The 115,343-nt window shown below is 65.2% G+C and carries 82 protein-coding genes and 2 tRNA genes (2 of these 84 running past the window's edge); 41 read left to right on the top strand and 43 right to left on the bottom strand.

Translation table 11 applies throughout. The features are described from left to right. Nucleotides 1-148 carry the 5' portion of a hypothetical protein gene (locus tag VT03_RS34000; RefSeq protein ID WP_156514931.1) on the bottom strand. The gene continues 635 nt to the left of window position 1, outside the view, so 148 of the gene's 783 nt are visible here — the first part of the coding sequence; it begins with the start codon at nucleotides 146-148; its stop codon lies beyond the left edge, outside the window. A 117-nt stretch (nucleotides 149-265) separates the two neighbouring features. Then, entirely contained in the window at nucleotides 266-550 is a 285-nt protein-coding gene (locus tag VT03_RS31915) for a hypothetical protein (RefSeq protein ID WP_075096751.1), read from the bottom strand. A 535-nt stretch (nucleotides 551-1,085) separates the two neighbouring features. Between VT03_RS31915 and VT03_RS33030 the strand changes: the two genes are divergently transcribed. The 6 genes from VT03_RS33030 to VT03_RS31945 all read left to right on the top strand — a co-directional run bounded on the left by VT03_RS33030 (nucleotide 1,086) and on the right by VT03_RS31945 (nucleotide 5,076). Next, complete coding sequence (locus VT03_RS33030) at nucleotides 1,086-1,259, top strand: YkvA family protein (RefSeq protein WP_197489142.1); 174 nt, start codon at nucleotides 1,086-1,088, stop codon at nucleotides 1,257-1,259. A gap of 95 nt (nucleotides 1,260-1,354) precedes the next feature. Further along, on the top strand, nucleotides 1,355-2,170 hold the full coding sequence (locus VT03_RS31925; RefSeq protein WP_075096752.1) for a ParB/RepB/Spo0J family partition protein: 816 nt from the start codon (nucleotides 1,355-1,357) through the stop codon (nucleotides 2,168-2,170). A gap of 175 nt (nucleotides 2,171-2,345) precedes the next feature. After that, nucleotides 2,346-3,848, top strand: coding sequence for a type IV secretory system conjugative DNA transfer family protein (locus VT03_RS31930; protein WP_156514932.1), 1,503 nt, complete (start codon nucleotides 2,346-2,348; stop codon nucleotides 3,846-3,848). A 2-nt stretch (nucleotides 3,849-3,850) separates the two neighbouring features. Continuing rightward, on the top strand, nucleotides 3,851-4,426 hold the full coding sequence (locus VT03_RS31935) for a hypothetical protein (protein ID WP_075096754.1): 576 nt from the start codon (nucleotides 3,851-3,853) through the stop codon (nucleotides 4,424-4,426). 9 nt (nucleotides 4,427-4,435) lie between these two features. Next, a complete protein-coding gene (locus VT03_RS31940) occupies nucleotides 4,436-4,675 on the top strand; it encodes a hypothetical protein (RefSeq protein WP_075096755.1) in 240 nt (79 codons plus the stop codon). A 158-nt stretch (nucleotides 4,676-4,833) separates the two neighbouring features. Beyond that, entirely contained in the window at nucleotides 4,834-5,076 is a 243-nt protein-coding gene (locus tag VT03_RS31945) for a hypothetical protein (protein ID WP_075097401.1), read from the top strand. Between the two features lie 47 nt (nucleotides 5,077-5,123). Here VT03_RS31945 and VT03_RS31950 read toward each other — a convergent pair whose 3' ends face one another. Further along, nucleotides 5,124-6,365, bottom strand: a complete 1,242-nt coding sequence (locus tag VT03_RS31950; protein WP_075096756.1) for a tyrosine-type recombinase/integrase — start codon at nucleotides 6,363-6,365, stop codon at nucleotides 5,124-5,126. Nucleotides 6,366-6,509: 144 nt separating this feature from the next. Then, nucleotides 6,510-6,591, bottom strand: a tRNA-Leu gene (locus tag VT03_RS31955). Nucleotides 6,592-6,905: 314 nt separating this feature from the next. On the opposite strand from VT03_RS31955, the gene crtI reads away from it, so the two are divergent. The 8 genes from crtI to VT03_RS34470 all read left to right on the top strand — a co-directional run bounded on the left by crtI (nucleotide 6,906) and on the right by VT03_RS34470 (nucleotide 17,140). Continuing rightward, nucleotides 6,906-8,474, top strand: a complete 1,569-nt coding sequence (gene crtI / locus VT03_RS31960) for a phytoene desaturase family protein (protein ID WP_075096757.1) — start codon at nucleotides 6,906-6,908, stop codon at nucleotides 8,472-8,474. Then, complete coding sequence (locus tag VT03_RS31965) at nucleotides 8,474-10,207, top strand: aldehyde dehydrogenase family protein (protein ID WP_075096758.1); 1,734 nt, start codon at nucleotides 8,474-8,476, stop codon at nucleotides 10,205-10,207. Before crtI ends, VT03_RS31965 begins: the two co-directional genes overlap by 1 nt. Further along, nucleotides 10,204-11,763, top strand: a complete 1,560-nt coding sequence (locus VT03_RS31970) for a phytoene desaturase family protein (protein ID WP_075096759.1) — start codon at nucleotides 10,204-10,206, stop codon at nucleotides 11,761-11,763. Before VT03_RS31965 ends, VT03_RS31970 begins: the two co-directional genes overlap by 4 nt. A 175-nt stretch (nucleotides 11,764-11,938) precedes the next feature. Beyond that, complete coding sequence (locus tag VT03_RS31975) at nucleotides 11,939-12,781, top strand: lysophospholipid acyltransferase family protein (RefSeq protein ID WP_075096760.1); 843 nt, start codon at nucleotides 11,939-11,941, stop codon at nucleotides 12,779-12,781. Then, nucleotides 12,778-13,986 (top strand): glycosyltransferase family 2 protein, encoded by a 1,209-nt coding sequence (locus tag VT03_RS31980; RefSeq protein ID WP_075096761.1) that lies wholly within the window; start codon nucleotides 12,778-12,780, stop codon nucleotides 13,984-13,986. The genes VT03_RS31975 and VT03_RS31980 overlap by 4 nt, the downstream gene beginning before the upstream one ends. After that, a complete protein-coding gene (locus VT03_RS31985) occupies nucleotides 13,983-14,963 on the top strand; it encodes an ABC transporter ATP-binding protein (RefSeq protein WP_075096762.1) in 981 nt (326 codons plus the stop codon). The genes VT03_RS31980 and VT03_RS31985 overlap by 4 nt, the downstream gene beginning before the upstream one ends. Then, nucleotides 14,960-16,462, top strand: a complete 1,503-nt coding sequence (locus VT03_RS31990; RefSeq protein WP_075096763.1) for an ABC transporter permease — start codon at nucleotides 14,960-14,962, stop codon at nucleotides 16,460-16,462. The genes VT03_RS31985 and VT03_RS31990 overlap by 4 nt, the downstream gene beginning before the upstream one ends. A 72-nt stretch (nucleotides 16,463-16,534) precedes the next feature. Beyond that, entirely contained in the window at nucleotides 16,535-17,140 is a 606-nt protein-coding gene (locus tag VT03_RS34470) for a DUF2141 domain-containing protein (protein ID WP_082846689.1), read from the top strand. Nucleotides 17,141-17,272: 132 nt separating this feature from the next. On the opposite strand, the gene VT03_RS32000 is transcribed toward VT03_RS34470, so the two are convergent. The 6 genes from VT03_RS32000 to VT03_RS32025 all read right to left on the bottom strand — a co-directional run bounded on the left by VT03_RS32000 (nucleotide 17,273) and on the right by VT03_RS32025 (nucleotide 21,721). Beyond that, entirely contained in the window at nucleotides 17,273-18,025 is a 753-nt protein-coding gene (locus VT03_RS32000) for a DUF1080 domain-containing protein (protein WP_075096765.1), read from the bottom strand. 139 nt (nucleotides 18,026-18,164) lie between these two features. After that, on the bottom strand, nucleotides 18,165-19,358 hold the full coding sequence (locus VT03_RS32005; protein WP_075096766.1) for an esterase: 1,194 nt from the start codon (nucleotides 19,356-19,358) through the stop codon (nucleotides 18,165-18,167). Nucleotides 19,359-19,432: 74 nt separating this feature from the next. Continuing rightward, nucleotides 19,433-19,879 carry a MarR family winged helix-turn-helix transcriptional regulator gene (locus VT03_RS32010; RefSeq protein ID WP_075096767.1) on the bottom strand — a complete coding sequence of 149 codons (447 nt, stop codon included), beginning with the start codon at nucleotides 19,877-19,879 and terminating at the stop codon, nucleotides 19,433-19,435. Nucleotides 19,880-20,472: 593 nt separating this feature from the next. Beyond that, nucleotides 20,473-20,955: a DinB family protein gene (locus VT03_RS32015; RefSeq protein WP_075096768.1), complete on the bottom strand. Its 483-nt coding sequence runs from the start codon at nucleotides 20,953-20,955 to the stop codon at nucleotides 20,473-20,475. A gap of 50 nt (nucleotides 20,956-21,005) precedes the next feature. Continuing rightward, nucleotides 21,006-21,395, bottom strand: coding sequence for an NUDIX hydrolase (locus VT03_RS32020; protein WP_075096769.1), 390 nt, complete (start codon nucleotides 21,393-21,395; stop codon nucleotides 21,006-21,008). A gap of 252 nt (nucleotides 21,396-21,647) precedes the next feature. Then, a tRNA-Met gene (locus VT03_RS32025) sits at nucleotides 21,648-21,721 on the bottom strand. A gap of 227 nt (nucleotides 21,722-21,948) precedes the next feature. Between VT03_RS32025 and VT03_RS32030 the strand changes: the two genes are divergently transcribed. Continuing rightward, the gene (locus tag VT03_RS32030; protein WP_075096770.1) at nucleotides 21,949-22,665 is read left to right on the top strand and encodes an ROK family protein; all 717 of its coding nucleotides are present in this window, start codon (nucleotides 21,949-21,951) and stop codon (nucleotides 22,663-22,665) included. 43 nt (nucleotides 22,666-22,708) lie between these two features. Here VT03_RS32030 and VT03_RS32035 read toward each other — a convergent pair whose 3' ends face one another. Continuing rightward, on the bottom strand, nucleotides 22,709-24,448 hold the full coding sequence (locus VT03_RS32035) for an HAD family hydrolase (protein ID WP_075096771.1): 1,740 nt from the start codon (nucleotides 24,446-24,448) through the stop codon (nucleotides 22,709-22,711). A gap of 201 nt (nucleotides 24,449-24,649) precedes the next feature. Here VT03_RS32035 and VT03_RS32040 point away from each other — a divergent pair, with 201 nt between their 5' ends. Then, nucleotides 24,650-26,167: a hypothetical protein gene (locus VT03_RS32040; protein WP_075096772.1), complete on the top strand. Its 1,518-nt coding sequence runs from the start codon at nucleotides 24,650-24,652 to the stop codon at nucleotides 26,165-26,167. A 344-nt stretch (nucleotides 26,168-26,511) separates the two neighbouring features. Here VT03_RS32040 and VT03_RS32045 read toward each other — a convergent pair whose 3' ends face one another. From VT03_RS32045 to VT03_RS32100, 12 genes are all read right to left on the bottom strand, one after another. Beyond that, nucleotides 26,512-29,391 carry a GDSL-type esterase/lipase family protein gene (locus tag VT03_RS32045; RefSeq protein WP_075096773.1) on the bottom strand — a complete coding sequence of 960 codons (2,880 nt, stop codon included), beginning with the start codon at nucleotides 29,389-29,391 and terminating at the stop codon, nucleotides 26,512-26,514. Between the two features lie 474 nt (nucleotides 29,392-29,865). Continuing rightward, complete coding sequence (gene cobA / locus VT03_RS32050) at nucleotides 29,866-31,389, bottom strand: uroporphyrinogen-III C-methyltransferase (RefSeq protein WP_075096774.1); 1,524 nt, start codon at nucleotides 31,387-31,389, stop codon at nucleotides 29,866-29,868. A gap of 361 nt (nucleotides 31,390-31,750) precedes the next feature. Continuing rightward, nucleotides 31,751-32,608, bottom strand: coding sequence for a phosphoenolpyruvate hydrolase family protein (locus tag VT03_RS32055; protein ID WP_075096775.1), 858 nt, complete (start codon nucleotides 32,606-32,608; stop codon nucleotides 31,751-31,753). Nucleotides 32,609-33,068: 460 nt separating this feature from the next. Further along, nucleotides 33,069-33,476 (bottom strand): GNAT family N-acetyltransferase, encoded by a 408-nt coding sequence (locus tag VT03_RS32060; RefSeq protein WP_075097402.1) that lies wholly within the window; start codon nucleotides 33,474-33,476, stop codon nucleotides 33,069-33,071. Between the two features lie 149 nt (nucleotides 33,477-33,625). Next, nucleotides 33,626-34,471, bottom strand: a complete 846-nt coding sequence (locus tag VT03_RS32065; protein ID WP_075096776.1) for an RNA polymerase sigma factor RpoD/SigA — start codon at nucleotides 34,469-34,471, stop codon at nucleotides 33,626-33,628. Between the two features lie 427 nt (nucleotides 34,472-34,898). Next, nucleotides 34,899-38,015, bottom strand: coding sequence for a c-type cytochrome (locus tag VT03_RS32070; RefSeq protein WP_075096777.1), 3,117 nt, complete (start codon nucleotides 38,013-38,015; stop codon nucleotides 34,899-34,901). A gap of 114 nt (nucleotides 38,016-38,129) precedes the next feature. Further along, a complete protein-coding gene (locus VT03_RS32075) occupies nucleotides 38,130-39,572 on the bottom strand; it encodes a DUF1501 domain-containing protein (protein ID WP_075096778.1) in 1,443 nt (480 codons plus the stop codon). Between the two features lie 443 nt (nucleotides 39,573-40,015). Continuing rightward, on the bottom strand, nucleotides 40,016-40,900 hold the full coding sequence (locus VT03_RS32080) for a hydroxypyruvate isomerase family protein (protein ID WP_075096779.1): 885 nt from the start codon (nucleotides 40,898-40,900) through the stop codon (nucleotides 40,016-40,018). Nucleotides 40,901-41,145: 245 nt separating this feature from the next. Continuing rightward, nucleotides 41,146-42,021 (bottom strand): RimK family alpha-L-glutamate ligase, encoded by an 876-nt coding sequence (locus VT03_RS32085; protein WP_075096780.1) that lies wholly within the window; start codon nucleotides 42,019-42,021, stop codon nucleotides 41,146-41,148. Between the two features lie 26 nt (nucleotides 42,022-42,047). Beyond that, nucleotides 42,048-42,788, bottom strand: coding sequence for a ribonuclease PH (rph, locus tag VT03_RS32090; RefSeq protein WP_075096781.1), 741 nt, complete (start codon nucleotides 42,786-42,788; stop codon nucleotides 42,048-42,050). Between the two features lie 105 nt (nucleotides 42,789-42,893). Then, on the bottom strand, nucleotides 42,894-43,421 hold the full coding sequence (locus VT03_RS32095) for a methylated-DNA--[protein]-cysteine S-methyltransferase (protein WP_075096782.1): 528 nt from the start codon (nucleotides 43,419-43,421) through the stop codon (nucleotides 42,894-42,896). A 111-nt stretch (nucleotides 43,422-43,532) separates the two neighbouring features. Next, the gene (locus VT03_RS32100) at nucleotides 43,533-44,246 is read right to left on the bottom strand and encodes a M24 family metallopeptidase (protein ID WP_075097403.1); all 714 of its coding nucleotides are present in this window, start codon (nucleotides 44,244-44,246) and stop codon (nucleotides 43,533-43,535) included. A 336-nt stretch (nucleotides 44,247-44,582) separates the two neighbouring features. On the opposite strand from VT03_RS32100, the gene VT03_RS32105 reads away from it, so the two are divergent. From VT03_RS32105 to VT03_RS32125, 5 genes are all read left to right on the top strand, one after another. Then, entirely contained in the window at nucleotides 44,583-45,326 is a 744-nt protein-coding gene (locus VT03_RS32105) for a hypothetical protein (protein ID WP_075096783.1), read from the top strand. A gap of 217 nt (nucleotides 45,327-45,543) precedes the next feature. Beyond that, entirely contained in the window at nucleotides 45,544-46,458 is a 915-nt protein-coding gene (locus tag VT03_RS32110) for a sugar nucleotide-binding protein (RefSeq protein ID WP_075096784.1), read from the top strand. Nucleotides 46,459-47,014: 556 nt separating this feature from the next. Beyond that, nucleotides 47,015-48,487: a Gfo/Idh/MocA family protein gene (locus VT03_RS32115; RefSeq protein WP_075096785.1), complete on the top strand. Its 1,473-nt coding sequence runs from the start codon at nucleotides 47,015-47,017 to the stop codon at nucleotides 48,485-48,487. Nucleotides 48,488-49,110: 623 nt separating this feature from the next. Next, nucleotides 49,111-52,503, top strand: coding sequence for a tetratricopeptide repeat protein (locus tag VT03_RS32120; protein ID WP_075096786.1), 3,393 nt, complete (start codon nucleotides 49,111-49,113; stop codon nucleotides 52,501-52,503). A gap of 91 nt (nucleotides 52,504-52,594) precedes the next feature. After that, nucleotides 52,595-53,659: a tetratricopeptide repeat protein gene (locus VT03_RS32125; RefSeq protein ID WP_075096787.1), complete on the top strand. Its 1,065-nt coding sequence runs from the start codon at nucleotides 52,595-52,597 to the stop codon at nucleotides 53,657-53,659. Nucleotides 53,660-53,737: 78 nt separating this feature from the next. Here VT03_RS32125 and VT03_RS32130 read toward each other — a convergent pair whose 3' ends face one another. After that, the gene (locus tag VT03_RS32130; protein ID WP_156514933.1) at nucleotides 53,738-55,009 is read right to left on the bottom strand and encodes a glycosyltransferase family 4 protein; all 1,272 of its coding nucleotides are present in this window, start codon (nucleotides 55,007-55,009) and stop codon (nucleotides 53,738-53,740) included. 586 nt (nucleotides 55,010-55,595) lie between these two features. Here VT03_RS32130 and VT03_RS32135 point away from each other — a divergent pair. Beyond that, entirely contained in the window at nucleotides 55,596-56,573 is a 978-nt protein-coding gene (locus tag VT03_RS32135) for a ribose-phosphate diphosphokinase (protein WP_231870561.1), read from the top strand. A 60-nt stretch (nucleotides 56,574-56,633) separates the two neighbouring features. Here VT03_RS32135 and VT03_RS32140 read toward each other — a convergent pair whose 3' ends face one another. The 6 genes from VT03_RS32140 to VT03_RS32165 form a co-directional block, all read right to left on the bottom strand. Further along, nucleotides 56,634-57,311, bottom strand: a complete 678-nt coding sequence (locus VT03_RS32140; protein ID WP_075096790.1) for a dTMP kinase — start codon at nucleotides 57,309-57,311, stop codon at nucleotides 56,634-56,636. A gap of 119 nt (nucleotides 57,312-57,430) precedes the next feature. Beyond that, entirely contained in the window at nucleotides 57,431-58,711 is a 1,281-nt protein-coding gene (gene purD / locus VT03_RS32145) for a phosphoribosylamine--glycine ligase (protein WP_075096791.1), read from the bottom strand. Nucleotides 58,712-59,125: 414 nt separating this feature from the next. Next, complete coding sequence (locus VT03_RS32150) at nucleotides 59,126-60,244, bottom strand: hypothetical protein (RefSeq protein ID WP_075096792.1); 1,119 nt, start codon at nucleotides 60,242-60,244, stop codon at nucleotides 59,126-59,128. Nucleotides 60,245-60,348: 104 nt separating this feature from the next. Then, complete coding sequence (locus VT03_RS32155) at nucleotides 60,349-61,101, bottom strand: metallophosphoesterase (protein WP_075096793.1); 753 nt, start codon at nucleotides 61,099-61,101, stop codon at nucleotides 60,349-60,351. A 169-nt stretch (nucleotides 61,102-61,270) separates the two neighbouring features. Next, complete coding sequence (locus VT03_RS32160) at nucleotides 61,271-62,581, bottom strand: DUF1552 domain-containing protein (protein WP_075096794.1); 1,311 nt, start codon at nucleotides 62,579-62,581, stop codon at nucleotides 61,271-61,273. Nucleotides 62,582-62,686: 105 nt separating this feature from the next. Beyond that, on the bottom strand, nucleotides 62,687-64,945 hold the full coding sequence (locus VT03_RS32165) for a DUF1592 domain-containing protein (RefSeq protein ID WP_197489143.1): 2,259 nt from the start codon (nucleotides 64,943-64,945) through the stop codon (nucleotides 62,687-62,689). 373 nt (nucleotides 64,946-65,318) lie between these two features. On the opposite strand from VT03_RS32165, the gene VT03_RS32170 reads away from it, so the two are divergent. The 3 genes from VT03_RS32170 to VT03_RS32180 all read left to right on the top strand — a co-directional run bounded on the left by VT03_RS32170 (nucleotide 65,319) and on the right by VT03_RS32180 (nucleotide 70,416). Next, nucleotides 65,319-66,086: a hypothetical protein gene (locus VT03_RS32170; RefSeq protein ID WP_075096796.1), complete on the top strand. Its 768-nt coding sequence runs from the start codon at nucleotides 65,319-65,321 to the stop codon at nucleotides 66,084-66,086. Nucleotides 66,087-66,182: 96 nt separating this feature from the next. Then, nucleotides 66,183-66,731 carry a hypothetical protein gene (locus VT03_RS32175; protein ID WP_075096797.1) on the top strand — a complete coding sequence of 183 codons (549 nt, stop codon included), beginning with the start codon at nucleotides 66,183-66,185 and terminating at the stop codon, nucleotides 66,729-66,731. A gap of 469 nt (nucleotides 66,732-67,200) precedes the next feature. Further along, nucleotides 67,201-70,416 (top strand): PVC-type heme-binding CxxCH protein, encoded by a 3,216-nt coding sequence (locus tag VT03_RS32180; RefSeq protein WP_082846693.1) that lies wholly within the window; start codon nucleotides 67,201-67,203, stop codon nucleotides 70,414-70,416. Nucleotides 70,417-70,543: 127 nt separating this feature from the next. On the opposite strand, the gene VT03_RS32185 is transcribed toward VT03_RS32180, so the two are convergent. After that, the gene (locus tag VT03_RS32185; protein ID WP_075096798.1) at nucleotides 70,544-71,686 is read right to left on the bottom strand and encodes an ABC transporter permease; all 1,143 of its coding nucleotides are present in this window, start codon (nucleotides 71,684-71,686) and stop codon (nucleotides 70,544-70,546) included. A gap of 534 nt (nucleotides 71,687-72,220) precedes the next feature. Between VT03_RS32185 and gatB the strand changes: the two genes are divergently transcribed. The 4 genes from gatB to VT03_RS32205 all read left to right on the top strand — a co-directional run bounded on the left by gatB (nucleotide 72,221) and on the right by VT03_RS32205 (nucleotide 80,044). Continuing rightward, complete coding sequence (gene gatB / locus VT03_RS32190) at nucleotides 72,221-73,717, top strand: Asp-tRNA(Asn)/Glu-tRNA(Gln) amidotransferase subunit GatB (RefSeq protein WP_082846853.1); 1,497 nt, start codon at nucleotides 72,221-72,223, stop codon at nucleotides 73,715-73,717. 318 nt (nucleotides 73,718-74,035) lie between these two features. Further along, nucleotides 74,036-77,155, top strand: coding sequence for a DUF2309 domain-containing protein (locus VT03_RS32195; RefSeq protein WP_156514935.1), 3,120 nt, complete (start codon nucleotides 74,036-74,038; stop codon nucleotides 77,153-77,155). A gap of 64 nt (nucleotides 77,156-77,219) precedes the next feature. Next, nucleotides 77,220-78,602 carry a proton-conducting transporter membrane subunit gene (locus tag VT03_RS32200; RefSeq protein ID WP_075096800.1) on the top strand — a complete coding sequence of 461 codons (1,383 nt, stop codon included), beginning with the start codon at nucleotides 77,220-77,222 and terminating at the stop codon, nucleotides 78,600-78,602. Further along, nucleotides 78,599-80,044, top strand: coding sequence for a proton-conducting transporter membrane subunit (locus VT03_RS32205; RefSeq protein WP_075096801.1), 1,446 nt, complete (start codon nucleotides 78,599-78,601; stop codon nucleotides 80,042-80,044). The genes VT03_RS32200 and VT03_RS32205 overlap by 4 nt, the downstream gene beginning before the upstream one ends. Before the next feature lie 350 nt (nucleotides 80,045-80,394). On the opposite strand, the gene VT03_RS32210 is transcribed toward VT03_RS32205, so the two are convergent. Then, nucleotides 80,395-81,378 carry an aldo/keto reductase gene (locus VT03_RS32210; RefSeq protein ID WP_075096802.1) on the bottom strand — a complete coding sequence of 328 codons (984 nt, stop codon included), beginning with the start codon at nucleotides 81,376-81,378 and terminating at the stop codon, nucleotides 80,395-80,397. 536 nt (nucleotides 81,379-81,914) lie between these two features. Here VT03_RS32210 and VT03_RS32215 point away from each other — a divergent pair. Together VT03_RS32215 and VT03_RS32220 are read left to right on the top strand one after the other, a co-directional pair. Beyond that, entirely contained in the window at nucleotides 81,915-82,253 is a 339-nt protein-coding gene (locus VT03_RS32215; RefSeq protein ID WP_075096803.1) for a PadR family transcriptional regulator, read from the top strand. Continuing rightward, complete coding sequence (locus tag VT03_RS32220) at nucleotides 82,253-83,236, top strand: hypothetical protein (RefSeq protein WP_075096804.1); 984 nt, start codon at nucleotides 82,253-82,255, stop codon at nucleotides 83,234-83,236. The genes VT03_RS32215 and VT03_RS32220 overlap by 1 nt, the downstream gene beginning before the upstream one ends. A 112-nt stretch (nucleotides 83,237-83,348) precedes the next feature. Here the strand turns inward: VT03_RS32220 and VT03_RS32225 are convergent, their stop codons facing one another. The 5 genes from VT03_RS32225 to VT03_RS32245 all read right to left on the bottom strand — a co-directional run bounded on the left by VT03_RS32225 (nucleotide 83,349) and on the right by VT03_RS32245 (nucleotide 89,510). Then, complete coding sequence (locus VT03_RS32225; protein WP_197489144.1) at nucleotides 83,349-84,821, bottom strand: serine/threonine-protein kinase; 1,473 nt, start codon at nucleotides 84,819-84,821, stop codon at nucleotides 83,349-83,351. A 222-nt stretch (nucleotides 84,822-85,043) separates the two neighbouring features. Next, nucleotides 85,044-85,835 (bottom strand): nickel pincer cofactor biosynthesis protein LarB, encoded by a 792-nt coding sequence (larB, locus tag VT03_RS32230; RefSeq protein WP_075096806.1) that lies wholly within the window; start codon nucleotides 85,833-85,835, stop codon nucleotides 85,044-85,046. Nucleotides 85,836-85,915: 80 nt separating this feature from the next. Further along, on the bottom strand, nucleotides 85,916-87,115 hold the full coding sequence (gene bioF, locus VT03_RS32235; protein WP_231870562.1) for an 8-amino-7-oxononanoate synthase: 1,200 nt from the start codon (nucleotides 87,113-87,115) through the stop codon (nucleotides 85,916-85,918). Next, on the bottom strand, nucleotides 87,112-87,846 hold the full coding sequence (locus tag VT03_RS32240) for a DUF1080 domain-containing protein (RefSeq protein WP_075096807.1): 735 nt from the start codon (nucleotides 87,844-87,846) through the stop codon (nucleotides 87,112-87,114). The genes bioF and VT03_RS32240 overlap by 4 nt, the downstream gene beginning before the upstream one ends. Nucleotides 87,847-88,289: 443 nt before the next feature. Next, nucleotides 88,290-89,510, bottom strand: coding sequence for a hypothetical protein (locus VT03_RS32245; RefSeq protein ID WP_075096808.1), 1,221 nt, complete (start codon nucleotides 89,508-89,510; stop codon nucleotides 88,290-88,292). 165 nt (nucleotides 89,511-89,675) lie between these two features. On the opposite strand from VT03_RS32245, the gene VT03_RS32250 reads away from it, so the two are divergent. Next, nucleotides 89,676-92,774 (top strand): PSD1 and planctomycete cytochrome C domain-containing protein, encoded by a 3,099-nt coding sequence (locus VT03_RS32250; protein WP_075096809.1) that lies wholly within the window; start codon nucleotides 89,676-89,678, stop codon nucleotides 92,772-92,774. Beyond that, nucleotides 92,771-93,562, top strand: a complete 792-nt coding sequence (locus VT03_RS32255) for a hypothetical protein (protein ID WP_075096810.1) — start codon at nucleotides 92,771-92,773, stop codon at nucleotides 93,560-93,562. The genes VT03_RS32250 and VT03_RS32255 overlap by 4 nt, the downstream gene beginning before the upstream one ends. A 369-nt stretch (nucleotides 93,563-93,931) precedes the next feature. On the opposite strand, the gene VT03_RS32260 is transcribed toward VT03_RS32255, so the two are convergent. Both VT03_RS32260 and VT03_RS32265 read right to left on the bottom strand, forming a co-directional pair. After that, the gene (locus VT03_RS32260; protein ID WP_075096811.1) at nucleotides 93,932-95,164 is read right to left on the bottom strand and encodes an acyltransferase family protein; all 1,233 of its coding nucleotides are present in this window, start codon (nucleotides 95,162-95,164) and stop codon (nucleotides 93,932-93,934) included. Between the two features lie 99 nt (nucleotides 95,165-95,263). Beyond that, complete coding sequence (locus VT03_RS32265; RefSeq protein WP_075096812.1) at nucleotides 95,264-99,667, bottom strand: PVC-type heme-binding CxxCH protein; 4,404 nt, start codon at nucleotides 99,665-99,667, stop codon at nucleotides 95,264-95,266. A 481-nt stretch (nucleotides 99,668-100,148) separates the two neighbouring features. Between VT03_RS32265 and VT03_RS32270 the strand changes: the two genes are divergently transcribed. Next, nucleotides 100,149-101,081, top strand: coding sequence for a sugar phosphate isomerase/epimerase family protein (locus VT03_RS32270; RefSeq protein ID WP_075096813.1), 933 nt, complete (start codon nucleotides 100,149-100,151; stop codon nucleotides 101,079-101,081). 170 nt (nucleotides 101,082-101,251) lie between these two features. Continuing rightward, nucleotides 101,252-102,043 carry a biotin--[acetyl-CoA-carboxylase] ligase gene (locus tag VT03_RS32275; RefSeq protein WP_075096814.1) on the top strand — a complete coding sequence of 264 codons (792 nt, stop codon included), beginning with the start codon at nucleotides 101,252-101,254 and terminating at the stop codon, nucleotides 102,041-102,043. 344 nt (nucleotides 102,044-102,387) lie between these two features. On the opposite strand, the gene VT03_RS32280 is transcribed toward VT03_RS32275, so the two are convergent. The 3 genes from VT03_RS32280 to VT03_RS32290 form a co-directional block, all read right to left on the bottom strand. Beyond that, nucleotides 102,388-104,667 (bottom strand): hypothetical protein, encoded by a 2,280-nt coding sequence (locus VT03_RS32280; protein WP_075096815.1) that lies wholly within the window; start codon nucleotides 104,665-104,667, stop codon nucleotides 102,388-102,390. Between the two features lie 345 nt (nucleotides 104,668-105,012). Further along, on the bottom strand, nucleotides 105,013-106,137 hold the full coding sequence (locus tag VT03_RS32285; protein ID WP_075096816.1) for a CpaF family protein: 1,125 nt from the start codon (nucleotides 106,135-106,137) through the stop codon (nucleotides 105,013-105,015). Nucleotides 106,138-106,236: 99 nt separating this feature from the next. After that, the gene (locus VT03_RS32290) at nucleotides 106,237-107,373 is read right to left on the bottom strand and encodes a Gfo/Idh/MocA family protein (RefSeq protein ID WP_075096817.1); all 1,137 of its coding nucleotides are present in this window, start codon (nucleotides 107,371-107,373) and stop codon (nucleotides 106,237-106,239) included. Between the two features lie 713 nt (nucleotides 107,374-108,086). On the opposite strand from VT03_RS32290, the gene greA reads away from it, so the two are divergent. After that, nucleotides 108,087-108,572, top strand: a complete 486-nt coding sequence (greA, locus tag VT03_RS32295) for a transcription elongation factor GreA (protein ID WP_075096818.1) — start codon at nucleotides 108,087-108,089, stop codon at nucleotides 108,570-108,572. 273 nt (nucleotides 108,573-108,845) lie between these two features. On the opposite strand, the gene VT03_RS34010 is transcribed toward greA, so the two are convergent. Next, nucleotides 108,846-109,016, bottom strand: coding sequence for a hypothetical protein (locus VT03_RS34010; protein WP_156514936.1), 171 nt, complete (start codon nucleotides 109,014-109,016; stop codon nucleotides 108,846-108,848). A 683-nt stretch (nucleotides 109,017-109,699) separates the two neighbouring features. Between VT03_RS34010 and VT03_RS32300 the strand changes: the two genes are divergently transcribed. The 5 genes from VT03_RS32300 to VT03_RS32320 all read left to right on the top strand — a co-directional run. Further along, nucleotides 109,700-110,323, top strand: coding sequence for a hypothetical protein (locus VT03_RS32300; RefSeq protein WP_075096819.1), 624 nt, complete (start codon nucleotides 109,700-109,702; stop codon nucleotides 110,321-110,323). A 126-nt stretch (nucleotides 110,324-110,449) separates the two neighbouring features. Further along, nucleotides 110,450-111,262 carry a TatD family hydrolase gene (locus VT03_RS32305; RefSeq protein ID WP_410000428.1) on the top strand — a complete coding sequence of 271 codons (813 nt, stop codon included), beginning with the start codon at nucleotides 110,450-110,452 and terminating at the stop codon, nucleotides 111,260-111,262. Nucleotides 111,263-111,723: 461 nt separating this feature from the next. After that, entirely contained in the window at nucleotides 111,724-113,868 is a 2,145-nt protein-coding gene (locus VT03_RS32310; RefSeq protein ID WP_075096821.1) for a prenyltransferase/squalene oxidase repeat-containing protein, read from the top strand. Between the two features lie 26 nt (nucleotides 113,869-113,894). Continuing rightward, nucleotides 113,895-114,638, top strand: coding sequence for an NTP transferase domain-containing protein (locus VT03_RS32315; RefSeq protein ID WP_075096822.1), 744 nt, complete (start codon nucleotides 113,895-113,897; stop codon nucleotides 114,636-114,638). A gap of 125 nt (nucleotides 114,639-114,763) precedes the next feature. Continuing rightward, nucleotides 114,764-115,343, top strand: partial view of a class I SAM-dependent methyltransferase gene (locus tag VT03_RS32320; RefSeq protein WP_197489145.1) — the 5' portion only. 224 nt of this gene lie beyond the right edge of the window; only the first 580 of its 804 coding nucleotides appear in the window; it begins with the start codon at nucleotides 114,764-114,766; the stop codon falls past the right edge of the window.

The following is a 115,343-nucleotide window of genomic DNA, read 5'->3' on the forward strand; positions in this document are numbered from 1 at the left end:
CCCAAGCTTTCCAGACCTCTTGGTTGTATTCGTCTTTGATTGTGATGCAGCGGCCGCATTTCTTGCTCCACGCTTCGTTCTCGCGGGTACGTGTCCCTTCCGAGAGCGACCAATGCGGGCTGACAAATGGCGTTTCCAACGAGGACATCTGAAATCTCCCGAGGTGATATGCGTCTCGGACGGGTGTTTTCCCACAAAGGAATGCGCTCGAATTGCGTCCGACGCACGAGATGAGCCCAGGGTGTGTCAACCCTCACCGTTGGCCTCAACGGCTTTGGCCCGAACCCATATTTCGTACCTCGTCGGCCAGTTCCGGGCAAGCCTCGATCGTCTTTTCCTTCATGACATGCAACGAGTGGCGGAAAACGGCAACCGCAATTGGCGTAGCGTCGGGCGCTTTGGTTAGCCCAGAACGGTCAAAGATGAGGTTGGCTTCATGAACAATGTCGCTTCGCCGCTTGGCGGACAGATGGCCCTCATCGACCTTGTCCCAGAGCCAGCACAAGAATTCGCTCATCTCTTTGTTGAGTGGATGATCCGAGAACTTCATCCAAGAATGGTTAGCGCGATGTCTCCTCGATTGCCATCAGTGATTGTGATTTCGCCATTTAAGCCCGCATGTCTGTGACATTATTGCTACACGCATTGCTCGGCCGTCATCGATTGTAAGAATTGCGTAGGTGAAAGCCGTCAGTGGTGCTGCGGCGGTTGATCGGTATCGAGTGTGATCGGCGTAAATGCGTCCAGTGCTGAGGGGGAAGATGTGCGATCTTGCGTCCGACGCATAGATACGCCACACGCAGGTGAATGTGAGGCATCAAGGCGACTTGGATCGTGCGTTCACCGCATCCGCGGACGTTGCAATAGCGTGAGAGTAAAGCCGATGCCAACCCATTCCTCGCACGCCGATGTGGAGGTCCTTCATGCTAACGGCTCTGTTCCTCCAGTGGCTTTTCCGCCGGCTGATTTGGCCTTCATGCGTGCGACGAAAGCATGACAAATGTCCGCTGTAAAATTGGGGCGTCAGGCGATGTAAAGCAGATGGCTTGGCAACGCCTTCCCGCGTCCTCACAAGGAGAATAATTGTGAAGCTGATCAAGGCAACGTTCGTGGGTTTTCTCGTCCTGGTGTATTGCATATCGCCGCTCGATTTCATCCCGGACATCATCCCCCTGCTGGGATGGGGCGATGATCTCGCGGCCCTGGTGGCCGGTGGCTGTAAGATCGCCGAAATCCTCAATGGACCGGCGACCGTGTAATTCCGCCGATCCGGTATTTGGACAGTCCTCTTTCACGTTCGGCGGTTCGCTTCGCTCTTGCGAGGTGACCGCCTTCTCTTTTGGGAGAGTCGAAAATGCCGAATGACATTCAAGACGTTCCGCTGTCAGAGATTGTGTGCCGCAAGCAAGTTCGACAGGAGTTCGATGAGGACTCGCTCAAGGAGCTGGCCCAGAGCATATTGGTCAATGGCGTTCTGGTCCCGGTGATCCTGCAACGGCTGGCGCCGCGCGAGCATCTGATGATTGACGGGGAGCGACGCTTTCGTGCATCGGGCCTTGCCGGCAAGTCGCACCTGCCGGCGATCGTCCGCGATGGAGCGATACCGCCCGCCGAGCTTCTGGTCCTGCAAACGACTGCGAATCTGCATCGTGCCGATTTGAGGCCAATGGAGAAGGCGCGCGCCATTGCGCAGCTGATGGAATCTGGCAAAATGACGGCAGTGGAAGTCGCAACGCGTCTTGCCCTCTCCGGGCCGACCGTGTCCCGGCTGCTCAAGCTTCTGACGCTGCCAGAGGAAATGCAGAAAGAGGTTGATACAGGCCGCATCCCGATGAGTGCGGCCTGTGAGTTGGCCCAGATCGCCGATCCGGTGGCGCAGGCCGCGGCGGCTGATCGCGTGATTCGCGGCGACGCGACCCGCGACGTTTTGGTGGGAGCCAGGCGCGCCGCCAAGAGATCGGCGGATGAGCCAGGCGTCGCATCCAAACGCGTCACCGCGGTCCTTGAAAATGGACGGTCCGTGACAGTTGCAGGGGACGATCTGAATCTCGAGACGTTCATCCTGACGCTCGAAGAATGCCTGGCGCAGGCCAGAAAGCACAGGCCATCCGGAATCGCGCTGCCGACGTTTGTGCGCATGCTCCGCGACAAGGCCTGCGCATCGACGTGACCTCCGACCTGGCCGCTCCTCCCTCCCCCCTGCGTCGTTCCTCCGTTGGCTTTCGTACTGGTGCAGATCCGCTGCTGCGATCTGCCTCGCGATCAGCCATAGGCCGCGTTTGTGATTGATGTAAGTGGAGAAACGCCAAGCGGGGGTTCTTACGTGTGAATTTGCGAGTCGAGACATGGTGCCAACTGCAATGCTGGGCCTGACGCTCGTCGTCATGCTTCTATTCTTCTTTTCACGTCACCGGCGACGGCGGTCATCGTCTCGAAGCTCACCGCTGGATGCAGTGCTGTTTCGTTGGCCTACCGGCGACCCGTTCACCATCCGCGATCTTCTCAATGGCGGTGTTGCGATCCTCGGCCGGGTCGGGTCGGGCAAGACGTCTAGTTCAGGAAAGTTGCTGGGAACGCAGATTGTGCGCAACGCCAAAAGCGGCGGGCTGATTCTCGTTGCAAAACCTGAGGATCTCGCCATGTGGAAAGCTATCTTCCACGCCGCAGGACGGGATCGCGAGCTGTGGATCTTCTCGCCGCGCGAGCGATTGCGCTTCAACCTCCTCAATTTCATCATGAATGAGGACGGGCAGACGCGAAGCATCACTGACTGCATTCGGATCATCGGAGAGTGTCTTGGCAGCCACGAGGCAAAAGGCAGCTCAAGCCAGGACCCGTTCTGGGAGCAGCAGCAGGATCGGATGCTGTATTACGCGGTCGAGATTGTGAAGCTGGCAACGGGTAGCGTCTCAGCCCCGGCCCTTCAGGCGTTCATCAACGGTGCCGCTCAGACACCGGAGGACTTGGAGAATGCGCAGTGGAAGCATGGACCACATTGTCAGTTGCTGCGTGCGGCCCACGAGGCCGCGTCTACCGAGCTGCAGAAGCACGACTGTGCCCAGGCGGTCGACTACTGGCTTGGTGAGTATCCGAGAATGGCGGATCGTACCCGGAGCAGCGTTTTGGCCGGAGTGATGGGGCTCCTCGCTGTCTTCAACACCGGCCTCGTCAAAGAACTTTTGTCAGGCGAATCCAACGTCAGCCCGAACGACATGTTCGAGGGAAAATGGATCATCGTCGATATGTCGCCGTCGGTCTGGGGCAGCTCGGGGAAGCTTGTTTGCTCAGCCTGGAAGTACGCAACGCAATGGAGTGTCCTTCGGCGGACTGCTGCTGCCGAGGATGTCTTCAACGTGATCTGGGTTGACGAAGCCCAACAGCTGGTTTCCAGCTATGACGCACATTACATCGCCCAGTGCCGCTCCCATCTGGGTTGCCTTGTCTATCTCAGCCAGTCGTTGCCGGGCTATTACGCCAACTTCGGCGGCGAAGCGCGGGAGCATCGAGCGCAGGCTCTACTGGCGAATTTCACGCACACGATCCTGCATGCCGTAGATCCCGTGACTGCCGAATGGGCCGCCAAGAAACTCGGCCAGCGGCGCGAAACGATGTTTGGCGGCTCCAGCGGTCCCGGCGGCGATGTTTTCGACGACTTGTTCGGTCAGCCGCGTCTCACGGGCAGTTTCTCAGAACAGTACACGCCGGTGCTGCAGGAGAACGTCCTGATCAATGGTCTGAGGACGGGGGGAATCGCCAACGATCTTGCGTGCGATGCCATCGTCATCCGCTCGGGAGAGCCATTTTCTAATGGTGAAAACTGGCTTCGCTGCACCTTTCTTCAGGAGTAATCATGTCGCAAGGCGAACAGGTTCCAAACCCCGTCGATGACTTCCGGGCCGGCGTCAACTTTCTCTACCTCCTCGCACTGGCCCATAGCCTCTGCATCACGCCCTTCATCCGCCGGAATTTCGGCATCGGCATGCCCGGTTTTGCAGGCGTTGCGGCGCTGATCCTCCTCATCCTGACCATCTGCGGAACCGAAGATTATGCGATGATCACCTATCTGAAGATCTGGTTCGTCGCACTTCTCTGCCAGCGGCTTTTTTCCTTCGTCCAATATTGCCGCGGCCGCCACGAGCACAGTCAATACGACGGTTGGCCGTGGCTCGCTCTCTGGATTCCGTTCATCCGAACGGAAGAGCGGGCAAAAACGGTCGAGCCAAGCCTCTGCCTGATCCTGGCGGTCTGCTGTGTTCCCTGGTCGGAATCGGTCGCCGCGTTCGTCGGCACCGGTGCGATTTCGCTGAGTTTCCTTCGCTTCATGCACCTGATGGCTCGCCGCCGTCAGGTAACCATGATGCGAGACCTGCGGATCGAACAGCAGCAGCTGTCCGAGCGACTGCGGGGTGTTCGGAAGGATTTCTAGGAGAAGACGATGCGACCCAGTACCTCGAGTCTGCTTGCGGCCGAGTTTCGCCGCGGGCTCAAAGATGCCCAGAACGCTGTGCTCAATCCGTGGAACGGAGTCACCGCACAGCATGAAGAGCCCGGGACAATCGGCAATCCCACACCGCAGATGGTGACCCAATCGATTCAGGGCGAACGGAGTTTCGACGACGTCATGGCAAGCCACGCCGGGCGATCGCTGCAAAAGCAGATGGAACCGGAACGCTAGCCAAAGGGATCAGGGATGGAACAGATGGGCATGAGGCCCCGTTTATCCATGAATGAGGCATAGGACGCCCTGGAATCGAAGGAGTCGACTTCGTTCTTGCACTTCGCCCGTGCGGGTTTGCCATGGATATTGACCAGCGCCTTCAGAGGATCGAGTCGATGCTGGAGACCCTTCTGCAGCAGCAGACGATCAAGGACTTCTATGAGATCGAGGAATTTGCCGCGCTGGTCGGCAAGGCGAAGTTCACCGTGCGCGAATGGGCGCGACTCGGGAGAATTCAGGCGCAGAAGAGACGCTCGGGACGGGGCGCTCACGCGGAATGGGTGATTTCCCACGCGGAATATGAGCGTTTCCAGCGTGAGGGGCTGCTTCCCTGCCCCTGCGCCTCGGTCAAGCGCTAAGGCCGCCGAGACGTTCTGACGACGAGAAAGCGGCGATCGGGCGGGGATCACGGGCCGAAAACCGCCTTCATGGCCTCCTGCTGTACGCTCGGCCACAGATGGGCATATCGCCGCGACATCTCAGGCGACATATGTCCCGCCCAGGCCTCCACAAGACGCTGATCGATGTTTCGACTGGCGCAGGCGCTGATGAACGAGTGACGCAGCGCATGGCCGCCGCGGATCACTGACCATTTGCTACCGCGAAGAGCGCGACGAAAATGGTCGTGAAACTCGTCTTTGGTGAGTGGAGCGCTCGGCACGCGATTCTGTTTTCTGCTGCGGACGACCTGCTGTGGCTGGCAAAAGAGGAAGGGACCGCCTGGATGATGCGCGAGCCACTCAGTTAGGACTTGCTCCAGAAATGGCGTCAGCGGCACTCGGCGGGTCGTCGTGCGTCCATGATCGCGCTTCTTTTCGTGGATCGTCACGATCTTGGATGTGAAATTCACATCAGACACTTTGGCCCGCACGATCTCGGAACGTCGTGCGCCGGTGTGGGCAGCAAAACAGATCATCGGATACACAAACGGTTGTGCCGGACGCGTCTTGACGTGCTGCAGAAGCTCAACGATTTCATCGATGCGCAGGTACAGGCATTCCCAAAGCTCGTCGTTTGTCCCGTCGAGTTGGAGCTCGATCTCGTCGCGGGTCATGAAGGGTGGCTTTTCGGTTCCCTTCGGATAGCGAAGACCTTTGTTCGGGAACCGGCCTTCTACGTAGCGCATCTGCAGCCCCCAGTTCCATGCAGTTCGCAAAGTGACGATCTCCTTGTGAATCGTGGCTGGCGAGAGCCGTCGGCCTTTCAGGCCCTTGGCCTTCGACCGGTGCTCGACATATCGCTGAAGGTCTGCGAGGCTGAGCGAAGCCATGGCGAACTGATTCCCGAAGAAGCGGGTCAGATGGTTGAAGTGAATGCGGATGCCCGCGATCGACGTCGCCTCCAGCGAGTTCTCATGCGTGCTGAGATACCGCTCTTTGAGTTGCCGCAGAGTGACCTGTTCGCGGACCTCATTCGGCGCTATCGGGGTTTTCGGCGGCCTGCCATCGCACGACAGGAACGCGGCGATCGTCATTCCTGGCGGGACGGTCAACAGCCCCTGCTTCACCCGCATCAGCAAATATTCGACCTGCGAATTCTTCGTTTCTGCTTCGTCAGAACTGACCGACCCGAGGGTCAGCGACTGCCTCTGGCCATGCCAGTAAAACAACACACGGTAGCTGCCATTTCGCTGCTGAAGCGTTGCCATTCGACCCTCTGCGGGGGATGGCAATGTCAGGCCAATGTGAGCCCAGTCGCAGTACCAAAACAGTACCATCCGGCAGGGATGATCCAGTTTCGGCGAGTCGGGAGCTGTCGTCCGATGCAAATTGACAAGCAATTTGATTGGAAGTGCGAGAGACAGGAGTTGAACCTGCACGGGTTGCCCCGCTAGATCCTAAGTCTAGTGCGTCTGCCAGTTCCGCCACTCTCGCTCGGGCCTCGATTGCGCTGACGTGGCAGCGCCGATCGGAGACCAGCGACGATTCTCCGGGAACGCCGCTTGTCCCGCATGCTACTGAGACCTGCACGCTCTTGGGAAGTTGTGTGGGGCCATTTGGGGCCGCTGTCGGCTTGATTCGGAACGGGTCGACCGGCGTTCCGCGGCAATCCCCGCCGGTCGGCTTCAACATGAGGCATTCTCCATGCTTCCCGCCCGGCCCGAGGCCGGGAACGACATTGACGGATTAGGCCAATTGAGCCATAAGCCGCCCCAAAGTTGGAAAAATCCCGGTTGGGCAGGGATGCCATGACACGGAAGTCAGGGACAAGACGGCGGGTCTCGATCGTCGGCGCCGGGCCGGGCGGTCTGGCGAACGCTATGCTCATGGCCCGCGCCGGGGCCGACGTCACGGTCTTCGAACGCGCTCCGCGGGTCGGCGGGCGGTGCGCCGCCATCGAGGCCGACGGGTTCCGGTTCGACACCGGGCCGACCTTCTTCCTCTATCCGCGGGTTCTCGAAGAAGTCTTTCGCTCCGTCGGACGCGACCTGTGGGCCGACGTCCCGATGACCCGGCTCGATCCGCAGTACCGGTTGGAATTCGGCGCCGGCGGACGAATCGACGCGACGCCCGATGTCGAGCGGATGAAGGCCGAGATCACCCGGATTTCGCCTCGCGACGCCGGACAGTTCGAACAGTTTCTCATCGAGAACCGCAGCAAGCTCGAACGGTTCCGGCCTATTCTGGAGTCTCCGTTCAGCAGCGTTCTCGACCTGATGCGGCCTTCGGTCCTCAAGGCTCTCCCGTGGCTCCGGCCGTGGCAGTCGGTCGCGGGGGATCTGGGCCGGCGGTTCAGCGATCCGCGGATGATCACGGCGCTGTCGTTTCAGTCGAAGTATCTGGGGATGTCGCCGTTTCAGTGTCCCAGCCTGTTCACGATCCTGGCGTTTCTGGAATACGAGTACGGGGTTTTCCATCCGACCGGCGGCTGTGCGGCCGTCAGCGAGCGGATGGCCGACGTCGCGGCCGACCTGGGGGTCAAGATCCGCCTCAGCGAGCCGGTCGAGGCCCTGCATTTCGACGGGCGGAAGGCGGTCGGGCTGCGGACGCGGACCGGCGATCACACGTTCGACTCCCTGGTCATCAACGCCGACTTCGCCCAGACGATGCGGAACCTCGTCCCCGATCGGCTGCGGCGGACCTGGAACGATCGGAAACTGGCCCGCAGCAAGTATTCCTGCTCGACGTTCATGCTCTATCTGGGGATCGAAGGTCGCTATGACCATCTCCCGCATCACACGATCTACATCGCCCGCGACTACGAGCGGAACCTCGACGAGATCGACCGCCTCAAGGTCCTCCCTGAGGATCCTTCGCTCTACGTTCAGAATGCCGGCGTCACGGACGATTCGCTCGCCCCGCGCGGCATGAGCACGCTCTACGTCCTGGTGCCGGTGGCGCACCAGAGTCCCACGATCGACTGGCCGTCGCAGAAAGCCGCCTTTCGGAAGCGCGTCCTCAGGCAGCTGGCCAAGGTCGGTCTGGACGACATTGAGGGCCGGGTCCGGTTCGAGAAGATGCTCACGCCTGACGACTGGGAGAACTCGTACCAGGTCTACCGCGGAGCGACGTTCAATCTCGCGCACAATCTCGGCCAGATGCTGCTGGGGCGGCCGGGGAACCGGTATCAGGACCTGGAGCAGGTTTACCTCGTCGGCGGTGGAACGCATCCTGGCAGCGGCCTGCCGGTGATCTATGAGTCGGCCCGAATTTCCGCGCGGCTGATGTGTGATGAACTCGGCCTCGCGTTCCCCGAAGTTCCTTCGCTGCCCGGCCAGATTCCGGCCGAACCCCTGCCGCAGCGGAGGGCGGCCTGATGCGGCAACGCTCACTCGCCACTGCGATCGGCGCCGCGTTCGAGCGGCTGTCGGAAGCGGTGTGCGCGTGGCGCGGCCGGTTTGACAGTCCCCGGCTGGCGTTCGCCGGGTTGCCGTTCGCCAGCGACGTGTCGAGTCGGCCCGGAGTGGCGATGGCATCCGTAGCGACATCACCTCGAGCGCCGGCCTTCCGCGGTCCGGCCGCGAGCGCTGACGGTCTGCTCCGGGGGACATCGCTGGAAGATGGCGTCGCCGAGCGGATTCGCGCGGCGCGAGCGGCTCAGGCCGGTTGGGGGAGTCGACCGCTCCGCGATCGGCTTGGCGTTCTTCGGCGACTGCGGCTCGCCGTTGTGGCGAATCCCCGCCACTTGGCGGACGCTGTCCCGAGGGACAATCTTGCTGAGACGCTCGCCGCGGAAATCCTGCCCCTCCTCGATGCGTGCCGGTTCCTCGAACACGAGGCGCGTGCGGTTCTCAAGCCGCGAACACTATCGACCGGTTCCAGGCCGATGTGGCTCTGGGGAAATGGTGTTACGCTCCGGCGAGACCCGCTCGGCGCGGTCCTGATCGTCGGGCCCTCGAACTATCCGCTGATGCTCCCCGGCGTGCAGATCCTGCAGGCGGTGACGGCGGGGAACGGCGTCCTCGTCAAGCCGGCCCCGGGCTGCTCGCGACCCATCGAGATGCTGATCGGGCTGATGGAGTCCGCCGGCCTTCCGCCGGGTGTCGTACAGCTCCTCCCCGAATCCCCCGAAGCGGCGGCGGCGGCGATTCGCGCCGGCGTCGATAAGGTGTTCCTGACGGGATCGGCTCCGGCGGGACGCGCCGTGAGCCGGGACCTGGGGGAGGGAACAGTTCCCTCTGTGATGGAGCTCTCCGGCTGCGACGCCGTCTTCGTTCTGGATGATGCCGACCCTGAGCTTGTCAGCGACAGCCTGCTCTTTGGTCTCACGCTGAACGGCAGCCGGACCTGCATGGCCCCCCGCCGCGTCTTCGCCAGCCCGGCGATGGTGGAACGGGTTCTCGGCCGGCTCCGGGACAAATTGCGACTGCGCTCCACGGACGTGAGTCGTCGTCCCCTCGATGAGAAGGGGGCCAGAGGTGCCGGGGAGGCGGTTCGCGACGCTCTCCGCTCCGGGGCTCAGCTTGCTGCCGGAACGTTCGATGCCGATACCCCGCGGCCGCTCCTGCGGGAACCCGTCGTCCTCGATCACGTCACTTCCGACATGACGGTCGCCCGGAGCGATCTCTTCGCGCCGGTGCTCTCGTTTCTCCGGGTCTCCAGCGAAGACGAGGCGCTCCGCGAGAACGAACGGTGTCCCTATGCGCTGAGCGCCACGGTCTTCGGCTCCGACCGTCGCTGTCGCCAGATCGCGGAGCGGATCCCCGCGGGGTGTGTCGTCCTCAACGATCTGATCGTTCCGACGGCGGACCCGCGCGTCCCGTTCGGCGGGCGAGGCGCGAGTGGACACGGAGTCACCCGCGGCGCGGCGGGGCTTGAAGCGATGACGCATCTGAAGGCGATCGTCGCGACCCGCCGCTGGTTCAAGCCGCATCTGGAAACACCGACATCGGCCGACGCCGACGTCCTCGAACAACTGATCCGGCTGGAGCATGCCGCGAGCCCGCTGGAGCGCCTGGCGGCCGTCCCGCGGATGATCCGCGCCACGCTGGCCCAGTTCCGAATCCGCAGAGCTCTCTCTCGCCCGTCACAGGAAGGTCCCCGGTCATGAAGACAAAGTCCGACGTCGTTGTTGTGGGAAGCGGCCTGGGGGGCCTTGCCACCGCCTGCACGCTTGCCGCGCGGGGATACGAGGTCACGGTCGTTGAGAAGAACGAATGGTTCGGCGGCAAGGCGGCTCTTCTGGAGGACCGCGGCTACCGGTTCGACATGGGCCCTACGATCCTGACCCTGCCGTCGGTTCTCCGCCGGATCTTCGCCGAGGCGGGACGGCCGCTCGAAAACTATCTCAAGATGGTCCGGCTCGACCCGCAGTGGCGGTGCTTCTTCAGCGACAAGACGAGCTTCGACCTCGTCGAGTCGATTCCGGACATGAAGAACCGGCTTCGTCAGTACACCGGCTCGGAGCGGACCGGCGACGGCTACGAGAACTTCATGGAGATCTCGCGGCAGCTGGACGACGTCTCGAACCGCTTCTTCTTCTGGAAGAGCGTCGGCGGGATCGCCGACACGATGAACTTCAAGGAGTCGTTCTCGCTCGACGTCCTGATGGATGTCCTGAGCCTCCGTTTCGGCCGGACCGTGGCGGGGCTCGTCCGCTCGCACATTCCGGATCATCGGATCGCCCAGATGATCGACCACTTCACGCAGTACGTCGGCTCCTCCCCGGAAGCGTCGCCGGCGGTCCTGTGCGGGATCGCCCACATGCAGACCAATGAAGGGATCTGGTATCCGATGGGCGGGACCCGGGCGGTCCCGGAAGCGCTCGTCCGCCTTGGCCGCGAGCTTGGCGTGCAGTACATCGCTGGAGCGCATGTCCGGTCGATCGATTCGGACGGAAAGCGGGTCACGGGGGTCACCCTCGAGACCGGCGAATCGCTCAAGGCCGGAATGGTCGTCTCCAACTCCGACTGTGTCCGGACCTGTCAGGAGCTGTTGCCCGCCGCGCCGGCGAAGCGGTTCCTGTCGAAGCGGAAGTTCGAAGGGGCCTGCTCCGGCGTGGTCCTCTACCTCGGCCTGCGGAAGAAGTACGAGCACATCCTGCATCACAACTTCGTCTTCAGCCAGGACCCGCACGTCGAGTTCCAGCAGATCTATCAGCAGGGAGAGCCGGCTGCCGACCCGACCTGCTACGTCTGTGCCCCGTCGCTCTCGGGGGACAAGGTCGCTCCCGGGGACGGCGAAGCGCTGTACGTCCTGGTCCACACTCCCTATCTCCGGAAGCATCACGACTGGAAGAAGATGCTGCCGGGCTACCGGGATGTCATCATCCAGAAGCTGAAGACGACCGCCGGGATGGAAGACATCGAAGAGCGGATCGAGGTCGAGCATCACCTGACGCCGCAGGGGATCAACGACCGCTACCACGTCCTGAACGGAGCGATCTACGGCCTGGCGAGCCATGGTCGCTTCATGGGGGCGTTCAAGCCGGCCAACCGTGTGAAGGAACTGCCCGGCCTGTACCTCGCCGGCGGTTCGGCCCATCCCGGACCGGGAATGCCGATGGTCCTCATGTCCGGCTGGATCGCCGCCGACACCGTCGACCAGGACATGCTCCACTCGTCGAAGAGTTCGGCCGCGGATCGCCGGACGAACGCCGCGGCCTAGCCATCGACGTAACCTCCGGACGTTCCTCTCATCTGTGTTGATCCGTGTTCATCTGTGGCTTGAAACTCAAAGAATTGGGCCACAGATAAACACAGATGGACACAGATAGGAAAGCCGGAGGTTGTCGACTGCAGCGTGTGGTTCCACGTCTTCTTCTTCAGGTCCCGGCGGTCCGATGACCGAACAGAGCCATCCCGGTTCCGATGCTTGCCGGAAGGCGAGTTGGGGGACGCGTTTCCTGAACTGGGGGTTCCGCGGTTACGTCCGACGGTTCATCCGCCGGAACTTTCACGCGGTCCGGGCCCTGGGGCTGGAGCATCTGCCGTCGCTTCCGCCGGGACCGGCGGTCGGCTTTTTGAATCACCCGGGATGGTGGGACCCGATGACCGGGGTCCTGATGACGGATCTCCTCTTCCCCGGCCGGCGCTTCGCCGCACCGATGGACGCCGAGGCCCTGCGGCGCTACCCGGTGCTGGAGCGGATGGGGTTCTTCCCCGTCGCTCGCGATTCCGTGGCTGGCACCCGGGATTTTCTCCGGACGAGCCGCGCTCTCCTGAAATCCCCCTCCACGCTCCTGTGGCTCACTCCTGGCGGACGGTTCTCGGATGTCCGCGAGGCCGCTCCCTTCATGAGCGGTCTGGCGCATCTGGTCGACCGGGACTACGCCGGCGGACTGTTCGCGATGGCGGTCGAATACCCGTTCTGGAATGAGCGGCACCCCGAATTACTCGTCGCGTTCTCGTCCCCGGTGGACTGCTGCGGACTGCCGGAAGACCGGGACGATCGTTCGCGATCCCTCGAAGCGACCCTGGCGGAAACGCAGGTGACGCTCGCCCGCCATGCAATTGCTCGCGACTCCCAGGCCTTCGCGACGCTGTCGACCGGGAGCTCCGGAATCGGCGGGCTGTACGACATCTGGCGGCGAGTGGTCGCCGGACTTCGCGGCCGGACGTTTCAGGCCGAACATGAGGTCTCCGCCTCGTCGGCGCCGCGCCCTCTGAGCGGAGAGCTGACATGATGACCGTGGCGGCCTCCGCCCTTGTCTGGGCGACATTCGGGGCCTCGGCGTTCGTCGCCGGGATGTTCCTCGTGAACCTGCTGTTCTTCCGCCGCGCGCCGCGGAGACGAACACCCGACGCGCTTCGTAGCGGGGCTTCCGGTTTGACCGGAGCGAATGCGCCCCGGCTGCAGATCTCGGTCCTGATTCCCGCCCGAAACGAGGCGCTGCGGATCGGGCCGCTGCTCGATTCGATTCTTCGAAACGAAGGAGTCGATTTCGAAATCTGTGTCCTCGACGACGAGAGCACGGACGGAACGGGGGACATCGTCCGCGGCTACGCGGAACGGGATGCCCGTGTGCGGCTCGTCCGGGGAACGCCGATGCCCGGCGGGTGGAGCGGAAAGCAGTACGCCTGCTGGCAACTCGCCCGTCAGGCCCGGTTCTCGGAGCTCGTGTTTCTCGACGCCGATGTCGCCCTGTCCCGCGATGCCCTGCGGCGGGCCGTCTCGCTCCGGGTGGCGAGCGGTGTCGATCTCCTGAGCGGCTTTCCCCGGCAACGGGTCGAAACGATCGGCGAGCAGCTCCTGATCCCGCTGATCCACCAGATCCTCCTTTGCTTCCTCCCCTTCCCGCTCATGCGCTGGACCCGGATGACGGGCGCCGCCGCGGGCTGCGGACAGTTCTTCGTCACCACCCGCGCGGCATACGAGGCGACCGGAGGGCACGGTGCGATTCGCCAGTCGCTTCATGACGGAATCATGCTGCCGCGGGCCTACCGGTCGCAGGGGCTCCGGACCGATCTTTTCGACGCCTCGGACGTCGCCGAATGCCGGATGTACACCTCGTTCTCCGAAACGTGGCTCGGTCTCCTGAAGAACGCGACGGAGGGGTTTGCGAAAATGCCCCTCCTGCTGGTCATGACGGTCCTGCTGTCGCTCGCGTTTCTCAGTCCGGTCGTCGAACTCGCGATGCTTTCGCTCGGACTCCTTCCCCGTTCGCTGGCGGTGCCGGTCCTCGCCAGCGGCTTTTTCGCCTTGTTGCCGCGGCTCTGGTGCTGCCTCCGGTACGACCGGGCCTGGCGGGGTTGCATCCTGCACCCGCTCTCAGTTGTGATCTTCCTCGTCATCCAATGGACCGCCTGGAGCCGAAAACGGTTCGGTCGCGGAGAGCGGGGACGCGGCGTCCAGTGGCGCCAGCGAAGCTATGAGATCGCGGCATCATGACGGGAAACCGCCATTCTGAACCGTCGGACATCGGCTCTGGGGACGTCGCGGCTGTCTCCCGCAACGAGCCGCCGGTCCTGTCGCTGCGCGGCGTTCGCAAGAGCTACCGGGGCCGCGAGGCCCTCAAGGGGATCTCGCTCGAACTGCGGGCCGGCGAACTGCTAGGGTTCTTCGGTCCCAATGGCGCCGGAAAGACGACGATGATCCGCTGCATCACCGGCCTCCTGAAGCCGGACGGTGGGACCATCACGCGGGCTCCCCGGCAGCCCTCCCGGTCGGGCGAACCGGCCCGGATCGGTCTCGTGCCGCAGAACCTCGCCGTCTATCCCGACCTTACGGTCCGCCAGAACCTCGAAGTCTTCGGGCGCCTCGAGGGAGTGAAAGGCACGGCCCTGACGAACCGCATCGGCGAAGTTCTCGAATGGGCCGCCCTTGCCGACCGGTCCCGATCGCTGGCCAAGACGCTCTCGGGAGGGATGCAGCGGCGGCTGAACATCGCCTGCAGTGTCCTTCACCACCCGGACATTCTCCTCCTCGACGAGCCGACCGTCGGCGTCGACCCCCAGAGCCGCGAGCGGATCTATACGATGCTCGGCGAGCTGACGGATCGCGGCGCGGCGGTCCTGCTGACGACGCATCAGCTCGAAGAAGTGGAAACCCGCTGCGACCGGATCGTCGTCATGGACCTGGGGACGATCGTAGCGGACGGGACGCTTCGCGCTCTCGTCGAGCGGACGATCGGTCCCCCACACCGGATCACTCTGCGGTTTGACCGTCCCTTCCCCGACGACCTGCCGGACTACCGCTTCGAAGCGGACCGGCTCGCCGCGACCCGTCCGATCGAGTCGATGCGGGACCTTCCCGGGATGCTCGCCGTGCTGAGCGAGCTCGACCCCGAGCCTGCCCAGATCGACGTCCGGAGTTTCGGGCTGCAGGATGTCTTTCTGGAGCTGACCGGAAGGAGCCTGCGGGAATGATCCGGACGATCCTTCGAATTCTCGTTCTGCGGCTGTGGAACAACCCGCTGGAGCTGATCCTGGTCTTCGTGATGCCGGTGATCTTCTTCAGCATCTTTGCGGCCATCTTCAGCAACGGCATCGCCACCGGAACCGACCAGAAGCTGCGGGTCGGCTGGATCGCCGCGCATTCATCGCCCCTGGCCGATGAGCTGCGAACCTTCATGGAAGGGAATACGGCGCTGCGGTGCACCGCGATCGGCGCGGGCGCGTCGACCGCCTCTGAGAACAGTGCGCAGGCGGAACTGGATCTCGACGCCCGGGTGCGAGAGGCGCAGCGGTCAGGGCGCTACGATCTCCTGGTCAAACTGACCGAGGCGTTTCCCGACGATCTGGAGTCGAAGCCCGCCGACACCGAAGTCCCGGTCAGCCTCGTCACCGATGGCCAGAACCCGATGGCGGTCGCCATGGTGAGCTCGGTGATCCGGGGCTTCTTCGCTCAGAAGTCGGCCCTGATCGCGGCGGAACGTCTCGCGCGGATCCGCGCGGCCGCGTTCGCTCCTGCGGCATCGTCGAATCTCCCCGCCGGCTCGCCCATCAACGCTCCGTTTCCGTCCGCGGCCCGGGGCTCCGTGACCACCGAGTCCGGCCGCCCCGCGGCTCCTGGTTCCCAGCCCGGACAGGCGGCCGATTCGTCGAACGTTTTCTCGAAGGCGTCGGGCGAATGGCGGAGCGCCGACGGCCTTCCCCGGGCTCGGGATCGAGAGGCGGCCGCCAGCGGCGTGCGGGAGGGGATGCCGGCTCAGCCCGGCGCCGTTCCCCTGCCCGCTTCGACCGCGGCCACCGTGACAGTGGAACCGCTGCCGGACCGGCTCGACCTGAAGGTCGAGAACCCCCAGGCGGCGTCGCAGGAGAATCCGCGGATCGCGATGTACGCGGCGGGAATCGCGGTGCTGTTCCTGCTCTTCTCCGCGACCGGCAACGCCGCAGCGCTGCTCGAGGAAGAGGAGTCCGGAACACTGGACCGGATCCTCGTCAGCCGGGCGGGGCTGTTTCACGTCGTGGCCGGCAAGTGGCTGGGGATCCTGCTTCTCGGGTGTCTGCAGATCACGGTCATGTTCCTGTGGGCGGAGGCGGTCTTCCGGATCCAGCTCGGCAGCCACCTTCCGGGCTTCTTCATCATGACGTTCTGCACCGCCGCGGCGACCGCCAGCTTCGCGATGGTGCTGGCGACCCTCTGCCGCTCGCGGGCGCAGCTCAACGCGGTCTCGGTCGTCGTGATCCTCAGCATGTCGGCGGTCGGCGGGAGCATGATCCCGCGGTTCGCCATGAGCGACCGGATGAAGGAGATCGGCCGCTGGACGTTCAACGCCTGGGCTCTCGACGGGTACCAGAAGGTGTTCTGGTACCAGACCCCACTGGAGAGTCTTCAGCGTGAAGTGACCGTCCTCCTGGGGAGCGCCGTGGTGCTCGGCCTGCTGACGCTGGCGTTCTCCGGCCGGTGGAAGCGCGGCTACTGACGATGCCAACGGCAGTGCGAAGCGGCCTTGAGCAGCGGGTCGGGTGAGGTATACGCGGTCACCGAGGATGACATGAAACGCCTGAATCCTGCGATCGCGCTTCCGGCTGTCGTTGTGATGGCGCTGGCGGGGCTATTCGTTCAGATCGCTCGTCGTTCGGGACCCGATTCGTCCAACCTGCCGGAGCGGAGTTCCGAACCGGCACGCTTCGAACGCGTCTCAATGCCGGAGGCACCCGTTCCTCCATCGACGTCCACTACGGCGCCCGTGGAGCCGCCAACTGCTCCTCCGGCCGTCCCGTCGGCCGATGGTGAGAACTTGCGGCTGCGGGTGATGGGGTTCAAGAAGACCGCCTCGGACCTCCGGATCGCCGTGTTTGAATCGGCAGACGGGTTTCCGCAACCGTCGGCGAGTTCCTCGACGCTCGTGGTGTCGGTTGGGGCGGACCAGAGCGAAGCGACTGTGGACCTGGTGGTCCCGATGAACGTCCCCGTTGCCGTGGCGGTCTTCCAAGACCTGGATGGCAACGGCCTCCTGTCAAAGAACGCTGTCGGCATCCCCAGCGAGCCCTACGGATTCTCGAACGGTGCCCGCGGCCTCTTCGGCCCGCCGACGTTTGAAGCGGCGACTCTGAAGGGCGACGCCCTCAAGAAACCGCAGCCCATCCACCTGAAATAGAATCGCCCCCCGATGCACGTCGCATCAGGGGGCGAGGGGTGAGTCCATTCCCGCGAGACTCTCCGCGTTCTCCGTGCCTCAGTGTTTTCCTCTCCTCCAACGGAAGAGCAACGACGCAGAGCCAGCGAGGAACTACAGGCTCCCGGCCGGAGCCTGGTGCAGACGGATCGACTTGAACTCCGTCCACATCGGCTTGCCGGCGTGGAGCTGCACCGCGATCACCCCTTCGGTCAGGGCCAGGTTCGGATCGTTGTCGGTGAAGTCGAGGATGAGCTGTCCGTTGAGGTAGTGCCGGACGCGGTTCCCCTGGCCGATGATCGCGACGTCATTCCAGTCATCGAGCTTGAAGAGCTTTTCGAAAGCCTTCTCGTCAATCAGGTCGGATCGGAGGACCTTCTTTCCGGTCGGCTCCCAGGTGGCGACTTCGCCGACGAGACAGATCCGCCCCCGCTTCCCCCCTTCGTCGTAGATGAAGCCGGAGGTGTTCGGGAACTTGACCTCGTTGCGGAGCTCGTGCTGGTAGCCCCGGACGACCCAGTTGTTGCCGACCTTGCCTTCGGTGATGTGCTTCGAGCGGTACTGGATCCCGGAGTTGTTGGTCGCGTTGCAGCGGAAGGTGATCCGCAGGTCGAAATCCTTGACCTTCCCCCCCTTCCAGATCAGGAACGTGTTCCCCTTGGCGGCGTTTTCGGGGGTCGTCTCACCGTGGATCACGCCGTCCTTGACGCTCCACAGCAGGGGATCGCCATCCCAGCCCTCCAGGTCCTTGCCGTTGAACAGGACCTTCATTCCGGCCGGTTCCGCGGGAACCGTCGAGGGGGCGTCTTCAGCAAACACCGACGTGGCGGTGAACAGGACCGCGAGGGACAGCAGAACGCGACGCATGGGCGACCTCCAGGAAAATCAGAAACGGACGCACTCGTCCGTCCGGTTCGCTCAAGATAGGGAACCCGCGAACCGCCGTCACGCAGCCGCGCGAGGGGCCGCCGAGGCCCATCGACGCGGGCGAAACCGCTCTCAGCCGTCACGGGGCCGCCGGCTTTGACGCGGAGCCCTCCGCGGGGGCAGTCCCTTCCCGCTGGAACAGCCGCGGCGCGAACTGGTGCAGGTAGTCGCGCCAGTTCAGCCAGGTGTGGCCCCCCGCCGTCTCGACGTAGGTGACGGCGAAACCTTTCTCCTTAAAGACTTCGACCGTCTTCCGGGACGTTCCGATCAGGAAATCCTCCCGTCCGGTGGCGAACCAGACCCGCACGTCCTTTTTGACCTCGGCATCCTCCAGGACGCGGCTGTGCTTCTGGATCCACTTCTCCGCCCCGTCGCCCCGGTCGATGCCGAAGACTCCCGAACTGAAGACGCCGACGTCCCCGTAATCCGCGAGATTCGCCAGGGCGATCTCCAGCGTCTGGGCGCCCCCCATCGAGAGTCCCGCGATGGCGCGGTGCTCGCGGCCGTCCCGGAGGCGGTATCGGGTCTCGGCGAGGGGACGGATGTCCCGCTGGAATTCCTCGACGAACTCCTTCATCTGCTTCTCGAAGTTGCCGCCGGGACCGAACTGAAACGGGCCGGTGTGCCCCATCGGCATGACGACCACCATCGGTTTCGCTCCCCCATCGGCGATGAGATTGTCGAGGATCGCCCCGGCCCGTCCGATCGAGCTCCAGGAGGCATCGCAGTCGAACGCCCCGTGGAGCAGGTACAGCACCGGATAGGTTTCGGTGCCGCGCTCGTAACCGGGGGGCGTATAGACGTGCAGGCGGCGTTGGCGGGAGAGGACCTGGGAATGGTACGTGACCTGGGAGATCGCCCCGTGCGGAACGTCCCGCGTGTCGAAGCTGGCGGAGCCGGGGACGAGGACCAGGCTCGACGCGTTCATGTTCGACTCGCTCGTCGCCGGATTGCGGGGATCCATGACCGCCAGGCCGTCGACATGGAAGTGGTATCGGTAGGCTCCGGCCGGAACGGCGGCGGTGGTCGCTTCCCAGACTCCGTCGTCCCGCTTCTTCATCGGCCGTCCGGCGAAATCACTGCCGGGAAGGTCGGCGCTGACCAAGCGGACCTCTTCCGCCTTGGGGGCGAAGAGACGGAACGTGAGGGCCCGTTCCGACGAGACCTCGACGGACTCGAAAGCGGGCGGGCGCGGCCCGAAGCCGTTCTGCCCGTGAGCGGCATTGGTGACAAGGACTACGGCGACCAGCGGAATGAGCAGTCGAACTCTCATGAAAGGCCTCCAGAAGGGAACGCGACAGGAAGTGGTCACGGAACGTGTCTGGCCCCGGTCCGGCACGGCTCGGATCAGGGCGAAGATGTGGCTGGCGTGTCTGCCGGACTGAGGCTGGCGGTGAGGGACCGGAGGAGCTGCACCAGCGTGGCGGTCTGTTCGGGAGCCAGGCTCGTGACGAGTTCCTGGCGGAGGGTGTCGCTCTTCCGCCAGAGCGTGCGAAAGGTGCTCCGTCCCTCTTTTGTCAGCGCGACCCGTCGGGCCCTTCGGTCGAGCGGTTGGGGTGTCCGCTCGACGAACCCGCGGCGTTCCAGGAGAACGAGCATGGCCCGGACGGTGTTGCGGTCGGAGCCGATTCGCGCGCCGAGCTCGCTCTGCGTGAGTGTCATCCCCTCGGACAGCGCGGCCAGGACGACGAACTGATCGGCGGTGATGCCGGCCTGTGCCATGACGGCATCGGTCCGACGATGGAGCGCCAGGTAGGCCAGCCGCAGCGACATCGCGAGCTCATGGGCGGTCATCGTCACGCCTCCTCAATACGACGTATACGTACAATATCATGCCAGCCGACGCGCCGTTTCAAAAGGGAACTGTCGCGGGCTTCACGCCGACTTTAGACGTGGCCGTGAAGGGGCGCGAGAACGATTGAGGCGGGGGGGCGCTCGGACCGCTGACCCAAACCGCGTCCTTGCCGGCAAAACGTCCGTAGCTCAAGCCCAACGTGCCACGGCAGCCAGGGGTCAGGGGGGCCACGCCCCCTTGCCGCCGGAGGCACTTCCATGAGGAACCGTGGTACGCAACGGATGTCCCCTGTGTGGTCCCGGCGTGGAGGACTCCCCCAACTACACCGCTGGCTTTGCAATCTCGCGGGTTGGTGAGGGGGCATACGACACGGTGTCCGCGCTTGGGCACGTGCTCCTTCAGACATCTCTCGACGAGAGGGCCTCCGGCGGGCAAGAGGGCTTCGCCCCCTTGCATCCCCCACCAGGGGGTACCCCCTGGACCCCGGTTCTTGGGCCGGTGAGCCGATGCCGTCTCCACGGTTCACAAACGACTGCGCAATACTCGGTCTTCGGCTCAGTAACAGACGACCTTCCGCCGCCGGGGCCGATGTCTAGCGCCGATCGCGCTTCTTCCAGAGAAAGCGCACGTGGTGCTCCAGGTGATCAACCGCCTTCTGCAGCAACTGCTCAAGCGTCTGCTCTCCCTGGCGACTGTGAATCCCGACCCGCTGCCAGGCGTCCGCCGACTGCGCGGCGAGGATCCGCACCATCTGCCGTCGCGTGGCGGCGATGCAGGCGAGTTCCTCCTCGACGTCCCGATCATGGCAGGCGAGAGCGGCCATGTAGGCGGCGGGATCGGCGAAAGCGAGCGGCGGCCGGTCTTCCGCGAGGACGCGCTTCATCCGCTCGGCAAACAGCGCTTCCGAGTCGGCGAGGTGGCAGATCACCTCCAGCGGGCTCCAGGCTCCCACGTCCGGGGACGCCGGCTCGTCCACCACCGGTTGTATGCGAAGCTCGTGCGATGTGAAACCGCGGACGGCCTCCCGAACCGCCTCGATCCCCAGAAGATATCGTTCGATCCGCTCCGACATCATCCCTCCCCTCCTCCCGTTCCCTCACGGTCACCGTCCGCTGTCGCGGGACATCATGGGAAGGCGACGGGAATCGCCACGTTGACCAGACTCACGACCGGCGGGAGGGCGTTCCGGTCCCACCACTGGCACAGGTCCGTGCTTCCCTCGAGCTCGTTGCAGAGAGTCCCTCCCACGACGTCGGCGCGATACAGGATCCGGATGTTGTGCGACTGCACTCCGTCCGACTCCACGACGGTCGAGTCGACCGCCGCCAGACTCTCGACGGTGACGACCAGGCCGGTCTCTTCCCGCACCTCCCGGACGACCGCTTCCTCGGGCCGCTCACCGAACTCGATGCCGCCACCGGGAAGCGTCCACTTCCCCTGATGACGCGGGACCTGGGCCGACAGGCGGCAGAGAAGAATCCGGTCGCGCTCGACCAGAAGAGCGTAGGCGGCCACACGGGTTCGGCGGGAAGTTGTCATCGACGGTAGAGATTGATCGCTGTCGGGAATGAGGACGTGGGCGTCGCTGAACGGCTTGAGACGCAAGCTCGTTCGGTCCGCCTCCGATCAAGGGACTGTCGAGGCATCGACCATCGAAACTGTCGTGTTCGATGCCCCGGAATCGCAAGCCCCGGCGACCCGCAGAAAACGTGACCCACAAAAGCAAAAAGTCCTTCGTCCGCGAATCGCTGACGAAGGACTTTGAAGTGGCGGGGGCCGGATTTGAACCGACGACCTCGAGGTTATGAGCCTCGCGAGCTACCGGGCTGCTCCACCCCGCGTTGGTAGTCGACCTGACGTTTCCGTCGGGCGAGCACAACAGGATATCGGCAACCGCGCCGACCGTCCAGAATCCATTCTTCGATTTCGTGAAATTGTCGCAAAGTCACGGTCGGCCAATGGGGGCCGTGGCCATCACCCCGTCCGGATCTCCCGCCGAGACTTGGCATTGGGATTGCATTGCTCCGACTGCAGACAGATCAGTGATCCCACATGAGATGAGGCTGCCATGGAGACGCTCGTGATCGACATTGGGGGGCGGAATGTGAAGGTCTGGCGGACGGGAGAGTCGGACAAGGTTAAGATTCCGTCCGGGAAAGGTCTCACGCCGGAGACGTTCATGAAACGCGTCCGCCGCGAGATCCACGACGTGGAATTCGACCGAGTCTCGATCGGCTATCCCGGGAACGTCGTGAACGGCCGGCCCGTGGCGGAGCCGATCAACCTGGGACCCGGCTGGACCGACTACGACTTCGCCGACGCCTTCGGCTGCCCGCTCCGGATCATGAACGATGCCTGCATGCAGGCGCTCGGGAGCTATGAAGGGGGCCGGATGCTGTACCTCGGACTCGGGACAGGGATCGGCACGACGTTCATCTCCGACGGGAAGATTATCCCCCTGGCTCTGGGACACCTGCGATTCCTCCGCAGCGAAACGTTTGACGAGGCGCTCTCCCGGCGGGGACTGGAACTCCACGGCCAGAAACGGTGGGCCCGTGCGGTCGCGCGGGCGGCCGAACTCCTCCGTCCGGCCTTCGAGGCGGACTACGTCATGCTGGGGGGCGGCAACGCCAAGAAGCTGCGGACCATGCCGCCGGAGTGCCGACGCGGAAGCAATCACAACGCCTACTTCGGCGGCGTTCGGATGTGGGAAGACTCAGACCACCTCGATTTTCCGAGCCTGACGCTGCTTCATCCGGAAGACGAAAAGGCCACGACGGCGTGAGGGTGACTGGCGCCGGGGCCTTGCAAAAGAAGAACGGGAAACTTCAGCCTGCACCGGGAACCGGCAGCGGAGGACTCGCCGGGACGGTGTAGTCCGCCTCGATCGCGGCCCGCACCTGCTTCCGCGACTCCTGCGGCGACAGCCGACCGGCCTGCTCCACCGCCGCGACGGCATCGGCCAGGTTCTCATCCTTGATCGCGGTCCGGCACCACTGCGAGTACTCGCCGCGCTTCAGGTGATAGGACCAGGTCTCGTCGTCCACCCCTTCCCCAAGCTGGTTGAACAGCATCAGGTTCTGGGCCCGAAGCCGCATCTTCTTCTCCGGCCCGGTGAAGTAGAAACTCCGGTCTTCCGGGAGATCCCCCTCCGCATACTTCCGGCGATGCCGCCGCCGCTCCGTCTTGGCCGGGGTGACTTTGACCCGCCGGGGAGCCGCTTTCGATCGGATGTCCCAGAGCAGAACCTCTCCCTGCGACACCGGCGCCCCGTCGGTGGACGGGGTGTCGAGCTTCGCCGCCTCCGCGAACTGCTTCAGCGTCTCCGCTGCCGTCGGCCCGACGGCGATGAACGTATCGACCTGCTTCAGCACCGACGGAGCAAGCAGCTCCGGATGGACCGTAATGAGCAGGAAGTTGACCAGCCGTTCGGGCAGCAGCCCTTCCGGCCGTTTCCAGTCTGCCGGCATCAGGTGATGGGCTTCATCGAGCAGCAGCCAGTGCGGATGACCCGTTCGACCGCGGAGGTCGAGGATCGGCGAAAGGAGCGACGTGAAGAGCGGCGGCCGATCGGCAATCGACATCCCGGTCAGAGTGACGACGGCGCTTGACTGCGGACGTTCGAGCGTTGCGATGACTTCCGAGGGGACCGGCGAGGCGTCGGGCCCGCCGAAGTGCATCGGGCCTTCGACGTTCGAATAGTCCCCTTCGGGATCCACTAGGCAGAACTGGTAGCCCTTTTCGAGGAGCGATTCGACGATACGGGTGGCGACCGTCGACTTGCCGCTGGCGGAAGGGCCGCAGATCAAGATGTTGTGCCCGTAAGGAGACAACGGGACCGGCTTTCCGCCGGTTTCTCCGAGGGGGAGCTGGTGCCGCTCGATCGCCCGCGACTCGGCCGCGAGATCCGTCGCCACCATCCGGTCGATCAGCTCCGAGACCCCCGCCCCGTGATCGAGCGTCAGAACGATGTCCGCTGTCTTCTTGACCGACGGCAGGGCGTTTTCGACCGCCGCGCCGATCTCGCACCCCCGCAGGAGGGCGTGGTCGTTCTCCGCGTCTCCGACGCCGACGACGTTGTGCGGCGAGATCCCCATCTGGTCTAGGGCCGCCCGGAGGCCGCTCGCCTTGTTGACACCGGCGGGGAGGATCATCACCGCCCCCTTGTTGAAGATCACCTGGAGCTCCAGTCCGAGGTCGCGAATCGTTTCCAGAACCGTCGTTTCGTGCGGTTCCCAGGTCGCGACGATCGATCTGCCGACGGAGATCGGCTCGACCCCGCGGGCGGTCAGGACCTCCACAAACCGGGCCGGAGGGGCCTCCCCGAGCGGAATCTCCTCGCGCGTGGCGGGGCGGTACAGGAGGCCCCCATTCTCCGCTACGACCCATTCGAAAAGGTCGATCTCCGGAAGAACGGTCAGCAGCTCCGGGAGCTCGCGGCCGGTCACCAGCACCAGCCGCCGTCCGGAGGCCAGGAGACGCTTCAGGCTGGCAACCGTTCGCTCATCGACCTGGCCGTGGTGGGCGATCGTGCCGTCGTAATCCGTCGCAAGAACGTGAAATCGCATGCGCAGCGCTCCCCCCCGGGCCGACGGCTTGGTTTCCTCGAACTCGCCGCAATTTGCGGACCGTCCGGGCGGCGAATCCTGCGGTTCGGTGATCCGAGGTCGGGCATCGACCGTACTGATTCCCGTTCGGCGGGTGGGTTTCCGCGGACTCGCACGCGGCGGACGACTTTGCGACACTCGCGACGCGCACAGGGAGACCCCGTGAAACGGTCCGGCTTCGACGTTCTGCAAGACCTCCGCCAGTCCCTCTCCGGAATCCGGGAGCAGGCCGCGGCGCTGCGGTCCGAGTCCCAGTCGATCGATGCCGCCATGCGGGACCTGGTCTCCCGCCGGTCCGACGCCTTTCTGCAACTCGCCCGCCTCTACCTCCCCCATCTTTCCCGGGAGTCGATCGCGCGGACGTTCGACGAAGCCCGCGCGGACCTCCAGCAGGTCATCGACCGGAAGGACCGGACCGAGACTGCCCTGACCGGCCAGCTGGAGCGCCTCCGCGCCGACTTCGCCTCGGCGAATGGTCAGCTTCGCGAGACGACGGGCCGGCTCGACGAATTGGTCGGGCGCCGCGAATCGCTCCAGGCGGAGCTGGCCGCGCGGCTCAAGGATCATCCCGAGTTCCAGACCCTCTCTCGGACCGCCCTGGAGCGGGAGCAGGAGCTCAAGAAGAACGAATCGCGGGCCGAAGAGGTCGAGCGCGACGCCCGCGACAAGCTCCCTGCCTACGAGCGGAGCCGGCTCTTCCAGTATCTCTATGACCGCAAGTTCGGCGGTGCGGACTACGCCGCTGGCGGCACGACCCGGCTGCTCGACCGGTGGGTCGCCCGCCTCATCGGCTACGAGACCGCGCGTCGCAGCTACGAGTTCCTGACCAACACGCCTCCCCGCATGCGGGACGAGGTCGAACGCCGGCGGGCGGACGTGGACGCCATTCTCGACCAGGCGGAGGATTTCGAGCAGGAGGCGGCCGAGACCATCGGCCTCACGGCGATCCTTCGCCAGGGCCAGGAGGTCGGAACGGTCCGCGATCGTCAGGTCGCGCAGGTCAATGACCTGCAGCAGCGGGTGGCGGGGGTCGAGCACCAGCTGACGCAGCTCGGCAGCGAGCAGGGGCAGTTCTACGCCGAAGCGCTCCAGCGGTTCCAGTCATTCCTGATGAAGGCCGACATGGTCCGCCTCGAACGCAACGCCCGCACGACCCCCGACACGGTCGACGACGAGCTGGTCTCCCGGATCCGCTGGCTCGGAGAGGAGATCGATCGGCTGGCGAAGAACGTTCCCGATCTGGTCACACGGACGAAGGAGCTCGACGCGCGGCAGGAAGGGCTTGATTTCGTCGTGCGGCGGTTCCAGCAGTCGAACTTCGATTCGCAGAGGTCCTATTTCCGATCGACCTCCGAGATTGAACGGACGCTCGCGCAGCTCGAGACCGGGGCGGTGACACGCGACGCCCTGTGGTCGACGATCCGCAGCCACCAGGCCTTCGAGCCGACCTGGGTTGAGCAGAACGCGGGGAGCGTGGTCCAACATCCGCTCACGGGAGTCCTGCTGCACGCCATGGTCGAAGTGGCGGGGGCGGCTCTCCAGCACGCGGCCTCGAGCTCCCGCTCCCACAGGTCCTCCTCGCGGCACTCGTCGAGTTTTCCCTCGTCCTCGTCCCCATCTTCGTCTTCGTTCGGAGGGGGCGCATCGGATGGCGGGTTTACGAGTGGCGAAGGTTTCTGATCGGGACCGGCCCTGTTTACGCAGAGACTGACTCTCCAGTCATTTTTCGCGGATCGATCTCGACCGATCGCTGCTTGACGCCCTCCGTAGAACAGGCGACCCTATAGCCGTGGGAGATGCGGGCGCTGTCTTCCAGGGAGTTTTCAATGGGGGAAGGATTACCCCTAACGCAAGGGGCGTGACCAGGGGAATCCTGGTGATCGGACCCTCTTCTGCGAACTACAATCCAAGCGCACCCGGCTATGGTCGAGCGAGGGGCAGAGCTGGCCCGCCTCCCTTTGCTCCTGTAGTCGGGTGCCTTTTCAGGCGGACCTCGAAACGAGGGGAGGCGGCGCGATTGCTCGTTACTCCGGCTTAACTTGAATCAGCCGCGCCACGACCGCGTCGATCTCCAGAGGCTTGGGCTCGATCGTCAGCGGTCCCGCGGCGGCGGTCACGATCGCCTTGGCGCGTTCGGCATCCTTTTCAGCGAGCTGATGGAGCGCTCCTGTGGTGCCGGCCCCCAGGCCGACTAGGCCGCCGACACCGCCGTACTTCTTGGCTCCAGGGAGCATCGACGGAGAGTCGGGCGTCTTGACCGCGTCGAACGAGAATCCGTCGAGGTCGGCCCAGATCCAGTCGAACGTGCCGGGTGAGGCCGCGTTGGCGAGCGCCGCCCACAGGCCGGCTTCGCCTTGAGCGACGATTGCGAGCTTCTGGAAGCCCTGTTGCGCTCGCAGGGCGCGGGCCGTGGCGACAATGTCCCGGACGCGATGAGCGAGCAATGGAGCGTTGTACCCGAAGGTGTAGCCGGGGTATTGCAGGTTGACGGGATAGAGCGGCTTGTCCCCGGCCTTCTTCGCCGCGGCTTCCCGCGATTCGCCGGTCAGGAAGGGATCGATCGAGGCGACCGTGATGCCGGCGCCGGTCAGTTTCCTGACCATCGCGTTCGGCCCGCCCGCTTCGTCGAGCAGCACCGCTTTCCCCTGGCTGTCGATCCACAGCACGACGAGTCCCTTGGGATCGTCCGTCGGCCGCATCGCGATGGCCGGGATTTGCTCGCCGGAGTCGGTCCGCCGGACCATCCCGCGGATCAGCGTGATCGAGTCCGCGAGTTCCTCGGTGCCGATGATCTCGGCCGCGACCGGCTCCGGATCGGCTGGGAGAGGTTTGCCCTTATCGTCCGTGGCGGAGGTCATCCGCGCGCCGGTCTCGGTCGACTCACCGAACATGACCGCGAGCGCGCCGCCGGTCACCATGCGATAGGCTTCCACGCCAGCGGGATCCTTCGGGAGGATCATCCGCAGTTCCGCTTCGCTGTCCTGCGTGAGCCGCTCACGGAGCTTGTCCGCCGGCAATGACTCCGCCGGGAGCGGGTGATCGGCGGTGAAGACGGTCAGCTCTTCCTGTGAGAGAGGCTTGAAGTCTGATTCGGTCAGCGGAGCGGTCTCGGCGAGCGGAAGGTGCTGCTTGAACCAGGCGTACATCCGCTCCCGGGACTTCTCGTTGTAGTTATGCGGGAACTGCTTGTAGGCGACCGCGGAGACGAGGTCCGACCGGCCGAACAGGCTATAGACCTGCTTCAGTTCCGGGAGCCCCTTGGTCTCGATGTCGATCGTCCAGTCGTCCGCGCCGACCATCCCCAGCGGGCGGGGTGCGGTCTTCGCCGCGATGGCGACGTTGTTGATCCCCAAGCGGAGGTAGTCTGCGTTCTCGCAGACGCAGCCCCCCTGCATCGCGGTCCCGACCATGACCGCCGGGAAGGCGACGGTCGGGCGGTCATCGAGGGCGAAGAGCATGAAGGTCTGGGTGCCGCCGCCGCTCGCTCCGGTCACGCCAATCCGCTTGGGGTCGACATCCGGAAGACCGAGGAGGAAGTCGAGGGCGCGGATTGAGTTCCAGGTCTGCAGTCCCAGTGGGTTCTGCAGCCACAGCGACGCTTCGGCGTCACCGAGGCCGCCGCGGTGATCGAGGGGCTTCTGGTCGGCGTAGCCGATCATGTCGTAGTGGAACACCACGCAGCCCATCCGGGCCAGATGGACCATCCGGGCCTGGAGCGGATAGCGGGCTGCGCTCTCGCGGGTTTCGGCCTTCAGCTTGAACTGTTCCGCAACCCCCTTCTCGCCGGCGTCATAGAACCGGCCGTTCGCCCAGTGGCCGTGCGGGCAGAGGACGCCGGGGATCTTCCCCGAGGCGTTCTTGGGACGATAGAGACTCCCCGTGACGAGGAGTCCAGGGCGGCTGAAGAACGAGACCCGTTCGACGGTGAAGTCGTCACGGTCGACCTTGCCGTGGATCACGGGCTGGAGCGGTGTCTTCTCCGGCATCGGCCAGAGTCCGCAGGCGACCAGGAGCTGTCGGTGAATCCGCGCGGCGGACTTGGCCCAGTCGGCAACGGTTGTGGGCGGCGTCCACGGGTGGTAGGCGTCGTTGTAGGTCCGCTGTGGTTTGAGGCGCGCGTCGGAGAGCGGCTTCTCATCGGTGAACACGCGCGGCGCGGTCGCCTCGCGGAGGTGTGGCTTGAGCAGAGCAGTCCAGCGTGCGTAGCCCTCTTCGCTCATGTGGAGCATGTCTTTGACGAAGAGCGCGGGATCTGGCTCGCCGTTCTTCCCCATCATGACCGGCTCGACGTCGATGACCTGGAGATAGTTCGTCGTGCGGGCGAACTCCGTGGCGAGGCGGTTTGCTTCGCGCTGCTCCTCGATCATCGACCACCGCGAGGGGCTGGGCTTGATCGACAGCATGAGGATTTTGGTTTCGGGCAAGTGTTCGTGGACGACCTGGCAGAAGGCCTTGAGGTCGCCGACGACCGTTTCAGCGGTCTTCTTGTTCTTGATGTCGTTGTCCCCCGAGTAGAGGACGACGGCTTTGGGGTGGTAGGGGAGAACGGTCCGCGGGGCGAAGTGGGCGGCGTCGTTCATCTGGGAACCGCCGAAGCCGCGGTTGATGACGGGGAGATCGGGGAAGGACTTCGCGAGGTCCCACAGCCGGATTGTCGAGCTGCCGGTGAAGACAATTCCGCCGGCCGCGGGGGGCTTTGACACGTCCGAGTCCTCGAACTTGCGGATCTCCTTCTCCCACTTGGCGGGGCCTTCCACGGCGGGAGGAGATTCCTTGGCTGCTTCCTGGGCGCGGACAGGAATTCCGATTGTCCAGCCGGCTCCGAGAAGGACCAGAAGCAGTTTGGTGATGAGCGGCCGCACGGTGCGGCGAGCCGGAGAATGCGAACCGATCCGATGTGCCATCGGGAACTCCGCAGGGAGCCAAGGAATCAACTGTTGTTGATTGGTGATAATCTGGTGGCGGGAGGAGAAGTCAAGCCAGTGCCGGCTGGACGGGGGGCCCGCCGGGGTCCAGGGGTACCCCTGGTGGGGGATGCAAGGGGGCAACGCCCCCTTGCCCGCCGGAGGCCTGGCCGTCGAGAGATGTCTGAAGGAGCACGTGTCCAGCTTTGGCCAACGCATCGTATGCCCCCCTCACCAACCCGCGGGGATCGCAATGCCAGCGGTGTGTTGTGAGGGAGTCCTCAACGCTGGTGCCACAAAGGGGACGTCCGTTGTGTCCCACGGTTCCTCGTGGAAGTGCCTCCGGCGGCAAGGGGGTGAGACCCCCTTGACCCCAGTGGCCGTCGCACGTTGGGTTTGAGCGAGCAGAACTGCGCCGGCAAGAACGTCATTCGAATAGTGGAGAAGCTGACCACCATCCGGCGCGTGCCCTCCCTACGCGAGGCGGCTCTCTCCCGCCATCGCCTGAAACAACCCTTCCCACGTGAACTCGCTCGCCACGACGTTCACGGGCAAGCCAACGTCGCGGGCCGCCTCGGCCGTCACCGGGCTGATCGCGGCGATCCGGATCTCGCGTCCGAGTTTCGAACGCTGCTCCGGGGGAACGAGCGCGGCGACCTGCCGCGCGATCGACGGACTGCTCAGCGCGATCCAGTCGAGATGGCCCGCCGCGATCCGCTCCTGGACGACCGGTTCCCAGCTCTCGACATCGACGTTCTGGTAGACCACCACCTGCTCGACCGTCGCTCCCGCAGCGGTCAGCGACGTCGGAAGGACATCGCGCCCGCGGCTCGCCCGCGCCCAGAGGACGCGGCGCCCGGAAACGTGCGGCGCAAGAGCGGCCGCCAGGTCCTCGGCTCGATACGACGTAGGAACAAGGTCCGCCCGCAGATGAAACCGTCGAAGCTCCTCGGCCGTCGCCGGACCGATGGCGGCCAGACGGACCCGGCCGAGCCGGCGGCCGTCGCCACCGCAGGTCCAGAGACGATCAAGGAACGCCCGCACGCCGTTGACGCTGGTGAAGACGATCCAGTCGAACTCCGCGAGCCGGTCCAGGACGGCGTCGACTTCGGTCCAGTCGGCCGGGGGGAGAATGTCGATGACCGGCATCGAGACCAGTTCGGCGCCGAGCTCCGTTCCCCGGTCCAGCACGTCGACGAACTGCTCCTCCGCTCGTGCGATCCCGATCCGCTGTCCGAACAGCGGCCGACGCTCAAACCAGTGCGTCTGCTCGCGGAGCCGGGCACACTCGCCGACGATGATCAGCGACGGGGCGTGGAGTCCGGCGTCCGCGACCTTCGCCGCGATGTTCTCCAGCGTCCCGGACGCCACCCGCTGCCGCGGAGTTGTCGCCCGGCAGACGACGGCCACGGGCGTCGATGCCGGCTTTCCGTGGGCGACGAGACTCCCGGCGATCGCGCTGATCTGGTGCAGCCCCATATAGAAGACGAGCGTCCCCGGGAACCGGGCCAGCTTATCGTAGTCGAGAGCAGACGATGGCTTGTCCGGGGACTCGTGTCCGGTCACGAACGCCACCGCGGAGGCGTGGTCGCGATGCGTCAGCGAGATGCCGGAGTAGACGGCCGCCCCCGTCGCCGCCGTGATTCCGGGGACGACTTCGTAAGGAACGCCGGCCGCCTCCAGGGCTGCCGCTTCTTCGCTCCCGCGGCCGAAGATGTACGGATCCCCTCCCTTGAGCCGGACGACCGTCTTCCCGGCCAGCCCCGCCTCGACCAACCGGCGGTTGATCTCCTCCTGGTTCAGGTGCTTGGCATCGGGCCCGGTTCCGCCCACGCGGGAGGTTCGCTCGCAGGCCGCGTGCGAGTACCGGAGCAGGACCGGATTGACGAGCCCGTCGTAGAGCACGAGGTCCGCCTTCGCGAGGCACTCCATTCCGCGAATTGTGAGAAGCCCAGGATCACCGGGACCGGCACCAACCAGATAGACTTTTCCGGGCATTGAACGTTCAAAGGGAGAAGAGCGACTCGTCAGCCCCGTAGTCTAGCGACGGCTGCCGTTCGATTCCGCTGGGACAAGCACTCCAGTGAGGAACCTTGGTAAGCAGCGGATGTCCCCTTTGTGGGACCCGCGTTGAGGACTCCCTCACACGATGCCGCTGGGTTTGCAATGCCCGCGGGTTGGTGAGGGGGCATGCGGTACGCTTTCCGCGTTTGGACACGTGCTCCTTCAGATATCTCTCGACGGCCAGGCCTCCGGCGGACAAGGGGGCGTTGCCCCCTTGCATCCCCCACCAGGGTGCCCCTGGACCCGGTTCGGGCAGTCGTGGGCGACCACTAATCGGCGAATGCGCCCGAACGTCTCACGGCCGCAGCTCCTTGAACCGCCGCGTAATCTCCTGGAGCGGCTGCTCGACCGCCATCCGCTCCAGGCTCGACGCTCCCACGAAGCCGACTGCGTCCGTCCGCTCCAGGACAATCGCCGCGTCCTCCGGGCGGGAGATCGGGCCGCCGTGACAGAGATAGAAAATGTCGTCCCGCACCGCCCGGGCCGCGTCGATGATCGCCTGCGTCCGCGCCACCGCCTCGTCCATGCTGACGCTCGCCTGCACCACCCCGATCGACCCGCCGATCGTCGTCCCCACGTGCGAGATGATCGCATCGGCCCCCGCCTCCGCCATCGCTCGCGACTCCTCCGGCGAGGAGACGTAGACGATCGAGAACAGGTCCATCTTGCGGGCCAGCGCCACCATTTCGAACTCCTTCCGCACACTCATCCCGGTCTCCTCCAGGATCTGCCGGAACTGGCCGTCGACGATGCAGTGCGTCGGAAAGTTGTTGACGCCGGAGAAGCCCATGTCCTTCACCTGCAGCAGCCAGTGCCACATCCGCCGTCGCGGGTCGGTGGCGTGCACGCCGCAGATCACCGGGATCTCGTCGACGACCGGTAGGACTTCGTGCTCGCCGATCTCCATCGCGATCGCGTTGGCGTCGCCGTAGGACATCAGCCCCGCTGTTGAGCCGTGTCCGGCCATCCGGTAGCGGCCGGAGTTGTAGACGATGATGAGATCCGCGCCCCCCTTCTCGATAAACTTGGCGGAGATGCCGGTCCCAGCTCCTGCGGCGATGATCGGCTCGCCGCGGTCGAGCGCCGCTTGCAGGCGGTCGCGGACTTCCTGGCGGGTGTAGGGATTGCCTTGGCCGGTCCAGGGATTGGGCATGTTGGGGAGAGCGTGAGGGGGGCGGCGTGTGGACGAGGTTTGGACGATACCTGTGGAGGGGTGAGGAGCACAAAGGAGAGGAGCAAGCGGGGACCGGGCCGGCACGTTTGAAACCGGGTCCAGGGGCACCCTGGTGGGGGGATGCAAGGGGGGCAACGCCCCCCTTGCCCGCCGGAGGCCTGGCCTTCGAGAGATGTCTGAAGGAGATCGTGTCCAAACGCGGACAGGGTTCCGGATGCCACCTCATCAACCCGCGGGGACTGCAAAGCCAGCGGTGTGAAGTGAGAGAGTCCTCATAGCCGGTACCACAAAGGGGACATCCGTTGTTTACCACGGTTCCTCATGGAAATGCCTCCGGCGGCAAGGGGTTGCCCCCTTGACCCCAGCGGCCGTGGCACGTTGGGTTTGAGCTATCGAGCTGTGCCGGCAAGGACGTGTTTCCACACCGCGGAATCAGCCCTCAGCCGGCCGGCCGGGGCCGCATCCAGCACGAGCGATGCGGCTCCATTCCGATGTGCGGGTAATACGTCTCTGCGGCGGGGGCGGCGAGCAGAATCAGAAGCGTCTGGGGGCCCGTCGCTTCGTGAGTCCTCTGAATCAGCTCTCGCCCGATCCCCCGCCCCTGGAAGTCCCGATCGACCGCCAGGTCCGACAGATAGGTGCAGTAGACGTAGTCCGTGATCGCCCGGGAGATCCCGACGAGACGCCCCTCCGACCGGGCCGTGACGACGACCTGAGCGTTCCGGAGCATCGCTTCCATCCGCGGAACGTCGCCGACCGGGCGACGTTCCGCGAGCGTCGAGCGAACCAGCACATCAATGAACTCGTCCGCGCGGAGGTCCGTCTCGATGGCGTAGGCGATGGTCATGCGATGGAGATGGCTGTTCGCCGTATCCGATTGGGCATCGGCGATTGGATCACGGTTCTCGACCGGCAGGCAGGGGGCCAAACAGCACAGGCCCCCTGCACCTTCATCAGGGTCCCCGCCCTGGTCCCGGTGGGCCAGGGACGTCTCGCTCAGCGGTCGCCCGTCAGACCCTTGTTGAGGCGGGCCAGCGCCTCGCACTCGATCTGGCGGACCCGCTCCCGGGTCAAACCGAGGGACTCGCCGATCTCCTTCAGCGTGCGGGGCTCGCCATCGTCGAGACCGAACCGCATCCGCAGGATCGTCGCTTCCCGGTCTTCCATCCCGGCCAGCATTACCCGGACATGCTTGAGGCTGTCGCCATCAACCAGCTCGTCCTCGGGGCCCTTGGACCGCTCGTCGGGAACGACTTCGCCCATCGACCAGTTGTCGTCCGCCTGCTCCTGCTGAGGAGTCGAGTTGTAAAGCTGAATCGCCTTCTTGACGATCCGCAGCTTGCGGGCCGGCAGCTCCATGAACTTGGCGACCTCTTCCAGCGTCGGCGTGCGGCCGAGCTGGTCCTGCAGCCGGGCGGTCGCCCGCCGCCACTTGGTCAGCACCTCAACCATGTAGGCCGGGATGCGGATCGTCTTGCCGCTGTTGATGATCGCCCGCTTGATCGACTGCTTGATCCAGTAGCTGGCGTAGGTGCTGAACCGCGTGTTCATCGTGGGGTCGAACCCCTCGACGGCGCGGAGCAGCCCCAGGTTCCCCTCTTCGATGAGGTCCTGCAGGGGGAGCCCCTTGTTGCCATACCCGCGGGCGATATTGACGACGAGGCGGAGGTTGGCCCGGACCATCCGGTCGCGGGCCGACATGTCCCCTTCGGCAATCCGGTAGGCGAGTTCCTTTTCGTCATCGGCGGTCAGTAGCGCCGTTTCGTTGATCTCTCGCAGGTACGTCTCGAGAGGATTCTGCACGGTGGCCGACGGGCGGCGCGTCGTGGTTTTGGTTGTCATGGATCCGGAAGATCGGCTGGAGGGGCGTATCGAGCGGGTTCCAGAGCGGAGCCTTTCCGCGAACCCGGGGTCCCTTCGCGTCCGTGAAGCTACAGAATTAGAGATCGACGATCGGGCAGGAGATTCTGAACCGGAAGGCTCAGTAAGCGGCGGAGCCTGAGGAGGCTCGACGGGTTGTGACGGCGGGGCCGGTTCCGGTGGCGATGTCGATTGCTCGCAATCGCGCTGACGGGCCGTCCGCTTCGAACACGCGGCGCGGTGATGTCTCAAGGCCTTCATGACTTCTCGAGCGGTAACGTCTGTGGCCGGTAGACGTTCTGCACCGTGACGCACGCGCGGCCTGACGGAGGGACCCGTCAGAACGCGGCGTGCACTTTCACGGTCCCCTCCGGAGGGAGGTCACCGAAACGGCGGACGGCCACGACAGCTATTTCCGGGATTTGCGGAACATGCCGTCATTTTGGTTGCCGCGCGAAAGAAGGAAGGCCATAAGGTCGAGAACTTCCGTTTCGTTCAGAGAATTAAACAGGCCCGCCGGCATAATCGATACCTTCGACGGTTCAATCGATTCAATCTCACTTCTCGGCACGGTCGCGAACTTCGTTGCATCCTCGGGATTCAGCAGAATCGTTACAGCCTGATCGGTCTCCGAGAGGATGCGGCCGGTGTGAACCTGGCCGCTCTTCGTTTCGATGATCGACGCCTTGTACTGATCGCTGATCACCTTGCTCGGATGCACCATGGCGTCCGCCAGATCCTTGTAGCTGAACCGGCCCGCGGCCTGGGTCAGGTCCGGCCCGGTCGCTCCGCCGTCCCCGCCGAAGCGATGACACAGGACGCACCGCGCGGCGGCGAAGGTCTTTTCGCCGTTCTTGAAATCGCGGCCGCTCGCGACCTTGTCGGCCAGGGCGGTCACTTCGTCGAACGTCCACTCGTGGCCGGGGCCGACCGGCTTCGGGAGCTCGGGGGGAAGGTCCGGCTTGCGGGCGCCGGCCGCCTCGATGGCGAGGCGGTCCTTCTCGGAGAGCGGCTCAAAGGCTTCGCGGTCGATGTTCCGCAGGAAGCCCCGGTAGCTCGACCCGCCGCTCCAGCCGCGGGCCTTGTCGATGAAGCTGAAGAACCCTTTCCGCTGATCCATCGTCCAGCCCTCTTTGAGATTCTTGAGAGCGAAGATGTAGTGGATCTTCTGCAGGTCGGGCTGGCTCTTGAGCATCCCCGCCGCGGCGCCGCCGTAACCGGCGTTTCGGTCGAGGTTCGTGAGCCACGGCTTGAGCTCCCGTCGCGGTTCGGTCTCCATCAGGCGGATCGTTTTGGCGACGATCGTGGGGGACTTGAGCGTCACGAGCAGGTTGCCGAGCTCGCGGTTGAGAGAGTCGCTCTTGGCCGGAAACAGTGGTTCGAGATGAGTGAGCGTCGCCTGTGCGGCCGCCGGATCGGGATCCCCCATCCGGGCCAGGACGAGTTCATAGGCCCGCAGCAGGTCGAGCTGCTGCCGCTCGTCGAGCTTTGCAAAGTCGATGGCGTTCAGCTTTTCGAGGATCCGGGGGGCGATGTCCTTCCCTCCCTGGCGGGCGAGCGCGACGGCCCCCTGGATCGCAATCTCGGTCTCCGGAGCGGCGAGGGCCCAAGCCTGCCAGACCTCGACCGGCTGGTTCTCGACGGCGATCCGGGCCGCGTAGCGGATGAAGCGGTCCGGGTGGGCGAGATAGGTCCAGGCCGCCTTGACCGCCGCCTCGGGATCTTCTGCCCGGCGATGGAACGACTCGAGGTGATGACGCAGTTCGCGGTCCTTGCGGCCCGCTTCGTCATGGGCATCGACGGCGACGGTCGATTCTTTGCCGACGTAGGTCACGCGGAAGAGCTCCGACTGCGTCCCCCGGCCGCCGACCGTGAAGTAGAGCGCGCCGTCCGGACCGATGTCGCAGTCGGTCAGCGGAAGGGGCGTACGGGAGAGGAATTCCTCAATGCTCGACTTGTAGCTGGCGCCGTCCGGTTCGAGATGGACGGCGTACATCGTTCCGAAGGTCCAGTCGCACAGGTAGAGGGCCTTCTGGTACTTCGCGGGGAACTTCGCTCCGTAGCCGAAGGAGACGCCGACCGGCGATCCCGGACCGATCTCCACCGTCGGCGGAAGCGAATCCGCGTAGTAGTTCGGCCAGACCCCCGACCCGCTCCGCCAGCCGAACTCGCTCCCGCTCGTCGCGTGATTGACGCGGGTGGGGCGGTACCACGGCATCCCGAAGTCCCACTCCATGTCGGAGTCGTAGACGAACAGTTCGCCGTCGGCGTTGAAGTCCATGTCGTACTGATTGCGGTAGCCGACGGAGACGATCTCCCAGGTCTTCCCTTCGGGATCGGTCCTCGCGACCCATCCGCCCGGAGCCATGATCCCGACCGCGTGGCCGTTAGCGTCCCACATGCGGGGGATCGCCTGGTCTTCCTGCCAGTTCGTCGGGATGCGGCTGGAGTCGATCTTCTCCGGCGGCCGGGTGTGGTTGCCGCAGACGACGTAGATCGACGCTCCGTCCGGCGCGAGCCGCAGCGCGTGCGGGCCGTGCTCGCCGCCGCCGAGGAACGTGGCGAGCTTCGTCACCTCGTCGTACTGGTCGTCCGAGTCCGTATCCCGGACGCGGTACAGGCCGCTCCCCGGTCCGCCGTTGACCGAGACGTAGAGGCTGCCGAAGGCACACAGGAGCCCCTGGGCCGAAGTGATCTTCGCCGGGATCTTTTCGATCAGCGTCGGCTGGTCGCTGCCGATCGGCGAGGGGGTGATGCGGAACAGTCCCTTGTCGCCCTGGTCGCTGGCGATGATCCGCCCCTTGTCGTCGAAGGTCATGGAGACCCACGACCCCTGCTCTTCCTTGGGAACGGTGTAGAGCTTTTCGACCTGGAAGCCGTTGAGGCCGCGGAACAGGCCCCGCGTCGGATCGCCGTCGTTGTCGCGGCCGCGGATGACGTCCTTCCAGGGACCGTCCCCCAGCTTTCCGATGAGGCGGGGAGCGACCCCCTCCAGCTTCTCGCCGTCCGCTTTGGCGACCGTCCATGAGTTATCGGAGACGATGCACTCGACCGAGCCGTCCTGTTTCGTCAGGGCGAGGGAGCAGAGGAAACCGGAGGCTCCCCCTTCGTTCTTCACGAGGACGATCAGCTCGTTCTCACCGGCTTTCAGGTCCTTCTGGATGTCGAGGATCGCAGGGCTGTCCCAGGGCACGTCGGACGCGATCTTCTTGCCGTTCAGCGTGACGGTGCCGGAGTTATCGCAGGAGACGAAGAGCGACGCGGCCTTGGTGTCGGCGGTGAAGGTCTTCCGAAGCTGGTAGACCGTGTTCGCATCCGGTCCCCAGATCCACTGCGGGACGGCCCCCTTGAGGAAGATCTCGCGCGACTCGTCCCCCTTGGTCTTCGGATTCGGGTTGTCCGGAGTGACGATCGTCAGGATCTCCGGCGCCTGCCGGGAGATCGGCGGAGCGTCGTCCGCGGCCGAGACGGTGCCGGTCAGCAGGCCGGCGATCGTGAGGAGTCCGGCAAGTCGGCGAAGGGGCATAGATCGGTTTCCGTCGGGATGCTTGGTCGAGATGCAGGAAGACAGGATGCGGAATCGCAGCGAGGCGAGAGGCGGACGCGACGGCCCTGTGTTTGAAGAATCGGGCGACTTACGTCACGCCAGGATTCCCTTGACGACGTGGCCGTGGACGTCCGTCAGGCGGTAGTCACGCCCCTGGAAACGGTACGTCAGCCGCTCATGGTCGAAGCCGAGCAGGTGCAGGAGCGTCGCCTGGAGGTCGTGGACGTGGACCTTGTCGGTGGCGACCGAGAAGCCGAGCTCATCGGACTCGCCATACGAGAATCCTCGTTTGACGCCGCCGCCTGCCAGGACCATCGAGTAGCAGTCCGGAAAGTGGTCGCGTCCCAGGATGTTGCCGCCGGCGGTCCGTCCCTCACGGAAGGGAGTGCGGCCGAACTCGCCGCCGATGACGATGAGGGTCTCGTCGAGCATTCCCCGCTGCCGCAGGTCGCGGATGAGAGCGGCGACCGGCTTGTCCATCGTCGCGCACTTCTTGGTGAGGCCGTCGCGGATGTCTTCGCCCGGCCCCGTTCCGTGAAAATCCCAGCCCCAGTCGAAGAGCTGAACGTAGCGGACCCCCTGCTCCACCAGCCGCCGGGCCAGGAGGCAGTTGTTGGCGAGGCTCGCCGCGCCGGGGACGGCGCCGTACATGTCGAGGATGTGCTTCGGCTCTTTGGTGATGTCCATCGCCTCGGGGACGGACATCTGCATGCGGTAGGCGAGCTCGTACTGGGCGATCCGCGTCAGGGTTTCGGGGTGGCCGAACTCCTGGAGCTGCATTTCGTTGAGGTCGCGGAGAGCGTCGAGGCTCTGCCGCCGCATCTCGCGGGACATCCCTTCCGGGTCCGAGGCGTAGAGGACCGGGTCGCCCTGGGAGCGGCACTGCACACCCTGGTAGACGGAGGGGAGGAAGCCGCTGCCGAAGGAGTTCTTGCCGCCGTTGGGCTGGACGCCGCTGGAGATGAGGACGACGAAGCCGGGGAGGTTTTCGTTCTCGGTGCCGAGGCCGTAGGTGACCCAGGAGCCGAGGGAGGGGCGACCGGACCGGGGGGAGCCGGTGTAGATAAGGAGCTCGGCCGGGGCGTGGTTGAACTGGTCGGTGTACATCGACTTCACGACGCACAGCTCGTCCGCCACGCCGTGAAAGTTCGGGACGGCGTCGGAGAGCCAGACGCCCCCTTCGCCGTATTGCTGGAAGGTACGGGGCGTGCCGAGGAGTTTGGGAGTGCCGGAGGTGAAGGCGAAGCGTTTGCCCTTGATGAACGATTCCGGCGCGTCCTGGCCGCTGAGTTTGACGAGCTCGGGTTTGTAGTCGTAGAGGTCGAGGTGTGGGGGGGAGCCGGTCAGGTGGACGTAGATGACCTGTTTGGCTTTGGCGGGGAGGGGGGCACGTCGGGGAGCGAGGGGGTTGACGACCTGGCTGGCGGCGCGGGTGTCCTGCCCCATGAGGGCGGCGAGCGAGAGGGCTCCGAGGGCGGACTGGGACGTCTTGAGGAAGTGACGTCGTGTCTGGTGTTGGAGGTTGGCGAAGTCCATAGGCCGAGATCCCGGTTGGGGGTGGAGATGTTGATCTCCGTGTTCTGTCGACGTTACGTCCGCAGCCGGATGGATTCAAGCATCCATCAAGCCTCCTTGATCCACCGAGCAAGCTGCCCCAAAGAACCGGGTCCAGGGGCACCCTGGTGGGGGATGCAAGGGGGCAACGCCCCTTTGCCCGCCGGAGGCCGTCTCGCCGGAGACCGTCTGAAGGAGCACGTGTCCAAGCGCGGACAGCGTGTCGTATGCCCCCTCACGAACCCGCGGGGATGGCGACGCGAGCGATAAGTCCTCAACGCCGGTTCCACAAAACGGATGCCCGTTGTGTCCCACGGTTCCTCATGGAAGTGCCTCCGGCGGCAAGGGGGTGAGACCCCCTTGACCCCAGCGGCCGTGGCACGTTGGGTTTGAGCTATCGAGCTGTGCCGGCGAGGACGATGTCCTCAGACGTCGCACTGGGAAACGGCTTCCTTCAGCCCGGTCCACGCATCGCGGGTCGGAATGAACTCCTGCCCCACATACCCGTCATAGCCGACGTCCAGCAGAGCATGCATGCACGCCGGGTAATTGATCTCCTGCATCGGATCGAGCTCGCCCCGCCCGGGGTTCCCCGCCGTGTGGATGTGGCCGATGTGCTCCTTGTGCTGACGGATCCGGCGGATGACATCGCCGTGCATGATCTGGACATGGTAAATGTCGAACAGAACTTTGAGCCGCGGCGAGCCCACCTTGTCGATCAGGCCAATGCAGTACTCCATGTCATCCCCCTGATACCCAGGGTGCCCTTTCATCGGATGGCTGTCATCGCGGGTGTTGAGCATCTCCAGACAGAGGTCGACCTTCTGCTTCTCTGCATGTCCGACCGCCTCCTTGATCCCCTTCACAAAGTTCTCCGCCCCTTCCTCCTTCGACAGGCCATGGGACATGCCGGTGAAGGTGATAACCCGCTTCACGCCGAAGTCGACGCACTGGTCGATCCGCTGCTTGAGGACGCGGGTGCACTCCTCCCACTCGCCGGGATTGTTGAACCCTTTGGGGAACCCGTGGCTGCCGGCGATGGCGCAGGTCAGGCCGTGCTTCTTGAGCGTGGGCCAGTGCTCCGGATCGCACAGCTCGATGCTCTTGCAGCCGAGGCGGACAGCGGCCTGGCAGAGTTCGTCGAACGACTTCCAGTGCGGGGCGTAGCACCAGTGGACGAGCGACTGCTGAATCCGCCCCTTGGTGGCGACCGGCTTTTCGTCGTCGGCCTGAACCTGTGACGAGATCATCCCGGCGCCGAGGAGTCCGGCGGCCTGCAACCACTGACGACGGGGAACGCGAAGAGTCACGGCAAACCTCGTTGAGCGCGGAGCGGGAGATCGGGAAACGCATCTTGAGCGAGCTACTAAAGCCCGGCAAGTGACCGGCTGAGGACGCCAGATCAGTCCCCCTCTGATCCGTGTCTATCTGTGTTCATCTGTGGCCCCATCATTTTTAGCCACAGATGAACACAGATAAACACAGATGAGGAAGGACGAGGTCTCCGCGCTGGGGGTGCCCCGATGAATCGAATGAGGAGACAGATTGCGACAAGTCACGACGAACTCTCGATCGAGCTCACGACTCGCTCCGCGACATCGAGGCCCGTCGCCTTCTGAAACCCGCGCCAGCCGGGGACGGCGTTGACTTCGATCACGTAGAGCGTGCCGTCCGGGCCGTAGAGAAGATCGACACCGGCGAACCGGGTCTGGGTGCTCTCCGCGGCGCGGATCGCGTACTCGACTTCCCGATCGTCGGGCGTGTGGACTTCGGCGTGCCCTTCGCGGGAGATGTTCGTTCGGAAGTCCGTGGGGTTCGAACGTCTGATGGCGCCGAGCGGGCGGCCGTCGAGGAGGAGGAGCCGCAGGTCCCAGCCGGGATGCCGGATGAACTGCTGGAGATAGAGGACCGCGCCGATCCGCTCCAGGGTCCGGAAGACGCGATGGGCGATATCGGGATCGGAGACCCGCACGATCCCCCGCCCTTCCGCCCCGAACAGCGGCTTGACGACGACGTCTCCGCCGAGCCGCTCAAAGGCGGCCATCGCCTGATCGAACCCTTCACAGGCGATGGTCGCGGGGACGGGAAGGCCGTCGCGGGCCAGCCGCGCCGTCGTCAGGTACTTGTCGACGGCGCACTCGATCGCCCGCGGGGAGTTCAGGACCTGCACGCCCGATTCGTGGAGTCGATGCAGCGCGTCCATGCGGAAGACGACCTGCTCGAGCGACCCCGGCGGCATCGTCCGGATCACGACGGCGTCCCACGCCGCCAGATCCTCGTCGCCGCTCAGGACGGTGTTTCGAGCGGTCGACGCTTCCGCGACGAGCGCGCCGTAGTCGATCCGTTCGCAGACGTGTCCGCGCTCGCGGGCGGCGCGCTGCAGGTCCGCGACGTACCAGCTCCCCTCGTTGCCGAGCACCACGATCCGCATGGCCCGCCCTCGATCTCAAGCCGCGATTACGCGGGCCACAGGTCGCCGAGAATCTGCTTCTGGATCGCGGTCAGTTCGCGGATCCCCTTGTTGGCGATCGCGAGCTGCTGCTGAAGCTCGTCGTACGAGAAGGTCCCCTTCTCCGCGGTCCCCTGGACCTCGACGAAGTGCCCCGCCCCGGTCATGACGACGTTCATGTCGACCTCGGCCCGGCTGTCCTCGACGTACTCCAGGTCGAGGATCGGATTCCCACCGAGGATCCCGACGCTGACTGCCGCGATGCTGCCGGTGAACACCTTCCGCCAGTCGAAGCCTTCGGCCTGGATACTCGACACTGCGTCGACGAGGGCGATGAAGCCTCCGGTGATGCTCAGCGTCCGGGTTCCGCCGTCCGCTTCGAGGACGTCGCAGTCGATGCTGATCGTCCGGGCCCCCAGGGCCACAGTGTCGATCACGGAACGCAGGCTGCGGCCGATGAGCCGCTGGATCTCGGTCGACCGTCCGTCGACCTTGCCGCCACGCTCCCGCTGCTTCCGCGGGGCGGTGCTGCCGGGGAGCATGCTGTATTCAGCCGTTACCCAACCGGTCGGCGGAATCTCCCCCTTCTTCCAGGGGGGGACCGACTCGTCGACGCTGGCGGTGCAGAGGACCGCGGTCCGGCCCGCCCGGATCAGGACCCGCCCCGGCGCGGCGCCGAGATACGGCCGCTCGACCGTGATGGGACGGAGTTCATCGGGCTTTCGGCCGCCGGGTCGTTCGAAGGACATGAGGGAATCTGGCTTTCGGTCTCAGGAGCAAATTCGATTGGGGGCGAAGAATAGCAGTCGCCTGCGGTCGTCATAGGGAGCCGCGGCGGCCGGTCCGTCCGGCGGTCATGCCCCTCCGCGGGACCGCTCCATCTTCAGCAGTCGTTCTTTCATGTTGACGCCGTCGCGTGCCGTGTAGCCGCCGAGCTTTCCTCCCGCCGCGGTCACACGGTGGCAGGGAATGAGGAGCGGGATCCTGTTCGTCGACATGACCGTTCCGACTGCGCGGGCCGCCCCCGGCGCGCCGGCCCGCTCGGCGATCTCTCCGTAGCTGGCGGTCTCTCCGTAATCGAGTCCGCGAACGATCATCAGGACCTTCCGCTGGAATTCGGTGCTCGCGTGGAACGCGACATCGATCTTCGCCAGATCGCGCGATCGTCCCGCCGCATACTCGATAAGGATCTTGCGGGCCTTCGGGTTCCAGTCCGTTTCGGTCCACGCGATCTCCGGCGAACGGCGCAGAAAGTCCTTCCGTGCCATTTCCTCCGTGGAATGCCCGAATGTCAGGTGGGTCACCTGCTTCTTCTGGCCCCCCATCGCGATCCAGCCCAGGTCGGTCTCGAAGAAAGAAACGGCGTAAAGGGTATCGGGCATGGTGGTCCTTCCGGGACGCGGAGCAACAGAGAGGATTTGTTGTACTTCCCGTGGGACGGTTTTTGCAGCGTCGGGAAGTGGTCGGTGCGGATCGCGAGAGAATCGCCTCGCTTACAGTGGCTCGAGTCGCCCGGAGTCGTTGAAGCGATAGATCTCCTCGTGCTTAAAGCCCCACGCCCCTCCTGCGAGTGGGGTCGGCGGACCTTTGCGGATGTGCGGCTCGAAAGTGAACAGCGGCAGATCCCCCAACCGTCGACGATTGCCTCGCTCGAGATACACCCGGTCTTCGGGACGTGACGTGATTGAGTGGCCGAGGTTTCCCAGGAAGTCGAGATTGCGGAAGCCGTGACGGGCGATCTCCCCGTTGCCGAACTCGAACAGCTCGTGAAGCGTTCGGTCGGGCGTCGCGAACTCCACGACCGCGCGATGCAGCGCTGCGAGGACATCCGCCCCTTCCCGAAACTCTGCGGAGGCGGGCGCCGCGGTGGCTTTTCCATCTTCGATGTAGAAGCTTCTCGCCAGGTCTCCCCAGACTCCGCGGTCGCTGGGACTGAGATCGACCGTCACGAGATTGAAGTCTCCGACTGGCTCGTCCGCCGGCGTGTAGTCGCGGCCGGAGAGGGAGAGACAGGACCGCGTCCCCAGCAGGACGAGCGCGGGACACTGGTGATACCAGGTCTCGTCGATTCCGCGGCGGGCGAGCTCCGCCACGGCCCGGTCCGCGATGGAGCGTTCCGTGTCGTCAGGACAGATGGACGCGGCGATCGCCACGAGGACGTCGCGGGCGATCTGCTGCACGCGGCGGTGTTCCGTCCACGGTGCCATCCGCATCACCTCTCGCTCGATAGCCCGGAGCTGGCAGGATTCCCGATCCGAGACCGGTGAAGGGTAGCAGGTGCGGACGGTTCGGCGGGCGTCGTCGGCAACGGAATCCGATGCCCGTCGAGGCTGCCTTGGTCACCGGATCAGCATGTTGCGACTGGAGATGCGCGTGTCAGGGAGTGCCGGCAACCCTGCACCGAATGCCACCGGCATCGTGTGCGAGGGGTGGAAGGAGGGAGAGTGCAGAACTAAACTTGGAGGTTTTCGCACAGGCACGAACCGGACGGTAACGTCGAAGCGGCGGCTCGTTGCGGGCTCCTTCATAGAAAGTTCAAGGGAATGTACGCCTCTCTCGCGGACGATTACTTCGTCAACATGAACCTCAACACGGAGATGCCCCTCCCCACCGCCCGCGAGACCGTCCTGGAGTTCTTCGGCCGCGTCCAGAAGTCGTATCCGACTATGCGCAACTTCCACATGCGCGATGGCGGCGACTACGCGCTCGAAGAGGACAAGGACGAGCCCCACTACCGCTGGATGTCCCTCGAAACCCGCCGCATCTGCAGCGGCAGCGTCAACCCGTCGTCGCTCGAAGACGCCGTCACCCAGCACGCACTGGCTCTCGAACTCGCTCCCTACATGCTCTCCGTCAGCCCGCTGGACTGCGAGGCGCTCGACTTCCTCTTCGGCTTCGACTTTCACTTCAAGGGGAACCACGACGAGATCGTCGCCGAGGCGCTCAGCCCCGGTTCGGCCTGCGAAGGACTCCTCACGATCCCCGGCAGCCGCCCCCTGAACTACGAGCCGTCGATCACCGTCGCTCTCGAACCGAGCTGCCGCCGGCAGTGCCGCCTGCTCATCGAGACCCGGACGAACGCCTATCAGGTCCGCCGCAACCAGTACGGCGATGAACCGATCACCGTTTACTTCACGATGCGGCAGTACGGCAGCCTTGCTCACGACGCTTCCTTCGTCGATACGCTCCACGAGCTTCGGGCCGAGTGCGAGCGGCTGATCCACGAGTACGTCACGGTGCAGGTCCTGCGGCCCCTCTCTGCGGCGATCGCCCGGCGGAATTCCTGACCGAATCGGCCTGTCCAGCCCAGTCCGCCACGGCGGTTGTCGACCGGCAGTTTCTGCGGATTGATCTTGGCCCGCTTTCGACTTCGATCGTATAAACCGGCACCGCCCCGGATTCGGGCGGGCCTGCGTGACGAAGGGCTCGACTTCCGTCGGCAGGACAATGGTTGGCCCGGCGTCTTTTGCGCCGGGTTGGTCACGCACAGCATGGAGGCTCAGCGTGGATACGATTCTCGTCGTCGGAATTGAAACGGTCGTCGGGGCGAACTTTGCCGCCCACTTTGCGGAACAGCACGATGTTGTCGGCGTCTCGTGTGGCGCCCCGATCCGCATCGAAGGGTGCCGGACGGTCTCCAACACGTCGTCCGCCGCCGACATCGTCGCCCAAGTCCGTCCCGCGAAAGTCATCTACTGCGGCCCGGAGTCCCGTTCGAGCTGGGACCCCGCGACGGATTCGACTCTCCAGAAGTCCTCGTCCGCCGCCCGGGAATGGGCGAGCGCCTCCGCGGCCGGCAAGGCCGCGTTTGCCATGATCTCTTCGGACGCCGTCTTCACCGGTCCGTGGATCTTCCACGACGAAGACTCGACGAGCGAGTCGGCCTCTGCGGCCGCAGAGGCGATCCGCAAGACGGAAGCCTGTGTCGCGGAAGCGAATCCGGCTGCCCTCCTGATCCGCACCAATGCTTTCGGCTGGTCGCCGCTCGCCAACGGCTGGCTTGAGAAGACGCTCCAGACGATTGAGCTCCGTCGGACGATCGACCAGGACTCGTTCCGCCACTCGACGCCGATCCTGGCGACCGACCTGGCCGACATCGTCGACCGGGCTTTTGCTGAAGGACTGGCCGGCCTGCACCATGTTGCCGGGGCGGAGAGGGTCAGCCCGCACAACTTCGTTCAGCGGTTGGCCGACCAGTTCGACCTCCCGTGGCTGGCTGTTCGTCGTGAACCGACGACGCTTGAGACGGCCGGCGAAGGGGCCAATGAGACTTCGCTGCAGACCAAGAAGATCCGCAAGGCTCTTTGCGTGGCGATGCCGATGCTGACTGAAGGGCTCGATCGCCTGAGCGCTCAGCGGTTCAACGGCCATCGCGACCTGCTGATCCAGCCGGCGGCTGCTGGTGTTGCCGCCGCCTGATCGGTTCGATCCGTCCAATGTCAAACCGCACCGGGGAGTACCTCGGTGCGGTTTTGTTTTGCGCCGAACAAACGGCGTCCTTGCCGGACGGACTCCGCTCGCTCAAACCCAAGGTGCGACGGCCGCTGGGGTCAAGGGGGTCTCACCCCCTTGCCGCCGGAGGCACTTCCGTGAGGAACCGCTGGACACAACGGACGTCCCCTTTGTGGTACCGGCTATGAGGACTCCCTCCACCCACACCGATTGCTTTGCAATCCCCGCGGGGTGGTGAAGGGGCATACGGCACGTTGTCCGCGTTTGGATACTCGCTCCTTCAGACATCTCTCGACGGCCAGGCCTCCGGCGGGCAAAGGGCCAAGAAAACAACACAGGCCCCTCTGCACTCCCCACCAGGGTGCCCCTGGACCCGGTCAGGGCAGCGACGGGGGGGGGCGCTCGCCCTGCGTTCCGTGACAGCCCCCCCCAATCGCGGTATTCTGCCTCGAATCAAAACTGACCTGCGCATCGCCTCCCGGGCGGTGCCCCACTTTCGTTGCATCGATCACGGGAGAGTCCGATGTCCGTGTCACGTCGTCATTTCCTCCAGGGAAGCCTGCTGGGCTCCCTGGCCATCACCACGGGCGGAAAGACCGAATACGTCTTTGCCCAGGAAGAAAAGCAGAGTTCCAGCCCCAACGAAAAAATCTCCGTCGGCCTCGTGGGAGCCGGGGGACGCGGCGGCGATCACCTCAACGGCTACACCAGCCGCTCCGACACGGAAATCACCTACGTCTGCGACACAGACGAAGGTCGGGCCAACGGCGCCGCCGATACGATCGAAAAGAAGACCGGCAAGCGCCCGAACGTCGTCACCGACTTCCGCAAAGCTCTCGAAGACAAGTCGCTCGACTGCATCTCGACCGCGACCCCGAACCACTGGCACTCCCTCGTCTCGATCTGGTCGATGCAGGCCGGCAAGGACGTCTACGTCGAGAAGCCGGTCAGCCACAACGTCTGGGAAGGGCGCCAGGCCGCCGGCTGGGCTCGCAAGCTGAACAAGATCTGTCAGTGCGGCACTCAGTCCCGCTCCAGCCCGAGCCTCAAGGAGGCGGTCCAGTTCGTCCAGAGCGGACAGCTCGGCAAGATCCTTTACGCCATCGGCACCTGCTACAAGCCGCGGCCGTCGATCGGCAAGCTCGACAAGCCGCTCAAGATTCCGGAATCGGTCAACTACGACCTGTGGTGCGGCCCGGCGGCGATGGTCGACCTCTATCGCCCCAAGTTGCACTACGACTGGCACTGGGACTTCAACACCGGCAACGGCGACATGGGGAACCAGGGGATCCATCAGATGGATATCGCCCGCTGGTTCCTGGGTGAGAACGAGCTCTCGCCGCGGATCCGGAGCATCGGCGGTCGGCTCGGCTACGACGACGCCGGCAACACGCCGAACACGCAGGTCGTGATCCACGACTACGCGAAGGCACCGCTGATCTTCGAAACCCGCGGCCTGCCGAAGTCCAAGATGTCCTACAAGGACGGAATGGACTCGTATCGCGGTTCGGGCGTGGGCGTGATCGTGCAGTGCGAGAACGGGTATATCGTCTGCCCGTCCTACACGAACGTCACGGCGTACGATAAGGACGGCAAGGAGATCAAGGCCTGGAAGGGAGGCGGCGATCACTACGCCAACTTCATCGCCGGGGTCCGGTCACGGAACCATAAGGATCTCAACGCCGACATTCTGGAAGGTCACCTGTCGAGCGCCCTGTGCCACACCGGGGCGATTTCGCACCTGCTGGGTCAAAAGAAGACCGCCACGGAAGCGGCCGTCGGGACGGAAGCGAATCCGCAGTGGGCGGATTCCTACGACCGGATGGTCAAGCATCTGGAGGCGAACAACGTCGACGTTTCGCAGGCGGTGCTGACGCTTGGTCCGTGGATCGAGATGGATCCGAAGACGGAGACGTTCAAGGACAATGCCGCGGCGAATGAGCTGCTGACGCGGAAGTATCGTCATCCGTATGTTGTGCCGGAATGCCCGGCGTGATTGCGGTTGCGAGTAACTGAATTGAACGGCGTCGTCTCGGTCTCGCGGCGACGCCGTTTTTGTTTGCGGAGCGGGCGAGTGAAGGGAGACTCCTCCAAGCTTAGATAGTGGTCGGGCACTGCCCAAACCGGGGTCCAGGGGGCACCCCTGGTGGGGGATGCAAGGGGGCAACGCCCTCTTGCCCGCCGGAGGCCTGGCCGTCGAGAGACGTCTGAAGGAGCACGTATCCAAACGCGGACACCGTGCCGTATGCCCCCTCACCAACCCGCTGGCAGCGCAGAGCAAGCCTTCGGATGCATGGGAATCCTCAACGCGGGTGCCACAAAGCGGAAGCCCGTTGTGTCCCACGGTTCCGCGACGAAAATGCCTCCGGCGGCAAGGGGGTGAGACCCCCTTGACCCCAGGCTGCCGTGGCACATTGGGTTTGAGCGAGCATCGTCGTGCCGGCAGCGACGTCGTCCGAGCCAGCGGGACAAGACGTCTCCCCTCCGCCGGCTTCACCTCATTCCCTCTCCCCCCTCTCCCGAGGGAGTGCCACTCCGCCCGCCGCCTGATATCTTGAACGGAACGCCCGCCAGACTGTCGGCCGGCGTCGTCCTTCCGCGGGTATCTGAGTCAGCCTGATGTTTCGACCGGCGCTAGCTCTGTTTCTTCTCCTCGGACTCTGCCTCGCCGCGGCGCCCCGAGCCGTCCACGCCGCCGAACCCTACCGCGAATTCCTCGCGGCCCTGCGGGACGGGGGCCTCGACGAGCACTTCGAAGCGGCCTTCGAATACCTCGATCTCCTCGAAAAGGATCCCAAGGTCCCCACCGACGTCCGCGATGTCCTGGGCTACGAACGGGCCCTCGTGCTCGTGGCGCAGTCCCGCCGGGCAACGTCCGTCGAATTGCAGCGGCGGCTGCTTGCGGATGCCGAAGCGGCTCTCCAGGGCTTCGTCAAATCGCACGGAAGCCATCCCCTGGCGGGAGAGGCGAACTTCCAGCTCGCGCAGCTCATCCTCCAGAAGGCCTGGACCGAGATCTTCGCCGCGCTCGACCCCGCAAACGAACAGAGCCGCCTCGACCTCCAGACCCGCGCCCGCAAGTTTGCCGACCAGGCCAAGACTGCATTCGCCGCCGCCGAGAAGCGGCTGAAAACCGAGTACGACAAGTTCCCCAGCAACGACGCCGACCTTCCCGCTGACGAGCGCGCCAAGAAGGCCCAGGTCGAAGGACAATACCTCCGGTCGCAGTACGAGCAGGCGATGTGCCTGTATGCCACGGCCCAGAGCTACCGCGATCCGGACGTCGAGTCCCAGCCGCAGATCTTCCGGAACCGCGTCAACGACGCGGCCGACGCCTTTGAAAAGCTGTACGAGAAGTACCGCCAGCAGCTCTTCGGCCGCTACTGCCGCGTCATGCAGGCCAAGTGCCTCGAAGAACAGGACAAGGATCTCAGGCCGGCCCTGGGGATCTACGACGATGTCCTGGATCAGCTCGAGGACGGCAACCCGGACATCGACGCCCTCAAGGACAAGGCGCTCCGCTATCGGCTGGCCGCGATGAACCACCCGACGCTCAAGGAGTACGCGCTCATCGACGAGCGGGCCACGGCCTGGATGCAGAAGCATAAAGCCCGGCTGCGGACCGATTCCGGGCTCGGCATCGCCTACGAGCACGCCCTCGCGCTGCGGGAGCTGGCGAAGGAAGACGGGATCACCGCCACGCGGAAGTCGCAGCTCCTCGGACGGGCCCAGGAGCTGGCCAATATCCTGGCCCGCAGCAGCGCCGAGTTCCGCGGCAAGGGGATCCGATTGCAGCGGGAAGTGGCGGGGATGCGGAACCGGAAGTCGGGCCCCATCGCCAGCTTTACCGAGGCGATGACGGAGGCGGATGGCGTCATGGCCGACGTCGCGTCGCTCCAGCAGGAGTACACGCAGGCGGTCACCGACGGCGATCCCACCAGGATCGCCGAGAAGCGGAAGGCCCTCTTCGAGCGGGCCGCGCAGCTCGGCGGAGTCTACGACCAGGCGCTCCTGCTGGCGGACAACACGTCCGAGGCCCGGCAGGTCGCTTCGGCCCGCACGCGGCTGGCCTACACGTACTACCTGCAGGAGCGGTATCTGGAGGCGGCCACCGTCGCCGACTACCAGGTTCGCAAGTTCAGCCAGGGGACTGGAGTCGACGCCGCCAAGGAAGCGGCCTACATCGGCCTGGCCGCCCTCGACATCGTCTACCGCCGGGCCCCCAAGGACGACCGGGAGTTCGAGCGCGTCGCCCTCGGCAATGCGGCGGAGGCGATCCTGAGCCGGTGGCCCGACTCCGAGCGCGGGGGGGACGCCCGGATGATCCTGGGATCGGTCGCCTTCGACAACGGCGACTATCTGGCGGCGATCGACGACTGGTCGAAGATCAAGGAAGGGGCGAGCCAGTTCGGACCGGTGGCGATCAAGATCGGCTACGCCTACTGGCAGAACTACGCCCGCGAGGCGAACCTCGACGAGAAGGAGCGCCCCGCGCCGGACCAGCTCAGCAAGTGGAAGGGGGCGGCGATCCAGAACCTCGAGCGGGGAATCGATGTCCTCGGCCGCGGGGCGTCCGCCTCCCGCCCGCCGGACGAGTTGATCCTGGGGAAGTTGACGCTCGCCACGATCCGCAACCTCGACGGGCTCTACAGCTCGAAGGGGAAGACGGCGGGAGCCCGGGAGCTGCTGACCGAGCAGCCGTTTGCGGTCATCGAAGCGGTGGAAGTCCCGGAAGGCCAGAAGCGGCCCCGCGACCCGTCCAGCCCTAAGAGCCGCCAAATGGCGAGCTACGCCTACCAGCAGCTTCTCAAGGCCTACATTGGCCTGAAGGATCTCGACAAAGCGCAGGCGGCCCGGATGCGGCTGGAAGAGATTGCCGCCGGAGGGAGCGACGACGCCGAGGCGCTGACGCAGATCTTCGTCGACTTCGGCCGCGAACTGCAGAACCAGCTCAACCAGCTTCGCGCTCAGGGGGAGACGGTCCGCGTGGCCGAGCTCCGGGACGGATTCGAGTCGTTCCTGAACGACATCCGCCAGCGGACCGAAGGCCAGAACTGGAACACGCGGCTGTGGATCGCGGAGACGTTTTCGAGCCTCGGCGAGAGTGCCGAGAACGACCCGGGTATTGCCAAGGGGTATTACTCGAAGGCGGCGGAGGCGTACCGGCAGATGCTCGACGATCCGTCGAAGGCCCCCTCGCCCGACCATGTCGGAGCGTGTCGGCTGCAGCTTGGCCGCGTGCTCGCGAAGCAGGAGAATTTCAAGGGGGCCGAAGACGCCATCCTGGAGGTCCTCAAGGAGAAGCCGGGTTCGGTGAGCGGTCAGATGGCGGCCGCCGATCTCTATCGGAACTGGGGGGACGCCGGCGAAGTCGACGCGGCCCAGAAGTACGCGCTGGCGATCTCCGGACAGAAGACCCCCATCGAGGTCTGGGGGTACTACCGGATCGGCCGCGACGTTCAGCGGGAGATGCTCCAGGAGCCGGATGAGACGCGGCGGGAGTCGCTCGACCGGCTGCGGATGGACGCCCGCTGGCGGCAGGCGCAGTCGCTCCGCAAGCTGGCGCTCCTGCAGTCTTCCGACGACGACCGGATCCGCGTCCTGAATCAGGCGGCGCGGGCGGTGATGGCCCTCGGTAACGGCAAGATCGCGCGGTCGGAGTACGGCCGGTTCAACGAGCTGTTCCACGACGTTCAGACCGACCTGGGAGTGGTGGCGGTCGATCTCGACGAGGCGGACAAACTGGTTCTCGTCGATCCGGACAAGAAGCGTCCGGCCGCGGCCGGGCCGACGGTGCCGACCGACGCCTCGGGAGCGATTCCGCCCAGCAAGGCGAACGTGGCGGTGATCTCCGGGCTGGTGCTGGTGGGGCTGATGGCGGTGGGCGGAATCCTGTTTTATGCGAACCAGCAACAGAAGAAGCAGCTGGCCAAGCTGGCGCAGCTGGCCGCGGGGTCGGCGGCGAATGAGCCGCGGTCCTCACGACCGAACCGACCCGGCCCGCCGCCGTGAGTCGTTGTCCGAAGCCGGTCGATTTCGGATCAAATCCTGTTAGTATGGGGCGGTGACCCGTCCTGAGACATCTCTTCTCCCAGGTTGCGAAATGCTGACTCTTCGTCGTTCCTCGCGCGCCGCTCTCAGTCTGGCCGTGCTTCTGGCTCCGCTCTCGGCGTTCGCGATCGACACCGTCCACCGGAAGAGCCAGGACAAGTCGACCGGCGGGAGCATCACGACGATCAACGCGAATGAAGTCGTCGTGACGCAGAAGGTGGGTAACCGGGAGGAGAAGGTCCCGGCGAACGATATCAGGGGGGTCGAGTGGGACGGAGAGCCGGCGGACATGAAGAAGGCCCGCAGCTTCGAGGGGGGCTCGGAGTATCTCCGCGGAAAGGAGCTGTTCGAAGAGCTACTTAAGACCGACCTGAAGCCGAACATCAAGACGGACGTCGAGTTCTACATTGCCCGCCTCCTGCATCGATCCGCGCAAGGGGACCCGGCGCAGGCCAAGGAGGCGATCGACAAGCTCACCGCCTTTACGACGTTGCGCAAGACCTCGTATCGCTACTACGAGGCCCTGGGACTGCTCGGCGAACTGGCCCTCGCGTCCAAGGACTACGCGGCCGCCGACAAGGCGTTCGACGCGCTGTCGAAGGCGACCTGGCCGGAGACGAAACTGGCGGCTCAGATCGGCAGTGCCCGCGTGCTGCTGGCGAAGGAAGATTTCGCCGGCGCGAAGAAGATCTTCGACACCGTGGCCGGGACCGACGCGAAAACGCCCGCCGAGACGTCCCAGAAGCTGGAAGGGACGCTCGGGCAGGCCGAGTGCCTGATGAACGACAAGAAGTACGCCGAGGCGATCAAGTCGCTGGAGGCGGTGATCGATCAGGCGGCTCCGACGGACACGCGGCTCCAGGCCCAGGCGTATCTGCGGCAGGGGGACTGCCTGCGTCTCATGGGAGAGAAGCCGAAGGAAGCGGCCCTGGCCTACCTGCACGTGGACGTGCTGCCGAACTTTGCGGCGCACAAGGATCTCCATGCGGAGGCGCTCTACAACCTGTTCGGGCTCTGGGGTTCGCTGGGGCAGGCGGACCGGGCCGAGCGGGCGGAATCGCGGCTTCGCGATGAGTATCCGAACAGCGAGTGGACGAAGAAGCTCGGCGGCTCGTAGGCCTTTTTTGAGGCAGCTTCGGGAGGGGGAAGCACCGCTGCGGCTCGGCAGGAGCCTCGCCCTCCCATGGGAGGCGGCTCACGCCTCTGGAAACTGAGCGGCATTCGCCAGTACAGACCGGACATCGGCAACACGGGCTGTGAGACTGTTTTCGCGAAGAACCGTCTCTCGCGCCGCTTCGAGTGGAACGCTCGTCTGCCACAGCTCCCGGACGTAGCCGCACAGGGCGTCGAGGTCTTGCGAAAAGCAGCGACCCGCGCCGGTCCGGTTTAGAAAATCCTCGGCTACGACGAGCGATGCGATCGGGACGCGGGAGATCGCCGACTGCAGGAAGACGTTCGGGAAGCCCTCCAGCGACGACGTGCTGACCAGGGCCGCCGCCTTCGCGAAAAGCCCCGGCATCCTGGGAAACGGGACCTGTGGGACGATCCGCAGGTTCGGCGGGGCGTCGCGGCGGATCTGGGCCTCAAGCACCGGCTCTCGCGGGTTGAGAACCATCAGAAAGTCGACCTTGGGGCACCGCCGCGCCACTTCGACCATCAGTTGCGGACGCTTGTGAACCCCTTCGGCCCGGCCGACCCAGAGGACGTACCGGGCCAGCCCGCACGTTTCGGTATCGGGAAGCGGGTTTTCCAGACCGCGATCCCAAGTCTCGTGATCGATGGGGTTCGGAATGACGGTCGACTCCCGTCCGAACCGCTCCCGCAGCGTCGCCTGCTGCCACGGCGTCTGGGCGACGATGACGTCGGCCTTCTCGAGGATCCAGGCGCACAGCGGTGCGGGGTCGCCGTAGGGAGAGACGTACGTCGAGTCCGGGGTGAACCGCTCGTCGAGGTCGCTGTCGGATCCCAGGAACAGCACCGCCCGTTTGCCGCGGGCGTGGGCCGAGGCGATCACCGAGGCCGAGGTCATGTTGACGACCCCGAAGGTGGCGTAGACATCGGCGGGCGTCGAGGCGATCGGCTCCATCGGGGCGCGGTAGTCGATCGTCCGCCGGAGTAGACGCCGCTTGAGGAAGTCGAAACCGACCAGCGGAAGCTGCCACAGGAGAGACGGGGCAAAGCCCTTGAGGCGAATCCAGGGGAACCGGGGCGAGCGCGAGGCCATCGTCGCCACCGACTCGCGGATCCGGAAGAGCGGATCGACGACCGGGACCAGCCGGACCCCGTCCACCGTCAGCGATTTCGGCCGTTCGTGATGCCGGACGACGAACGAGACCTCGGTCTCCGGCTGTGCCGCCAGGGCTCGGGCCAGCATCCAGGCCCGCGTTTCGACGCCGCCGATCGCCCCTCCGGACTCGGGGGCGATCACGGGGTAGGCGTTGAAGGCCGTGAAGCAGATCTTCAACACCAGAGAATTCCGGCCGCGGGAGGAGAAGAGGGGGAAGATGGCACTTTAGCGAATCCGCATCCGGTTGCGGCGCCCGGCGGGTGTGCGTTGGCCGATTGGTAGTCGCCAAATACCGATCTAACCGGGGTCCAGGGGCTCGCCCCTGGTGGGGGATGCAAGGGGGCAACGCCCTCTTGCCCGCCGGAGGCCGTCTCGCCGGAAACCATCGAAAGGTGCACGTATCCAAGCGCGGACAACGTGTCGTATGGCCCCCTCACCCACCCGCTGCGAGTGCGGAGTCCTCAACGCCGGTCCCACAAAGGCGACATCCGTTGCTTTCCACGGTTCCTCACAGAAATGCCTCCGGGGTCAAGGGGGCGTGGCCCCCTTGACCCCAGGCTGCCGTGGCACGTTGGGGTTGAGCTACCGGAGCTGCGCCGGCAAGGACGCGGTTCGAGCCAGCGGGAGAAGCGATCTCCTCCCCGTTGACCGACCACCCTCCAGCGAATGCACCCGGACAGCGGCAAACTTGAGAATTGGGTTTCGCTCCTTCGGGGCGGTCCGTTATTCTCGCATTTTGCCACGGAGGGCGGTCGATCCGACCCATATGAATTCTCGAATGTACGACCACCTCACCCTCATCAGCGGACGCGCCCACCCGAAGCTCTCGGCGGAGATCGCGGAATACCTCGGCGTGACGCTGGCGACGGTCGATATCTCCGATTTCCCGGACAGCGAAACGCACGTCAAGCTGAACCAGAACGTCCGCGGTCGGGACGTCTTCCTGATCCAGCCGACGGGGCCCTCCGCCAATCAGAACCTGATGGAGCTTCTGATCCTGGTGGACACCTGCATGCGGGCCAGCGCCGAGCGGATCACCGCCGTGATCCCGTACTTCGGCTACGCCCGGCAGGACCGCAAGGACAAGGGGCGGGTCCCGATCACCGCCAAGCTGGTCGCCAACCTGCTCGACACGGCCGGCGTCGACCGCGTCCTGACCGTCGACCTGCACGCCGCCCAGATCCAGGGCTTTTTCGACCTGCCGGTGGACCACCTCTACGCCGCGCCGATCCTCGACAACTACTTCAAGTCGAAGCAGATTCCCGTCGACGAGATGGTCATCATGAGCCCCGACGAGGGGAGCATCAAACGGGCCATGCAGCACGTCGAGAACCTCGGCGGCTCGCTGGCGATCGTCGACAAGCGGCGGTCGAGCGCCACGGACGTCCGCCCGGCAAACGTCATCGGGGGGCCGATCGAAGGGAAGTGCGCGCTGATCTTCGACGACATGATTTCGACCGCCGGCTCGATCGTCGGCGCGGCAACCGTCGCGCGGCGGCTGGGGGCCAAGAAGGTTTTCGTGGGAGCGACCCACGGCGTCTTCGCGGGGCCGGCCGTCGCCCGCCTCAACGAGGCGCCGATCGACGAGATCGTCGTCACCGACTCGCTCCCCTGCCCTGTCGAAGGGAAGATCGACCGCCTCAAGCGGGTCTCGATCGCCCCGATGGTGGGTGAAGCGATCCGCCGCATTCACCGGAACGAGTCGGTCAGCTTCCTGTTCGGCGACGCCTCGCGGCTCGATTGAGCGCCGCGGGGAAGCGGTCGGGGCGTCGGTTACGGCTGGAGCGTGGTGCCGCTCGGGCCGTCAGCGTGGCCCGGCGATTTGCCGGCTGACCGCCTCGAAGACTTCGGCGGCGATGACTTCGGGGGGCCGCACCTGCGCGTCGCGAGTGACCTCCACGACCCGCCACTCCGGCCCGGTCGAGAGTTCGAGGTAGGCGGCCCGGACCGACTCCTGGTAGTCGGTGTCCGCCTCCTGCAGGTCGGCGGCCGAATCGGTGTAGTCCCGCTTCTTCTTAAGAGCGATCAGGCCCGCCGCGTCGCGGGCCGGGATGTCGAACAGCACGACGAGGTCCGGACGGGGCAGTCCGTAGAGCTCATACTCGAGGTGCTCGATCCAGTTCCGCAGCCGGAGGCGGTCTGCCCCGCGGCGCTTGCCCGCCTGGTGGGCAATGTTCGACGGGATGTAGCGGTCGAGGACGACGACTTCGTGGGCCGCCAGGGCGTCCAGGAGCGTTCCCCTCGATTCATATCGGTCGCCGGCGTAGAGCGTGGCGGCCAGGAACGGGTCGACCTCGTCGAGCCGGCCGAAGCGGCCGTTCAGGAAGTCGCCGATCCGGGCTCCGAAGAAGGTCTCCGAATACCGCGGAAAGCCCAGGAGGGCCGCGCGGCGGCCGCTTTCCACGAGGCGGCGGTGCAGGAGCGCGGCCTGCGTCCCCTTGCCGGAACCGTCGATCCCTTCAATGGCGACCAGCAAACCCACGCCTGATGCCTTTCAGATCCGCGGACCGTCCCCCGGGGACGTCGCGCGATCCAAGGTGAGAACTGCAAAGTGAAAATGCGAACCAAAGAGGGGCATCGCGGCCCGCCTCTTCCGCCGACTTACCGTGGGCTGCGGGCCTTGTCGGAAATGTCCTTCCGGCACCACGCCCCCTGCCAGCGGATGCATTTGACCGCTTCGTAGGCCTTCCGCTTGGCGTCGTCGAGGTCGTTCCCGATCGCCGTAACGCCAAGGACCCGGCCGCCGTCGGTAACGACCTGGTCCCCCTTGGCGGTCGTTCCGGCGTGGAACACCTTGACGTCCGGGAGCTGGGCCGCGGCGTCGAGGCCGCGGATCGCGTGTCCCTTGTCGTACTTGCCGGGATAGCCTTCAGCCGCCATGACGACGCACAGCGCCGGGCGGGGATCCCACTGCAGCGGCGGGAGGTCCTGCAGCCGGCCGTCGGCCGCGGCGGAGAGGAGCGTGAAGAGGTCGGTCTTGAGCCGCATCAGGACCGGCTGTGTTTCCGGATCGCCGAGGCGGACGTTGAATTCGAGGACCTTCGGTCCCTGCGGCGTCAGCATGATGCCCGCGTAGAGGATGCCGCGGAAATCGATGCCCATCCGCTTCAGCGTGTGGACGGTCGGAATGAGGATCTTGGTTTCGACCTCTTCCATGAGCTCCGGCGTCGCGAACGGGGCGGGAGTGTAGGCTCCCATGCCGCCGGTGTTCGGGCCCTGGTCGTTGTCCCAGGCCGCCTTGTGGTCCTGGGCGGGGGCCAGGGGGATGATCGTGCGGCCGTCGACGACTGCCAGGACGCTCACTTCCTGGCCCTGGAGGCGGTCTTCGATGACGACCCGGTCGCCGGCTGCGCCGAACTCGCGGGTGACCATGATCCGCTTGATGGCGTCGAGGGCTTCGACCTTGTTCGAGCAGACGATGACGCCCTTGCCCTGGGCCAGGCCGTCGGCTTTGACGACATGGGAGGAGTCTTCGCGTTCCTGGAGGAAGCGGATGGCGTCGTCGGCGGAGGTGAAGGTCCGGCCTTCGGCCGTGGGGATGTTTCCCTTCCGCATGACCTCTTTGAAGAAGACTTTGCTCCCTTCGAGCTGGGCGGCGGCTTTCGTCGGTCCGAAGATCCGGAGTTTTGCGGTGAGGAAGGCGTCGACGAGGCCATCGACGAGCGGCGCTTCGGGGCCGACGACGGTGAGGTCAATTTTTTCTTTACGGGCGAAGGAGACGAGGCGGGCGATGTCGGTCGCGCCGATGTCGACGTTCTGGACGTCGAGGCCCGTTCCGGCGTTGCCGGGGGCGCAGTAGACGTTCGTCACGCGAGGGGATTGCGAGAGTTTCCAGCACAGCGCGTGCTCTCGTCCGCCCTGACCAATTACGAGGACCTTCATACAGCCTGAGACTCCGGGAATGCGGCCCTGGAGTATAGCCTGGGTGGGAGCGTCACGACAGCGGCCGGAGTTGCGAAGCTCAACCTACCGGGTCCAGGGGGTCACCCCTGGTGGGGGATGCAAGGGGGCAACGCCCTCTTGCCCGCCGGAGGCCTGGCCGTCGGAAACCGTCAGAAGGAGCACGTATCCAAGCGCGGACAACGTGTCGTATGCCCCCTCACCAACACGCGGAGATTGCAAAGCCAGCGGTGTGGTACAGATGAGTCCTCATTGCTGGTACCACAAAGCGGACGGCCGTTGTTTACCACGGTTCCGCACAGAAATGCCTCCGGCGGCAAGGGGGCGTGGCCCCCTTGACCCCAGGCTGCCGTGGCACGTTGGGTTTGAGCGACCGGAGTCGTGCCGGCTAGGACTCTATTTGGCGGGGAGCGGCTTGGGATCGAACGGATAGACGTGGACGAACGGCTTGCCCCCTTCATCCAGCTTGAGAGAGAGACTCAACCGCGCCTGGTGGACCACTGTATTGACCACGAGCGCGTACGCCAGTTTCTTCGCCGGATGGCTCACCATCACCATCGCCGGATCAATCGACTTCGCGAGACACCGCGGGTAGTCGATCAGGATCGGAGTCGCCGTCCGCTCCGAACACGCCTCCAGCACGGTCTTCAGCGGGACCTGTTCAAAATCGACCTGCCCGTTCTGAAAGTACGTCGGAGCAACCAGATGCCGCGGCTTGTCCGGATCGAGCGGCCAACCGACGGGCCACGGCTCGGGGATCATCGAAAGAGGCTGAATCACCAGTTCGATCGTCCCGGAGGGAGTCCGCTCCGGCCGGAACCCGAGCCGCTGATCGGCCAGCAGAGCCGCAAGCGCCGTCCCTTTCGCCAGCCCCAGCGGATTGACGCGGAGCGGCGCCTCGCCCGCCACGGCTTCGGTAGCCGTCGTATGAATCCGGAGGGGATAAGGGATCTTCCAGTCGGCCGCGGCCAGCGCCTCCTTCAGCGTCATTCCGACGAACGCGGTCGTCGTCGGCCGGGAGAGCGTTTCAAAGATCTCGTCGAACTGGGTCTTGTCGAGCCCCCAGAGCGGCTTACCGTCGGGCGTTCCCTGGGCCCCGTAGACCCGCAGTTCGTCCAGCCACTCCTTGACCTTCTCCCGGTCCGCGGTCGTGAACTTGCGGCTGTCGAACAGGACCGTCCCCCGCGGATCGAGGCGGCCAACCACCCGGACCGTGCGGAGCGTTCCCCGGACCGATTCCGTCGTCGCGGGACGCTCGTCGCGGTTCCCCTGCCGGAGCTGTGCGGAGATCCCCAGGGTCTGGAAGAACCGGCCCCATTCCTGGACCTCGGCTCCCGCACCGACCGAGGGGATAATGACGTCGACTTCGACGATCGTCTTGAGCTGCCCCACCTCCCCCTCGCCGCCAGGAACGGCTCCAGCGGGCGGCGGAGACGAGGCGCGGGGCTGTGCGACGACGGCCGCGGCGGAGAGGGCCAGCGCCAGCACGACGACAAACGAAGTTCGAGTGGTCATGGGCATCTCGCGGGAAGGGTGGCCGAGGGAACGTCCGGGCAGAGGAGCACCGGTCCGTGCCGGCGGTAGTCCACCTGTATTGCACCCCTGATCGCGACGACGAGTCAAGATGAGTACAGAATCTCCATCTCCGGAAGCAGGACGCAGCTCAGGACGCCGTCCGCCTCCCCCCCCGAGGTGTCGATGAGGATCCGCTTTCGCGTCATCAGCACGCTGGGGACGCGGACGTGGCCGGAGACGACTGTCTGGTGGCAGTCGGCAGGGACCGTGGCAGGCTGCCCTTCGGGCCCGATCGTCAGGTTCTTGGAGCAGAGCCACTGGGGGCGGCTCAGGGTGAAATCCCGCGCCTGGAGGATCGACCGCTGCACGGAGAACGGGGAGTGCGGCTCTAGGCCCGCGTGCACGAAGAAGTACTCCGGATGGTCGACGCACCACGGGAGGTCCGACAGGTAGCGCCCGTGCTCCTCCGGAAGGGTGGCCGCCAGCCGCGAGAGATCGCCGAAGGGGACGCCGTACGATTCGAACGTCGGCCGGGCGCCGTAGTGGTCGAGCCAGCGGTGCGGCCAGGTGGAATCCGGAGTGGTCGGGACGCGCCGCACGGCGGCCGACATCGCCAGCTCATGGTTGCCGGCGATCGCGGTCGTCAGCGGGTGCTCCGCCTTGAGCTGCAGGACCAGATCGATCGCCCCCTTGGGGTCGGGCCCGCGGTCGACTAGGTCGCCGATGAAGACGATCCAGCGGCGGTCATAATCCTTGAGCCGCTTGATCTGGTCCAGGAGCCCCTGCAGCCGCCGCGTGTGTCCGTGGACGTCGCCGATGACGGCGATCGGTCCCGTGATCGAAGTCGTGAAATCCATGCGTCCTGCGGAGAGAAAGGCGGCGGGCGGAAAACGAAAGACCGGCTGCTCCCTGCAGCGCGGCCGACCGAGCGGGTCGCGGAAATCTTAGAAGCTGACCCCGTGAAACGAAACAGGGGAGGGCGCCGCGGCATCGCGACGCCCTCCCCTGCCGCTGTTTCCATCTCGCTCAGACGAGTTCGCTGAGCGGGCCCGCGCCGCAGAAGTCCGGGTTGCCGAACTTGTCGATGCGGTGGCCGAACGCGTGGGCGAACGACATAAGGAGGCGGTTGTGCGGGACCTTGTCGAACTTGAGCGACCGCCCCATCTTGAAATCGAGCCCGCCGCCGACCATGACGAACGGGATGTTGTCGAGCGTGTGCGAGTTCCCCTGGCCGAGCTCGTTCGTCCAGACGAGCGTCGTGTTGTCGAGGAGGCTTCCCACTCCACCCGGCTCCGGCGTTTCGGCCAGCCGCTGGCAGAGGTAGGCGAGCTGCTCGCAGTACCACTTGTTGATCTTGGTGAGCTTCTCCTGGACCGGCTCGTTGCTGTCCGGCTCATGGGAGAGCTCGTGGTGCCCTTCGTCGACGCCGATCCACTTCATCCGGGCGCCGCCGACGGAGTTCGTGATCTGGAACGTCGCCACACGGGCGAAGTCCGCGACGAAGCTGTTGACCATCAGGTCAATCTGCATCTTCGTCAGCTTGGGCATGTTCTCGTTCTGCTCTTCGACGCCTTTTTCGAGCTGCGGAACGGCATGGCCGACGAGGTTTGGCGTCGCCTGCATCTCCTGCTCGAACTGGCGGACGAAGGTGGTCTGCTCTTCGAGGAGGTGGCGGTCTTCGGCGCTCAGCTTCGGACGGAGCTTGGCGATGTCCGTCTGGAGGTTGTCGAGGACGCTCTTGAGGCTCTCCTGGTCCTTCATGCGGCCGTAGAGCTTGTTGAACATCTGGTACGGGTCGTCGATCGGCGAGACCGGCTTGTTGGCCCCGGCGTAGCTCATACGAGTCCAGGTGTCGGCCCGCTCGGGGACCATGACGCCGAACTCCAGCGAGCCGAACCGCGTGCGGGTGGCGGCGCTTTGCTGGAGGTAGTTCTTGATCTCCTGGTCGATCGAGATCCCGCTCGCCCAGCCGGCCGGCGTGTCCGATCCCCCCTGGATGTTCCCCGGGAAGAGCTCGGTTCCGGTCAGCAGGCAGCCCATGCCGCGCATGTGGTTGTCGCCGTCGCCGCGAACCTTGTCGCACACGCCGTGGAGGATGAGGGTCTTGCTCTTGAACGGCTCGAGCGGCGAGAGGCTTTCCTTCAGCGTGAAGTTCTCGCCCGCCTCGTCAGGCCAGAACGTCTTGGGGACGATCCCGTTGGGGCTGAACATGACGACGAGCCGCTGCTTCCGCTGAGCCTGGTTCGCGAACCCGAGGCTCGGCAGGTTTAGGAGGAACGGCAGGCTGGCGGCGCTGAGGCCAAGGTCGCGGAGGAATTCGCGGCGGGTGTGACGCATGCGGGCTCGTGTCGTCTGGGCCGGAATGGCGGGAGGGCTGGGAGTCGTCAGGCGGGACATTCGTCCCGGAGGGGTGACAGAGAAGCGACTGGCATCGCGTTTCGATCAGCCTCCGGGTGTCGCAGAATTATATGCAGGATGCTTGATGGATGACATCAGTCCGATGTCGACCAAAAGCTTCCGAATGTTGAAATTGTTCTTCTGGAAATCCGATTTCAACTGATTCCGGACCTCCGGTCCATAAGCCCGGACCGACTGCTTCACGCAATATTGAAACAGCTGGTCGACGAAGGCGGTGTGGACTTCGTCGCTGTCCGCCAGGAACTTCGCCAGTCCCGATGCTCCTTCGATGGGGACGAGGTCTCCCTTGCGGTCGCGGTAGGTCCCCTTGGCATCGATCGGCTTTCCCTGCTCCGCGTCGCGATACCGACCGACGGCGTCGAAGTGTTCGAACGAGAAACCGAGCGGGTTGATCATGGTGTGACAGCTCTGACACGCCTCGGGGCTGGTCTGGAGCGCCACCCGCTCCCGCGTGGTCAGCCCGGCGTGCAGATCTGGCGCGAGCGGTGCGACCGCCACGGGGGGCGTCCGCAGGGCCCGGCCGAGGACGCTCCGCGAGACGAAGACGCCGCGGTGGATCGGCGAGCTGGTCGCGGTGTAGGCGAAACCGGCCATCAGGTAGGGATGGGTCAGGATCCCGCCGTTGTCCTTCTCCGTCAGGACGACGGGGGCGTACTCGGCCCCTTCAGGGACCTGTGCGCCGTAGAACTTCGCCAGCCGGTCGTTCAGGTAGACCTGCTTCGTGAGGAACAACTGCCGCAGGTCGGTCGCGTCGCTGCGGAGGAACTCGTCGAGCGTCAGCTCCAGCGAATTCCGGAGGTCCGCCGCGACCTGGGCGTCGAACCCCGGATACTTCTCCTTGTCCTTCGTCAGGTCCGGGTGCTGCTCGACCTTGAGCCAGCGCATGAAGAACTCGTGCAGCTTGGCATTGGCCCGCGGATCGCGAGCCATCCGCTCCGCCTGCTGCCGCATCTGCTCGGGCTTCACGAAGTTTCCCTTGGCGACCGCTTCCCGCAGGTCGCGGTCGGGCATCGAGTCCCACATCGTGAACGAGAGCCGAGAGGCGATATCCCAGGGGTCGTTCTGCTGCTCGACTTCGCGGAACAGGAACCGGGGGGACTTCATCGCCAGCAGGACGACGCGGCGGACACCAAGCTCCGGGTCCCCCGCCTCGCCGTAGACCTGATCGATATAGAGCTGCCGCTCTTCGTCCGTCAGCGGACGGCGGAAGGCCCGCTCGGTGAATTTGGCGCAGAACTCCCGGAGCTTGGCATCGCGATCAGCGGCGTCCTTCTTGGTGGCGGAGAACTCGCCGATGTGATCGACGACATAATTCGCGGTGTCGATCGCCGCTTCGGTCGTGGCCTGGTCCCACTCGCGGGAGACCGAGGCGGCCCGCTCGTAACCCACGCTCCGGTCGTCGGGCGGGAAGGGCGTGCTGAGGATGAACGTCTCGGGGGCGTTCCCCGGCGCGAGGAACCGCGCGGCGATCGGCTCGACTTCCATTCCCGGCCGTTTCCACAGGAGCTTGATCGAAGCGGGCTTCGACTCCGGCTTTTCCTTCTGCTTGTCGGCGTCGTTGACTCCCTGCTTCGCCTTGGAGAACTCGAGACGGATCGGGTAGGTCCGGCCGCCGAGGAGGTACATCGTTTCCCGGTATTCCACGTCGTTGCCCGACTTGACCCAGGCGTCGATGATTGGCGTCCGGGTGTCGTTGATCCAGAGCCGCGCGGCGTGCTCGGTGTGGACGATCAGTTCATACGCGCCCGTTTCCGGCGGCGTGATCGTCCCGCCCCACTTGATCGAGAACTCGTAGTCTTCGATCTTCCCCTCTTCGGGGCTCTTGGTGCCGAAGTCGAAGTTGATCTGCGGGTCGACCCGCTCGATGACGCGGTTTTCCTTATTGAACCGCCGGTTCTTGAAGTACTCGCCGCTCAGCCCCTGCTTGTCTTCTCGCTTCGGGTTCCAGCGGAAGCTCTGGATCAGGTCGGCGACGACGTTGCGGTGCTGACGGACGGTGAGCCGCGACAGGTCGACGCGGGCCGGGCGGTTCCGGGCCTGGGCGATCGGCGAATAGAAGGTGTCGTAGACGAAGCGGGAGACGACGACCGCCTCCTCGCCGTTGATCGCCTCCGGTTCCCCTTCGGGCATCGTCTTGTCGATGTATTCCGTCAGTTCGGGGAGCGAACGGTCGCCGATGAGCGGATGGGCGTACTCGGTCTGGACCCCTTCCCCCTTGTCGCCGTGGCAGGAGGCGCAGTGCTGCTTGAACAGCGCGGCACCGTCAGGCGCGCTCCAGAGCAACGATGGGAGCCCGAACAGACAGAGAACGCCCCAGGCAAACGATGAGGAGAGCCGACCTGAACGAGCGCAGGGTGAGGTCATGGCGAATTGGAAGGCGGGAGTGGAACGCGGGCTGGGGCACGATCCGGGGACGGAAACGCGTCGAATCCGGACCGAGGAAGGAGGCGACCGGAGGCCGGTCGGACCAATGCCTGATTGTATCGGTCGCCGCTGATCGGAAACAGCAAATTCGGGCGAGTTTCCGTCGTTTCGCCGGTCGGGAAAGAGCGCGCGGTGCGCTCGTCCGTGTCGCACCGCGCTGATCGGGGGACCGCCGGACGCTATCGTGCGATCATCGTCGTCTTCTCGCCCCCTCTCCTGACGCTCGATTGCCGTGAACGACCGCCGCTTCTTCGTCGTCGTGGGGTTTGCCGCCGTTCTGATCATTGCGCTGCTGCTCGTCCGGGATTGGCGGGACCGAGCGGTTTTCGACAATCTTCCGAAGACGACGAGCCTCTCCGGAGCCTTTACTGCCCGGGAGGGAGTCGCCGAGGCGCGACGGATCGCGGCCCTGTGGGATCCCGCGGCGTTCCTCCAGTGCGTGCGGATCGCCTACCGCGGGGATCCGCACGGCGACGACCCCGCCATCACGTTTGAGGGGGCGCCGATTCCTCCCAGCGGCTGGATGTACCGCTTTTTCTCGCGGCCGCGCGGGCAGTTCCTCGTCCTGACGCTCACTCCGGACGGTCTTTGCGACGCGGAATCCGAGAGCGCGGTCAACTACCTCAACTCCCAGCCGCTGGCGGACAGCTTCCTCGACAGCTCGCGGGCCTTCGAGATCGCCGAGGAGTCCTTCGGTCGAGCGTTCAGGAAGGAGGGGCCGGTCGTGCGAATGTACGCGCAGGCGACGACGTGGCCCTCGAATGTCGGCGGGCCGCCGGATCCGACGCCGCATCGGTCCACCTGGCAGATTCACTATATCGCTCCGCGGCGGCTCGAGAGGCGGGTGGATCTCTACCTGATGCTCGACGCGGTGGACGGACGCGTCCTGACGGTCCAGGAGGACGAGGCCGGTCAGGTTCGCACGATTCACAACGGCTTTGCGGAACGGGAAGTTCCTAGGAGTTCCTCCGAGGCGAACGGGCATCGCGAGCGTCGTTGATTGACGCGACGCAAGTCTGCGCCTCACACTTCCCGCGATCGCCTGGGGCGATCACGGCGCTGGTCACATCCTTCAAGGGGCTGCGTTGGGGGCCATATGAATCCGCGAGCGGAAGTCAACATCCTGCGCGCCGGTGAGTTCTACATCTACTGTCTCTGGATTCAGGGACAGATGACGGACCTGATCTCGTTCAAGGTTTACCCTGACCTCGTCGAGCCGTACCTGGACCGGCCGGACCGCGTCCCGCCGGCGCTTGTGAGTCACCGCGCCCGATACGCGCAGCTCGATTTCACGACGGTGCGGAAGGAGTTTGTCGCCCTGTTCGAAAAGGACCTGGTCGGGCGCGACCTGGGTGACCTGGAGGCGATCGGCTACCTGCGGAACGTCATCAGCCACTCCCAGGTCTCGCTGGCCCGCGAATACTTCCTCTACCGTCCGGTCGCGGGGGACGAGCATGAGACACGGGTGATGCGCGACCTCGGCCTGGGACGGATCGGCGATCCGCTCGATCCGCAGACGCTCATGCTGCGGTTCTTCGACGACGAGAGTTATCTCTCGACGTTCAGCCGGATCAACCGGCTCGACAAGGTCTGCTTTCAGAAGATTGCGGCCAAGCTGGGTGTGCCGCATGTGCGGATTCGCTGAGCGCACGCGCCAAACTGGGCAACCACCGAGCTTTCCACCGGGGTCCAGGGGGAACCCCTGGTGGGGGATGCAAGGGGGCAACGCCCTCTTGCCCGCCGGAGGCCCTCTCGTCGAGGGATGTCTGAAGCGCGCCATGTCCAAGCGCGGACACCGTGTCGTATGCCCCTCACCTGATCCGCGGGGATTGCAAAGCCAGCTGTGTGGTTTGGGTGAGTCGTCACCGCTGGTTCCACAAAGGGGACATCCGTTGTGCCCCACGGTTCCGCGACGAAAATGCCTTCGGCGGCAAGGGGGTGAGACCCCCTTGACCCCAGGCTGCCGTCGCACGATGGGTTTGAGGGGGCACAGTCGTGCCGGCAAGGACATCGCCCAGGCCGGCGGGACAACGGCAGGCTGGAAGGTTTGCAGTGGCGCGCTTACCCTGCCGGTGCGCCGCATCGAAAATCGTTGATCTGTTCAAGGTGTTTGCATGGCGTTTCGCGGCCTGATCCTCCTGGCCCTCGTGATTACGTGCTCGTCCCTCCGCTGGGGCGGCTTCGCATCGGCCCTCCTTGCGCAGAACCCGGCCAGCCCGCCTCCTGCGGAGAAGAAGAGCGGCCGCGACGTCTACAAGGATGACCTCGCCGGCAACGACGAGGTTGAAAAGGTCATCCGGGAGTTCGCCGGCAAGGGAGCGGTCGGCGACGACAGCCAGCCGACCGCCGCTCCAGAGGCGCTGAAGCAGTTCCAGATGGCCGACGGCCTGAAGATGGAACTCGTCGCGGCCGAGCCCGACGTCATGCAGCCGCTCTATATGTCGTTCGACCCGCGGGGGCGGATGTGGGTCGTGCAGTACCTGCAGTATCCATTTCCCGCCGGCCTCAAGGTGGTCAAGTACGACCAGTATCTGCGGGCGGTCTTCGACAAGGTCCCCCCCGCTCCGCCGCATCACTTTCCCGGCAAGGACAAGGTGACGGTCTTTGAAGACACCGATGGCGACGGCCAGTACGACAAGCACAAGGACGTGGTCACCGGGCTCAACATCGTCTCCTCCGCTCTTGCCGGCCAGGGGGGCTTCTGGGTTCTCAACCCGCCTTACCTCCTCTTCTATCCCGATGCCGACGGCGACGACGTTCCGGACGGCGATCCGCAAGTGCACCTCTCCGGCTTCGGACTTGAGGACACGCATTCGGTGGCGAACAGCATGTGCTGGGGGCCGGACGGGTGGCTGTACGGCGCCAACGGCAGCACGACGACCGCCACGATCAACTCGGCCGTCACCAAGGGGGTGCGGTTCCTGGGCCAGTGCATCTGGCGGTATCACCCGACGAGCCAGGTCTTCGAAATCTTCGCCGAAGGGGGCGGGAACACGTTCAGCCTGGAGATGGACTCCAAGGGGCGGGTCTTCTCCGGAACGAACGGCGGCAGCACGCGGGGGATGTTCTATCCGCAGGGGAGCTACGGCGTGAAAGGCTGGGCCAAACACGGCCCGCTCACCAATCCGTTCGCCTTCGGCTACTTCGAGCACATGAAGCACGAAGGGGACGGCGACCGCTTCCCACAGACGTTCTCGATCTACGAGGCGGACAACCTGCCCGAGAAGTACCGCGGCCACATCGTTTCGGCCAATGCGCTGCACAACCGGGTCTGGGCCAGCGAGCGGATTCCGGACACGTCGACGTACCGCACGAAGGACTTCCCGCCGATCGTCACGACGCCGGACCGCTGGTTCCGGCCAGTCGATATCAAGCTCGGTCCGGACGGCGCGGTCTACCTCGCGGACTGGTACGACACCCGCCTTTCGCACGTCGACCCGCGGGACAACTGGCACAAGGGGAGCGGTCGCATCTATCGCATCCAGGGGACGGAGAAAGCGTCCAGGGGCGAAAAGCCGTTCACCGCGGTCAACATGGAGACGCTTACGGACGCGGAGCTGATCGCCCTGTTCGACAATCCGAACCGCTGGGTTCGGATGACGTCGGTCCGCGTTCTCGGATGGCGGCTCGCGGCGAAGAAGAGCGAGACCGAAGAGGCGACGGTCGCGAAGCTGATGTCGCTCGTCGACGGCAAGGACGGCCCGGCTCTCGAGGCCCTGTGGGCGCTGAATCTGGCGGGCCGCTTTGACCTCGCTCTTGCCGGGAAGCTCCTGAGCCATCCGGATGAACACGTCCGCCGGTGGACGGTCCGGCTGCTGGGAGATGCCCGGAAGCTCGATGACGCGCTCGCGAGGCAGCTCGTCAGCCTCGCCAAGACGGAGCCGTACGTGCAGGTCCGCGGTCAGCTCGCCTCCTCGGCGAAGCGTTTCGAGACGGCTTACGCCCTGCCGATCGTGCGGGAATTGCTCCAGCGCGATGAAGACCGGACCGACCTGCACCAGCCGCTCCTGCTGTGGTGGGCGGTCGAAGGGCACTGCGGGCATCCGGATCAGATGCTGGCGTTTTTCCAGGATCCGGAGGTCTGGAAGATTCCGCTCGTCGAAGAAGTCGTCCTCGAGCGGCTGATGCAGCGATACGCCCTGGCGGACGTCAGCGAGACGCCGGGCGGGGAGCTTGCTCCGGATGCCGGCTCGGGACTCGCCAACTGTGCACGGCTGCTCGCCCTGGCTCCGACGCCGGCGCGCCGGAAGAAGCTGATCGCCGGTTTTCTGGAGGCCTACCAGGGTCGGAAGATCGACGGACTCCCGAGTGAGCTGGTGAAGGCGATCGAGGAATACCAGTCGTCACAGGGGAAGAGCGACCTGGCGCTCGGGCTGCGGCTTGGGAAGGTGGAAGCCATCGACGAGGCGCTCAAGCTGGTGGCGAACGAGAAGGCCGACCGGCCGACGCGGCTGGCGGTCATCGACGTCATCGGCCAGACGAAGCCGGCCAAGGCGGTCGGTCCGCTGATCGCGCTCCTCGGCTCGCCGGCGGTCTCCGTCAAGCGGGCGGCCCTGATGGCCCTCATGAACTTCGACGATCCCGCGATCGGGACGCAGATCTGCACCCGCTATCACTCGCAGCTTCCGGATCAACAGGACTTGCACTCGGTGGCGCATCGCGTCCTCGCCAGCCGTCCCGCCTGGACGAAGGCGCTCCTCAAGGAGGTGAGCGAGTGGCGGATCAAGTCGAACACGATCGCCATGGATGTCGTCCAGCAGATGCGGCTCCACCAGGACGCGGAGATCCAGAAGTTGCTCGACAAGCACTGGGGCCGCACCCGCGCCTCCTCCGAAGAGAAGAAGGCCCAGATGGCCCGGCTCCGCGGGCTCATCACGAAGCAGCGTTCGCAGACGGCCGCGTCGGGTGTCTCCGTGGACGCCTTCGGCCGCGGCCGCGACGTCTTCAAGAAGAACTGTGCGACGTGCCACACCCTCTTCGGCGAAGGAGGCCAGACCGGCCCGAACCTCACCGGCTATGAGCGGGACAACATCGACTTCCTGCTGCTGGCGGTCGTCGATCCCTCGGCCGCGATCCGCGAGGAGTTCACGCAGTTCCTCGTCGTCACGACCGACGGCCGCGTCCTGAACGGACTCGTAGACAAGCAGGACGCCCGGACCGTCACGCTCCGCGGGGCCAACAACCAGACGACGCTGCTGAACCGGGACGACATCGAGGAGCTCAAGGCGACCGAGACCTCCATCATGCCCGACGGCCTGATGGACAAGCTCACCGACGCCGAGATCCTCGACCTGCTCACCTTCGTGATGACGAAGGCGCCGCCGAAGTAGTGGGCGGGTTGTTAAACACCAAGGCACCAAGGAGGCACGAAGAGCACCAAGGGCTGATGCTGCGGACAGAGTCCTTGGTGTTCTTGGTGAAGTCTTTGTGTCTTGGTGTTTAGCTCTTCGGCAGGCGTTACTTGAACACGACTGCCGGTTCGAGGAACAGGACCTTCCGGAGGCTCAGCAGCGCGGCGACGATCACGATCGCCGTCACGGCCCCCGCGGAGATGGCGGCGATCTGCCAGGGGATGTACATCCCCCGCAGGTCGGCCTGCCCGGAGCGTTCCATGAACTCGAAGAACGCCGCGGCCATCCCCATCCCCAGGCTGAAGCCCATCAGGCCGACCATTGTGGCCTGAAACAGGACCATTCCGATCAGGCGGGTGTTGGTGACCCCCATCGCCTTCAGGCTCCCGAACTGTTTCAGGTTCTCGAGCGTGAAGAGGTAGAACGTCTGTCCGGCGATCGCCGCCCCAACGATGAAGCCGAGGGCGACCGTGATCCCGAAGTTGACCGGGATCCCGGTGTTGTCGAGGAAGTACTGAATGTTCTTCCAGAAGAAGTCGTCCCAGGTGTTGGCCTGCATCTTGGTCTGCTCGGAGATCCGCGCCGCGACGGTCCGGGGATCCTGGCCCGGCGCGACTTTGACCAGCACGAACGACAGCTGGTTCCGCTCCGGAGGTGAGTACTTGAGGGCCTGGCTGTAGCGGGTGTAGATCACGGGGAAGGTCTGGAACGGCGGGGTGACCTTGCAGGTCCCGACAACGATTGCCCGGCGGTCGTTCATGTCGAGCGTCCGGCCGAGGTCCGTCCCTTCCCCCGGGAAGAGGGTCTTGTAGCCGTCGTTGTCGACGATGATCGCGTCGGGCCGGCGGAGGTCGGCGTGCGAGCCTTCGAGCATTTCGGTCGGGGCGCCGATGAAGGTCGTGTCGTCGACGCCGACGAGGATTGCCTGTCGGAAGAGGCCGCTGGCGGTTTTGACCCGGACGAGGCCTTTGAAGAGGCGGACGGCCCATTCCACGCCGGGGACTCCGCGGACTTGGTAGAGCCGGTTGTCCGGCATGGGGCGGATGTCGTCGATGTTCTGTTGCTTGAGGTCCATCACCCAGATGTCGGCGGTCGAGATGTCGATGATCTGGCTCGACGTCCGCCGCATCAGGCCGACGAAGAGTGAGGCCTGCTGGGCGATCAAGAGGGTGCCGAAGGCGACGCCGAAGACGATCCCGAGGTATTTGGCGCGGTCGCCGGTCAACATTTTCCAAGCGAGCCAACCCATCGACGGGACCGATCGTGTGAGAATCCGGGCTGCGATATCGCGGCAGGATTCTACACAGTTAGCGAGCGAAGAAAATGAGATGGAATCGCCACTGGCCAGCCGGGGTCCAGGGGGTACCCCCTGGTGGGGGATGCAAGGGGGCAACGCCCCTTTGCCCGCCGGAGGCCTGGCCGTCGAGAGATGTCTGAAGGAGTGAGTGTCCAATCGCGAACACCATGTCGTATGCCCCCTCGCCAACTCGCGGGGATTGCACAGCGAGCGGTGTAGATGGAGGGAGTCCTCAACGCGGGTACCACAAAAGGAACGTCCGTTGCCTACTACGGTTCCTCATGGAAGTGCCTCCGGCGGCAAGGGGGTGAGACCCCCTTGACCCCAGCGGCCGTGGAACATTGGGTTTGAGCTATGGGAGTCGTGCCGGCAAGGAAACGGTTCGAACCGGATACTCTGGCACTGCCGACGCGGAATCGCGACAGTCTGCAGCTTGCCGAGCGGGGCGGGATGCCCCGCCCTGCGTTCCCCGTGTTTGAGTTCGAAATGACTGTCACCACCGTGGTTGGGCTGGAAGTTCACGTCCAGCTTCAGACCCGCACGAAGATCTTCTGCGGCTGCCCGAACCGGTTCAATCCGGATCAGCCCAACACCCAGACCTGCCCCGTCTGCCTCGGTCTGCCAGGGTCGCTGCCGGTCCTGAACGAAGAGGCGTTCCGGCTCTCGCTCATCACGGCGCTGGCTCTCAACTGCGAAATCGCGCGGTTCACCAAGTGGGACCGCAAGCAGTACTACTACCCCGATCTCCCCAAGGGCTACCAGATCAGCCAGTTCGATCTTCCGTTCAGCCGCAACGGCTGGCTGGAAGCAACCGGCGCCGGCGGCGAAGCGACCAAGGTCCGGATTCTCCGGGCGCACCTTGAAGAGGACGCCGGCAAGAACATCCACGACGAGACCGGTCGCGGCGCGGATAGCCGCGTCGACCTGAACCGCGCCGGGACGCCGCTTCTCGAAATCGTCAGCGAGCCGGACATCCGCTCGGCCGCCGAAGCGAAGTCGTACCTCGAAGAGATGCACCTGCTCCTCACGTTCCTGGGGGTCTCCGACTGCAACATGCAGGAGGGGAGCCTGCGGTGCGACGCGAACGTCAACCTCTGGATCGAAGGTCCCGACGGGAAGCGCATCGCGACCCCGATCGTCGAGATCAAGAACCTCAACTCCTTCCGCGGCGTCGAGGCGGCGATCGAGTACGAGGCGGCGCGGCAGCTCCGCGAATACGAGAAGACCGGCCGCAAGCTCGGGGATCCCGGCGTCTTCAAGCAGACCTACGGCTGGGACCAGGACCGGGGCGTCACGTTCATCCAGCGGGAAAAGGAAGAGGCGGCCGACTACCGCTACTTCCCCGACCCGGACCTCGTGCCGGTCGTCGTCACTGAAGCCGAGATCGAGGCCATCCGCAGCTCGCTCCGTGAGGCGCCGGCGGCCCGCCGCAAGCGGTTCCAGGCCGAATACGGACTCTCTGCCTACGACTCGTCGGTCCTCATCAACCAGGGTGAGGAATCCGCTGCGTACTTTGAAACGGTCGCCCGGGCGTGCGGTGATGGAAAGCAGGCCGCGAACTGGTTCACCCAGGACATCCTCCGCGAGATCAAGGAGCGGAGCTGGTCGATCGGCGAGTTTCCGATTCCCGCCCCCGTCCTCGGCGATCTGCTGAAGCGGATCGTCCAGGGAGAACTGATGGTCAAGGGGGGCCGGGAAGTCTTCAGCAGCCTGCTCGCGGAGGCGGACGAGGACATCGTTCCGACGACTGCCCGTGTTGCGGCCATCATCGACGAGAAGGGGCTCCGCGTCGTCCGCGACACCGGGGCCCTCGATGTCGCGATTCAGGCCGCCTTCGCCGACAGCCCGAAGGCCGTCGAAGACTTTCGCGCCGGGAAACAGCAGGCGCTCGGTGCCGTGATCGGCAAAGTCTTGAAGCAGATCAAGGGGGCCGATGCAAAGGCCGTCCGCGAACGGGTGATCGAACTGCTCAGCGCGAATTGAAGGGCGCGGGCCGATGCGTGTTGCCCGAGGCGGGGGCAACGCCGGGTCGGCCAGTCGTGGTGTCCTTCTCCGCTCGAACCACGCGCTTGCCGGCACGACTCCCGCCACCTCAAACCCATCGTGCGACGGCCCCCCGGTGCAGCGGGACGCTGCCGCCGGGCATTGCCAAGACGTAATGTCTTCGTCTTGCTGGGGCCTGCGAAGGTAACGCAAACTTAAGAAAACCGTCCGCGCACTCGTCACTTTGAGTCGCACCCGCTTTCCGGACCTCGCATCGCGTCCGGCGGCTCCCACCTCGATCACCTTTCGGTTCCCCCCGTGATCCAACCCGTTTCCGGCCTGCCGGTCGACGACGCTGGAACTGCTCCGCCGGACGCGCACGCACTCGGCGAAATGATCGCCCGGGCGGCGGAACTCCTGCCGATCCACGGGCCGATCAGCGCGTTTGTGTTCCTCAACGCCCTCCAGGGCCTCGAACACCTGCCGTTTCACGACGCGCTGAAAGAAGGACGCCGGCTGTACGGAAGCGAGCCGTACCTGTCGGAAGACGCCTACCGCGAGAAGATGTCGCACGGCCGGATCTGCCGGGAGGACCTGGCGGATGTGCTGCGATTCGACCTGGGGACATCGGGCGAGGAGGTCGTCGCGGGACTTTCGAAGCGGCACGATCTGCGGATGGGGATGCTCGAACATCCCGTGCGGACCGGCCCCCCAGAAGAGATCGAGTGGTTCGTGGCCGAGACCGACGCCCTGCAGCAGATGCGGAGGGAGGCGTCGGAGGACGCGCGGCTGCGGATCATCGACGAGACCCGCAAGTGGTTTATGCGGAGCCTTTCGGAGCGGTCCACCCCGGCGGGACAACCACTGACCGGCAAGGACGATCTCATCGAGGACCTCCGCGCCCGCTATGCCTCGATTCCGGTCGACAGCTGGTCCCCGGCGACCTGGGAAGCGGTGTCGCTCCAGTCGCTGTGGCGAGTCTGTTACAACGCGATCCTCAATGTCGAGGCGGGCCGGGCTGAGAACGGGAACGGCCTCTGCCGGCCGCGGGACCTGCTCCTGACCGCCTTGACGGACGACAGCGACCAGCTCGTCCACCAGCAGTTCATCCCCTTCTGCTCGGCGTTCATCGACCAGGGGTTCGCCTCGCAGCCCCTGCCGGACCGAGAGCTGGGGTTCTGGACCTGTTTCTCGCGGCTCTACCGAGACACCGCCACCTGCCCGCAAGGCTGGCTCGTCCCGCTGGGCGAAGAGCTGAAGCGTCTGGAAGGCTCCGGTCTTTCTCCGCTGGAGATCATCCGGGACTCCGTCGAGCGGATGGGGGTTCCCCCGCAGTATGTGGAGGATTTCCTCAAGCGGACCCTGCTCGCCTTCCGCGGCTTCGGCGGGATGATCTGGCAGATGGAGGTCCGGAGCGACCGCGTACGGCGTCCCGTGCCGACAGGCACGCTAATCGAGTTCCTCGCAGTGCGGCTCGTGCTCGACCGCCTCGCCTGCCAGTGGATCGCTCGGACAGCCCTCGGCTATGAGAGGCCCCTCGCCGATCTGCCGGACTGGATGGAACGGAATCACGTCAGCGCCGGCAAGGCGAAGCAGCCGCGGCACATCGTTCAACGGGCGTTCGAGGTCTTTCAGCTCGCCCAAGTCCTTGGCTGGTCAGTTCCACAGCTCGAGGGACTGACTCCCGACCAGTGGACGGAGCTGACGCAGGAGATCGAATCCTTCTGCGCGCTGGAGCGCCGGAGGATCTTTCACGTCGGTTTCGAGCGGCGATTTCGCGTACAGGCGCTCGATGCGATCGCCGCTCATCGTCAACACCCGGTCCGCCGCGTCCCCCGGCCGAAGTTTCAGTCGGTGTACTGCATCGACACGCGGGAGGAGTCGTTCCGGCGGCATCTCGAAACCGTCGAGCCGCACGCCGAGACGTTTTCGGCCGCCGGGTTCTTCGGGGTCCCGATCTACTTCAAGGGGGTGGCGGACGCCCACTTCTCGACTCTCTGCCCGATCGTGGCCCGGCCGAAGCACTGGGTGACGGAAGAGGTGGTCTACTCGCTCGATGACGAGAACCGGCGGCGGGCGCGGACCCGTCAGCTTCTCGGGCAGGCGACACGGTCGGTCCACCTCGGGAGCCGGCGGGTGGCCGGCGGAGCGCTGCTGGCGGCTGGCTTCGGGTTCCTGGCGACTGCGCCGCTCATCGCGCGGGTCCTGGCGCCGCGGCTGACGGCGAAGATCCGCCGCCGCGCGGCGCGGTTCATCGAGCCCCCTCCGGTGACGAAGCTCCGGCTGGAGCGGACGGCGGCGGAACCTGGTCCGACCCCTGAGGGGATCGGCTTCACCGTCGGTGAGATGGCCGATTTCGCCGAGCGGCTCCTGAGGGATATCGGGCTGACGTCCGGCTTCGCGCGGCTGATCTTCCTGTTGGGGCACGGCTCGTTCTGCATGAACAATCCGCACAAGTCGGCGTACGACTGCGGGGCCTGCTGCGGCATGGGGGGCCCGAACGCCCGGGCCATCGCGGCGTTCCTCAACGATCCGCGGGTCCGGTCGATCCTCGCCTCGCGGGGGCTGGCCCTTCCGTCCGACACGTTCTTCATGGGGGGGATGCACAACACCGGGAACGACAGCATCGTTTACTTCGATATCGATTCGCTGCCGTCGTCCCACATCCCGGACTTCGAGGCGGCCCGAAACGCCCTGATGGAGACCTGTAAGCGGAATGCCCACGAACGCTGCCGGCGGTTTCAGTCGGCGGCGGTCGACCTGACGCCGGAGGAGGCCAAGGCCCACGTCGAGGAGCGGTGCGAGGACCTGGCACAGGTCCGTCCCGAGTTCGGCAACGCCACAAACGCCATGTGCTTCGTCGGCCGCCGCGGGCGGACCCGCGGACTGTACCTGGACCGGCGATGCTTCCTGCAGTCCTACGACCCCCTCCAGGACGACGAAGAGGGGACGATCCTGGGACGGATTCTCGCCGCAGTGGTTCCCGTGTGCGAGGGGATCAACCTCATGTACTACTTCTCGAGCGTCGACTCCCAGGGATGGGCCTGCGGCAGCAAGCTGCCGCACAACCTCGTCTCACTGATGGGGGTCATGGACGGCGCGGCGAGCGACCTGCGGCCGGGGCTCCCCTGGCAGGGGGTCGAGATCCACGAGCCAATCCGCCTGCTGTTCATCATCGAGTCGACTCCCGAGATCCTCCGCAAGATCATGAGCCGCAACGAAACGGTTCGCCGGATCATCGAGAACCGCTGGGTGCAGCTCTCGTTGATCGATCCGCAGACGTCCGAGATCTGCGTCTATCGGCGGGGGGAGTTCATCCCCTACGTCCCGGACGTCGCGGAGCTGCCGCGCGTGAGCAACTCCATCGACTGGTATCGGGGCCAGCGGGACCACCTCAAGTTTGCCCAGGTGGACGACGCCCTGACGCCCGACTCGTGACGCTCCGGCCCGCGTCCCTGTCTTCCGCCGTTGGCCCTGCTGATCCCCCTTCCCTTCCCCCTTCATGAATCCGTCTCACCTTTTTGGTCTGGTCATCATCGCGGCTCCCCTCGTCATGCTGGCGATTCTGGGGATCAGCGCGGTGCTGCTGAAGCGGCCGCTGACCGAGACGGCGATCGGGCGGATCGTCCAGATTGGCATCATCACCGGATTCCTGGCGTCGCTGGGGATGCTGGCCTACATGCTGGTGACCGGGACGCGGCACGTCCCGCTGTATCTGGGTGACTGGGTCCATGTGCATTCCGGGTTCGGTTCGGACTATCACTTCTCGATCAAGTTCCTGTTCGACCGGCTGTCGATCCCGTTCGTGATCCTGACTTTCGTGATCTGCGGCACCGTGGGGGCATTCGCGAACAGGTACATGCACCGCGAGCCGGGGTTCGGGCGGTTCTTCTTTCTCTACGCGATGTTCGTGGCGGGGATGATCATCACCGCCACATCGGGAACGATCGAGACGCTGTTCACCGGCTGGGAGCTGGTGGGGCTCTCCTCCGCTCTGCTGGTCGCCTTCTTTCACGAGCGGGTCATGCCCTGCCGGAACGGGCTGCGGGTCTGGACGGTGTACCGCTTCGCCGACGCGGCGCTCCTGCTGGCGTCGGTCGTCCTGCACCATCTGCATGGACATGGTGACTTCGACCAGTTCCTGAGCGAGCTCCCCTGGCCGGCCGGCGTGACCGCCCTGCCGCCGAACTGGATCCTCCTTGTCGGCGGGCTGCTGCTCATCGCCGCGGCGGGCAAGAGCGCCCTGCTGCCGTTTTCCGGCTGGCTTCCGCGGGCGATGGAAGGTCCGACTCCCTCCAGTGCGGTGTTTTACGGGGCGTTGTCGGTCCATCTCGGGGCGTTCCTGCTGCTCCGCATGAGCCCGCTCCTCGATCAGTCTCCGCTGCTGTGCGTCCTGATCGTCCTGCTGGGGCTGCTGACGGCGGCCTTCGGGGCCTTCGCCGGACGAGTGCAGACCGACGTCAAGTCCGCCCTGTCGTTCGCGGCCCTGACGCAGGTGGGGCTGATCGTTGCCGAGATCGGTGTTGGCCTGCGGTACATCGCGCTGATTCACATCATCGGCCATGCGTGCCTGCGGACGCTCCAGTTCATCCGGGCTCCTTCGATGTTGTATGACCTGCGGAACATCGAGAACGCCCTCGGCCAGCGGCTGGCGGCGGAGCACAGCGAGGCCGCGCCGACGAAGGCGCCCGCCTGGGTCTATCGCCTGGCCCTGGAACGCGGATACATGGATGCCCTGCTGGACGCCTGCATTGCCGGACCGTTCGTCCGGTTCTTCTCCGCGTGTCAGGCCCTCGAAACGCGGTGGACGAAGTGGCTCGCCGGCCCGGACGCCGGGGCGCCCAGCTGTCCGACCTCGAACGCCCCCCTGGAAGATCTGTTGTGAGTGAACTGCATCTCCCCTGGCTCGAGCTGGCGGTCCTGATCCCGCTTCTGGGATCGGCGGTCCTGTCGCGGATGCGGGACTCGCAGCGGGCCCGCAATGCCGCGCTGCTGTTCAGCGGACTGGCGCTGGTGTGTGCCGCGGGGGAGTTCGTCGACTTCACGGTGATGCACGCCACCCAGGCGGATGACCACTTCCACCTGCTGACGTTCCTGTTCGGCCGGCCGTTCCTTGTGATCGACCAGCTCAGCGCGCCGCTCCTGCCGCTGACGGCGATGATCTTCTTCATGGTCGTGGCGACGACGTCGTCCACGAAGCTCAGGCGGTTCTCGTTTCCGCTGGCGCTGCTGGAAGAGGCGATCACGCTGGCGATGCTGAGCTGCAAGGAGCCGTGGGGGGTGATCGTCCTGCTCGGGCTGGCGGCGGTTCCGCCGTACCTCGATCTGCGGGCCCGCGGCAAGCCGACACGGGTCTTCGCCATTCATATGGCAGCGTTCATGCTGTTCATGGTGCTGGGGTGGAGCTTCGTCGAGAGCGAAGGGGGGCAGCATCATGCCCATTCGCTGATCGCTGTCATTCCGCTGCTGATCGCCGTCTGTATCCGGAGCGGGATCGTTCCGTTCCACGCCTGGCTGCCGGACCTGTGCGAGAACGCGTCGTTCGGGACGGCTCTGCTGTTCCTGACACCGCTAACCGACGGGTATGCGGCGGTCAGGCTCCTGATGGCGACGTCGCCGTCGTGGGTGCTGAAGAGCATCGGCACGCTGTCGCTGATCACGGCTGTCTATACGGCCGGGATGGCGCTGATCCAGAAGGATGCGCGGCGGTTTTTTGCGTACCTGTTCATCAGCCACTCTTCGCTGGTGCTCGTCGGGCTGGAAGTCGTAACGCCGACGGCGCTGACGGGGGCGCTCAGCGTGTGGCTCTCTTCCGCGCTGGCGATGACGGGCTTCGGGTTGGCGATCCGGGCCGTGGAGGCTCGCCGCGGACGGGTGGACCTGAGCCGTTACCTGGGGCTTTACAGCTACACGCCCGCGTTGGCGGGGCTGTTCATGGTGACGGGGCTGGCGAGCGTCGGCTTTCCGGGGACGATCGGGTTCATCGGGTCGGAGATGATCGTCGACGGGGTGGTGGTGACGTATCCCTACATCGGGGCGGTCGTGACGATCGCGGCCGCGCTGAACGGGATCGCGGTGGTGAAGGCGTATTTCTCAATCTTTACCGGGTGTGTCCATAAGGCGTCTGTTCCGCTCGAGATCCGCGGGCGGGAGCGGTTTGCGGTGTTGACGTTGGCGTCGATCATTTTCGTTGGGGGTCTGTTTCCGCAGGCGAATGTTCTGTCGCGGCATCATGCCAGCGAGGAATTGCTGAAGGAGCGGAATGTCGATCTTCACGAGACGATTGGCGGGGGTGAAGCGGCGCACGGTGCGGAGGCGACCCATTAGTCGTTCTTGCCGGCACGACGTTGCTCGCTCAAACCCAATGTGCGACGGCCGCTGGGGTCAAGGGGGTCTCCCCCTTGCCGCCGGAGGCATTTTCGATGAGGAACCGTGGTAAACGACGGATGTCCCCTTTGTGGCACCGGTATTGAGGACTCCCTCACCCGATGCCGCTCGCTTTGCAATCCCCGCGGGTTCGGTGAGGGGGCATACGGCACGTCCTCCGCGCTTGAACACTCACTCCTTCAGACATCTCTCGACGAGAGGGCCTCCGGCGGGCAAAGGGGCGTTGCCCCTCTGCACTCCCCACCAGGGGTACCCCCTGGACCCCGGTTCTTGCGACCAGATGTGAGTGACTAAGAGTGGCCCAGGATCGGGTGCGGCTCGTAGGGCTCCGTCAGCCGGCGGATCTCGTCTTCAGAGAGTTTGACGGCGAGGGCCGAAAGCGCGTCGTCCAGATGTCGGGGCTTCGAGGCCCCGATGATCGGCGCCGTCACCGTCGGTTGATGCAGCAGCCACGCGAGAGCCACCTGAGCGTTGTTGAGGCCGCGCTCCCTGGCAACCTCCGTCACCCGGTCCACCACCAGGAAATCGCTGTCACGGTAGTACATCTTGTGCGCGTAGTCGTCCGTCTGCGATCGGCTCGTCTCGCCGGACTTGTCCTTCGTCCGGTTCCCCATCAGGAACCCGCGGGCCAGCGGACTCCACGGAAGCAGTCCGATCCCCTCTTCCCCGCACAGCGGAATCATCTCCCGCTCTTCCTCGCGATAAGCGAGGTTGTAGTGGTTCTGCATCGTGACGAACCGCGCCAGGCCGCGGCGGTCCGACGTGTTCAGCATCTTGGAGAACTGCCAGGCGAACATCGACGAGGCGCCGATCGCCAGCACCTTGCCGCTCCGCACCGCGAGGTCGAGGGCCTCGAGTGTTTCTTCGACCGGCGTCGTCGGGTCGAAGCGGTGGATCTGGTAGAGGTCGACGTACTCCACCTGCAGGCGGCGGAGGCTGGCGTCGAGTGCTTCGCGGATGTGCTTGCGGGAGAGGCCGCGTTCGTTGGGGGCTGGGCCCATGGGGTTGAACACCTTGGTCGCGATGACGACCTGCTCGCGGCGGATTCCGAGGGTCCGCAGGGCCCGCCCCAGGACCTCTTCGCTGGCGCCGTCGGAGTACATGTCGGCGGTGTCGAAGAAGTTGATCCCTGCTTCCCACGCCTGGCGGAAGAACGGGGCGCTCGGCTCCTCGTCGAGGACCCACGGACGCCATTGGCTGCTGCCGTAGGTCATGCATCCGAGGCAGAGCCGGGAGACCTTGATGCCGCTTCGGCCGAGGTTGACGTAGTCCATGGAGAACCTGCTCTTGCGTGGGGAGGTGGTGGCTCCTCATTTTGAGTGGTGGCTGCGATTGGCTCAATCAAGCGTGGCCGGTCGCTGGGCAGCGGAGCTGTCTCCCTGGCTCGAACGATGTCCTCGCCGGCACGGCTCTGCTTGCTCAAACCCAACGTGCTACGGCCACTGGGGTCAAGGGGGTCTCACCCCCTTGCCGCCGGAGGCACTTCCATGAGGAACCGTGGGACACAACGGGTGTCCGCTTTGTGGGACCGGCGTTGAGGACTCCCTCACATCAGAACGCTGGCTTTGCAATCCCCGCGGGTTGGTGAGGGGGCATACGGCACCGTGTCCGCGCTTGGATACGCACTGCTTCCGCCGGTGTCCGACGAGACGGCCTCCGGCGGGCAAAGGGGCGTTGCCCCTCTGCACTCCCCACCAGGGTGCCCCTGGACCCGGTGAGGCCAGCGACGTTGGGTGCGCGAAGATCAAACAAGCATCCGCCATGGTATATCGCATTGACAGGTAGCATGTGACGCCATATAGTCCAGGTCATGGACACCGTACTGGAGAACTGGCAGGTGCAGGTCCGCAAAGGACTGCTCGAGCTCTGTGTTCTCAACTCGCTCCGGGCCGGAAAGCAGTACGGCTACGACATCGTCAAACAGCTCCGGGCACTCGACGGACTGGTGATCGGGGAAGGGACAATCTACCCCATCCTCAGCCGCTTCCGGACACAAGGCCTCGTCGAGGCCACCATCGAAGAGTCCCCCGACGGCCCGCCGCGGAAGTACTACCGGCTCACCACGGAAGGACGGCGGACCGTGGGACAGATGAACGAAGCCTGGGACAAAATTCACAGCGGCGTCCTTTCCCTCCGTGGAGGTGACTGATGCTCACGTTGACTCCCGATGCCCAATCTCGACTCGATGAATACCTGGCGGAACTCCGCCGCGTCCTGGGCGCGAGCCCGGCGGTAAACCCCGCCGAGGTCGAACAGGACGTCCGCGACCACCTCAGCGCCGCCTTTGCCGGGCGCGGCGGGCCGATCGAACGGTCCGCGCTGGACGGCGAGCTGCAGAAGCTCGGCGCTCCCTCGCAGTGGCTTCCCGACGAGGCCCAGCCCTGGTTTCGGAAACCGCCGCGGGACTGGCTGCACGACCTGCGCGCCTCGCTCGTCCAGACCGGGAAGCGGCTGGCCGGCGGCCCCGAAAGCTATCGCCTGCCGTACCTCTCACTCCTGGTCCTGGGCGTGGGGCTTTTCCTGGCGATGCTGGTCGGGGACGAGGAAGGGTTCCTCGCCGGCTTCGTGGCGTGCGTGACCGCCTTCATTCTCTCACGGGCGGGACTGGCGCTCCTGGGGCACGAGAACCTTTCTTCACCGCAGAAGTGGCTCCTCTACCCGGCCTTGCTTCCCGTCTACATTCCCTTGCTGGTAGTGCTCCTCGCCGCCGTGCCGGTTCTGAGCGGCCTGGCCATCGACGAACGCCTGGCGGTGCAGCGGTTCGGCGCGCACTCGGCGCGGGAACAACTCCAGGCTCATGACGCCCACGCGGAGGCCCTGAAAAGCCGCGGCGGGGACCTGTCGGCATATGCGGCCACGCGAGACCGGCTCCAGCGTTCCTATGACGCGGCGAGCGCGCCGCCTCAGATTCTCGGCCGAACCGTCACGCCGGCCGTCGCCTTCGGCCTCGTCGTGGCCTCCACCGGACTGTGGCTCTGCGTCCTCGGGATGGTCCTGGGACTGGCCCCCAGCCTCGTCCGCGGCATGTTCTATCCGTTCGCCGTCGGCTATCGGAGACGCTACGGATTCATGCTGGCCGCGCTGGGGGCCGTGACCGCCATCGCCTACTGGCCGCTCATTCGGCCTGTCTAGAGCCGTTCACGCTGGCTTGTTCGTGCCCGGTTCCAGTGGCCGGAGGAGCAGTGGATCCCACGCACGAATGGCAAACCGTTTCAGGCAGCCAAACGATTGAGGCGCGGCCGGCTCACTCCGTCTGCCCCTGCTTGATCCACCAGTAGACGCCGGTTCCCGCCGTGGCCAGCAGGCAGAGAACCGTCAGTGGCCACATCCAGCTTCCCGGGGAAGGCGCGTCTTTGATCGCGCTCACGGCCTGGATCGCCATCTCGCGGACTCCAGCGGCACTGTCTTCCTTCTGGATCCGCATGAGCTCGACCATCGCGATCTTGCCGTTGCTGCCGAGCTTGCCAAGCCCTTGAACGGCGGCGAGGCGGATCGTCGGATCCTCGTCGGACAGGCGCTTGCGGAACACCTCGGCCCGCTCGTGGTCGTTCCCTTCCGTCGCGGCGAGCGCGTGGAGTGCGGATTGCCGCACGACCATGTTCGGATCGGTGCTGAGGGTTTCCCACGTCGCGGCCCAGGCATCGGCCCGGCTGTCGGCCCGGCGGAGAACCACGTTGGCCAGGAGCGAAAAGGCGAGGGCCGTCCCCAGAGCGAGCGGGAGCCAGCGGGGCGTCGAGACATCGCCCGATCGAGAGGGGACCGACAGCGGTGCCGCGGGCGTGCGGGCCGATTCGAGACGGGGGCGGTCCGGGTCCGACCCGGTGGGACGCTGGCTGAGCCGGCTGCCGCCGTTCGAGCTCCGCCGCGTCTGGACCATCATCATGCTGGAGGCGATCTGGCCGAGCTCTTCCGAAACCGCTTCGGCCGACGCGGGCCGGTCGGCCGGAGCTTTGGCCATCATCCGGCGAATGAGATCGTCGAACGCCGGAGGGGAGTCGAGGGCGACCTGCGACGCGCGGGGAATCTCCTGCTTGCAGTGCATGTGCAAGGTGGCGGCCGGCGAATCCCCGACGAAGGGGGGACGCCCCGTCAGCAACTCGTAGAAGACGCAGCCGAGGGCGTACAGATCCGACGCCGGCGTAATGTCGCCGCCGCGGATCTGCTCGGGCGACATGTACAGCAGCGTGCCGGCGGTCTTCCCCGCGGCGGTGATCCGGCGGGCCGCAACGACCGTCGCCAGGCCGAAGTCGCTGAGCTTGAGCGAGCCGTCGGCCGCGATCAGGAAGTTGCTCGGCTTGACGTCGCGATGGACGACCCCCGCGGCGTGCGAGCACGAGAGCGCCGCGCACATCTGCCGGCCGTACTCGACGACCTGTTCCCAGCTCAGCTTTCCGCGGCTCTGCAGGACGTCTTCCAGGCTGCCGCCGGAAATCAGCTCCATCGCGTAGAAGCGCTGTTTGTCCTCGCAGGCCCCGCCAAAACAGCGGACGATATTCGTATGCCGGAGGTTCTTGAGGACCTCCATCTCCCGCTCGAAACGCGCCAGGACAATCTTGTCCGAGACATCGCCGGGGAGCATCTTCACGGCAACTTCACGGCCGTTGACGACGTACCGCGCGCGGTACACGATCCCCATGCCCCCTTCGCCGATCCGCTCGATCAGCTCGAAGGGCCAGATCCACTTCATCGGTGGGGTTGCGGTTCGTCCTTCGTTCATCACCCCGCGCTCCGCGTGCTGCACCATCGAGACCGCACTCCAGATTGTTCGGAGGAATTCCAGAACAGCCTAGATCGCGTTTTGCAGCTCGACGCATCTTTTTGCGTCAGCCTGATCTCTCACCGCTCCAACCAGTGCCGCGGTCCGCACAAACCACGTGTCCAGCAAAGCGAATTGAACGGTTGTGCACATGCCGCGCCGTTCGAGCCGTTCTTACCGAACTCAGACTCCGGGAAAACCTGATGCCGCGTGTTGACGGTGGACCATCAGTCCAGCGAGATAGCCCGCCTTGAAACCGGCGTCGATGTTGACGACCGCAACATTGGACGAGCAGCTGTTCAGCATGCCGAGCAGCGCCGTCAGCCCGCCGAAGGCGGTTCCGTACCCGACACTTGTGGGAACGGCGAGAACCGGGCAGTCGACCCACCCCCCGACGACCGAGGGGAGAGCCCCCTCCATTCCGGCGACCACGATCAGGACGTCCGCCGCGTGGAGCCGCGGAAGCTGCTGGAGCAGCCGCTGCGGCCCCGCGACGCCGCAGTCTGTAATCAGCTCGCAGCCCGTCCCGGTCCAGAGGAGCGTCTCCATCGCCTCTTCGGCGACCGGAAGGTCGCTCGTTCCGGCGGTCAGGACGACGACCTTCCCGATCGGCTTCTCTCCGCCGGGCGAGAGCCGGACAGTCCCGCCGCGGCGGTTGGCGATCGCGTCGGGAAACGCGGCGACGACCGCTTCGATCTGTTCGGCGTTCACGCGCGTCGCCAGCGAGGCCTGGCCCCGCTCCTGCTGGCATCGGAACACCTCGACGATGGTCTGCGGTGACTTTCCAGGGCCGTAGACCACTTCCGGGAACCGGCAGCGCCGTTCGCGGTCCAGATCGACCCGAACTTCCCCGTTCTCGGTGACGGCGGTCCCATCGCGAAGGAGGGGAGCCAGCAGCTCAACGGCCTGCGCAGGGGCGATCCCGCCGGAAGCGACCTGGGAGAGAAGACGGGAGAGTTCGTTGTCGGCGGGCACGGAAACGTTTCGAAAGAGAAAGGCGGGAAGGATCAGACGAGTCCGCGGATCGTGTCGGGCACGAACCGGCGGTGGACTCGTCAGGGAGACGCATTCGACAGGACGGCGCACAGTCCGTCGAGCGCCTCGGGAGGATGAGCGGCGGAGACGGTGATCCGCAGCCGCGATGTGCCGCGGGGGACCGTCGGCGGACGGATCGCCCCGACGAGGTAGCCGGCGGCCTCCAGCGTCCGGGCCAGGTCCATCGTGCGGGGGATGTCGCCGATCAGGACCGGGACGATCGGGCAATCGATCTGCCCGGCGACCGCGTAGCCTCGCTCCTGCAGGGCGTGGCGGAGGCGGACGGCGCTCGACCGCGCGGCGGCGGCGATCGAGCCGTTCTCACTCAGGATCTGGATCGCCCGGTCGGCGGCGGCCGCCGCGGCCGGAGTCAGAGCGGTCGAGTACATCTGCGTCCGGGCGCGGTTCCAGAGCCAGTCGCACAGGTCCCGGGAGCCCGTGACGAAGCCCCCCTGGGAACCGAGCGCCTTGCTGAGGGTCCCGATGCAGATGAAGCCCGCCTCGGCGAGTCCGAGTTCAGGGACGAGTCCTGTTCCCTGCGGTCCGTAGATGCCGGTCGCGTGCGCCTCGTCGACGATGACGATTGCCCGGTGCCGGGTTGCCAGCCCGTGGATCTCGGCCAGCGGAGCCAGATCACCATCCATGCTGAAGACGGAGTCGGTCACGATCACCCGTCGGCGGGCGTCGGCGGCCTTGGTCAGTTCCCGGTCGACGAGGTCGAGGTCGTCATGAGAATAGACACGCAGCCGCGCGCGGGAGAGCCGGCAGCCATCGACGAGGCTGGCGTGGTTCAACCGGTCGCACAGGACGACATCCCCTTCGCCCGCGAGCGCGGGAATCGTTCCCAGGTTCGCCGCGTAGCCGCTGGGGAAGAGGACCGCTCCTTCGACGTGCTTCCACTCGGCGATCCGCCGTTCGAGTTTCGCGTGGACCGGCGTCCGGCCGGAGACCGCAGCACTGGCCCTCGCGCCGCTGCCGAGTTCCGCCGCGGCGTCGCGGGAAGCCTCGACGACGCGCGGATCCGCGGCCAGACCCAGGTAGTCGTTGCCGGCGAAGTTCCAAAGTGTCCGGCCGTCGATCCGGCAGCGCCCCTCGGGAAGCGGTTCCACGACGCGGCGTTGCCGGCGCAGTCCCTCCTGGTCGAGGGAGGCGAGCTCCTCGGAGATCCAGTCGAGGGGGCTTCCGGTTTCGCCTGTCGAAACGGGCCGGGACTCGATCACGATGCCGACGACTCCGTGCTCAGGTCGCGGAGCCAGATGTTGCGGAACCGGACCGGGTTGCCGTGGAACTGGAGCTGGATTGCCTCGCGGTCCTTGTGTCCGGTGTAGGAGGGGGGGCGGTCGTAGTTCGTGTCACCCAGCAGCTCGTAGTGGTCCTGGACCAGGATGCCGTTCTGGAGGACGGTCAGCGTGGCTGGGGTGTGGACGCTGCCGTCGGGACGGAACTTGGGGGCGTGGAAGATGATGTCGTAGGTCTGCCACTCGCCGGGCTTGCGCGAGGCGTTCACGAGCGGGGGGTGCTGCTTGTAGACGGAGGCGCACTGGCCGTCGAAGTAGGTCTTGTTCTCGAAGGAGTCGAGGATCTGGACCTCGTACTTGCCCATGAAGTAGACGCCGCTGTTCCCCCGGCCCTGCCCTTCTCCGGAGACCTTTTCCGGGGTGGCGAATTCGAGGTGGAGTTGGCAGTCGGCGAATTTCTTCTTGGTGGAGACGTTGCCGCCGCAGACGCCGTAGCCGTTTTCGACGGTCCACTTGTTGCCGCCGTTCCATTCTTCCATGTTCTCTCCGTTGAAGAGGACGACGGCGTCGGACGGGGCGGTTTTTTCGGTGGCGGGGGTGACGAGGCGGGGTTCTTTCCAGTCGATCCCGCTCTTCCATTCGACGGCGCGGGCGGCGGTGACGCTGAGCGCCAGTCCGGCGAGTGCGAGGGTGAGTTGTTTTCGGCTGAGCATGTCCGATCTCGATTTCTGTGCTGTGTGCGACCTGCCGCGCGGGGAGGGGGAGGACCTCGCGACACGCACCGAGTGTCGCAAGAGGTTTCGGCGCCCGCAATTGTGCGTGCCTTGAACGCCGTTCTTGCCGGCACGACGCCCATAGCTCAAACCCAATGTTCCACGGCCACTGGGGTCAAGGGGGCAACCCCTTGCCGCCGGAGGCGCTTCTGTGAGGAACCGTGGTACGCAACGGACGTCCGCTTTGTGGAACCGGCGATGAGGACTCCGCGCTCGCTCTGGAATCCCCGCGGGTTGGTGAGGGGGCATACGACCACAGTGTTCGCGCTTGGACACGGGCTCCATCAGACAACTCTCGACGAGAGGGCCTCCGGCGGGCAAAGGGGCGTTGCCCCTCTGCACTCCCCACCAGGGGGCTCCTGGACCCGGTTGAGAGGACGCGACTACGGCGCCGCCAGCTTCAGCTCCGACACACCGATCTTCTTCCCATACGCAGCCAGAAGATCCGCATAGCTCAGCCCGAACGACCGCTGAAGACTCTCCTCCGGCGAATAGCCCTCTTTGATCCCAACCGCGAACTCCCGGTACTTGTCCTTGTCCCGGGCCGAAAGAAACTTGGCCAGATTCGTCCCCATCCCATACCGCCAGCCAAGCTCAATGTCCTCACCAAAGAACCCATTGGGGATCGTCTTGTTCTGACGGCAGTAGTCGACCGCCTGAAGCTGCTTCTTCCGAGGCCCGTCATACGCCGCCACCACCGACTCCGCCGCCCAGTCGGAGACACCCTCATTCAGCCACTTCGGAATCTCAGCGCTCGACAGGTAACGGTGCAGGAACCCGTGCGTCGTCTCGTGCGTCAGCAGCCCGACGAAGTTCGTGAACTGCTTCGACTCATAGACGCTGACAATCACACGCCCCGTCCCATAGTTCCAGTGCGCCCGTCCGCCCGCCTTCGTCTGCCCCGCCTTGTAGTAATGCTCTTCCCACGCCAGGAACGACTCCTTGGCCGCGAAGGCGTGAATGATGCACTTGCCATACCAGATGTTCTTGCCGGTCGGGATGCGGAAGCCCTCGCACAGTTCATCGTAGAGTGAGTCCAGGGCCTTGAGCATTTTCCGGACGTCCGCCTCCGGCAGGTCGCTGCAGACCAGGAAGTAGGGAGACTCGTAGGTCTTGAAGTTGAGCTTCGGAAAGAGCTTCTTCACCTCGGCGATGTGCTCGTGGTGCTCCTCCATCGCTTTCGCAACCGCGGCGGCAGTGAGCCGCGGCCAGAGCTTCTTCTTGGACTTCGCCAGACGTCCCGCCGTCTCCGACTCATAGGCCAGTCGCGCGGTCCGCTCTTCGGGCGAGTGAGCCAGGAGCTTCCGGTCGGCGACATAGGCGACGTCCCACGGCTCGGCGTTCACAAGGATCTCCATGATCTGTGAGGCCGCGACGACAGTCGGCTCCTCGGTCCGCTTCAACTTAAGCTCGGTCAGCCCCCCCTTCCCGTCCTGCTGGACAGACTCGACCTCGACACCGCTGAGATAGCGCCGGCCGCTCAGCTCCAGGTCGATCACGCGTCCGGTGAGCGTCTGGAAGTCGGGAACCTCACCCCGCACGGATGCCGGGAGGAGAGCCCCCAGGACGGCCAGAACAGCGATGATCGGCGAGCGGCGACGCATGAGAGCCCTTCGCGAGGAGGGAGAAGGTGAAGGCAAGAGGAAGCCCGGCGCCAGAACGGAAGAAAAGGGAGACCCGTCGTTGCGATTCTGATCCGCGGGCGTTTGAATTTCCAGTACGGCGAATCGGGACTGACTCGCCGCCGACCTCGCCTCGAAAGGGTCTCGATGCTCGCCGGCCGCTCGATGCTCCAACCCGTTCTCCTGCTCGCCGTGGTCGCTTCGGCTGCGGCGTTCTGGCCCACCGCCGCAACAGCGGAAGACCGGGTGCGCTTCAACCGCGACATCCGCCAGCTCCTCTCCGACAACTGCTTCGCCTGCCACGGCCCCGACGCCAACACCCGCGAGGCGGACCTCCGGCTCGACGCGCGGGAGAACGCCGTCGAAGGAGGGGCGATCCGGCCCGGTAACGCGTCGGAGAGCGAGGTCATCCGGCGGATCACGAGCAGCGATCCCGACCTCGTGATGCCTCCGCCGAAGTCTCACAAGACCCTGACGCCCCAGCAGAAGTCTCTCCTCACCCGCTGGATTGCCGAGGGAGCGGAGTACGAGGGGCACTGGGCCTATCTCCCGCCGGTGAAGGCAGAGGTTCCGGCCGGGGCTTCCGCGATCGACCACCTCATGGAGAAGCACTGGAAGGAACGGGGCCTGGAACCGGTAGACCGGGCCGATCGCCGGACGCTCGTGCGACGGCTGACGTTCGACCTGATCGGGCTTCCCCCGACGGCCGACGAGGTGGACCAGTTCGTCGCGGACGAGCGGCCGGATGCGTATGACCGCCTCGTCTCACGGCTGCTCGCCTCGCCCCACTACGGCGAGCGGATGGCGATCGCCTGGCTCGATGTCGTCCGGTTTGCGGACACGATCGGCTACCACTCCGACACGCCGCGGAACGTTTACCCCTACCGGGACTACGTCATTCGGGCCTTCAACGGCAACAAGCCGTTCGACCACTTCACGGTCGAGCAGCTGGCTGGCGATTTGCTGCCTGAGAGCACGCAGGAACAGAAGGTCGCCTCGGCGTTCAATCGTCTCCTGCTCACCACCGAAGAGGGGGGAGCCCAGGCCAAGGACTACGAGGCCCGGATGCTCGGCGATCGGGTCCGCGCCGTTGGGACGGTCTGGCTCGGCCAGACACTCGGCTGTTGCCAGTGCCACGACCACAAGTTTGATCCGATCGCAACCCGCGACTTCTACACGATGGGGGCCTTCTTCGCCGACATCCAGGAACCGATCATCGGCCGCCGGGAAGCGGGGATGAACGTCCCGACTGAGGACCAGTCCCGGAAGCTGGCGGACCTTCAGCAGCAGGTCGCCGCGGTTCAGACAGACTTCGACGGCCCGCATCCGGAACTGGCTGAGGCCTTCGCGAAGTGGCAGGCCGAGCAACTCGCCCGACTCGCTGCCGCCGGTGCCTGGCAGACCGTCAAGCCGACGAAAGTCTCCGGAACGGGCAAGGTCAAGCTGCAGGCCGCGGACGACGGTTCGGTCCTCGCTTCCGGCGCGAATCCCGATACGACGAACTACACGTTCGAAGCCGCCATCGACCAGAAGGGAATGCTCGGACTGCGGCTCGAGGCACTGCCCGATGACTCGTTGCCCTCCAAGGGACCGGGGCGAGCCGGAAACGGGAACTTTGTTGTCACGGAAGTGACCGCCGTTCTTCGCAAAGCCGATGGCCAGACCGCTCCTCTGCGGTTCGCCTCGGCCATCGCCTCGTTCGAGCAGATGGTCGCCGGTGACAAACATCCGGACGGCCGCTGGTCGGCCGCTTCGACGATCGATGGCGATGCTCGCGATCCGAAGGCCGGATGGGCGGTCCTGCCGGAAGTCGGCAAGCCGCAGCAGCTCCTGCTCGCGCTGGCAGAGCCGGTCGACCTCGCGGCCGCGGAACCGCTTGTCGTCGAGATCCGCCAGCAGCACGGGAACGGGAAGCACACTCTCGGCAAGTTCCGGCTCTCCGTCACGGCGAGCGCCGATGACCTTAAGATGGCCCCGGCACCAGCGCCGCCGCGGGAAGTGGTCGACCTCCTCAAAGTGCCGGCGGAGCAGCGGAACGCGGACCAGACCCGGCAGCTCTTTGGCCACTTCAAGGCGGCCAGCGAAGAGCTCGCCCCGCTCCGCCAGCGGCTCGATGACGCCCGCAAAGCGGTGACCCGCTTCGAAGAGTCGCTCCCCAAGTGCCTCATCTCGGTCTCGATGCCGAGCCCCCGGACGGTCCGGATCCTTCCTCGGGGCGACTGGCAGAATGACTCCGGCGAGATCGTCGCCCCGGCGCTTCCTGGTTTCCTCACCAAGGCTCAGCCCGCAGGGGATCGCCGGCTGAACCGGCTCGATCTTGCCCGGTGGATCGTCTCTCCCGAGAACCCGCTCACCGCCCGCGTCTTCGCGAACCGGCTCTGGAAGCAGTTCTTCGGCACCGGGCTGTCGAGGAATACGGACGACCTCGGATCGCAGGGGGAATGGCCCACGCATCCCGAACTGCTCGACTGGCTGGCGGTCGAATTCCGCGAGAGCGGCTGGAACGTCCAGCACCTCGTGCAGCTGATTGTTTCCAGCCGGGCGTACCAGCTCTCGTCCGTGCCGACGGCCGATCTTGTCGCCCGCGATCCGCTGAATCGGGAGCTCGCCCGGCAGAACCGGTACCGGTTCGACGCCGAGCTCGTCCGGGACAACGCGCTGGCGATCGCCGGACTCCTCGACGGGCGGATCGGCGGACCGAGCGTCAAGCCGTACCAGCCCGCCGGTTACTGGGAGAACCTGAACTTTCCGGTCCGGGATTACGATGCGAGCGGCGGCGCGGACCAGTATCGCCGCGGGCTCTACACCTGGTGGCAGCGGTCTTTCCTCCACCCGAGCCTCCTGGCCTTCGACGCGCCGACCCGCGAAGAGTGCTGCGCGGACCGGACGCGATCCAACATTCCGCAGCAGGCCCTCGTCCTCCTGAATGACCCGACCTACGTCGAGTGCGCCCGGGCGCTCGCGGTGCGGACGCTCGCGGCGAAAGACCAGACGCCCGAACAGCGGATCCAGTGGCTGTGGCGGACGGCGCTGCAGCGAACGCCCACTACCGCTGAAGCGGATGCGCTGCGGACGCTCTACGGCAAACACCTCGAAGAGTTCCAGAAGGATCCCAGCCGCTCGGCGGCGCTCCTGGCCGTCGGGAACGCGCGGCCGCCGGAAGGGATCGACGCCGCGGAGCTCGCCGCCTGGACGAGCGCCGCCCGCGTGGTTCTCAACCTCCACGAAGTCATCACCCGCAATTGAGCCAGGAGTCACTCCAGATCGCGTCGGTCTCCACCCCCTCGGAATCGAAAGGGACGGGACAGCCTGTCGGGCGATGGGTCTGGCCGGTGCTGGGGCTCGCCGCGATTCTGCTCTTTGAAGTGACGGCCAACGTGGCGCTCTCCGCGTTCGTCCTGTGCCTCAAGGCGGGCTGGTCTGATTTCGTGGCCGCCCGCTGGATCGCCCGGAACGAGCGGCACCGCGGCCGGAAGCGGACGCTCTGGTACTTTCAGCTGGCCCTCGGCGCGTTCAAGATCGTCATCGCCGGCGTCGCCCTGAGCCTTATTCTCATGTTCGTCATGGCCTGGGCCCGCGCCGGCGGACAGAGGCGGATGCCGTTTGAGGCGGTGGCGATCGTTGCGGTCACCGCCTTCGCCGGGTTCTTCCTGTCGTCGATGCTGACGCTCCGCGGGATCGAATGCGCCCGCTGGTGCGGCCTGCGGGTGTGGGTCGACCGCCGCATGGCGAGGAATGTCCGCTTCGAGTATCCACCGCGGCAGTTCAGCACTTACAACGAGCTCGGCTCGCTCGTCGCGGGGCTGGCGATCTTCATTCTCGGTGCGGTGTGGGTCGTGGGGATCGTCCTGGCCCTGCAGGTTCCGCAGCAGATGGCGGTGGGGGTTTTCATTGCGTCGGTCCTGTTGGCGTTGGCGGGATCGATCACGATCGCCTTCCGGGCCCGGACGATCACGGCCCGAAGTCCGTTCGAGTGCTGGCCTGATGCGGATGAGGAGACGGACTGGCAACCGGTCGGAATTCCCGATCCCTGAGAGCGGATCGAAATACTCGCCAACCAAACCGGGTCCAGGGGCACCCTGGTGGGGAGTGCAGAGGGGCAACGCCCCTTTGCCCGCCGGAGGCCTGGCCGTCGAGAGATGTCTGAAGGATCACGTATCCAAACGCGGACAACGTGCCGGATGCCCCCTCACCAATCCGCGGGGATTGCAAACCCAGCGGCATCGGGTGAGGGAGTCCTCAACAACGGTACCACAAAGGGGACATCCGTTGCTTACCACGGTTCTTCATAGAAGTGCCTCCGGCGGCAAGGGGGCGTGGCCCCCTTGACCCCAGACTGCCGTGGCACGTTGGGTTCGAGCTATGGGAGCCGTGCCGGCAAGGACGCGGTTCGGGCTGGCGCGTCACGCCGCCTTTCGGATCACCTTCCCGTCCAACGCGGCAGGCCGAACGGTTCCGTTCAGCCACTCGTCGAGCCGCTTTCCCCGAACGAAGGCCTCGTACGTCAGAAGACTCATCGCGATCCCCACCGCGGCCGCGAGTCCGCACTTGACCGGCCCCGGCAGGTCGAAGACCCGCAGTGAGACCTGCGTCAGCCCGACAACGGGATGATGGGCCAGATAGATCCACAGCGAGGCCCGCGAAAGGTATCCAACCAGGGGCGTGACCGTCCGCGACCCATCGATCGCCGTCAGGAACAGCCCCGAGGCGGCCAGCCAGCCGCAGCCGGCGAACCCGGTCGTCAGTCCCAGCCGCGACCATCCGGAAAACGGCTCGGCAACGTGCATCGCCACCGTCGACCAGACGGGAAGAAACAGCAGGCCCGCCGCGGCCACGAGACGCAGGCCAAGTCCGGAGTTGCCGGCGATGCCGCTCATTCGCCCCAGCCAGCCCAGGGCGAAGCAGGGGGCGTAGTACGCAAGCCGCCCCGGAGTCAAAAGAATCGATTGCTCAAAGCCGATCACGACCCGCGGATCCCAGGTGAGTCCCGCCACGCTGATCGCAAAGAGACCGGCCACGATCGCCGCCCGCGTCCAGGTCGACGGACCGCGGCGGATCGGAATGGTCGCCGGCTCCGCGGCCGGACGCCGGGTGTTCCAGAAGGCGATCAGTCCCCCGTACGCGCAGAAGATCCACTGGTAGATCAGAAACCACAGGTGGCTCGGCCCGAGGAGCTGGTCGGAGAGGGGCGCGTCGACTTTGAGGCTTTGAAGTTTGCGGGGGATGATCCGTCCTTCGCAGACCCATCCCAGGAGCCAGACATAAAGGTCGAGCGGGAGGATCAGGACCGCGCCGACGAGGAATGGAATTCCGAGCCGGAGAGTCCGGTTGCGGACGAGGGCGACGGGGCCGGCGCGTTCGCACGACTGTGCTGCCAGGAACCCGCCGATCAGAAAAAAGAGCGGCATGACGAACGTATCGATCCCCCAGCAGAGCCCGTCGACGAGGACGGACTGGGCCGGCAGATCGGTCGTACACCACACGAGCCCCGGCATGGGGGAACTCATGTAGGGAATCCCCGCATGCAGGACGACCACCGCCAGGCTCGCACCGGCGCGCAGCCAGTCGAGGCCGCCGTAGCGGGGAGCGGGCGAAGACGCCGATGTGGGCCAGCCGGGAGCGGGGCGGGAATTCATCCGTGATTTCCGCGGGACTCAAGTCGGCCGAAGTCTAGCCGGAGAGCCGCTTTTCCGCCGAGATCACTTTCGCCCCGTCCCGTTTCGCATCCTAAGGGGCTATTTTCCCGGGCCTTCCACCGTGATGGCCATGAAGACCGGGCTCGTCGGGTCGTTCCCCTTGATGAGCTCGATCGTCGTCACCTTGTCCGTCCGCTGCGGCAGGATCGAGGCGTACCGCACCTGCTGGCCGCGGACCGGGAAGGCGAACTTGGACTCCGGTACGTCGACCCGGCGGATGTAGTCCGCGAAGTGGACGCCGTTCCGGAGCGCGTGGTCTTCGCTCGTGCCGTCCGCGTAGTGGATCCTGACCGTCACGGTTGGCGATTTTTCGCCGTAGGCCGGGAATCCCCAGCCGCTGATGAGTCCCAGGAAGTGGATCGCTTTCACCGGCTGGTTGACCGGCAGTTCGACCTGCTTCGGCATCCGCGGCGGCAGGTCGCCATTGGTCCCGTGGAGCATGAGGGCGTTGGGAACGCGGTCCCCCTGGGGATCGACGAGGAGGAACGGGACCCCCTCGAAGGTCTTGGGAGACCAGTCGGCGAACACGAGCTTCTCGAGGTCCGTTCCGCGGGCTTCGTCGTGGAACATCATCCGGGTCGTGACGACGCTGGCGACCTTCCGCAGGTCGAGCGGCGTGAACCGCCCCCGCTGCGTCAGGAACTCGAGGAGGTTCGCCAGGTCATCTGGCGAGAACTGCTTCTCGAAGCCTTCGGGCATGAGCGACTTGGTGCTTCCCCGCAGCTCGTCGATGTCCGACCGCTGGACGGCGTGCCGCTTGGCCTCGGTGTCGATCAGCTCAATCGAGGTCCGGGTCTCCGACGCCAGCATCCCGGTCAGGACCTGCCCTTCCGTCGTAACGACGGTGTAGGTGCGGAAGTTGCTTTCGACGCTGCGACTCGGATCCAGGATGTGGATCAGGAGCTCGTGCTTGGGATGGACCGCCATGCCAGTCAGGTCCGGACCGATCTTCTGCCCTTCTCCGCTGTGCATGTGGCACTTCGAGCAGTTCTTGGTGAACACGAGTTTCCCGAGGGCGGGGTCCCCGGTCCGCTCTGTGACGGGGAGCAGTTCCTTGACGACCTTTTCGCGGTCCGCGTTCGGCAGGCCGCCGCCAGCCGCGAGGAGCTTTTTGGCCTGCTCACGGATCGTCCGGTCGGGATGCGCCGCGAGGGCCTGTTTCTGATCGAGCGAGAGGTCGCCGAGGACCGCTTTCCCCTCTTCGACCCCCTTGAGGAATGCCGCCGTCGAGGCCGGGCGGGAGAGCAGGCTGCGGAGAGCAGCCCGCTTGAGATCGGGAGTGAAGCCGCCGACCCGCTCCACGAGAAGGCTACCGAGGTCGTCTGCCGTGCTGCTGCCGAGGGCTTCGAGAACGCCCGTCGAGTAGGCGGCGCTCGACTGCGGCCGGATCGTCTCCAGGAGCTGTTCGACGATACGGCCGTCATCCGGTTTGAAGTCGATCAGCTGTCGGACGGCGGCGATCCGGTCGCGGTCCGGCTTGTCCTCGCTGCCGATGTCCGCCAGGAGCGCCTGGACGATTCCGCTGATGTGGGCCTCGAAGGCCTGGCTTCCCCAAAGGCCGGCCAGCCGGACGACCTGTCCTCGCGCACCGGGTGAGAGGTGTTCGAGACGCGACAACAGGCGCTTCTCGGTCGCTTCGTTGAGGGCGATCTTGTGGGACTTGGGCCATCCGCGGGAGAAGCCGCTGAAGACTGCTTCGAGGACGGAGACGTTCCCTTCCGACACGGCGGCCAGGATCGCGTCGACCTGCTTGCTGTCCGGCGTGCCGCGAGCGACGTGCTCCGCCACGATCGAGGCCGTCCGCAGCGTGGCTTCAGGCAATGCCGCGGCGTCCTTGTTGTTCGGGGCCTTGGCGCGAGCCAGGGCGGTCAGGAAGCCGACGGCGTTGTTCGCCGCACCGGCGATGACGGCATCGGACGTCCAGCGATCCTGTCGTTGCGGTTCGAGAGCCGCGTCAGCAACGCGCGAGCCTGCGTCATTCGTGGCGGGCAGATCAGCCAGGGCCAGGAACGCGGCGAGGCGGACCTGGGGATCGCTGTCGTTCAGGAGTCCCGCCGCCAGCACCTCCTGCGTCGATTCGGCCTTCTGTGGCAGAACCTGGAGAGCATTCCGCCGCACGCCCGCCGAGGGATGCCGCAGCGCCGCGACCGCGGTCGTGTAAGCATCGCCCTTGGCCTCGTCCAGGAGACCGAGCCCCTTGAGCGTCCAGAGGGCGTGAACCGCGCCGGCATTGAGACCGACTGCGTCAACGTCCTTGTTCCGCACCAGGGCCAGCAGGTCGCCGGCAATCGACCGGTCACCCGCTTCGACGAGGAGCTGCTGCGCCTGCTTGCGGATGAGCATCGTCGGACTGGCGAGCGACGCGACAAGCTGCTTGGGCTCGCTCTTGGCGAGGTTGGTCACGGCCAGCGAACCGTCTGCCTTCCCGTAAGTCAGGCGGTAGACGCGGCCGTGCTTCTTGTCGCGGAGGTCCGTTTCGTAGGCGTTCCCCTTGCCGGTCTTGAAGCCCTGCGGCGTCGGGTTGTGCTGGATGATGTAGTTGTACCAGTCGATGACCCACAGGTTCCCATCCGGACCGACTTCAGCCAGGACCGGCGACGACCATTCGTCGTCGCTGGCGAGGATGTTGAACGTGTTCTGCGAGGTGAAGTCCGAACCTTCCTGCCGCAGGACGAAGGTCCCCACGAGGTGCCCCGTCGGCTCGCAGACGAACTGCGTCCGGTTCCAGTACGCCTGCGGGTAGTTGCGGCCCGTGTAGAGGGCGGAGCCGCAACCGGCGGTATAGCCCCCGGCATGGTCCATCTGGCGGACCTTCTCCGTGGCCGCCTGGAACAGGTGCGTGTCCGAGATCATCTGGAGGACTTCCGGCGACCAGCCGCGGACCCGCTCGTAGTAGCGGTTCGCGATCGGCATGTAGACGCTCGGGCAGTGATTGGCGGTGGAGCCAAAGATAATCCCTTCTTCGCTGATGCCGAGGCCCCAGGTGTTGTTGTTGGTCGACCGGACGAACTCGAGCTCGGCGACCTTCACTCCCTCCCCTTCCCCTTCGAGCCGGAAGCGGAAGAAACCCTGCCGGAAGCTGGGAGTCTTGGTTCCGCCAAAGGTGGGCTCCGACTGGTTGTAGCCCTGCATCCCCCAGATCCAGTTGTCGAGGCCGAGCTGGAAGTTGCTGACTTCGCCGTGGGTGTCTCCCATCCCCCAGCCGGTCATGAGGACCTGCCGGGTGTCGGCGACGTCGTCGCCATTCGTGTCGCGGAAGTAGACGGTTTCGACGCCGTCCTGCACGATCGCCCCGCCGCGGTAGAACGTGATCGCCGTCGGGATGCTGAGCTTCTCCGCGAAGACCGTGAACTTGTCGGCGACGCCGTCGCCGTTCGTGTCTTCGCAGATCCGGATCCGGTCCCGACCTTCGCCAATGGGCTGGAGTTCGTTGGGGTAGTCGTAGGTCTCGCAAACCCACAGCCGTCCGCGGGCGTCCCAGTTCATCGCGATCGGCTTGCCGCCGAGCTGTGGCTCGCTGGTGTAGAGACGCGGCTGAAAGCCCTCGGGGGTGACGAAGTGCTTGATCGACTCTTCCGGGGCGATCGGCGTCTGCATCTGCGACTGGTTGGCCGCCTGTGTTCCCCACTTTTCCCCCTTGGGGTAGATCGGGATCTTGGGACCGACGTCGATAAACTCGAACGGCTTGACGTCTTTCCGGAACGCCGTGATCTCGGGGAGGGCGAAGGCCTGCGGATCGGTGAACTTCGGTGCTTCCTGCGGATCGCGGCCGACGGCCCAGCGGAGGCCGCGTTCGACGAGGTTCTGGAAGCCAGGCTGGCCCCACGTCCGTTCGTCGTGGCCCCAGGCGGTGTAGAAGACGCGTCCCTTGCCCTGCGTCCGGACCCAGGTCCAGGGCTCGAAGCCCTGCTGGTCGGCCCGGACTTCGAGGACGATCCGGTTGGTTTCGTTGTGCTTGGTGTGGACGTAGGTTTCGTCCCAGCTTCCGAACCCGTCGAACCCTTTCATGACGGGGTGGTTGGGATCGACGATCCGCGTGCGGAAGTCGCCCGTTCCGTGGCGGAGGAACTGGGCGCCGACGAGGGCGATGTATTTCTCCGAGTTGAGGAAGCAGTAGGAGGCGCAGTGGAGCGGGATCAGGCCTTTGCCTCCTTCGACGTAGTCGAGAAGGGCCTTCTCCTGTTCGGGGCTGATCTGCGTGGTGTTCGCGAAGATCAGGAGTCCGTCGAACTTGGCGAGGGACGCGGGCGCGAGGGCGGCCATGTCGTCCGTGTACTGAACCTGGATTCCGCGCTCTTTGAGGACGGGGATGAGCTGGGCGGCCCGGTCGCCGGGGCGGTGGTGGCCGTTGTCTCCCAGGAAGAGGACGCGGATGGGGTTGTCTGCCAGGACGGGTTGGCAAAACAGCAGGAACACTGCGGCGAGTGCGTGCCGGAGCTTCATGATGGTTTTAAGGAGATGCCGAGATGCGGTGAGACGTGGGTTTGCAGTTTACGAGTTTCCGCCGCGCTTCACCAATGGACGCAACGTGTGCTTGCCGGCGCGACGTCGATAGCTCAAACCCAATGTGCCACGGCCACTGGGGTCAAGGGGGCAACCCCTTGCCGCCGGAGGCACTTCCATGAGGAACCGTGGTAAGCAACGGATATCCCCCCTTGTGGTGCCGGTGTTGAGGACTCCCTCACCCGATGCCGCTGGGTTTGCGATCCCCGCGGGTTGGTGAGGGGCATACGACACGGTGTCCGCGTTTGGACACTCACTCCTTCAGACATCTTCCGACGGCCAGGCCTCCGGCGGGCAAGAGGGCGTTGCCCCCTTGCATCCCCCACCAGGGTGCCCCTGGACCCGGTGAAGGGGTGCATTCGATGTCTCCCCTCCCCTTCGATAGACTCACACCTCACCCGCTGCCACCTGGAGACTCTCGATGCAACTCGGCTTCGTCAGCACGATCCTTCCGGAACTCTCCCTCCCCGAACTCCTGGCCTTCTCCAAAAAAGCAGGAGCCAAATGCGTCGAAGTCATGTGCTGGCCCGTCGGAAAGGCCGAACGCCGCTACGCCGGCGTCACCCACGTCGACGTCACCGACATGACCCAAAGCCGCGCCGATGACATCCTGGCCACCGTCCACCAGAGCGGCGTCGCCCTCAGCGGACTCGGCTACTACCCCAACGCCCTCTCCCCCGACCGCGAAGACGCCGAACGCGGCATCGCCCACCTCAAGAAAACGATCCAGGCCGCGCCGCTCCTCAAGGTCGGAGTTGTCACCAGCTTCGTCGGCAAAGACTGGACGCGCCCCATGTCCGACAACTGGGCCCTCTTCGAAAAGATCTGGCCCGACATCATCCGCCTGGCGGAAGACAACGGCGTCAAAATCGCCATCGAAAACTGCCCGATGTACTTCACGAAGGACGAATGGCCCGGCGGAAAGAACCTCGCCACGAGCCCGGCTTACTGGCGGCGAATGCTCGAGATCATCCCCAGCCCGAGCTTCGGCCTCAACTTCGATCCCTCTCACTTCGTCTGGCAGCGGATGGACTACCTCACGCCGCTCCGGGAGTTCAAGGACCGGCTGTTCCACATCCACTGCAAGGACGCCCGCCTCGACGTCGAGAAGCTCAACGACCTGGGAATCTTTGCCCACCCGAACGAGTACCACACCCCCAAGCTCCCCGGCCTGGGGGATGTCGACTGGGGCAAGTTTTTCTCGGTCCTGAGCGACATCGGCTACCGCGGACCTGTGTGCGCCGAAGTCGAAGACCGCGCTTATGAAGGCTCGCTTGAGCTCCGCAAGGTGTCGGTCGTCCAGAGCCTGCGGTACCTCCGCAACTTTGCGATGGACCAGGGAGAGCCGGTCTAGTCACCTCGTCCTATCTGTGTGCATCCGTGTTCATCTGTGGCCAATCCTTCTGATTCAGCCACAGATGAACGCAGATTAACACAGATAAGAGGGCTCACTGTTATTGTCTTGTTCGCCGTTCCGGTGCCTGGCTGACCTCGGCCAAGTGCCGTCTTGATATCCCCGGTTGAATGTCCCTGTCCGGTCCCTTTCTCGACGCCGATCGCCTGCTCCGCGAGACCTTTCTCGCCGATGTCCGGCTCTTCGCGCAGCTCCCCTCGACGAACGACTACGCCCATGCGGCAGCCCGGGAAGGGGCCCGCACGCCGCTGCTCATCGTGGCGGACGAGCAGACGGCCGGACGCGGACGCGGCGCCAATCGGTGGATGACCGGGGCGGGGGCGCTGACCTTCTCGCTCCTGCTCGAGCCGCGGAAGCTGGGGATGCCGCTCGCCTCGTGGCCGATTCTGTCCCTCGCCTGCGGAGCGAGCGTGGCGCTGTCACTGGAGACGCTGCTCGGTCCGCGGGCGGATGTCCGGGTCAAGTGGCCCAACGACGTTTATCTCGAAGGGGCCAAGGTGTGCGGGATCCTGGTGGAGACGCCGAAGTCTTCGCCGGATTCGCTGATCATCGGGATTGGCATCAACGTCAATAACCTTCGAGAGGCTGCGCCGCCTGAAGTCCAGAAGCGGATGATTTCGCTGGCCGATGTGGCGGGACAGGAGTTGCCGCGGACCGATGTCCTCATTGAGGTCCTGCAGCAGTTGCGCAGGCAGTTCGACGCCGTGGCGGAAGTTCCGGGGGCGGTGATCGAGAGCTGCCGGGCGCGGTGTTTTCTGACGGGTCGGCTTCTCAGTGTCAGCGATGGTGTGCGAACCGTCAGCGGGACCTGTTTGGGTCTCGATGATGATGGAGCCCTCCGCGTGGCGACGGCGGCGGGGCAACAGCGGTGTGTAGCGGGTAGCGTCGAGCTCCTCGACTGACTTTGCGTCCTCGCCGGCAAAGCGTTGATAGCTCAAACCCAACGTGCGACGGCCGCTGGGGTCAAGGGGGCCACGCCCCCTTGACCCCAGCGGCACTTCTATGAGGAACCGTGGTAAGCAACGGGTATCCCCTTTGTGGAACCGGCCATGAGGACTCTCTCAAACCACACCGCTTGCTTTGCGGTCCCCGCGAGTTGGTGAAGGGGCATACGGCACGGTGTCCGCGCTTGGACACGCTCTCCTTCAGACAGCTCTCGACGAGACGGCCTCCGGCGGGCAAGGGGGATTCTCCCCCTTGCATCCCCTGACCAGGGTGCCCCTGGGCCCGGTTCTTACGCCAGTCGCTACACCAGCCCGCGCGTCTTCCGCAACGTCCACTCCAACGTCATCAGACCCGCAAACAACAACAACAACGGCCACCCATCCCACAAATTCTCCAACCGCTGCCGAGTCATCTCCGTCATCAGCCCCTGAGCCAACAACTGATCCACAAAATCACCAAACTTCTCCGGGACAATCGCCACCGTCCCCGTAATCGTGGCGATCTCGTTCGCCAGCTCCGGATTCGCCGCCGGATTGTCCAGCTCAATGTCCCGCGCATCGACAATGAACCGCGTCGTCGCCGTCAGACCAAGCGACTTCCCATCTTTCGAAGCCCGGACCGACACCCAGTAGTCCCCCGGCAAATCAGTCCCCGCAAACTCCCCCTGTCCCCCTTCCGCCGTCCTCTGCGGCGTCACCGTCTGCTTCGATCCATCCGGCCGAACGACTTCGACCTGATAGTCCGCATCCTTCACCGGAGCGAGGTTCTTGTCGCGCGACCCAAACACGATCGGCACCCGGCCCCCGGGGGAAAAATTCTTCGGATCAACCCGCACCCAGACCGCGGCCTCGGTATCAAACTCTTTGTGGGCCAGCCAGAGAAAAAGCTGCTGCCAGAACCGTTGGTGCAGGTCCCGGTGACCCCGCAGATACCACATCCAGGTCTCATTCACCGCCAGCGCCGCAACCCGCGACCGTCCGACGTCGCTGGCAATCAGCAGCGGATCCCCCTCGATAGACTGGGCCAGCGTTTCGGCCGCCCCGCTGCTCGGCGCCAGCCTCGTCGCCCCGGTCATTTTGGGAAGCATCCGCCACGCCCGCTCGTTGTTCTGCGGGTCGAGCATCATGAGGTAGTGATCGAGCCCCGTTCCGGTCGGGAGCATCTGGATCCGGCGGCTTAGGTGGTCGTCCGGCTGGGGCGGACGCGGGGCGTTGTCCGAGAGCCGGACCGGAAGGTAACGCGCAATGGCGCTTCGCCCGTAACCGCCGGCGCTGTAGTTCTGCAGCCCCCCCAGCATCAGGAGGCCTGAGCCCTCCTCGACCCGCTCGGCCAGGAGCTGCAGGAGATCGGTCCCGGACTGGCGGAAGACGGACGCCGGAATGTCGCCGATCACATAGACGTCGTACGCCCCCCGCTGAAAGAGTCGGCGGTCGATCTGCACGTTCTTCATCAGCTCGCCGCCGGGGATCACCTGGAGGTCGAGCTGGATCCGCGCCGTCTGGTTGAGCTTGCGGACGAACGCCTGCTCGGGGTTTGCGATGTCGAAGTAGGCGACCTTCAGCCCCCCCTTGCTGACGTTGACGATCGTCTCGACGCGGTTGTTCGTCTGGCGGATTTCCCCTTCGAGCGGGACCGCCTCCATCGCGATCTTGTACTCCCCCGTCTGCTGCGCCACGAACGACAGCGTCACCTCACGGCGGTCGACGTTCTTCGTCGTCGTGAACTCCTGCTGCGAGCGGGCCTCCGGGGTGATTGGGATGTCCTTCCACACGCCGGGAGCGTTCGCCCCCACTCCGGTCCGGTCCTCATACTGCAGTTTGACCAGCACCTTGCGGCCGGCCGCTCCGCTCATGACGAGCTGTGCCTTCATGGGAGTGGTCTTCCGCTCGAAGACCATCGAATCGGCCAGCGGCGTTTCCAGAGCGAGATCGAGGCCCGACGAGGAGAGCTCGGACGTCCCGAGGAGAACCGGGTGGATCGGAACGCCCCGCTGTTCGACGAACCGCCTCGCCGCCGCCCGTGGATCGACGTCGTTCTCCCCCATGGCCCGCTGGGCAAAGTCGCTCAGCAGGATGATCCCGCCCAGACGCTTACCGTTCTCTTCGGTCCGAAGTCCGTCGAGCACCTTGCCGATGGCCGTGTACTTCCCGTCGGCCACTTCGCCGAACGCTTCGACGCCGACGAACTCGGTGTCGAAATCGAAGTACCGGAACTCGACGTTCTTCCCCAGCTCCCCGAGCTTTTCCTGATTGTCCTTGAGCAGCTTGAGGAGGGTCTGCCGCCGCGTCGCCCCCGCCGCTCCGTCTGGCGTGTTCATGCTCCGGGACTTGTCCCCGAGGACGATCATCTGGGCGGGGTCGTCGTCCTTCTCCGTGAACTGGAGCGTCGGACGGAGCATGGCGAAGAGCAGCACCGCCCCCGCCAGAAGACGCAGGGTGAGCAGCAGACGGCGGCGTCCGGCCGGCAGATGGCGCAGCCGCGGCCGGTACGTCGTGAGGACCAAGGTGACCATCAGCACCCCGGTCAGCACAACCCAGGGCCACGGCCAGATCGGATTCAGCAGCAGTCGAACCGAATTCATTCCGCCTCGAGGTCATTCCGTCGCGGCACTTCTGATGGTCGTCGTGAATGCCGGTTCCGGATCCATGACTCTTGGATCATACGGGGAGGTCGCGGAAAACGTGAACCCGGCCTGTGAAGATTCAGCCGGTGCGTTCCATGGATGTTGGTCTGCTGGACGGATGACCGGTCGGGCAACCCACGCCGGGGTCCAGGGGCTCGCCCCTGGTGGGGGATGCAAGGGGGCAACGCCCTCTTGCCCGCCGGAGGCCTGGCCGTCGAGAACTGTCTGAAAGAGAACGTTTCCAAACGTGGAAAACGTGCCGGATGCCCCCCACATCAACCCGCAAGGATTGCAAAGCAGGCGTCAAGATGAAGGGGGCCCGAGCCAGACCGCCTGGGACAGCGGAGCGGAATTCTGCAGCCCCTGTTCCACCAGCTCCGAACCGAACGAAACCTGCTCACCCGTCGGCAGCAGGTCCGTCAGGAGCCGGCCATCGTTCGCCCGGCCCCGGATCTGGCTCACGAAGAGATCCCGGAACTGGTACGCCTCGTTCTTGTCCATCCCCATCTGCTCGGTGATCCGCGTCACCCGCCGCGAGCCGTCGGCCGTGAACCGCGTGAGTTGGACGACGAGGTGGATCGCCGAGGCGACCTGGGCCCGCGCGACGTAGACCGGCAGCTCGACATCCGACATCAGGCAGAGCGTCTCCAGCCGTACGAGGGCGTCCCGCGGCGTGCTGGCGTGGACCGTCGTCATGCTCCCGGAGTGCCCGCTGATCATCGACTGGACCATGTCGAGGGCCTCGCCGCCCCGGACTTCCCCGACGATGATCCGGTCAGGCCGCATCCGCAGTGAGGCGGTAAACAGCTGCCGGATCGTGACCCCCTTCCGCCCCTCGGAGTCGGCCTGCTGCGACTCCAGGTAGAGCGAATGTGGCTGGTTGAGGCGGAGCTCGGAGCTGTCCTCAATGACAACGATCCGTTCCTCTGCCGGGACGGCCGCCGAAAGGGCGTTGAGAAACGTCGTCTTCCCGGTGCCGGTTCCCCCGGCGATGAGAATGTTCTTGCGCAGCCGGACCGCGAGGGCGAGAAACTCCCGCGCGACGGGCGACAGGCTCCCCTGCGTCACGAAGTCGTCGAGCGTGTGGACGTCCCGCCGGAACTTCCGGATCGTCAGGTAGGTCCCGCGGCGGGCGCTCGGCGGAAGAACGGCATGGACGCGGGAGCCGTCCGGAAGCCGGGCGTCGAGGATCGGCCGCTCCGGGTCGATCTCCCGGCCGACGTACTGCGCGATGTTGTGGACGGCCGACTGGAGAACGTCCTCGCTGGCGAACCGGTCCTCAGTCTCGAACAGCCGCCCGCCGATCTCGACGTAGATTTCGTCCGGGCCGTTGACCATGATCTCGGTCACGCGCGGATCGTCGAGGTAGTTGCCGATCGGCGCGAGGAAGAAGCCGATGCTGGCCGAAAAGATCGATTCTCGATTCATGGTGAGCTGCCCGCCTTCAGCGGCCAACCCTCGCGCGATGAGCCGCCTTTTGCTGACGGCTCACCGCTGACGGCTGACAGATCCTTGCGTGAAACGCCCTCAGATCGACTTCCAGCTCCGATCCTTGCCGCTGGCGAGGACGGCGTCACAGATCTTCTGGGTTTCGAGGGCGTCGCGGAACGTCGGGCCGCACGGTTCGCCCTTCGCCGCTCCTTCGAGGAAGTCGCGGACGTGGTGCACGAAGCTGTGTTCGTAGCCGATCTGGAGCCCCGGCACCCACCACTTGTTCATGTACGGGTGCTCGCCGTCGGTGACGTGGATCGACCGCCAGCCGCGGAGTTTTCCCTCGTCCTTGTAGTCGAAGAATTCGAGGCGGTGCAGGTCGTGCAGGTCCCACTTGAGCGAACCATGCTCGCCGTTGATCTCGAACGTGTAGAGGGCCTTGTGGCCGCGGGCGTAGCGGGTCGACTCGAACAGGCCGAGCGAGCCGTTCTGGAAGTGGCACAGGAAGGCGCAGGCGTCGTCGATGCCGACCTTCTCCTTCTTGCCGGTCAGGTTGTGCATCCGCTCCTTGACGAAGGTTTCCGTCACGGCGGTGACGTCGCTCACCTTGCCGTTCAGCCAGACGGCGGTGTCGATGCAGTGGGCCAGGAGGTCGCCCGTCACGCCGGAGCCGGCCGCCTCGACGTCGAGCCGCCACAGGGCGTTCCCTCCCTGCGGGAGGTCTTCGGAGATGGTCCAGTCCTGGAGGAAGTTGGCCCGGTAGTGGAAGATCTTGCCCAGGCGGCCTTCGTCGATGAGTTGCTTGGCCATCGTGACGGCGGGGACGCGGCGGTAGTTGTACCAGACGGTGTTGACGACCTTGGCCTTCTCGACCGCCTGGCACATTTCTTCGCCTTCGGCGACGTTCATCGCCAGGGGCTTCTCGCACAGGATCATCTTGCCGTTGGCGGCACAGGCGAGGGCGATCTCCTTGTGGAGGTTGTTCGGGACGCAGATGTCGACGGCGTCGATGTCTTTGCGCTCGACGAGCTTTCGCCAGTCGGTCTCGATCGACTCGTAGCCCCACTGGTCGGCGAAGGCCTGAATCTTCTCTGCGCTGCGGGCACAAGCGGCCTTGAGGACCGGACGGAGCGGGAGGTCGAAGAAGTCGTTGACCCGCTTGTAGCCGTTGGTGTGGGCCCGGCCCATGAAGCCGTAGCCGATCATGCCGATGTTGAGCGCCTTGGGAGCCATGCGTGCGATCCTCGATGTGATACCAATGGAATGAAATCGGAGAATACCGAGGAACCCCGAACAACCCCAGCGTCCGGCAGCGGGGTGTTCGGTAAAGGTGGAGAGCCTTATTCCGTTGGCTCGAACCGCGTCCTTGCCGGTACGACTCGATAGCTCAAACCCAACGTTCTACGGCAGCCTGGGGTCAAGGGGTCTCGACCCCTTGCCGCCGGAGGCACTTCTATGAGGAACCGTGGTACACAACGGACGTCCCCTTTGGTGGACCAGTTATGAGGACTCCCTCAATCCACACGGCTGGCTTCGCAATTCCCGCGGGTTGGTGATGGGGCATACGGCACCTTGTCCGCGTTTGGATACTCACTCCTTCAGACATCTCTCGACGGCCAGGCCTCCGGCGGGCAAGGGGGCGTTGCCCCCTTGCATCCCCCACCAGGGTCCCCCTGGCCCCGGTTCGTTGGCCAGCGATTCTGGGTGACACATAGGACACCCGTCGGCCCGGCACGCTCCCCGAGCAAAAGACGCAAGATCCGCCGTCCCCTCTACCGTCCGCCTTCCGCCTCCCCACCATCCGCTGGACACCCACCAACAGCCGGGTATCATTAACGCCAACGACACGGAGAGCCCCCAGGCGCTCCGTGTTGATTTTTTTGTCATGTGCCGAGAGCTCCGAGCCGGTGTCGGGCCGACTCTCTCTTTCCCTCGGGAGGGCTGTCATGGAACGCCAACCAATCACTCGTGAAGGTTACGAGAAGCTGCGGGAAGAGATCCGGCGTCTGGAAGAGGAAGAGCTCCCGGCAATCTCCGAACGGATTGCCGACGCCCGCGCCGAAGGAGACCTCCGCGAGAACGCGGAGTACCACGGCCAGCGCGAAGAGCAGGGGCGGATGATGGCCCGCATCGGCCAGATGAAGTCCAAGCTGGCGTCGTGCTTCATCGTCGAAAAGTCAGAGATGCCGAAGGGGATCGTGACGTTCGGCTCGACCGTCACGGTCAAGAACTTCGCGTTCGACGAAGAAGAGACGTATGAGTTCGTCGGTCCCGGCGAAGAGGACTACGACGGCGACATCCTCAAAATCCTGACGACGAGCCCGATCGCCAAGGCTCTGATGGGCAAGAAGGAAGGGGACATGACCGAGGTCGCCCTGCCGCGCGGACTGACCAAGATGCAGGTGGTCCGTATCGTCGACCACGGCGAGTGAAGCGGTCCGGCCACTCTTGTCTCAGGGCGCGATCCCAAGCAACCGCATGGGCGGATTAAGCCGCGCGGACGTGGGCCGACTGCCGGGAATGTCGCTCGGCCCTGCACAGCGATTCGTGAGCGACATCGCACACTGTGCGCAGCATGCAACAGCGGGATACCCCAATGGGCACCAACCGAACCGGACGCGCCACCGGCCAGAGAAGCCTGACGAGGCCCACCAGGTGGGCGCCTCAGTCATCGGCCGGTATGAGGCTCAGGATCTGAGGAACGATCAGCCGTTCAGTTCACGCTCTTTCCGCTGCATTTCATCCAGCACAATCGGGTGCCAGCTGGCATCCCGCCGTCCGGCCGGCTGGTAGTTCCGCCGGGCCCAGGCCCGCAGCTTCATCTCTTCGACCGCGTCAATTTGAACGAACGTAACTTCCATCTGTTGGGGAAACATGGCGATCTCCTCAGACTTGCGGCTTGCTGCCGCTGGGACCCTGTGCTTCCGCGGGACTGAATCTTTCGTCTGGCCGCGAAACAGAGCCGTCACCGTGACCTTCGGCCACCTTCATCCCTGAGGGAAGGCATCTCGAATCTCACGCTTCCGCCAAGTTGTGCGACCTGGCCACGGAAGCGTGTCAGACTCCCCATTCTTGATTGGGATCGTGAACTGAACGTTGATTCCAAAAGAACGTCGATTGCGCCGAAACAAGTGTCACGAAGCAATCGGTCGCCATCAGGTGACGACAGCAGTTAGACTAGCGGGCCGATTTCGCTTTCTCAACAAAATGTCTAGTCTTTTGCCAAGTTTTCACCTGGCGCCGCACCCTCGCGGGCCCGGTTAAGCTGGGCGATTGAGGCTGGCTTTGACGAACGTGAGCAGTCCGATTCGCAGGAGCTTATGGTCAGTTGGACGTGGCATTCAGCGATCTTCTTGAATCAGCGATCGTCCATGCGAAGATCCCGCGTGAAACTGCCGCTGACTAAGGCTCGGACGCCGGGGTTGGCCAAGCCGCTCACCCCGAGGTCGGCAGGTTCGTCCCGGCTGGGGCGACCAATACCGTCGGCTACGGCCAACACTTCTCTGGGTAACTATATCGAACGATCCGGGTCACGACCGATTCGACGTCGGGGGAAACCATGGCTGATGCGATGTGGACAGACGTGGTGGCGACTCTCCGTGACAATGGTGTCCCGTTCGAGGCCGGACTGACGAACGAGGAGGTCGAGGTCGCCGAGGAGCGGTACAGGTTCCAGTTTCCACCAGACCTGCGGGCGTTCCTTCAGGCCGGATTGCCCAGCGCGAGAGATTTCCCTGACTGGCGCAAATGTGATGACGCCCTCCTGAGCGGTTGGCTGGACCTTCCCCGACGAGGCATCCTGTTCGACGTTGTGCACAACAACTTCTGGTTGGACGAGTGGGGGCTCCGGCCGCCGTCGGCGGAAGACGCTCAGCGGGTGGCGAATGAGAAGGTTGTCACCGCGCCGCGGCTTATCCCGATCTTCAAACACCGGATGATGCCGTCGGAGCCGTGCCTGGCGGGCAACCCGGTGTTCTCCGTCCACCAGACCGACATCATTTACTACGGAGTAGACCTGCGGGACTACCTGATCCACGAGTTCCTGGTGCGGGAGGATGTCGGCATCTGGCCGATCCCGGAGGACGTCCGCCAAGTACCGTTCTGGGACCTCCGCCTTTTCATGAAGGTACGGTGGTCGCGTGGGCCATGCGTTTTCGACAATGGCGAGGGTGTACTCCCATAGACAGCGAGGCTCACGCGAGGAGCGCGGAACTCAGTATCATCTGCATGCCCCAGCCGGTGCGAATTCCTTCGCATTGCCGCCGCGGCCGAACTCGTCAGTTATTGATGTGGAAGGAGATATGACATGATTCCCTTCATCGACCCGCACGTCCACATGGTTTCCCGGACGACCGACGACTACGAGCGGATGGTCCGCATGGGATGCGTGGCGGTGAGCGAGCCCGCATTCTGGGCCGGCTACGACCGCGGTTCCGCCGAGGGGTTCCGGGACTACTTCCAGCAGCTGACCGGCTTTGAGCAGAAGCGGGCTCACGCCTCGGGGATCCAGCACTTCAGCTGGCTCTGCATCAACGCCAAGGAAGCGGAGAACGTCTCGCTTGCGCGGGAAGTCATCTCCCTGATTCCCGAGTACATCGACCGGACGGGCGTTCTGGGGATTGGCGAGATCGGGCTCAACAAGAATACCCGCAATGAGTCGACCGTCTTCCGGGAGCACTTGGATCTGGCGGTGCGGCTCAATGAGATGATCCTGATTCACACGCCGCACCTGCAGGACAAATACAAGGGGACGCGGATGATCGTCGACATGCTTAAGGAGCGGACCGACCTTCCGCCGGAGCGGGTCTGCATTGATCACGTGGAAGAGCACACGGTCCGGCTGGCGCGGGAGAACGGATTCTGGTGCGGGATGACGCTGTACCCGACGACGAAGTGCACGCCGGCCCGGGCGGCAGACATTATCGAGCGGTATGGCGATGATCGGATCATGGTGAATTCGGCCGGCGACTGGGGGCCATCGAATCCGCTGGCGGTTCCGGACTTCATTCAGGAGATGCGTCGCCGCGGTCATTCGGAGGCGAAGATCCGCAAGATCGTTTACGAGAACCCGCTGACGTTCTTCCGTCAGTGCCGCCGGTTCCGTTCGCCCGAGCGAGCTTAGACCGCGTCCGTGCCGGCACAGTGCCTTAGCTCAAACCCAACGTGCGACGGCAGCCTAGGGTCAAGGGGGTCTCACCCCCTTGCCGCCGGAGGCACTTCTGTGAGGAACCGTGGTAAGCAACGGACGTCCCCTTTGTGGTACCGGCGTTGAGGACTCCCTCACACCTCACAGCTGGCTTTGCAATCCCGGCGGGTTGGTGAGGGGGCATACGACACGGCGTCCGCGCTTAGACACGCCCTCCTTCAGATATCTCTCGACGAGAGGGCCTCCGGCGGGCAAAGGGGCGTTGCCCCTCTGCACTCCCCACCAGGGGGCCCCCTGGACCCAGATGGGGGACACGCCTTGCCCCTGGCTTGCCGTCAATTTGATGTTCCCCCTAACATCCCACATCGGCCAGAGGGGTGCGCTGGCCAAACGATCCGTCGAGTTGTCTCCGCACCCGACAACACGGAACACCTGAAATGAGTTCAGGACTCAATCGGTTGGGAAGCCACGCACTCTTCTCCACTCCCGTCGAATCCGCTCCCCCGTCGGAGCACGCTGAAGAGATCCGGGACGCTCTCGACCGCACCGTCAACTGGATGTTCGATCGCCAGGCCGACGACGGCTACTGGTGCGGTGAGCTCGAAGGCGACACGATCCTCGAGTCCGAATACATCCTCCTGCTCGCCTTCCTCGGCCGCGGACAATCGGAAGTCGCTCTGAAAGCGGCGGAATACATCCGCCGGCAGCAGCTTCCTTGCGGTGGCTGGGCCATGTACCCCGGCGGCCCGCTCGAGATCAGCGGCTCCGTCAAGGCGTACTGGGCCCTCAAGATCACCGGACACGATCCCCAGGCCGATTACATGGTCCGGGCCCGCGAAGCGATCCGCGCGGCCGGCGGAGCCGAGAAGGTCAACAGCTTCACCCGCTACTACTTCGCCCTGCTCGGCATCATCGCCTACCGGCAGTGTCCCGCGGTTCCCCCCGAGGTGATCCTCCTCCCCAAGTGGGCCCCGTTCAATATCTATGAGATGTCCTCCTGGTCGCGGACCATTCTCATCCCGCTCAGCCTCCTGTGGGCCTACCAGCCCGCCGCATCGCTGCCGGAATCGCAGCAGATCCGCGAACTGTTCCTGACATCGCCGGAACAGCTTCCGGTCACGATGCCCCCGTCGGACCAGCTCGACGCGCTGAAGCGGCCCTCCCGCATCAACTGGCACGCTGTCTTCGCGGCTGTCGACCGAGGCTGGAAGGCGATGGAAGGGATGCACGTCAAGCCGCTCCGTCGCCGGGCCATCGCGAAGGCGTCGCGGTGGATGCTGGACCGTTTTGGCCAGAGCGACGGCCTCGGCGCGATCTTCCCGCCGATCATCTGGAGCATTGTCGCCCTCAAGTGCCTCGGCTACGCGGATGACGCCCCGGAGGTCCAGGCTGCCCACCGCGAGCTCGAGAAGCTGACGATTCACGAAGAAGAGACGGCTCGTCTGGAGCCGTGCCGGTCTCCGGTGTGGGACACGTGCATCAGCGTCATCGCCCTTCGCGAAGCGTGCGTTCCGGCCGATGACCCGCGGATCCGCCGCGCGGTGGACTGGCTCCTGTCGAAGGAAGTCCGCAGCAAGGGGGACTGGTCGGTCAAGATGCCCGACGTCGAGCCCGGAGGGTGGTACTTCGAGTTCAACAACGAGTTCTATCCCGACATCGACGACACCATCATGGTCACGATGGCGCTCGCCCGCTGCCTGCCGGGGGACCTGTACTCGACGTGGCAGGCCCAGTTCGTCCCGACCACGAAGGTCGGAACACCCGACGGATTCTCGACCATTGTCTGCGGCAAGACCGCCCGCGGCGCGCGGGCCTGCTCGGACCTCGAGCGGATGCGGCCGATGATCGCCGCCATGACCCGCGCGGTGAAGTGGATCGAAGGGATGCAGTGCCGCGATGGCGGCTGGGCGGCGTTCGACCGGGACAACGATCGAGAACTCCTGACCCGCGTCCCGTTCGCCGACCATAACGCGATGATCGACCCGCCGACCGCCGACATCACGGCCCGGGTCCTGGAGATGTATGGCCGGCTCGGCTTCTCGCTCGAATCGCCGCACCTCGCACGGGCTCTCGAATTCGTGTGGAGCGAGCAGGAAAAGGATTTCGCGTGGTACGGCCGCTGGGGGGTGAACTACCTCTACGGCACCTGGCAGTGCCTCGTCGGCCTTCACGAGATCGGCGTTCCCGAGAGCGACTCCCGGATCCGCGCTGCGGCGGACTGGCTCAAGGCGAAGCAGCAGGCCAACGGCGGCTGGGGGGAGACCGCCCGCAGCTACGACGAGCCGCACCTCCGCGGGGAAGGGCCGACGACCGCTTCCCAGACCGCCTGGGCCCTGATGGGCCTGATGGCGGCGGGTGAAGTGGAGTCCGACGCGATTCGGCGCGGCGTCCGCTACCTCCTGAACGCCCAGGAAGAAGACGGCGGCTGGAATGAGCCCGAGTTCACTGGAACCGGCTTCCCGCGCGTTTTCTATCTCCGCTATCACCTCTACCGGATCTACTTCCCGCTCATGGCGCTGGGCCGATACGCCCGCCTCACGGGAATCCTCACGGAAGGCCAGATCGCCCGCGCGATCGCCTGAACGTCTATCGCCAAGGGATCACCACGATGTCCGCCCCAGTCGCCATCATCCTGGCCGCCGGCAAGAGCAAACGCATGATGTCGGAGACCCCCAAGGTCCTGCATCAGGCGTGCGGCAAAACGCTCGTCGACCATGTTTTGGACGCGGCCCGGGAAGCCGGCGCGAAGCGAGCGGTGATTGTCGTCGGACATAAGGCCGAGGTCGTCGAGGCGGCGTTGCGGCATCATCCGGACGTCGAGTTCGCGCTCCAGGCCGAACAGAAGGGGACGGGCCACGCCGTCATGATGGCCCGCGAGCAGCTCAAGGATCACCACGGTCCGGTCCTCGTTCTGACCGGCGATACGCCGCTGCTCCGCGGCCGGTCCCTGGCGGGGTTGCTTGATGACCTGCGGACGAACAAAGCGGCCTGCGTTGTCGGGACGGCCAAGACGGAGAACAACTTCGGGCTCGGCCGGATCGTCCGCGACACCGACGGGAACTTCCTGCGGATCGTCGAGCAGCGGGACGCTTCGCCCGAGGAGCAGGCGATCACCGAGATCAATACCGGCTGCTTCGCCTACGACTGCGACGCACTGTTCGGAGCGCTCGATGAGATCCGCCCGAACAACAGCCAGGGGGAGCTGTACCTGACCGACTGCGCGGAAATCCTCCGCCGCAAGGGGCACACCGTGCTCGCTTCCAACCGCCTCGACATTACCGAGGCTCTCGGCGTGAACACGCAGGAGCAATTGGCCGAGGTCGAGGGAGTCATGAAGTCCCGCTCGGCCTGATCCGCGGCCCTGCGCGATACCGCTGCGAAGCTGTGGCGGCGCCATCTTTGTGGCGGCCGATTGTGTTCGAGAGAAGCGGAATCGGTAGACTCCGGGGAATGGACCGTGGTTCCCGGAGATTGCTGATGCGTCGCGTGACCTCGCTGATGTGGCTGGCCCTTCTGCTCCTGGGCCTCGTCGTTTCCCCCTCTCTCCCGGCTCAGGAGACGCCGCCGGCGAATGAAGGGAACGGACGCTATGAGGTGCGGGACATCCACGATCCGAACGGCATCGGGAAGTTCTACATGGGCCGGGAGATCGCCTATGTCATGGGGGCCCAGGCCATCGGCTGGCTGGAGCGTCCGGAGCGGGAGCGGGAAGAGCAGCTCAGGAAGCTCGTCAAAGCCCTCGATCTCAAGCCGGGAATGGTCGTCGCGGACGTCGGCGCCGGCTCGGGGGTCATCACGATGATGATGGCTCCCAAAGTCGAGCCGGAGGGAAAAGTCCTGGCGCTCGACATCCAGCAGCCGATGCTCGATGCCCTGGCGGTGAAGTGCAAGCGGGCACGGGTCGACAACGTGGAGCTGATCCTGACGACCAATCGCTCGGTCAAGCTGAAGCCCGAGACCGTCGATCTCGCGATCATGGTCGACGTCTACCACGAGCTTGAGTTCCCCTACGAGATGCTGCGGGAGCTGAGCGCCGCCATCAAGCCGGGGGGCCGGA

The sequence above is a fragment of the Planctomyces sp. SH-PL14 genome, from assembly GCF_001610835.1.
Lineage (GTDB): Bacteria > Planctomycetota > Planctomycetia > Planctomycetales > Planctomycetaceae > Planctomyces_A.

Coding starts and splice junctions, on each gene's coding strand:
- VT03_RS31915 (WP_075096751.1), bottom strand. CDS start 550: ATGAAGTTCTCGGATCATCCACTCAACAAAGAGATGAGCGAATTCTTG.
- VT03_RS31925 (WP_075096752.1), top strand. CDS start 1,355: ATGCCGAATGACATTCAAGACGTTCCGCTGTCAGAGATTGTGTGCCGC.
- VT03_RS31930 (WP_156514932.1), top strand. CDS start 2,346: ATGGTGCCAACTGCAATGCTGGGCCTGACGCTCGTCGTCATGCTTCTA.
- VT03_RS31935 (WP_075096754.1), top strand. CDS start 3,851: ATGTCGCAAGGCGAACAGGTTCCAAACCCCGTCGATGACTTCCGGGCC.
- VT03_RS31940 (WP_075096755.1), top strand. CDS start 4,436: ATGCGACCCAGTACCTCGAGTCTGCTTGCGGCCGAGTTTCGCCGCGGG.
- VT03_RS31945 (WP_075097401.1), top strand. CDS start 4,834: ATGCTGGAGACCCTTCTGCAGCAGCAGACGATCAAGGACTTCTATGAG.
- VT03_RS31950 (WP_075096756.1), bottom strand. CDS start 6,365: ATGGCAACGCTTCAGCAGCGAAATGGCAGCTACCGTGTGTTGTTTTAC.
- crtI (WP_075096757.1), top strand. CDS start 6,906: ATGACACGGAAGTCAGGGACAAGACGGCGGGTCTCGATCGTCGGCGCC.
- VT03_RS31965 (WP_075096758.1), top strand. CDS start 8,474: ATGCGGCAACGCTCACTCGCCACTGCGATCGGCGCCGCGTTCGAGCGG.
- VT03_RS31970 (WP_075096759.1), top strand. CDS start 10,204: ATGAAGACAAAGTCCGACGTCGTTGTTGTGGGAAGCGGCCTGGGGGGC.
- VT03_RS31975 (WP_075096760.1), top strand. CDS start 11,939: ATGACCGAACAGAGCCATCCCGGTTCCGATGCTTGCCGGAAGGCGAGT.
- VT03_RS31980 (WP_075096761.1), top strand. CDS start 12,778: ATGATGACCGTGGCGGCCTCCGCCCTTGTCTGGGCGACATTCGGGGCC.
- VT03_RS31985 (WP_075096762.1), top strand. CDS start 13,983: ATGACGGGAAACCGCCATTCTGAACCGTCGGACATCGGCTCTGGGGAC.
- VT03_RS31990 (WP_075096763.1), top strand. CDS start 14,960: ATGATCCGGACGATCCTTCGAATTCTCGTTCTGCGGCTGTGGAACAAC.
- VT03_RS34470 (WP_082846689.1), top strand. CDS start 16,535: ATGAAACGCCTGAATCCTGCGATCGCGCTTCCGGCTGTCGTTGTGATG.
- VT03_RS32000 (WP_075096765.1), bottom strand. CDS start 18,025: ATGCGTCGCGTTCTGCTGTCCCTCGCGGTCCTGTTCACCGCCACGTCG.
- VT03_RS32005 (WP_075096766.1), bottom strand. CDS start 19,358: ATGAGAGTTCGACTGCTCATTCCGCTGGTCGCCGTAGTCCTTGTCACC.
- VT03_RS32010 (WP_075096767.1), bottom strand. CDS start 19,879: ATGACCGCCCATGAGCTCGCGATGTCGCTGCGGCTGGCCTACCTGGCG.
- VT03_RS32015 (WP_075096768.1), bottom strand. CDS start 20,955: ATGATGTCGGAGCGGATCGAACGATATCTTCTGGGGATCGAGGCGGTT.
- VT03_RS32030 (WP_075096770.1), top strand. CDS start 21,949: ATGGAGACGCTCGTGATCGACATTGGGGGGCGGAATGTGAAGGTCTGG.
- VT03_RS32035 (WP_075096771.1), bottom strand. CDS start 24,448: ATGCGATTTCACGTTCTTGCGACGGATTACGACGGCACGATCGCCCAC.
- VT03_RS32045 (WP_075096773.1), bottom strand. CDS start 29,391: ATGGCACATCGGATCGGTTCGCATTCTCCGGCTCGCCGCACCGTGCGG.
- cobA (WP_075096774.1), bottom strand. CDS start 31,389: ATGCCCGGAAAAGTCTATCTGGTTGGTGCCGGTCCCGGTGATCCTGGG.
- VT03_RS32055 (WP_075096775.1), bottom strand. CDS start 32,608: ATGCCCAATCCCTGGACCGGCCAAGGCAATCCCTACACCCGCCAGGAA.
- VT03_RS32060 (WP_075097402.1), bottom strand. CDS start 33,476: ATGACCATCGCCTACGCCATCGAGACGGACCTCCGCGCGGACGAGTTC.
- VT03_RS32065 (WP_075096776.1), bottom strand. CDS start 34,471: ATGACAACCAAAACCACGACGCGCCGCCCGTCGGCCACCGTGCAGAAT.
- VT03_RS32070 (WP_075096777.1), bottom strand. CDS start 38,015: ATGCCCCTTCGCCGACTTGCCGGACTCCTCACGATCGCCGGCCTGCTG.
- VT03_RS32075 (WP_075096778.1), bottom strand. CDS start 39,572: ATGGACTTCGCCAACCTCCAACACCAGACACGACGTCACTTCCTCAAG.
- VT03_RS32085 (WP_075096780.1), bottom strand. CDS start 42,021: ATGCGGATCGTGGTGCTCGGCAACGAGGGGAGCTGGTACGTCGCGGAC.
- rph (WP_075096781.1), bottom strand. CDS start 42,788: ATGTCCTTCGAACGACCCGGCGGCCGAAAGCCCGATGAACTCCGTCCC.
- VT03_RS32095 (WP_075096782.1), bottom strand. CDS start 43,421: ATGCCCGATACCCTTTACGCCGTTTCTTTCTTCGAGACCGACCTGGGC.
- VT03_RS32100 (WP_075097403.1), bottom strand. CDS start 44,246: ATGGCACCGTGGACGGAACACCGCCGCGTGCAGCAGATCGCCCGCGAC.
- VT03_RS32105 (WP_075096783.1), top strand. CDS start 44,583: ATGTACGCCTCTCTCGCGGACGATTACTTCGTCAACATGAACCTCAAC.
- VT03_RS32115 (WP_075096785.1), top strand. CDS start 47,015: ATGTCCGTGTCACGTCGTCATTTCCTCCAGGGAAGCCTGCTGGGCTCC.
- VT03_RS32120 (WP_075096786.1), top strand. CDS start 49,111: ATGTTTCGACCGGCGCTAGCTCTGTTTCTTCTCCTCGGACTCTGCCTC.
- VT03_RS32125 (WP_075096787.1), top strand. CDS start 52,595: ATGCTGACTCTTCGTCGTTCCTCGCGCGCCGCTCTCAGTCTGGCCGTG.
- VT03_RS32135 (WP_231870561.1), top strand. CDS start 55,596: ATGAATTCTCGAATGTACGACCACCTCACCCTCATCAGCGGACGCGCC.
- purD (WP_075096791.1), bottom strand. CDS start 58,711: ATGAAGGTCCTCGTAATTGGTCAGGGCGGACGAGAGCACGCGCTGTGC.
- VT03_RS32150 (WP_075096792.1), bottom strand. CDS start 60,244: ATGACCACTCGAACTTCGTTTGTCGTCGTGCTGGCGCTGGCCCTCTCC.
- VT03_RS32155 (WP_075096793.1), bottom strand. CDS start 61,101: ATGGATTTCACGACTTCGATCACGGGACCGATCGCCGTCATCGGCGAC.
- VT03_RS32160 (WP_075096794.1), bottom strand. CDS start 62,581: ATGCGTCACACCCGCCGCGAATTCCTCCGCGACCTTGGCCTCAGCGCC.
- VT03_RS32175 (WP_075096797.1), top strand. CDS start 66,183: ATGAATCCGCGAGCGGAAGTCAACATCCTGCGCGCCGGTGAGTTCTAC.
- VT03_RS32180 (WP_082846693.1), top strand. CDS start 67,201: ATGGCGTTTCGCGGCCTGATCCTCCTGGCCCTCGTGATTACGTGCTCG.
- VT03_RS32185 (WP_075096798.1), bottom strand. CDS start 71,686: ATGGGTTGGCTCGCTTGGAAAATGTTGACCGGCGACCGCGCCAAATAC.
- gatB (WP_082846853.1), top strand. CDS start 72,221: ATGACTGTCACCACCGTGGTTGGGCTGGAAGTTCACGTCCAGCTTCAG.
- VT03_RS32200 (WP_075096800.1), top strand. CDS start 77,220: ATGAATCCGTCTCACCTTTTTGGTCTGGTCATCATCGCGGCTCCCCTC.
- VT03_RS32210 (WP_075096802.1), bottom strand. CDS start 81,378: ATGGACTACGTCAACCTCGGCCGAAGCGGCATCAAGGTCTCCCGGCTC.
- VT03_RS32215 (WP_075096803.1), top strand. CDS start 81,915: ATGGACACCGTACTGGAGAACTGGCAGGTGCAGGTCCGCAAAGGACTG.
- VT03_RS32220 (WP_075096804.1), top strand. CDS start 82,253: ATGCTCACGTTGACTCCCGATGCCCAATCTCGACTCGATGAATACCTG.
- VT03_RS32225 (WP_197489144.1), bottom strand. CDS start 84,821: ATGAACGAAGGACGAACCGCAACCCCACCGATGAAGTGGATCTGGCCC.
- VT03_RS32240 (WP_075096807.1), bottom strand. CDS start 87,846: ATGCTCAGCCGAAAACAACTCACCCTCGCACTCGCCGGACTGGCGCTC.
- VT03_RS32245 (WP_075096808.1), bottom strand. CDS start 89,510: ATGCGTCGCCGCTCGCCGATCATCGCTGTTCTGGCCGTCCTGGGGGCT.
- VT03_RS32250 (WP_075096809.1), top strand. CDS start 89,676: ATGCTCGCCGGCCGCTCGATGCTCCAACCCGTTCTCCTGCTCGCCGTG.
- VT03_RS32260 (WP_075096811.1), bottom strand. CDS start 95,164: ATGAATTCCCGCCCCGCTCCCGGCTGGCCCACATCGGCGTCTTCGCCC.
- VT03_RS32265 (WP_075096812.1), bottom strand. CDS start 99,667: ATGAAGCTCCGGCACGCACTCGCCGCAGTGTTCCTGCTGTTTTGCCAA.
- VT03_RS32270 (WP_075096813.1), top strand. CDS start 100,149: ATGCAACTCGGCTTCGTCAGCACGATCCTTCCGGAACTCTCCCTCCCC.
- VT03_RS32275 (WP_075096814.1), top strand. CDS start 101,252: ATGTCCCTGTCCGGTCCCTTTCTCGACGCCGATCGCCTGCTCCGCGAG.
- VT03_RS32280 (WP_075096815.1), bottom strand. CDS start 104,667: ATGAATTCGGTTCGACTGCTGCTGAATCCGATCTGGCCGTGGCCCTGG.
- VT03_RS32285 (WP_075096816.1), bottom strand. CDS start 106,137: ATGAATCGAGAATCGATCTTTTCGGCCAGCATCGGCTTCTTCCTCGCG.
- VT03_RS32290 (WP_075096817.1), bottom strand. CDS start 107,373: ATGGCTCCCAAGGCGCTCAACATCGGCATGATCGGCTACGGCTTCATG.
- greA (WP_075096818.1), top strand. CDS start 108,087: ATGGAACGCCAACCAATCACTCGTGAAGGTTACGAGAAGCTGCGGGAA.
- VT03_RS34010 (WP_156514936.1), bottom strand. CDS start 109,016: ATGTTTCCCCAACAGATGGAAGTTACGTTCGTTCAAATTGACGCGGTC.
- VT03_RS32300 (WP_075096819.1), top strand. CDS start 109,700: ATGGCTGATGCGATGTGGACAGACGTGGTGGCGACTCTCCGTGACAAT.
- VT03_RS32310 (WP_075096821.1), top strand. CDS start 111,724: ATGAGTTCAGGACTCAATCGGTTGGGAAGCCACGCACTCTTCTCCACT.
- VT03_RS32315 (WP_075096822.1), top strand. CDS start 113,895: ATGTCCGCCCCAGTCGCCATCATCCTGGCCGCCGGCAAGAGCAAACGC.